Raw genomic sequence first — 114,038 nt, 5'->3', positions numbered from 1 at the left:
GATGCAAGAGACGGGAACGATTCCGGTCGTCAAACATTTTCCCGGTCACGGCAATACGAGTGTCGATTCCCATGTCGGTTTGCCGAGAGTGACAGCATTAAAGGAAGAACTGAAGCGAACGGAACTGTTACCGTTCCAAGAAGCGATTCAAGAGGGCGCCGAGATGGTGATGGTCGCCCATATTCTCTATCCCGCGTATGACGATCAAAATCCATCTTCGCTCTCGAAGCCGATCTTGACTGACCTTTTGCGTCAACAACTCGGATTCAAGGGTGTCATCATCACGGATGACCTTGTCATGGGAGCGATCACGAAACGATATGGTCTCGCGGAAGCGGCACGCCAGGCACTTGTCAATGGAGCTGATATGGCGATGTTTTCGGAAGCAGGTGCCTATCCGAAGGTCCACACCGAAGTGATGCAAGCCGTTAAAGAAAAAACGTTGTCGTCAGAGATGCTCGATGCTAAAGTGATGCGGATCTTAAAGCTGAAGCAGACCTATGCCGATAGCCAGAAGCAACAGCGACCGACGAAATCGGAGCTTGTTCAGCAAGTGGAAGCGCTCAACTAGGACTAGCGAAGCAAAGCGACTCATGCTAGACTAATGGGGCAAGCCAATTAAACACGAAAAGACACTAGGGGAGTCTCGCAGCAGACTGAGACGGAAGTATCCGGACCCTTTGAACCTGATCTAGTTCGTACTAGCGGAGGGAAGTGGCTCGAAACCTTAGATATCCTTAGCGCTTCAGCGCATTTTCGGACCACTCCCTTCAACATCGGGAGTGGTCCTTTTTCGTATGGAAAGGAAGAACATGATGCGTCTACATCTGATTTCGACGGGATCCATCAATCCACGCGATGGAGTGGAAACCTTTCAATCGCTTCAACCATATACGGACCAGCTTCATCTTCGAGAACCAAATTTGTCGGCAACAGAATTGTTAGATCTGATTGACGCGCTCCTTGCAAAAGGGTATTCGTCTGATCAATTAACCGTTCACGACCGGGTCGACGTCGCCCATGTCGCTGGCATCGGTGTGCAATTGACGCGACGTTCCTTACGTGTCTGCGATGTTCGGCGACACTTTCCGAATCTCATCATCGGGAAATCCGTCCACTCTCTGGCAGAAGCACTTGCAGCGGAAGCGGAAGGAGCCGACCGACTGCTGTACGGTCATATTTATCCGACAGCGTCGAAACCAAACGTGCCACCGCGAGGGATCGATGCCTTGAAGCAAGTTGTCACTTTCACGACGAAACCAGTCATCGCAATCGGCGGGATCACTCCTGATCACATTCCTGAGATCGCAGCGACCGGTGCAAGCGGAATCGCCGTCTTATCCGGTATTCTCGGTCAAGCGGACCCGCATGCTGCCATTCAGCGTTATCAGGGGGTACGGGTATGACGGATCACATCATCATCGGTGGTGGAGTCATCGGTTTGACGCTTGCTTACAGTCTCGCTTGTCAGAACGAATCCGTTCTTGTCCTTGATCGCGGAACATGCGGACAAGGGACGAGTCGGGCGGCTGCCGGGATGCTTGCGACGGACATCGAGCTGAGAGAAGAATTGCATACGCTTGCCGCGCGAAGTCGCCGTCTGTATCCGTTACTTGCGCGACGCCTCACGCGCGAGACCGGGATCGATTGTGGCTACCGGGAACAACCATTTTTATTGAAACAAAATGGGCAAGAATACTTATTTCCATCGGTCGGTCAAATCGATCCGCGACGACTAACGACTGCATTGATGCATGCTTTACGAAATCGTGGGGTACCAATCGAAGAACAGGTGGACGTCACGCGAATCGAGGAGAGTAATGATTTCATTAGGGTTGAGTCGAACACGGGAACGTGGACGGGACGAACGGTGACGATTGCTGCCGGACGCGGGTCCCAAGCCTTGCTCGATACAGCGGGTATTTCGATAGCGACGTATGGTGTCAAAGGGGAATGTCTCGCAGTCCGTCTCGCAGGTCAGCCATTACGCTCGATCCTGTTTGATGACGCCGTCTACCTCGTACCGAAAGCGGACGGACGGATATTGATCGGTGCGACCGAACTACCGCACGACGAGACGATCGGTGTTAGTGTCGCAGGAGTCACGTCACTGCTTCAAGCAGCAGAGCGTCTCTATCCACCGATCCGTGATGCTGTCATCGAAGAAGTCTGGTCAGGCGTACGACCACAAACAGAGTCCGGCTTGCCATATATCGGAGTCGCTGATTCGTCCCGGCGGATCTTTATAGGGACGGGGCATCATCGGCATGGCATATTACTCGCACCGGCGACAGCGGAAGTTTTGGCAAACACATTACGGTTGACCCTAAAGGAGGAAGTTCGATGAACATTACGATTAACGGCAACTACCACACCATTGAACAGATTGAGACGATTGAGGACATGCTCACGCAACTTGGCTTAGGGGAAAAACTTGTCATCGTCGAACAGAACCGACAGATCATCGACCGCGGAGCTTACAATCAAACGGTCGTTCGGAACAATGACACATTCGAAATCGTTCATTTCGTAGGAGGAGGATAAAGATGTTGAAAATTGGAGAAAAGACATTCGAATCACGGTTATTACTCGGAACGGGGAAATATACGGATGCTACGGTACAGCAGGAGGCCATCGATGCGTCCGCTTCACAAATCTTGACGTTCGCTGTCCGGCGGCTCGATCTCTTCGACAAACAACAATCGAATTTCTTGGAGTCGCTTGATTTAACGAAGTACGATTTACTACCGAACACGGCTGGTGCGAAGACAGCGGAAGAAGCGGTTCGGCTAGCAAAGCTTGCGCGGGCATCCGGTATGTGTGACATGGTCAAGGTTGAAGTGATTGGGTGCGATAAGACATTACTACCTGACCCAATCGAGACGTTACGGGCTTCTGAAGAGTTACTTAAAGAAGGATTCATCGTTTTACCGTATACATCGGACGACGTCGTCCTTGCACGACGACTCGAGAAACTCGGCTGTCATGCCATCATGCCGGCAGCGTCACCGATCGGGTCTGGGCAAGGCATCCTCAATCCGCTCCACCTAAAGTTCATCATCGAGCAGACGACGGTGCCTGTCATCGTCGACGCTGGAATCGGTTCTCCAACTGACGTCGCCTATGCAATGGAACTGGGAGCGGATGGTGTCTTATTGAACTCCGCTGTAGCCCATGCCCAGGATCCAGTCAAGATGGCGCACGCGATGCGACTAGCCGTCGAAGCAGGGCGCTTCGGCTACGAAGCGGGAAGAATCGAGAAGAAACAGTATGCAGTCGCGAGTAGTCCAACGAGTGGATTGATTCGATGACACGTTATTCACGTCAAACTCGATTTCAACCGATTGGAGAAGCAGGACAAGCACGCTTCGCAACAGCAAAGGTACTGATCATCGGGATGGGGGCACTCGGAACAGCATCGGCAGAACAACTCGTTCGCGCTGGTGTCGGCGTCGTCCGAATCGTCGACCGCGATTATGTCGAGTGGAGTAATCTACAACGGCAACAACTCTATACGGAGGATGATGCACGGCACAGCGTACCGAAGGCGATTGCTGCAAAAGCGCGACTTGAAGCGATTAATTCGACGGTGACGATCGAAGCACATGTATTAGATGTCGACCGGGCAGCGCTGACATGGCTTCTCGATGATATCGATCTCATCATCGATGCGACGGATCATTTCGATATTCGTTTACTGATGAACGATATGGCATTGTTGCGCTCGATTCCGTGGATTTACGGCGGCTGCATCGGCAGTTACGGGATTACTTTCACTGTTCGCCCGGGAGAAACGCCATGTCTGCATTGTCTGCTCGATCAATTACCATGTGATCAGGAGACGTGTGATACGGCGGGAATCATCGGTCCAGCTGTTCAGATGGTCGCCTCTCTACAAGTGACGGAAGCGTTGAAGTGGTTGAGCGGGAAGACGGACGCGTTGCGGACACGTCTGCTTGCCTTTGACGTGTGGTCGAATACATTCCAACAAATCAACGTCCAGTCACTGAAGCAAACAGAGTGCCCCTCGTGCGGCATCGAGCCGTCTTATCCTTATTTATCGAATCAAACGGTGCGTTTCACGGCACTGTGCGGTCGCGATGCCGTTCAAATCCGTGGAGACGGGCAGCGGGATCTCGAACAATTAAAACAACGCCTCCAGCCGGTTGCGTCGATTTCCGCCCATAATCCATACTTGCTGGCGTTTACGACGGATGAGCATCGAATGGTCGCCTTTCGAGATGGTCGTGTCTTGATTCATGGCGAGGCGGATCTCGTTAAAGCAAAACGACTGTATCACGCCTATTTCGGATAAACGTTCATAAAACAGTAAAACTAATTTTAAAAATATATGTTTTAAATGTTTAAAAAACAGGTAAATAAGACTTCAGACATAAATCGGTCTACAGGTTTTGAACGTGAAGAGGAGTGATTCAGATGAAACAAGAATTCGATCCGATGAAGGATCAAGCACAGACGGAAGAAACACAGGCGGTTGTCCAGCAAGCCAACTGGAATCCAGACCGGTACCGGACGAACTTGAACCCATTCTATCTGTCACCTTGTAGTGTCGAACGTAGAGAAGATTTGCATCAGGATGCATCGAAGATTCTCGAAGTCGAGACGTCGTCGCCCCTCCAACAACTTTTTGAACACAATCAAGCAACGCATACATCCGAACCAACGGGCAAAAAATTTAAGACAGGCATCGTCGTCGGTGTCGGTGCGATCATCGGCGGATCAGTTTCTGTGATTCGTTCCGTCCAACGTTTTAGAAAGCAACGGACGAAGTAATACGCTCGTTGTGAAAGCGCAAAAAGCAGGAGGCATTCGCCTCCTGCTTTTTTTTGCAACCTCTTCATTTCACAAAAAAAAGAAGGGATTTTCGTATGTATATTGTTTCTATTTTGATATTTCTAGATTTATCAGTTTGTTATGTTATCAAACGCGGTAGATTTACCGTTTACGTAAACATCGATGATTTCATGTTCAGGATCTAAAGTTAATTTATAGACATGCTGCTTTGTCTTCTTATGAGTTTTAGATTCATTCAATTTAATCTTCAGCGTATCTCCTTGTGCTTCAAGATCAGAAGCGACTGCTTTCTTTGTGCGATAGATAATATAGGCGATATCGTCTTTCGTGTTGATCATTTGCAAAGTAGTGGCAGGATTTATTTTCGATTGGAGAGCGTTAGGTACTATTTTTAGCTCACTAAAACTGAGTTTAGAATCGTTTGCGTTACAGGCTGATAAAGTAGTACATAATACAGTCAACATTAATAATTTCTTCATATTTTTGCTCCTTCGATTCGAGTGGAAATGTATACCTTATATCTTAGCAGTTTTTTGAAGTTCCAAGTCATCAAAAGGTATAAGGTCAACAGAAATTGACTTGATGTTAAAGATAAAGTAGTTTTTTGATCAAAAAAATTCTAATTTTTTTTGTTTAAATGTATGGTAGTGTCGCTGTGTGTTAGGATAACTCCTCCTTTTTGTGTTCCAAACAGATGTTCGTCGCAGAACGAACGCTCGCATGCTACACTTAAGCTACTATATTTAAAAAGTGAGTGTGATGAAGATGAAATGGATACATACTGCCGATTGGCATCTCGGTAAAATCGTTCATGGCGAGTCGATGCTCGGGAACCAACGGGCGGTCCTGAGCGAGTTTTTGACACTCGTCGATCGCGAACAACCGGATGCAATCGTCATTGCGGGTGACTTATACGACCGTGCCGTCCCGCCGACAGAAGCCGTTGAACTACTCGATGAGACGCTCGCTGCTCTGATTCTTGACCGGGACATACCGGTCATTGCGATCAGCGGAAATCATGATTCAGCCGAACGGTTAAGTTTCGGAACGACGTTACTTCAACGGGCGGGTCTACACCTTGTTGGAAAATTGACGCCGGTCATCAAGCCGGTCGCGATCAAGGGAGTATCATTTTACCCGGTGCCGTTCGCTGATCCTGCGACCGTCCGGTATGTGCACAATGATGAAACGATTAAGACGCATGATGACGCAATGCGGACGATCCTTGCCGGATGTGTCCCAGACGGACCGAGTGTTCTCGTCGGTCATGCCTTTGTCATCGGTGGACTCGAGACAGATTCGGAGCGGCAATTATCCGTCGGAACGGCAGGGCAAGTTAGTGCGAGCCAGTTTGCACCGTTTACCTATACAGCACTCGGTCATTTGCACAACCCGCTTGCAATTCAATCCGAGACGGTCCGATACAGCGGATCGCTCTTGAAATATTCGTTTTCAGAAGCACATCACGTCAAAGGCGTCGATGTGTTGACGTTGAACGATACTGGTACGTTCGATCGTCGATTCGAACCGCTTGCACCAAAACGTGATTTGCGAGAACTGACTGGTAGTCTCGATGAATTGACGGATCCTGCGTTCGTTGCGACGCAAGTCACGGATGATTATTTAAAAATCAACCTGACGGACGGCGAAGCCTTGATGGATCCGATGGGCAAGCTGAAAAAAATCTATCCGAACATCCTGCACCTCGAGCGAATCGGATTCGTCCGCGAGAGTACGCGGGCGGTCAAAGCATCGCGTGAGCAGGTCAAGGATGCTTCTGTTGCGGATCTGTTCAGTGAATTTTATGAAGCAGTTCGTGAGAAGAAGCCGACGGAAGAGATGCGAGCCGTCTTGAAGGAGGAAGCGACATGCGCCCAGAACGACTGACATTACGCGCCTTTGGTCCGTTTGCTGGTGAAGAGACGATTGATTTCACGGCACTTGCTGGACGGACGATGTTCGTCATTTCCGGGAATACAGGGGCTGGGAAAACGACGATTTTTGATGCATTGACGTTCGCCCTGTATGGTGAGACGTCCGGTGGTGAGCGGGAAATGAGTGAGTTGCGAAGTCATTTTGCCGTACCTGAACAAAAGACGGAAGTCGAACTGGAGTTTACGCTCAAAGGGGAACGGTATCGCATCATCCGGCAACCGAGTCAACCGCATCCGGTCAATAAAACCGGCTATTCGCATGAAGCAGAGTTCGCTCGGTTCGACAGCGTGGCGTGGAAACCACTTGCCATCAAGATTCCGGAAATCAAGCAGCGCGTTCAAGAATTGATCCAGCTCGACCATAAACAGTTTTCACAAATTCTCCTGTTGCCGCAAAATAAGTTCCGGGAACTGTTGATGGCAGAGTCAAAAGATAAATTGCAGATTCTCAAACAACTGTTCAAGACGGAACATTATGGTGAGTTCCAACAACGCTTGCACCGACAAGCGCTCGATCTTGCGGCACGCATCAAGGAAACGAAGACGAAACAATGGGCCAAGCTTGAGGAGTTACCCCTGCAAGCAAACTGGAGTGAATTAACGGAAGCGGACATCCGGTTACGAATGGAAGCGTTGACGACGGAACGGGATGAGTGGTTGACAGCGGCTCATGAAGCGGAGCAACAAACACGTACGATCGTCGAGAGCAAAACGACACGGTTGCAACAGGGCGAACAACTCGAAGCAGCTTTTCAAGAGCAAGAGCAACTTCAACGGACGGAGCAGTTGTTGCTTGAACGATCATCAGACATTAAGCGGATGCAAGAAGAAGCAACGGCTGCCGAACGTGCTCAAATCGTCGCACCATTTTTTGATCAATGGCAACAAGATCAAGAACAGCTAACACGACTTAAACGGCAACAGCAAGAAACCGAACAGCACGTCACGCGCTTGACAGAGCGGCAAGGCACCGTTCAAGACAAAGTAAATCGATTACTGGCGGAAGAACCGCAGATTGAACAACTGAGTCGTCGTCTTGAGAAAATTCAAGAAGAATGCGAACGGTTGGAAGCGGAGACCCTCTTACGGCAACAACAGCAACAACTGACAGAACGCTTAAAGCAACTTGATCCGGAACCGTTCAGGAAACAACTTGAACAAACGCGGACGGAGCGAAAGACCGTTCAGGAACAGCTACGACCATTGCAGAACGTCGGAGCAGAACGCTTACAGGCGCAAGAACGACGCTTCACCCTGCAACAGTTGGCGACGAAGTTCGCAGAGTATGACAAGTTGGAAGCAGAGCGACAACAGTTGATCGTCCGCGGTACAAGCGTCCGGAATCAAAAAGAGGCGGCAGCGCGTGCGTATGAAGTAGCTCGTAAAAGTGAACGGGAACAACTGGCTGCTGAACTTGCCAAGGGATTGACGGACGGGCTGGCTTGTCCTGTCTGTGGCAGTACGTCGCATCCGCAACATGCTGTCGCCGTCGCACAGGAACTATCGGTCGATGTAGCGCAACAGCGGTTCCTAGAAGCCCAACAAGCGCATCAAGAGTTACAAGCCTCGTACCGAACGGTTGCCGAACGTCTGCAACAACTGACGACCGAGATTCAAAAGACGAGTGAAAACAAGTCATCTCATGCGGATGTTTCAGCACAGCTTCGGGAAGTCGAACAGACGGAAGCCCGATTAGCGTCAGCACAGACGGAAAAAGCGCGTCTTGAGACTCGCCTGCAACAACTCGAGCAATCCATGGATCAGCTACAACTGAAAATCGATGCAATGATCAAAGACCGGACCGTCATCGAATCGGAAATGGCACACTTGTCTGGTCGCCTAAGTCAATCAGGAGAGTCCACGAAATCGCTACCAGCACTCCGTGAGGAACAACAACAGGCAGAAACACGTATCGAGCAGTTCAAGCAAGACAAACAGCAACAGCTACACGAGAAGGAACAGCTCGATCGTGACTTCGCGGAACACCAAGGTCGATTCCGTCAATTGACTGAGGCATCTGCTGAACAAAGCGACCGATTAACGAAACGCGAAAAGGAATTACACGCAGTCTTGGCAGAAGAAGCGTTTCCGACGATTGAAGCCTTCCGCGATGCGAGACGGTCTCGTGACGAACTCCGTCACCTCCAAGAATGTTTGGAACAAGATCGTCTAGCGCGGCAGGAATTGAAGCTGAAGCAGGAACAAGCCCGTTTGAAGACAGAAGGTCAAGTGCGTCCGGATCTCGAACAGTTGCGGATGGATGTGAAGACGGCGTCGCTCGAACTGACGGAGCGGACCGACCGACGTGTCGGGCTTGAGAAGGAACGCGCACACATCGATCAATTGATTGCGGCTTGGGAAAGCTTGCAACGCCAGATTGAGGACGAGGATGCGAGATACGGAGTCATCGGCGAACTCGCTCGCGTTGGTGTCGGGGAGAATGCGCAACGGATGACATTCGAGACGTACGTCCAGACGGCATACTTCGATGAGATCTTGTTCGCCGCAAACCGGCATCTGCACGAGATGACCTCTGGTCGTTTCCAGCTTGAACGGAAAACGGAGGCGGGAAAAGGACTCAAGAAATATGGGCTTGATTTAAATGTCTTTGACGCGTACACGTCGCAAACACGTCACGTCAAGACGCTATCTGGTGGAGAAAGCTTCAAAGCATCACTTGCGCTTGCGCTCGGATTGTCGGAAGTCGTTCAAGAAGCAAGTGGTGGCGTGTCACTTGAAACGATGTTTATCGATGAAGGATTTGGAACACTTGATCCGGAATCACTTGAACAAGCGATCGAGACGTTGCTCTCGATTCAAGCGAGCGGCCGTATGGTCGGAATCATCAGTCATGTGCAGGAGCTGAAGTCACGTGTTGATGCGAAAATCGAGGTCAAGCAAGGAAAAACGGGGTCGACGATAGCACTAGTCGTCGAGTAAGGAGATAAGATCGATGGAAACACGAAACATGGTCACGAAATCACAAATCAAAGAGGCGTTACGCGAATTAGGTGTGACGCCCGGTATGAAACTGTTCGTCCATACGTCACTTAAACAAATCGGCTGGATTCCCGGTGGCGTACAAGCGTTGATCGAAGCCTTGCAGGAGGTCGTCACGACGGAAGGGTTAATCATGATGCCGGCGCAAAGTACCGATAATTCGGATCCGAAGAACTGGAGCCAACCGGCTGTACCGGAAGAATGGTGGGAAACGATCCGCCGGGAGATGCCGGCATATGACCTGGCAAAAACGGTCACACGCGGCATCGGTCGCGTACCGGAGGTCTTTCGAACGTATCCCGGCGTCGTTCGAAGCGATCATCCGATGTGGTCCGTGACGGCTTGGGGGAAAGATGCGGCGACATTCGTTGCCGATCATACACTAGAAAATGGCTTCGGTCCGGGTTCACCGATTGAACGCTTCATCGAGGCCGACGGTCAAATCCTGCATATCGGTTCGCCTTGGGATACGACGACCGTCTGGCATTATGCCGAATACGGACTGAATCGCCCGGACGTCGAGGACGGTTGTAAAGTCAGAGAAGGAACGACGGAACGGTTCATCCATTACCGACACCGTCAAGTCGATAGTGATGCATTTGGTCCGATCGGGGAAGCGCTCGAAGGGTCGGACTTCGTGACGTCCGGTTTGATTGGGCAAGCGAAATCACACCGCATCGATGCCAAAGCCTCGATCCCAGTCGTCATGTTGCAATTAAAAGCACTCGATCAATGGTTATTTTGAAACTTTTTCGGGAAGCTTTCGTAATACAAAGCAGAATCATAAAAAGGAGTGAATGCAATGGCTTCACGTTTTAAAGTTAACCCGGCATTGCGTCGTGGCTTCGATACGGCACGTGTCGGAGAACGACCGATGACGAAAAGCGGGACGATGAGTAAGATTTTCTTACTGCTCGCTCTCGTCACGGCAGCAGCTGGAGGAAGTTGGTTCTTCCTCGCAGAAAACCAAGGATTGTTGTTCCCAGCCTTGATTGGTGGACTGGTCATCGGTCTAATTCTTGCCTTGGTCATCACATTCAAACCGGCGACGGCACCGGTTCTTTCACCGGTCTATGCGATCGTTGAAGGGGTGGCAGTCGGAGCGTTATCGCTCATGTTCGAAAGCATGTATCCAGGAATCGTCGGGAAGGCAGTCGTTGCGACATTCGTCGTTGCATTTGCGATGTGGTTCGTCTACTCGACAGGCATGATAAAAGTGACGCAACGTTTCCGTTCTGCGGTAACAGCAGCGATTCTCTCGATCTTCGTCTTGTATGCAGTCAACTTGATTCTCTCGTTATTTGGTGTCGACCTCCCATTCATGACAGGTAGCTCACCGCTTGCGATTGGTATTCAGTTCGTCATCGTCATCGTGGCATCCCTGTCACTCGTGATGGACTTCGATTTTATCTCGCAACAAGTTCGTGCGGGTGCTCCGAAATCGATGGAGTGGGTTGCAGCATTCGGATTGATCGTGACGATCATCTGGCTCTATATCGAATTACTCGATCTCTTATATCGCCTCGCGGCGCGGGATTAACAGCAACGGAGCTGACTCAAAAGTCAGTCTCTACAAAGATAAGGGTGGCAGAATGATGATCTGCCACCCCTATCTCGTAATAAAAAGAATGACTCGTCACACGCAACTCCTACAGGAAAAAGCGCATTTATGCGCTGTCAGAGACAATCAAGACCTGCTTTCCTGCTTGAATGAAGCAGGAAAACTGGCTTGTGTCTCGCCTGAGGAAAGGGCGTGAAAAGACGCGTCATTCTTTTTGTTGAGTCAGCCTCGTTTTTTGTCGCAAGCAGGGATGATTATGTGAAATGAGAAATAAAAGAGTGGTGAAACGACAAGGAGGATCCCATATGAAAGAACGTATCGTCATTGGAGCAGGACCGTACCACAACAATCCCGGTTGGTATCATACACAGGAAGATGAGCTGAATCTACTCAATCGGTCCGATTGGGAACGATTGTGTTCGAACGACACGTTGCAAGCGATTCTTGCGGAACATGTCTGGGAGCACTTGACGTTCGAAGAAGGAATTGACGCGGCACGTCATTGTTATACATACCTTGCACCAGGGGGATACGTCCGTTGTGCTGTGCCGGACGGTTATTTTCGGGATGACGCATACCAAGCAATCGTCCAAGTCGGTGGCCCGGGTCCCACTGACCATCCGGCAGCGAGTCACAAAATCGTTTATACGCACGAAACATTACGACAAGTATTTAAAGAGGCTGGATTTCAGGTGCGTCTTCTCGAATATTTCGATCAGGATGGAATCTTCCATCAAGCGGATTGGGACGGCGGTGACGGTGTCATTTTCCGTTCGAAACGATATGATCCCCGTAATGCAGAACAGATGAGATTTCCTTCGTTGATACTTGATGCAATCAAGTCGAATGACAAATAACGGTGAGCGCTCAAATAGGTGCTCACCGTTTTCTTATGAATGAAATCCTTCCTTGATCGTTCGCAGTAACACACGCGCACTGGGCGATAAAGTCGCCTCCTTTTTCCAAATCAAATGGACGTCCGAGACGACGGGAGGATCAAGGGGAAGAAAGATTAGATCGGAAGCGGTCGTATCGATGATGCCATCGATTGCTAGAGCGTGACCCACTCTTTGGCGTACGAGTAAAGACGCATTGAACAACAGATTATATGTTCCGATGATCTGACAATCCTCAAGCGTTAGACCACTCTGTTCACGGAAATACGTATCGAGTTGTGTCTGCTCGGATACGAGTAACGGGAGGGTGACAAGTTGTTCTCGTGAAATCGACTTAGACTGTGCGATCGAGGCATCACGACGTGTTAAGATTCCCCAACAGTCCTGACCGGGCAACCGTAAGGAATGAAACGCGGATAGATCGAACGGAGCAATGACCAATCCGAAATCGAGCAATCCCTTTTCGAGTCGGTCGAGTACATCATTTCCATTGCCGCTATACATACGAATCGTTACATCAGGATGAATGGAGTGTAAGTCTCTAAACGCTTGCAAGACTGTCGTCAGTTGTTGTGTTTCGCCACCACCGATATGGATTTCGCCCGTTAGTACTTCTTTTGTATTGAGGTCGACCAATACCTTATCTGCTAGTGTAACCATTTCGCGTGCGCGCTCTTCAAAGAATCGTCCCTTTTCAGTCAAACGCAACCCCTGTTTCGAGCGTTCGAACAATTCGACCCCAATCGTTTCTTCGAGTTGTTGCAGCTGACGCGATAATGCCGGTTGCGACAAACGAAGGATCCGTGCCGCTTTCGTAATGTTTTTTTCTTCAACTAATGCTAAAAAATAACGTAGTTGTTGTAATTCCATCATTTCACCTCTATCCATGCGAAAAACGTATGGTTTATTACTTAATATTAGCATTAGACATGAATGGTTGTCAGCCGTAAGATGAGACCAAGCGATCGAGAGAAAGGAGGATGTACGATGACTGAACTGCAAACCTATGTAAGAGAACGTACGATTCTTCCAGCGGATCCGGTCCTTGAGCGCATTCATGCCATTCAAGATGAAATCGAACCGGAATTGCAGCGATTGAATCAAGCGATCTCACAAGAAGAGCGAAGACAGGCGCTTGCCGTGATCACAGGGCAAGACATCGATTCGTCTGTTAGAGTCTTAACGCCTCTATTTACGGATTTCGGACGGCATCTATCCATCGGCAAGCACGTTTTCCTCAATCGAGGTGTCATGTTCACGGATCTTGGGTCGATTCGGTTAGACGATCATGTCTTGATTGGTCCATTCGCACGGTTGCTGACGGTCAACCATCCGGAAGCACCAACGAAAAGAGGTGGCGTTGAGACAGCACCGATTCATGTCGGGCGTAATGCTTGGATTGGCGCTGGGGCGACGATTTTGCCTGGCGTGACGATTGGTGAGGATGCGATCGTCGCAGCGAACGCCACGGTTACACGTGATGTTCCGCCCTGTACGATCGTCGCAGGTACTCCGGCGAGAATCATTCGAATGGTTGAGATGTCGGATGAGTAGATGGTACGGTTGTCTACTTGCATTTTTTCTATTGAGTGGATGCACCGACATGAAAGAATCGTCACGACCGAGTGAATTAGAACAAAAGGAGTTGAAAAGCGTCTTGCTCCAAATCGATGAAACAACCGTCCCGATTCGTTTTGCGGACAATGAGACAGCGATGGCATTGCAAAAAAGATTGCCGCTGACGATGCAGATGAAAGAGTTGAATGGGAATGAAAAGTATCATTACGTTCCATTCTCGTTACCGACGAATCCAAAGTATATCGGAACGGTGCAAGCGGGAGATCTCATGCTGTATGGATCAGATTGTCTCGTCCTATTTTACGAGTCGTTTCAAACAGATATTCAATACACGCGAATTGGTTGGGTCGAACCGAATCGATTATCTGAACTATTATCAGCTGATACAGTACGTGTTCAAATGAGCACTGAACAATAAGAAAACAAGAGAGGACGTCATCATCATGGCCATTCAAGGAAAAGTCATTATCATCACAGGAGCAAGTTCAGGTATTGGAGAAGCAACAGCACGCTTACTTGCAAGGCAGGGAGCAAAGCTAGTGTTAGGATCACGTCGCAATGATCGACTGGCGAAACTCGTCGATTCGATTCAAGCGGACGGTGGGAAAGCAATATACCAAGAGACAGACGTCGTGAAACTAGAGGATAATCAACGACTTATCGAAGCAGCATTGACGGCGTATGGTCGAATTGATGCGATTTTCCTTAACGCGGGGCTGATGCCGAGTTCTCCACTATCTGCTTTACAAGTAGACGAGTGGAATCAAATGATTGACGTCAATCTCAAAGGTGTCTTGAACGGGATTGCAGCTGTCATGCCGACATTCACTTCCCAACGTGCGGGGCATATTCTGACGACCTCATCCGTAGCAGGTCTTAAGGCGTATCCGGGTGGAGCCGTATATGGCGCAACGAAATGGGCAGTACGTAACTTAATGGAAGTCTTACGGATGGAGTCGGCGCAAGAAGGAACGAACATTCGAACGGCAACGATTTATCCGGCAGCGATTCATACCGAATTGCTCGAGACGATCTCACACGGGGAGTCGCTTGAAGGAATGACGGCACTATATGACCAATACGGTATCTCACCAGAGAGTATCGCGCGGATCGTCGCCTTTGCGATCGATCAACCAGAGGATACGAACGTGAGCGAATTTACGGTCGGTCCAACGACTCAACCGTGGTAAAAAGGAGGAGTATTAATGTTTCCACGAGGCGAAAAGAACGAAGCGTATCAAGAGGTATTCACAGGTATCAGTTATTTAGCACCACTTGTCGACGAATCGTTACCCGTTTCCGTATCACATGTGACGTTCGAGCCGGAGACGCGGAATCATTGGCACATCCATGATGGGGGATATCAAATTCTACTCGTCACGGAAGGGGAAGGCTGGTATCAAGAAGAAGGGAGACCCGCTCGACATTTGCAAGCAGGAGATGTCGTCGTCACGCATGATGGTGTGAAGCATTGGCACGGGGCAACACAGTCTTCCTGGTTTTCGCACATTGCGATCACTGCTGGGACACCACTCTGGCTCGAGGCAGTTTCGGACGAACAATATGAAGTAACGGAATGAATAGAAAGACCATCTGAACTTCGCTGTCAGATGGTCTTTTTGATCATATTCCGTGCTCGCTTTTTAGTTGATCGACGTATTGTTTTGCTTCGAGCAAAGACAATCCGAGCGTCTCTCGAACGCGTTTGACAGCTTCAACCGTCTTTCCTTCATGAAGCAACTGAACCAGTTCGACTTGTAACGCTGCTTCTTCTAGTGACACCTCATTCAGACCGAGGTGCTCTTCGATCCGTTGTAGCTTCTTCAGAATCGTTTGTTGGCGGCGTTTCGCTTCGTCTGCTTTTTGAGATAAGGACATCCAGATGAAGAATAAGACGATTAGTGGTGCGAACGTGACGACAGAATCCATGGAGAACACCTTCCTTTGTTTTACCGTACCATAGGATAGTCACCATAACAAATAGTGGAAAATGAGGTGGAAATTGATTATGCTGATATAGTGGAAAAGAAAGGGTTAATATGGAAAGGAGATAAATCTAGTGGACAATGTGTTAGTGACATTTTTGCCATTCTTGATTCAAGTTGGACTGCTCATGGTGCTGTTCTTCTTCGGAACGTTCGGTTTGTTCTTCTTCGTCAAACGAAGTTCATATCACAATAGCCGGTATTACCGACTGACACGCGAGCCGTTTTTACGGATTGTTCGTGATAAAGGAAAATGGGGCGAGTACTTGACGACACGTCAACTCGATCAAGTGTCCGGATACGGCACGTATGTCTTTAATACATACTTACCACGTGCGCGTGGAGAAGGAACGACGGAAATCGATGTGACGTTCATTCATGAAAGTGGCATCTATGTACTCGAATCGAAAAACTACAGCGGGTGGATTTTCGGACGCGAGCAGGACCGTCAGTGGACGCAGCAGTTCCAGAATCGCTTCAAACAACGGTTTTATAATCCGATCAAACAAAATGAAGGGCATCTCAAAAGCATGCAACGCTTCTTAGAAGGAACGGATCCTGCGCTCTTTCACTCCTTGATCGTTTTCAGCGAACGCTGTGAACTGAAAAAAATCACGGTCGATTCAGCGCATGTCCGTGTCTTGAAACGAAACGTCTTACGTAAGACGATCGAGCAACTCGCGACAGAAAAGCCGTTGACACCGAGTCAAGTCGATACGATTGCAGGAAAACTCGGTGTTCATTCACAAGTCGATCGTGCCACCCAACAAGCGCATATCGATGGGATTCGTCAACGACAGGCAAAATGAGACCGTTGACGAGCTCATTCTCCTTCAGGTATAGTGAATAAATAATAAGTAGTGCAACTATATGGAGATGATGGGATGAAAGAATCGGAATGGTCGCTTGGAATGCAATTATCCCGTAGTTATTATGCGTTCAAACGTGCTGCTGCTAAACGGATGGAAGCGTTCGGTCTGACACCAGAGCAGTTTTCTGTCCTGAGCGAACTCGCTAAACAAGATGGTGTTTCGCAAAAGCAGCTGGCACTCGTGACAGAACGTGATCAAACGACGATCGGTAAGATTCTCGATAAGCTCGGTAAAAAAGAACTAATCGTTCGGACGCCGGACCCCCGGGACCGACGAGCGGTTCTGCTCTTGATGACACGAGAAGGACGCGACATCGTCGATCGCCTCGGGCCAGAGCTCGATCAGCTACAACTCGAAGCGTTCCGTGGACTATCGCGAGAGCAAATCGAGCAATTAAAAGAAACACTTGAGACCATTCACCGGAATGTGACGTGAATGGTTTTCCTTCGGACATATAGTTGCACGTGATATTATAAGTAATGCATATAAAAAGGAGATAGAAACATGAAAGCATGGAAAGATGTCTGGTCAATGACACAAACGAAAGTCGGACTCGTCTTCGCGATCGTCGTACCGCTCTTGTTCCTCGTTGTCTGGATGACGGGTTACCAAGGAACGACAGAACGTCTTGATCAATTAAATGTTGGGGTCGTCGCAGAAGCGAATGATCCGTTCATCCAGTCGTTGCAACAAGCACCATTCACGGTTCAGACGGTTGCAACAGAAACAAAAGGGTTGCAAGCACTTGATGCGAATGAAGTCGATCTCGTCTTACAAAAAGATGATGCAACGCATCAACTAACGGCACACGTCAGTCAGACGAATGCGGAATTCGCAAATGCAATCCTCGAGAGAGCAACGGAAACGATCAGCAAACAGTTGAATGGTGAGCCGACGTTCACGACGTCAATCGTTACGGAACATGCCGTCTCGGATTTTGCTTTATCAATGCTTCCGCTCATTCTCGGTTTTGTCATTTACATCGCGATGATGACGATGGGGATACAATTTAATCTCGTCAGTACGATTTTAAAGAGTCGTCACACAAAATGGGATCTCTTTTGGAGTCGCCAACTCTTGCACGGCATCGTCTTACTCGTCGTACCGTTACTCCTCGTCTCGATGGCGCATCTATTGACAGATATCACGACACCGTTCGTGAAGTTATGGGCATTCGAGCTCCTCGTTGTTGCGACCTGTATCGCCGTCACGCAGATGAACTTTGCGATATTCGGACCGGTGGCGCCACTCATTAATGTAGCCTTGATTCCGTTCCAGTTGATGACTGCCGGAAATATTGTCCCGGCGAAGATGCTGGCACCGTTTTATCAATCGCTCGGAACGTTCTTACCTGTTCCGAATGCCGTCTCTGGATTTGGTCGATTATTATTCATGGATGGATCGGTTGAAACGCAAGCCCTGCATTTATCATTACTTTTTGTTGGTAGTTTCTTGGTGACATGTCTAATTACAGCATGGAAAAAAGAGGGCGTTAGGCAGCAAGCCATGGCTTGAGAAAAAGTATAGTTTCAAAAAAAGCTCACGTCTCAATTTCCGAGACGTGAGCTTTTGTATTAGAACAACTCGTTGATTGGTGTGTCACCTTCGAGTAGTGTGACGACTTGTTTCGATGCTTTATCATGACCGATCGCAGCTAAAATAACACGGGCGACATCCTCGCGTGGAATTTTTTTAGTCGCTTGCTCGGACGAATCCGTCGTGACGTTTCCTGTTCCCGCTTCATCCGACAGTCCACCCGGACGAAGAATCGTATAGTTGAGTGATGATTCCTTCAGGACACGATCCGCGTAGCGTTTCGCGATGTAATACGGCTTCATGCTGTCAGACCATGTTTCCGGCGAATCGGCGTTCAAGGCACTGACCATGATGAACTGTTTCGCCTTGATTGCTTCTGCTGCTTCAATCGATTTGACGGCACCATCGAAGTCGATCAGCATCGTCTTGTCGGCTCCCGTGTGACCACCTGATCCTGCGGTAAAGACGATAACATCTGATCCTTGTAATGCTTCCGTGATTGTCGCGACGTCGGCTTCAAGATCAAGATGGACCGGGGTATGACCGAGTTTCTCAAAATCACTGAACTGGTCCTTGGAACGTAATCCTACTTTGACATCATGCTCCGAATCCTGCAGTAAACGAGCAGCGTGACGACCTACTTTACCATTTGCACCAATGATAAAAATCTGACTCATGTTCCATTCCTCCATTTCACGATTTGATGATTCTGTTTCAGTATGGAAAAGACGAAGGGATTCTGTAAAGAGAGACGACTTATGGAACTGTAACCGTCATCAAAACATCTTTTTAACGCTTTTATGCATAAAATCGTCAAATTATCTTGAAATCACGTGTAAGTGTGGTAGGATAATGACTATTACCCACACCGAAAATCGTTTAGGTTAAATTGTGGAAATATTCGGTGAATGGGCAACGACGAAACAGAAAGGAGAGATACGGTGAGAAAGAAACCATGGCTATTAGCTGGACTTGTCCTGACAGGCGTTGCCGCTTGGATGATCTGGAATCAACAGACGAATGCCGAAGCACATGACATCTTTGAAGACCAAAAACTGGTTGTCGGAACGACGGGGGATTATAAACCCTTTACATACTGGAACGAGGAACGGAATCGTTATCAAGGCTTTGATATTGAAGTCATCCAAGCGTTTGCTAAAGCAGCGGATCTTGACGTGACGTTCGTAAAGACAACATGGCCGACGTTATCGGAAGATACGAAGTCAGGTAAGTTTGATATCGCTGTCGGCGGGATTACAAAGAAAGTCGAACGCGAGGTCGTCGGAGACTTTACGTCGTCGTATTTCTCCTTTCAAAAAGCACCGCTCGTAAAGAAGGAAGATGTCAAACGCTTGAATTCGCTTGATGCAATCAATGATCCATCCGTCAAAATCGGTGTCAATCCGGGTGGGACGAACGAGGCGTTCGTGAAGAAGCATTTTCCGAAAGCGAATGTGACCGTCTTTGAGAAGAATTTAGACATTCCAAAAGCCGTCCAAAGCGGTCAAGTCGACGTCATGGTAACAGACGACATCGAAGCGTTGCATTACGCAACAGAACTGAATCTTGCGGTTCCCAAACTCACTGAAGCATGGGAAGCAGCCGAGATGGCGTATTTGATGAAACCAGGACAAAAGCAGCTCGGAGACGTCTTCCGGGTCTGGATTGAAAGTGCGGAAGGACAAGAGCAGGTACAACAACTGAAGGAAAAATGGAACATCGTCTCGACGCGTGAGACGGTCGGAGCGAAAGGAGCGGGAGCACATGAGTAAATGGGGATGGATCGTCGTCGGAGGTGGCGTCTTGTTTGCCAGCTTACTAACACTTTGGCAAACGGAGCAACCACGACGTGTACAAGCAAAGAACGTCTTTGCGACGAAAAAAATCGTCGTCGGAACGACCGGCGATTATAAACCATTCACCTATTTAAACCGGAAGACGAACGAGTACGAAGGATTCGATATCGAAGTGATCCGTTCTTTCGCGAAGACGACCGGCATCGATGTGGAGTTCGTCCCGACGACATGGCCGACGCTGTCTGCTGATCTCGCTAGCGGGAAATTCGATATGGTCGTCGGGGGAGTGACGAAAAACATCGAGCGCGAGATCATTGGCGACTTCACGTCAAGTTACCTGTCATTCCAAAAGACACCGCTCGTCCGTAAAGAAGATGTCGGACGCCTCGCTTCGATTGAACAGATCAATCGACCGGACGTGACGATTGGTCTAAATCCAGGCGGAACGAATGAACAATTCGTCCGCAAGACGTTTACGAAGGCGAACATCGTCATGTATGAGCAAAACCTCGACATCCCGCATGCTGTTGCCTCAGGCGAAGTTGATGTCATGATCACTGATACGGTCGAGGCGATTCATTATGAAGCACTCGATCAACGACTCGCGGCACCAAGAATTCAAGAAAAGTGGATTCCGGCGGAGAAAAGCTACCTCGTCCGGGAGTCAGAAGGGGACGTCGTCGATGTCTTTAACCTCTGGATGCAGTCGTATGAAGGACAGGAAGAGATGGAGCAATTAAAAGAGAAATGGCAAGTGGCGTCATAAGTGGATCGTGTCTCCTGATAGCAGGAGGCATGATTTTTTAATGACAGGAATCTGATGGGAAAAGTCGAACAAGTATGTAGAAGCAAACCAGGAGGGAACCGATATGTTGAAAAAGAGAACATCGAAACAATGGCTCATCATGACCGCTCTTTTTGCCTGTGTCACTTACACATGGCTCGTCATCGGAGATGTTTGGATTAATCCTACGTTATTGTTCGCAGGAGAGCTTGTATTTACGAGTGGCGCGGTACTATCGTTTAGTCTCGCGTTAGCGCGAGCCGTTCGCTTAAAAGGAGTTGAGTTTAAGATGATGCTGGTGTCGGTAGTCGTAACGCTCGCCTTGTCTGCAGGTGCCGTATATGGTGTATACCAGATTGTAGAGTAATCGTTAGAGATTGAATCAAGGCACCGATTCAGGTGTCTTTTTTGATTTGCGAACAGAAAAAATAGGGAAATCTTGGACATGACTTTGAATTCATGGAAAGAAGGAATGAAGATGATTCATGTCGTGAACTTGACGAAGACGTACGATGGAAAGGATGTCGTCAAAGGGATTTCGTTTGACGTGCAAGCAGGGGAAATCTTCGCCTTTCTTGGACCGAACGGTGCCGGGAAATCGACGACTGTTCAGATGCTGACGACACTGATTAAACTGAGAATACCGATTAGGACGAGCAGGAAACGATTGAATCCGTTCATATTTCATCTCTCCTTTCTGTCGTTAAATTGTTTAGACGTTCGGGAAATCACGATTATCATGAATAATATGTGACTTCAAAATAAAAATACAGTGAATGAAAAAAACTCCTCTCATTGTGTCATGAGAGGAGTAGCAACCGTTTTATTTTTCGATTTTCGGTACTTTTACGATGTAGTAGATCGTACTTAAAATCAAAAAGGCGATTCCGATTAAGATTGAGACGCGTGTCTCGTCATTGAACAGCATGCCGACGAGTACTGTGATCAGCGCGACGATCGATAAATAGTTCGTCACCGGCGCACCTGGCATCTTGAACGGATGCGAGGCTGTCCGTTCACTTTCGAGTTTTCGGTAACGGATATGACTGATTAATATCGCGAACCACGGCACCATCCCTGGTAGTACCGAAGCGCTGTAGACATAAACGAAGATGTTCGTATCCTTTCCGAGAACGTGCGGGAGAATGATATCGAGAATGACACCAAAGAAAATCCCGATTGAAATGGCTAGAACTGTATAGAGTGGAATCCCACGTTTATTGACCTTTAAGAAGAAAGACGGCATTTGCCCTTTTTCCGCTAATGCATAGATCATCCGACTGGCGCTGAAGATTCCTGAGTTACAACCGGATAAAGCGGCCGTGATGACGACGAAGTTAATGATGCCGGCAGCAATCGTCACACCGACCTTGGCGAATGTCGCAACAAATGGACTTCCAAGATCGGATAATTCGTTCCACGGATACACCGTGACGATGATGAAAATCGCTCCAACGTAGAAAATCAAAATCCGCCAGACGACACCATTGATCGCCTTCGTGATGTTTTTCTCTGGATCTTTTGTTTCCCCAGCCGTGACTCCGATCAACTCGACACCGATGTAAGAGGCGAAGACGATCGAGAGGGCAAAGAAGAACCCGGTGAAACCGTTTGTGAAGAATCCACCGTTTGTCCAAAGATTCGAGAAACCGACTGGATTTCCTCCATTCCCTAGTCCAAAGAAAATAATGCCGAATCCAGCGACGATCATCAGAAGAATCGTCAGTATCTTGATCGAAGCGAACCAAAACTCGAGTTCACCGAACATCTTGACGGAAGCAAGGTTTGCGAGCGTCAAGAGAATGATGACGACGATCCCTGGAATCCATGTTGGTAGTTCAGGCCACCAGAAGCGTAAGTACGTTCCAACGGCGATGACTTCACTCATCCCGACGACGACCCAGTTGAAGATGTTGCTGCTTGCTGTTAAAAAACCAGCAGCTGGATGGATATAATCGTTTGCGAACTTTGCGTACGATCCACTGTGCGGATGGGTGTAGACCATCTCGCCGAGTGCCCGCATGATGAAAAAGATAAAAACTCCGGCTAGCATGTACGCAAGTAAGACTGATGGTCCTGTCCAAGCGATCGTACTTGATGCCCCGAGGAAGAGACCAACACCAATCGTTCCTCCGAGCGCAATCATTTGTACCTGTCGTGCTGTTAAATCTCGTTTCAAATTCGAACTCATCGTTTCCCCCAAAAAAATCTGTGACGTCATAATGTTCAGACAACTTGTCGTAAGAACTATAAAGCTGAGTATACTATCCTCGGATAGGGCTCGGCTAGTCTTTTTGAAAATTTGAAATAGAGTTTTCAATAATCAGATATTCATGAAACAAATATGTAACAGCTTTCATTCGCCCATTAGTAGAGTGTCAAGTTGTTGACCTAGTCTACCAAAATACAGATGCTCAGCAGTTGCTAAGACGATCAAATCATCACGCATTGTAAGGTCACCTGACAGAGAATTTCCTTGTTCGGTCATGAAACGAATCGAACGAATGCTCTTAAAACGTGTTCCATTTCGTTCAAGTAATTGTACGTCATCAGAGTATGCAGCAAGTAGATGGTCATTGTACCGAGCGAACTGAGAAAAGGCGATCGTAGGAGCCTCACAAACGAGATCGTCCTCTTGATTAATACGGACGAAACGATAATCGGAGTAGTAGAAGAACCAGACTTCTGTTGATGAACAGACATTCAGAGCATAACAATCATCAATCGGATATTGCCGATTCTTATACTGCACTTCACCTGTATCGTTAAAAGCGACCAGACCGAAAGCACCATTTGAACTCGTGACGGCATCGGCATAGACACCTTCATCAAAATAACTGACCCAAATCCAACCTTGTTCGTCGATTTGCATATTTTGAATCCCGTCGTCTAAACAAAAGCTATTCAGTAACTGACCTTGAGGATCGTAGATAAAGGCATTCGGCAACCATGTGCCGTCGATATCATCATCACAACGAGAAGCGACGAGTAACAGCCGTCCGTCTGGAAAACGATCAACGAGGGAAAAGTCGATGTCGTTTCTTTCGACGATCGTCGTCTTTCGCCAATCATCCTTCAGTTGATGAATGGAGAGGATCTGTGTTTCACGAGATTCATCAATCGATTCTTCAACGATTAAAATATGTCCGTCGACAGTGATGCCAGTCGCGACCGGGCTTCCAGAACGATAGGATGCGGTCAAACGACGTAGCGGGAAATGGGCGAGCGGGTATGTGAGCATGGCACGACCTCCTGTGTGTTGTAAAAAGCAGTCCGTCGACAGACAGACTGCTTAATGAGTTAAACCGACCGTTGACGGCGTTTATAGAAGAAATAGACGATAATTAAGGCGACGGCAGCAATCAAAACACCATTCGTATATGGTGCAGCGACTTCCTTGATCGAGCGCCAGTTCGTTCCGAGTGTTTCTCCAAGATAGAGGAACAAGATTGACCATGGAATGATGGCAAGAACCGTGTAGAGCGAAAACTTCGTTTGATCCATTTTCGCAAGACCAGCTGGAATCGAGATGGCATGGCGGACGACAGGAATGAAGCGAGCTCCGAAGATGACACCTTGACCGTACTTCAAGAACCAGCGTTCAGCTAAATCCAGATGATGTTCAGAGATCAGGACATACTTTCCGTACTTCAAGATCAATGGACGACCGCCATAGCGAGCAAACCAATATAAGAACAATTGCGACAACAATCCGCCAATGACGGCGGCGACGACAGCGAGCGGCCAGCTAATCGTTCCTTGAGAAATCATGAATCCGCCGTATGAGAGAACGATCTCGCTCGGTATGATTTCAATCATCAATCCGAGGGCGATACCGAAATATCCGAGATCGGCAAGTGAAAGCAAAATCTGGTTGACGATTTGAGATAACACGTAAGACAACTCCTTTGTAATCAGTACATTCCTTTATTTTAGAGAACCGAAGATCAAATGAAAAGGAAAAAAACGGAGACAATTAAAAAGACGGATCCACCATGATAGCGAATCCGTCTTGTTTTTATAATACGACCGCAGCAATCGTACCGAAGATGAGCAACGGAATATTGTAGTGCAAGAACGTCGGAATGACGGTTTCTCGCATGTGATCGTGCTGACCATCGGCATTCAAACCACTCGTAGGTCCAAGCGTCGAATCTGACGCGGGGCTACCAGCGTCACCAAGAGCACCAGCTGTCCCGATGATCGCAACCGTCGCTTCTAAGCTGAAGCCGTACTGGATACAAAGTGGAACGAAGATCGCAGCGATGATTGGAACAGTTGAGAAACTTGATCCAATGCCCATCGTGACGAGAAGACCGATCAAGAGCATGACAAACGCGGCAACAAGTTGGGAGTCGCCCATCAATGCTTTTGAGTTCTCAACGAGCGGTTCGATATCACCCGTCTTACGCAAGACGTTCGAGAATCCGTTCGCTGAGATCATGACAAAACCGATGAATGACATCATCCGCATACCACGCGTGATGACGTCATCCGCTTCACTGAATCGAACGAGACGAAGCAACAAGAAGAGGATGAGTCCCGTCGTTGCAGCAAGAATCATTGATTCCGTCTGCAGTTGAACGATCAATGTCGCAATGACGACGACACCACTTAAGATCAGTTTCGTTTTCGTGATGACCGGGATTTCATAGTCGTCCGGGGCGATATCACGAATTTCATACGTCCGCTCTTTCCGGTACGTATAAAGACCAATCAAGAGACCGACGACCATTCCGAGTGCTGGAATCGCCATCGCTTCGATGACAGAAACTCCCGTCGTATCAAGACCATTAGCTTTAAGGTTTTTCAGTAAAATCTGATTCAGATAGATGTCTCCGAATCCGATCGGTAAGAACATGTACGGTGTGACGAGACCGAATGTCATGATGATCGCAATTCGACGTCGGTCCATCTTCAACTGAGAAAAGAGACCAAGAAGCGGCGGAATGATGATCGGAATGAAGGCGATGTGAATCGGTAAAGCATTTTGTGAACTGATTGCGAGTAACAGAATCGCAAACAAGACGAATCCTTTTAATTTCTTGACCGATGCGGCACTTGCGTTACCACGTGAACGTGCAATCAATGCGTGAGCGAGAGCATCCGGTAAGCCCGTTTTCGAGAGGGCAACAGCAAACGCACCAAGCATCGCGTAGCTAAGAGCGATTTCTGCCCCATCGCCAAGACCACCAGCAAATGCTTCGGTTGTTTTCGTTAAATCGAGACCGCCGACGAGACCGCCGGCGAACGCACTGATGACCATCGCGAGCACGATGTGGACGCGGAAGATCGCTAAGATGAATAGTAAAAAGACGGCAAACAATACGGCGTTAATCATTCGGTAAAACCACACTTTCTTTTGTTATCACTGCACTATACTAAAGTATCTTACAGCCATGGTGGAACACTGTCAAGGATAAAAGTCTGACCTCGTATTAAAGGACTTCACGATAGGCTTTTTAGCTTTGCATAAAAAGTCACATTTTTTTATACCCGGAAGCATGAGATGAAAAGCGTTTTGATCACTAAAAATGGCTCACACAAAAAAACGTGCCATCCTTCTCTTTTAAAAGAAAATGGCACGTTATCTTTAATTTAAGATGGAGTAGAATATCCAAATCTCGTTGAGTTTCTTCTATAGAGAGCAATCAGCAATCGACGATGTCGAGTTTACCGGTTCCTGGATCGATGACGAGTCCGTGGACATTCGTACCAGGTGGCAGTAAAGGGTGGTTCTTCACGAGGCTGACAGAGTGGGCGACACTCTCCTGAACTGACGTAAAGCCACGCAACCATTGATTTAAATCAACACCTGATACTTCAAGCGTGTGAAGAATCTGTTGGTCGATACCCCGATCCTTCATTTCACTGATCATGTGTTTAGGATCAATCGTGCTCATGCCGCAGTCGTGGTGACCGATGACGACGACTTCTTCGGCACCCAGTGCATACAACGCGACGAGAATCGAACGCATGACGGAACCGAATGGGTGCGATAGGATAGCACCAGCATTTTTGATGATCTTCGCATCCCCGTTCTTAAGACCGAGTGCGTGTGGAAGAAGTTCCGTTAGGCGGGCATCCATACACGTCAGGATGACGACCTTTTTGTCCGGGAACTTATCCGAGACGAACTGCTCATACTGTTTTTCAGCGACGAATCGCTCGTTGAAAGCTAACATTTCCTGTACAACTGACATTCAAGTGTCCTCCTTTAGTGGTAGCTCTTAATATGTACCCCATAATCAGAATACAAGATGATGAAACGGCTATCAAGTCATGAAAATGCGGGTGTGATAAATCGCACACGTCTTCGTATATAGAGCAAAATGACGAAAAAGAAGAATTCACAATAGATGTAAACGTTACCAATGATGTGAGGGAATTCACAGGATGGTCATGCACAAAACAGGAAAAAGGAGTTATGATTGATTTGTGAAGGAAAGCACAAACTATTGAAAAACAGCTTGGCATTCCTGACATAATGGTTGGCAAATCAAACTCAGATTCGTTCCACGACAGGGAGGAAACCACTCATGGCTGTGAAAGAAAAAACAAAATCGACGGCAACGCCGGTCGAACAAGCAATTGGACAAATTGTTGAAAAAGGACAACGTGCATTACAGGAGTTATTGACATTCGATCAAGAAAAAATTGATACGATCGTCCGTGATATGGCACTTGCCGGACTTGAACGGCACGTCGAACTCGCTCGTCTCGCAACAGAAGAGACAGGGCGCGGTGTCTTTGAAGATAAGATGATTAAAAATATATTTGCGACAGAATACATCTACAACAGTCTACGTCATGAAAAAACGGTCGGGATTCTGGAAGAAGATGTCCAAAACGGCATCACCTATATCGCTGAACCGGTCGGTGTCGTCTGTGGTGTCACACCAGTCACCAACCCAACGTCAACGACGATGTTCAAAGCATTGATTGCGATCAAGACACGTAATCCGATCATCTTCGCGTTCCACCCGTCGGCACAACGGTGTTCCGTCGAAGCGGCGAAAACACTTCGCGATGCAGCCATCAAAGCTGGGGCGCCGAAAGACTGCATTCAATGGGTCGAAGAACCATCACTTGAAGCAACGAAAGTCTTGATGAACCATGAAAACATCGCCATGGTCCTTGCGACAGGTGGAGCAGGAATGGTCAAATCAGCATATTCAACAGGTAAACCGGCACTCGGTGTTGGACCAGGGAACGTTCCTTGCTACATTGAACAGTCAGCAAAAGTCAAACGGGCTGTCAGCGATCTCGTTCTCTCAAAAACGTTTGATAATGGGATGATTTGTGCATCTGAACAAGCCGTCATCGTTGACCAAGAAATATATGCAACGGTCCGTGCAGAAATGGAAGCACTCGGTTGTTACTTCTGTACATCGGAAGAAAAACAACGTCTCGAATCACTCGTCATTAAAACCGATACATGTGCCGTCAACGCGGACATCGTCGGGAAACCTGCGACATGGATTGCAGAAAAAGCTGGGATCGATGTTCCGGAAACGACGGTCATGCTCGTCGCGGAACTCGAGCACGTTGGAGCAGCAGAACCACTGTCTCATGAAAAACTCAGTCCCGTCCTCGGTGCGTACCGCGTTGCATCTACCGAAGAAGCGTTTACGATTGCTGAACAAATGCTTGAAATCGGGGGTCTCGGTCATACCGCCGTCATTCATACGACGAACGATGATTTGATGACAGCGTTCGGACTCCGCATGAAAGCCTGCCGGATTCTCGTCAACAGTCCATCTGCTCATGGCGGAATCGGTGATCTTTATAACGAGTTGACACCATCACTGACACTCGGTTGCGGATCATACGGGAAAAACTCTGTTTCTGAAAACGTGACAGCGAAACATTTACTCAACGTCAAGAAGGTGGCGAGACGACGCGTGAACATGCAATGGTTCAAGGTACCAGAAAAAATCTACTTCGAAAAGAACTCCGTTCAGTACTTGCGGTCGATGACAGACGTCTCACGCGTCATGATTGTCACCGATCCAACGATGGTACAGTTCGGTTATGCCGATAAAGTGATTCAAAACTTGCCACAGTCCGTCAGTTACCGAATCTTCGACCAAGTCGAACCAGATCCATCGGTGACGACTGTTCAGACAGGTGCCCAAGCCATGCGTGACTTCAAACCCGACTTGATCATCGCTCTTGGTGGTGGGTCAGCGATGGATGCTGCAAAAGGAATGTGGCTCTTCTATGAACAGCCAAACGAAACGTTTTCGAACTTACGTCAAAAATTTCTCGATATCCGCAAACGGGCGTATCAATTCCCAGCACTCGGTCGTCAAGCGAAGTTCGTCGCGATCCCGACGACATCGGGTACGGGTTCAGAAGTGACACCGTTCACCGTCATCACGGATAAAGAGAAAAACGTCAAATACCCGATTGCTGACTATGCCTTGACACCCGACGTCGCGATCGTTGATCCGGAATTCGTCATGACTGTACCGGCTTCGATTACTGCTGATACCGGAATGGACGTCTTGACTCATGCAACAGAAGCATACGTATCGGTTCTTGCGAACGACTACACGGATGGACTGGCACTCAAAGCAATCAAGATGATCTTTGACTACTTGCCACGAGCGTACGAGAACGGATCTGACGCAGAAGCACGCGAAAAAGTGCACAATGCGTCAACGATGGCAGGGATGGCTTTCGCGAACGCCTTCCTCGGAATCAACCACTCGATCGCGCACAAAATCGGTGGGGAATTCCACACACCACACGGACGGACGAACGCGATCCTGATGCCACACGTCATTCGCTATAATGCGTCACGCCCAACGAAACTGGCAGCATTCCCAAAATACGAATCATTCGTCGCCGATGAACGGTATGCCGACATCGCACGTTACCTCGGTCTTCCTGCAGCAACGACAGAACAAGGGGTCGAATCACTTATTCAAGCAGTTGCCGATCTTGGACAACGTCTCAACATCAAGATGTCATTCAAGGCGCAAGGTATTTCAAAAGCAGACTTTGAGGCAAAAATCGATAAGATGGCAGTCGATGCTTTCGAAGATCAATGTACGACAGCGAATCCAAAGATGCCGCTTGTCGCTGAATTACGGACGATCATGGAACAAGCATACGAAGGCATCTAATAGAGAAAAAAATACTATGGCAAAAGATCGTTCAACCGGCTTCTCACTCTGAGAAGTCGGTTTTTGTTTTGGAAATCGATGGAGACAGTCAGAGAAAAGGTGGGATATAATGGCTGTTGAATGAATTTGATGTTTTTGGTTTCGTTGTAGCAGGAATATTCAAACATCAGACATAAAAAGGAGGAAATGGGATGGAGTCAAGGCAAGAAAGGAAACAACGACGGTTTTCCGTCTGGGACGTCCTGTATGGCGTCCTCATCGGTCTCATCTTTTTCGGTGTCATCTACGGTGTGATGGCATTTTTGACTTCACAAATCACCTCATCCTCAGACTATCAGGATCTCGTGAAGCAGATGCAACAGGCGAATATCACATGGAAAGAAACAGACATCACTGTTTCGTTGATGCTTTTGTTCGTCGGTGGGCTGTCGATCACGATGCCGAGCGCAGTCCGAGAAGGGATCATCAATCAGGTGCTGGATGCAAGTTCTGCCGGCGACGTCTTATCGTTGTTTGGGATTGACTTAAAACAAGTCCTCGCGCCATTGACGTTCGATGTCTCTTACGGCACGTTGCTTTATTCTGTTTTTGGTATCGGATTGATCGTCCTGTTATTTTTAGTGTTACGGATTAAGGCAAGTCGTCTTGGGTGGACGATTCGATCGGTCAGTTTCTTTTTAACGGTCGGCATCATCTGGTTCGTCCTTGCCGGACGCGGAAACGATGTCCCGTTCCTTGCGTTACAAGACGGCTATGCGATGAGCGGGATCTTACCACTTCTCGTCGTCAGTCTGCTTGGTTGGATGGCGTTTTTCCCGCAAAAGTTATCCGGTCTGACAGCTGCCGGACGTGCCAGCTTGCTGATTTTGATGTTCGCGAGTACGCTTCAACTTGTCTTTACGGTGCAGGACGAAGCGGAGTATGACGGTGATTCCTCACTACGAACGGCATTGACCGTTGCGAGTCTGAACGCCGGAAGTGGAGGGATGTATGACTGGATTCATGGTGGACAAGTCGTGTATCAAGCAGACGTCCTTGGAGCGAATGCGGAAATCCCGGTCTCGATGCTAAACGGGGAGACTTCAACGGAACAGCTCAATGACTCGATTCAGAAAGTTGTCGATGGGATTGATACGAATCGGGTGACGGAACAATTGCTGACGTTAGTCGGTGGAGAACGTCCAGATTTATCAGCGACACAATTGAAGCTTGATCCTGTTGATTACGGTGTCGCACGACAGACGATCCAAGCAATTGATGCTGAATCGGCCGGAACGACGGCACCAAACATCTCAAGTGAGAGTGCGTATTGGGTGTTGTTACTCGTGACATTTGTGATTTACTTCGTCTGTAGTATCCGGAGTTTCAAGTCGATCATCGACCCATTCATTTTTGCGATCGCGATCGGTGTCATCAGCTTCATCGTCAGTCAAGCTTCATATGTTCAGTTCGCGATGAAGTGGCGGAGTGACGTCTTATTCGAGTTCGCTCAACAGACGGCAGGATGGACGGTGCTTTTCGCAACAGGACTTGCGTTACTTGGTGGAATTCTTGGTTATGTCGTCCGGCGGAAACCAGAGAAAACGGTGTAAGGGACGTGGAGTGGTGAAAATCTTATGCCATGAATCTGATCGAAGAACGTTTCTGTCATTTTCGTTTTCCACAGTCGGGTAAGCCGCGGTATCCTAAACTATGTTTCGTCTACCGGGTCTCACCTGACCTTGACGAAAGCGAAAAACGTGCTTTCTTTTCCTGTAGAAGTTGAGAATGAACAATTACGTTCTACATCAATTATAAACGATACGTTTTCAGGTTCATGTCCTGAAATGTATCGTTTTTTTTGTGGTGTATCTCCTTTTTTTACCATGTGAGCTCGATTTGTAAAGGTAAAATCAACAATGTTAAGCCAGTATTTGGAATTAGTTAAGTAGGTTAAATAAGACGGATGTCCGACCTATTTGAAAGGACTATTAGCTATAATCGAACCATGCTAAATTAATGAAGCAGTCAAAACTTCCTGGGGGGAAATCCAAATGAAAAAAGCAACGAAACTCGTCATCGCGTCGACATTGATCGCACCGATGCTCGTACCAGTCGTTCAAGTCAAGACACTTGCTGCCGACAACAGTGTCGTCAAGTTACGCTTCTTAGAAACAACGGATTTACATACGAACTCAATGAACTACGATTATTTCAAGGATGCGCAGGACGAAACGATTGGTCTCGTCAAAGCCGCTACAGTCATCAAACAGCAACAAGCTGAAGTGGGCGTTACGAATAGCTTCTTGTTCGATAACGGAGATACACTTCAAGGAACGCCATTCGGGGATTACGTGAAGAACCAGTACGACAAAGGAAACAAAGGCAAACATCCGATGTACGAATTGATGGAGTACCTTGGTTATGACGCGGTCACGCTCGGGAACCATGAATTCAACTTCGGACTCGATTTCTTGAAGTCAGCGATGAGCGCTTCGAGCGGTTCAATCAAGTTCGTCAACTCGAACGTATTGGATGCGGTCACGAAAAAGCCGATCGTCTCAGACTACAACAAAGATGGAAAAGACTATCAAATCATCGAACGTCAAGTCAAGGATCAGAACGGTGACATGAAAACAGTCAAGGTTGGTGTGTTCGGAGTCGTCACGCCACAAATCATGGCATGGGATGCGGGGAATCTGACGGGGAAAGTCACGGCTGAAGATATCGTCCCGACTGCGAAAGCAACAGCGAAGAAATTAAAAGACGCAGGAGCGGATGTCGTCGTTGCACTCGCACACACAGGTATCGGGGATACAGTGGATCAAAAAGATGGCGATGAGAATGTCGGCTACGCGTTAACGAAAGTCGCAGACATCGATGTCTTGATGACAGGTCATCAGCACGGAAAGTTCCCAGATGCGAAATCTGCATTTAACGGATTACCAAATGTTGATGCAACGAACGGTCTGATTAACGGTAAACCAGTCGTCATGGCAAACACACAAGGAAAAAATGTTGGTGTTATCGATCTTCAATTGAAGCAAGTCGACGGGAAATGGGTTGTGGATACGTCTGGCGCAAAACTAGCGGACGTGACGAAAGATACGACAGCAGATGCCGGCGCTGTCAAATTGATCGAAAAAGCACATGAAGGAACACTCGCTTACATCCGTCAAGAAGTCGGGACGATCAATGACGATATCCAGAGCTTCTTCGCTCTCGTGCAAGACGATGATTCAGTTCAGTTCGTGACGAACGCTCAAAAATGGTATGTCGAGAAACAACTGAAAGAAAATGCCGATCTTGCGAAGTATAAAGATCTCCCGTTGTTGTCAGCCGGTGCACCATTTAAGACAGGTGGTCGTAACCAGGTCAACGCGTCAGATTACACACTGATTAAAAAAGGACCGATCGCGCTCAAGAACGTCGCCGATCTCTATGTTTACCCGAATACACTTGAAGTCGTCAAAGTAACAGGGGCTGACGTCAAGGATTGGCTCGAGATGTCCGCAGGGCAATTCAATCAAGTCGACGGTGAGCAGACAGAGTTGTTGAATAAAGAATTCCGAAGCTACAACTTCGATATCCTCGACGGATTGACGTACGAAATCGACATCACGAAACCAGCGAAGTTTGATGCAGAGGGTGTATTAATCGATAAAAATAAAGATTTAGAGCACCGCGTCCAAAACATCAAGTATCAAGGCAAAGCGATCACAGACGACCAAGAATTCCTCGTCGCGACGAACAACTACCGCGCAGGCAGTGCGACGTTCCCGGGTCTTGGGAAAGGTCAAAATATCGTCTACAAATCGGCTTACGAAACACGTAACGTCATCTCGGACTATATCAAGGCGAAACAACCGGTTGATTACAAAGCGGACGACAACTGGTCACTCGTTGCAAGCAGACCGATGACGGTCAGCTTTGATTCAGCGGCTGCAGCTGCACCGTACGTTAAGCGGTACGAAGGCATCACGAATACAGGTGTAACACGTCCGGGCGAGACAGGTACGTTCCTTAAATTCAACATGAACGTGCCGATGAAAGACTTCACGGTCTCGGCAAAAGCAGTTAAACCAGGTGCGAAAGTCGTTACTGGTCAAGCCGTTCCGGGCGCAACAGTCACGGTCAAACTCGGTGATAAAGTCCTTGGTACAGCTACAGCAAACGAAGCGGGTCAATACGAAGTCGTGACACGTCCGCTCAAATTGCGTGATCAGTTGACGATTGTCTCTGAACTCAGCTTCATGAAGACAGAAACGAACGTCACAGTCGGCACAGGTGTCGTTGCGACACCAGCGATCGATAAAAAGTCAGCAGTCTACGGTTCAACGGTCCTCCGCGGTAAAGCAACGGAAGGTCTCGACGTGACGCTCTATAAAGGATCAACGAAAATTGCGAAAGCAAAAACGACGGCAAGTGGTTTCAAGATTGCGGTCAAGAACGGTCTAACGACTGGAACATATACGGTCAAGTCGACAGACATCTCGAACAAAATCACGAAAAAAGCGTCGTTCACGATTAAGAACACATACCCGGTCAAAAAATGGTCAGGTAAAAAGACGTTGACAGGTAAAGTCGAAAAACGTCAAATCGTCCGTCTCTACCAAAAAACAGAGTCTGGTTATCAATTGATTGCTCAAGACGTGGCGGATCAGCACGGGAACTATGTCTTGAAGATGCGTAAGGCATTGACGAACGGCTCGTACAAACTCAACATCTATACAGCTAAGGATCATCTCGATCAGTCACGCTACTTCATCACGAAGTAATATCTCACACGGATGTCTGCATATGCAGGCATCCGTTTTTATTTGGAAAGATAAGTGCGTCGTGAGAGCAGAAACCGTTTAATGCGTTCATAGATGATTGCTTGCTCGACCGTCAATTGATCCGTCGCGTGCGACATGTAGAGTTGTGACTTTACTGTAAATACATCGTCCGTAATGAAGGGAAGTCCCATCTCCCGACAAACGGAAACAGGAACGAAGCTGAAATACCGTTGCTGGCGTAAGGCGAGCTGAAGTGAGACATCATCGATGTAGTGCGTGGTATCGGCATAGATGTTCAGTTCCGCCATCTTCAATTGGATGAAGCGGTTGTAGTCCTTATTGTGGGAGGGAAACAAAAAGGCAGTCTCCGTTGCATCCGTATAGAGTGCTGTAATCGCTTCTTTCTCTGAATAGGAAGCAGGGTAGGTGATGACGATCTCCTCTTCCACGATTGGTTCACTCGTAATGAGCGGATGTTTGAGTTCCATGAAGCTGATTGAGAAATGGAATTCTTGATGAAGGAGACCGCTCAGGATTTCACGGTTCGAGAGGATGTCCGAGTTGAACAAGGGAGCAGTTTGTGGAAGAAGAAACTCCCGTAGAATCAATTGGATGAAGCGACCATGTGAACTGGCAAGACTGAGTGGTGTTTCCGTTGATGCATCGTTTCGTACCATTCGTTCCTGAACACGTGTCAACTCTTGTTCGATTTTTTCGACAGACTGAAGTAACAGTCGACCATTTTCAGTCAAACTGATCGTTCTGCCTTTTCGATGAAATAATGTCGTGTTCAATTCACGCTCCAGCTTTTTGATCGTCGCACTAAGGGCAGGTTGGCTGATGAATAATCGTTCGGCAGCACGCGTTACGTTCAATTCCTCTGCGACGTGTCGAAAATAATTTAAATGTAAGAGTTCCATGATCTCCTCCTGACATAACCTATAGGTTATCAAAATATATAATTATATATATTTTTGTTTATGATGAAACTAGTATACCGTATATACCAGAGGTGATAGAAATGAAAATCGGAATTTACGGAGCAGGATCCCTTGGAACCATCATGGGAGCTTATCTAAGTCAACAGTATGCGGGTGTCGATTTGATTGATACGAACCGTGCACATATTGAGGCACTGAACACAACAGGGGCACACGTCATTGGTCCGGATTTAACGCAAGCTGTTCATGCAATTCATCCGGATGACATCACAGAGACGTACGATATCATATTATTGCTGACGAAGCAGGTCTACAATGAACCGGTCCTCGCGAAAGTGCGGACGATCTTGAAGGAAGACGGCATTCTCGTCTCCTTGCAAAACGGTGTACCGGAAGAGTTCATTCAACAACAGATTCCAAGCGAACGTATCATTGCGGGATCCGTCGAGTTCGGAGCGACATACGTCGGACCTGGCGAGTCACGCCTGACATCAGATTACGAACATTTCAAGACGTATGCGATGCAAATCGGTGAACTGGACGGGAAGAAGACGGATCGGATCGTCCAACTGAAGGAAATCCTTGATCACATCGGTGGGACAGAAATCTCTGATAATCTACCGGGAACGAAATGGTCAAAACTCGTCATCAATAGTACGTTCAGCGGGTTATCCGCTGCGTGTAACGGTACGTACGGCGACGTTCTCGATCATCCTGTCTTGTTACGGGCAGCAATCCATACGATGCAGGAAGTCGTTGAGGTCGGTCACGCTCACGGCATCACATTCGCGCCGATGAGTACGTTTGAGCCGGCAGCTTACGCAACACTAGACGATATCGATGAAAAACTGATCACCGTACCACAATTGATGCACGGGTCGCGTGACTTAGAAGCAAGCATGTTGCAGGACTTACAAAAAGGTCAACCGACCGAAATTCGTTTCATCAATGGGATCGTCACGATGTACGGCAACACGTACGATATCAAAACGCCGTTCAACTCGCTCATTCAAGAAATCGTCGAAGAAGCGCAAGCAGCGAAGACAGTTCCTGATTTTGAAACAAGTGTCACACGCTTTGCCGCATTGTTAAACGCATAAAGGAGGGATTCAAATGAAACAGAGCGATGTAAAGAACGTCGTCGCGACGCCGATCAATGCGCCGGTTTTTCCGGCAGTCGATATCTTCTTTCGGAATCGGGAATACTTGAACATCATCTATGAGACGGACATCGAAGCGTTACAAGCAGTCGTTCCGGAACCGCTTGAGGTGCTGAGCAATCAGATCAAGTTCGAGATCATCAATATGCCGGATAGCACGGGTCTTGGGAGTTATCTCGAGTGCGGACAAGTCATTCCGGTTCGGTATCAAGGGGAGGTTGGTGAGTTTTACCTCTCAATGTATGTCAACAATCAGCCGGCAATCGCCTCTGGTCGTGAAGTGGCTGCTTTTCCGAAGAAGTATGGTTCACCCCGGCTTTATCTCGACAATGATGTACTCGTTGGAACGCTTGACTATCATTCGCTCCGCGTCGCACAAGCGACGATGGGATATAAATACGTTCCGATGGCAGTCGAAGAGGCACAGTCAATTGTCGGTGCGCCGCAGTTCATGCTCAAACAACATCGCGGCTATCAAGGCGAGTTGATCATCTCTGAACTGACACGCAGTCAAATCACGGATCTTGAGATTAAAGAAGCATACCGTGGACCGGCTCGGCTTCAATTGTTTGAACATGTCATGGCACCACTCGCTGACTTCCCTGTTCGAAAGATCGTCGATGCCCAGCATATCATCGCCGATCTCCGACTGGGTGGACCTGCGAAACTGTATGATTATCTAAAGGATTAACGAACATCGGACACCATGCGTAACGAAACGACCTCCAAAGCGGATGGTCGTTTTGTTTTACCCCAAAAACTGGCATACTGAATTTAGAGGGGGAAACGACCATGCGACAAGTCATTGTGTTACCGTATCAATCAGAATGGGCGAGTGCATATACACGAGAAGCGGACCGGTTACGAGAGGTGTTTGGAGCACGTCTTAAGCAGATTCATCATATGGGAAGTACATCAGTTCCTGGACTCGCAGCAAAACCGATCATCGATATACTGCCCGTCGTCGATGCGCTCGAGGGGATCGAGCAGTTCGACGCACGGATGGAAGCAATCGGCTACGAGGCGAAGGGTGAATTCGGGATGCCGGGACGTCGCTATTACCGAAAAGGTGGAGACGAACGGACGCATCATATTCATCTCTATGCGACGGGAAATCCAGAAATCAAGCGTCATCTCGTCTTCCGGGATTACTTACGCAAACATCCAGAAGAAGCCGCTGCTTACGGGGCATTAAAGGAACAGTTAGCGACAACATATCCGCTTGATATCGAAGCCTATATCGCCGGTAAGGATACGTTCGTCAAGGAACTCGAACTCCGCGCAATTGCTTGGGGGAACGCGCATGACTGACTGGGAACGTGCTCTCATTCGCCATGTCAGTGTTGGTGTAAAGACGTCGAAAGTCTTGTTTGAGAAGATCGAAGCAAAGGACTGGAACACGCAACCGATCCCTGGGAAGCGGACCGTCGGTGAAGTCGCCGTCCATCTCGCTGTATTACTTGAAGCCGATTTGATGCTCGCAGAAGGAGCGACGGCAGAAGCGATGCAGGCATTTTATGCGGAACCGGTCATGTGCAATCAGTTATCAGAGCGAATCGATCAAGCGTTTCGGGTCTATCAAGAAAAAGTCACGGCCGGATTTTCGACGCGTCCGACGTACTGGGGAGTTACCGATTCGATGCATGGTTGGGCGATTGAAGCAGTCGTGCATCTCTATCATCATCGATCCCAGTTATTTGATTACTTGAACATCCTTGGGTACGAATTAGAGATCTCGTTATTTGAATGAATGGAAGTAGGGATAGCGTATGGAATATATCGTCGAAACATCAGCCGGTCGATTTGATACCCGGTTGACGGGAAGCGGGGACGTCACATTCGTCCTCGATCACGGGATGATGTCGAATCGGCATCAGTGGGGTTGGCTCCGAACTGAATTATTGAAAAGGGGACGGGTCTTTGAATATTCGCGTCTCGGTTATGGGCGGTCGAGTCGTGGCAAAAACAAACGACTCTTTACACATCAAGCGGATGAGTTGGCAGATGTTTTACGGATGCTTCGAGTTGAAGGACCGTATGTCTTCATCGGTCACTCGCTCGGAGCCTATATTTCGCTCGCGAGTGGACGATTATTTGCAGACGAGACACGCGGCATCGTCTTGCTTGATCCGTCGCACCCAGATGTCGATGCGGCATTGCCGAACTGGTACGAACGAACACAAGAAGAGTGGAATCGATTCCTCTATTTCCTTAGTCACATTCGACCGATTGCTTGGATGATCCCTGACCGTTTGGGAAAAAAGATGTTCAGTGTCTTACCGGAGGCTGATCAATTGCCGATGTGGCAGCATTTTGCGGCACCTGGGCATTGGCGGGGAACGCTCGATGAATGGCAATCGGTAGAGGAGAACAATCAGATGATTCTTTCGTTGATCGAAGACGTGACGCAGCCGGTCCTCGTCCTGTCTGCTTCGAACTGGGCAGGCGGCATGCCGGAAAGTTGGTTGAATCCGGCATTGACCGAACAAATCAATGCGGCTCACGCTGAGTTCGCCGACAGTTTACCGAACGGGATGTATCATGTGATTGCAGATACGAATCATTACACGATTGCTGGTTTTTCGCATGAGGCAGCGGAGCGGATCACGGATTTGATCGGGACGACATGGGATTTACCGATTCAAAGTCAGTAGTAAGGTTACGTTTTTTCGTTTCGCTCGAATCGTTTTCCTGGGACAAGCATCGCGCCGCTTCACTTCGTTGCAGGGTCGCTCCTGCCTGTATTTCTCTAGGAAGCGATTACGAGCGAAAAAAGTTTCTTTTCTTGTGCTTCGGAATATCTGACGGAGCTGACTCTAAAGCCAGTATCTACAAAGAATGACGCGTCACACGCCACTCCTACAGGAAAAAGCGCATTATGCGCTGTCAGAGACAAACAAGACCCGCTTTCCTGCTTGAAGGAAGCAGGAAAACTGGCTTGTGTCTCGCCTGAGGAAAGGGCGTGAGAAGATGCGTCATTTTTTTTGGAGCCAGCCCCGTCTACTCCTTGAGTCGACACTTATCAGCTTTTTTTTGGAAACAAAATAAATCGAAATCATTACGATTGACGTCAGTTAAAAAGTCGGTTACTCTATAAAACGTAACAATTACGTTTTAGGAGATGAATGATGATGCAACCGATATCGATCACCGTTTTATCCGGTTATTTAGGATCCGGTAAAACGACACTATTGAACTATTTACTACATAATCGCAAAGGGCGCCGCCTCGCGATCATCGTCAACGACATGAGTGAGGTCAACATTGACGCGGCATTGATTGAGCAAGGCGGATTCTCGCGAACGGAAGAGTCGTTCGTCACGCTTTCGAACGGCTGCATTTGCTGCACATTGCGTGATGATCTGTTGCTTGAAGTCAAACGCCTCGTCGACCAAGGCAATATTGACGGGATCGTCATCGAATCGAGTGGTATCTCGGAACCGATTCCGGTCGCCCAGACCTTCACGTATGAAGATCCGGACAGCGCAATCGATTTATCACATGTCACGAAAATCAATGCGATGGTCACGGTCATCGATGGGTACCGTTTCCTGAAGGACTTCGAATCCGGTGAGTCGTTGATCGAGCGCAGACAGGCAGTCGATGAGACAGACGTGCGCGAAGTCGTCGATCTACTCGTCGACCAAGTCGAGTTTGCGGACATCATCGTCTTAAATAAAGTCGATCGCCTGACACCGGAAGAACGCCATACCGTCATCGGCTATCTGAAGGCATTGAATCCAGTTGCCCGCTTGATCGAGACGACATATGGTCAAGTCGATCCGGCAGACATCTTAGACGTTGATCTATTTGATTTTGAACAAGCGGCAGCGAGTGCTGGCTGGATCCGTGAGTTGAATGCGGAAGAACATATTCCGGAAACGGAAGAGTACGGGATCAGTTCATTCGTCTACAAGCGCAACGTGCCGTTCCACCCTGAGCGCTTGCTAGCCTTGATTGAAGACTGGCCGCAAGAAGTCGTCCGGGCGAAAGGATTCTTGTTCCTCGCGACACGTCCTGAGATGGCACTGTTGTTCCATCAGGCAGGATATGCGTCGAACATGGAATACGCCGGTCGCTTTGCATCAGACGAGGATCGACGGACGGAACTAGTCTTGATTGGGATCGGACTAGAACAAGAGAAGCTCGAAGCGTTGTTTGATGCGAGTCTCGTCCAGGAAGACGAAACAGACTGGGCATCTCTGAACGATCCGATACCCGGTCGTGAGATGTACGAAGAAAACTTTTTATAAAAGGTCAATCTTTAGAGAAACCGTATCTGCGGTTTCTCTTTTTTGTTATATTTTCATAGTGAATGGGGAAAGAATACTAGTGAAGGTATGTTAATTGAAGGAGGAAGGTCTGTGCGCAACCGGATTTTACAATTCGCGCTTGTATTTTTAGTCGCCGGCGGAATTATTTGGGGACTATATCAACTCGGCTATTTATTTTATGTCTTAACGATTTCAGCGACGGTTGTGCCGCTCGCCGTCATCATGATCATCTTCATCGAGAACCGGACAGCGGAATCAACGATTGCTTGGTTTCTCGTCCTGATTTTCTTACCGATTCTCGGTGTCATCATCTGGTTGATGTTCGGTCGGAATCCACGGCGTCGCCGCCGGAATCGTCGTTCGCATGACGAACGAAAATTGCTGAAACAAGCGATTCGTCCAGTCCGGTCGCTTGCCGTCAGTGAATTGCCACCGAATCACTTGAAGCTTGCGAACACGATTCGCAACTTCGGTGGTGGCGGGGTGGACGTTCATACAGCAAGTGAGATTCTGACGAACGGGGAAGAGACGTTCCCGGCGATTCTTGACGCAATTCGTCAAGCGAAACATCACGTCCACATCCAGTACTACATCTATCGAAACGATGAGACAGGCAAGGCAATCCGGGAAGCATTGATCGAGCGACTCGAAGCGGGAGTCGAAGTGCGGTTCATGTATGACGGACTTGGAAGCTATATGCTTGGTGAGAATTTCCTACGTCCGTTACGCGACGCTGGGGCACATATCGCAGCCTATGATCCAATCTCGAGTCCCTTATTCATCTTCACGGCGAACTTCCGCAATCACCGGAAAATCGTCGTCGTTGATGGGAAGGTTGGCTTCACCGGTGGACTGAACGTCGGTGATGAGTACGACAGCAAGAGTAAGAAGTTCGGGTTTTGGCGCGATACGCATTTACGGCTCGAAGGACGTGCCGTTAAGGAATTACAAGCGACGTTCCTCGACGACTGGATTTATGCCCAAATCGAATCGGACGACACATGGGAGACGTTTGCGGGGGAAGAGACAATCCACCAGTACTTCCCGAAACATGATGTGGCGTCCGACGGAGCGATTCAAATCGTCACGAGCGGACCGACCTCGAAGGATCCCGCGATTCGCAATGCCTTGATTGCGGCCATCATCTCGGCGCAACGCTCGATCTGGATTGCGACACCGTATTTGATTCCGGACAATGAGACGATGACGCTACTTCGACTTGCTGCACGTGCCGGGCTTGACGTCCGCATCCTGACACCGGGGAAAGGCGATAGTTTTACGTCTTACTACGGCACCCGTTCCTACTTTGGACCACTCCTGAAAGATGGGGTCAAGATTTACACGTACAACCGTCACTTCATCCATGCCAAACTGTTTCTCGTCGACGGCAAGATCGGTGCCGTCGGAACGGCAAACATGGACATTCGCAGTTTTGTCCTCAACTATGAACTAATGGCGTTCCTGTACGATACGGAAAGTGCCGAGCAGCTCGAGCGTGACTTCATTGCTGATTTCGACGTCTCGATTCAGTTATCATCGAATGATTACGTCAAACGCCCGCTCCGCTTCCGGATTTTCGAGTCACTTTCGCGCTTGATTTCACCCTTATTATGACGTAACGTCCCGCATCTATTTTCAGGTGCGGGACATTTTTAGGTTGATTCTTCCTTGAAGTGGGAACATGAACTCTTATACACTAGATGTGTAATCGGTTGCACACTACTTAGCCTGGAAGGAAGTGAAAGGGACGGAAGTCCCGAACCCGTATGCGAACAATTGATGAATCCCATTTCTACACGCGCGACATGAAACCACAAGCACGACCAGACGCTATCATCCAAGGAGATGTCTACCGTTTCACGGTCTTGACGAGTCGGATGATCCGACTCGAATACGCGGCGGATGGACAATTCGAGGATCGACCGACCCAAACGGTCTTCAATCGTGATTTCCCGGTACCTGCTTACCGCATCGTCGAAAACGAGGAAGAATTGCAAATCATCACCGAGCACGTCCATCTGCATTATACAAAGGGACCGTTCGCTGCGAACACACTTTATATCGATGTCTTAGGGAACTTCAGTACCTATTACAGCCGTTATACGTTCGGCGGACCGCTCCGGACGTTAAAAGGAACGGCACGGACGCTTGACCACGCGGACGGTGTCATTCCTCTCGAGGAAGGAATTGTCTCACGGCAAGGATACGCGGCGATCGACGATTCGAACGCCTTCGTACTGACGGAAGACCACTTCGTCGAACCGCGTCGCTCTGGTACGCATGACATCTATTATTTCGGATACGGTCACGACTACAAACAGGCACTGCGTGACTTCTACCACCTGACAGGACCGACACCGATGTTACCGCGTCAGGTACTTGGCAACTGGTGGAGTCGCTACTGGCGATATAGTGAGAAAGAATATAAGGACTTGATGACACGCTTCAAGACGGAAGATATTCCATTCTCGGTCAGCGTCATTGATATGGACTGGCACGTTACCGATATTCCGGAACGATACGGAAGCGGTTGGACGGGTTATACGTGGAACCGTGATTTGTTCCCGGATCCACGCGGATTCTTGCAATGGTTGAAGGACGACGATCGGATGGTCACGCTCAACTTGCATCCGGCGGACGGTGTGCGTGGGTTTGAGGAAGCATACGAGGCGATGGCGGTCGCGATGGGTGTTGATCCCGAATCGGATGTCCGGATTCCGTTTGATTTTTCGGACCGGACGTTTATCGAGAACTACTTCACGAAGTTGCATCATCCGCATGAGGCGGATGGCGTCGACTTCTGGTGGATCGACTGGCAACAGGGTGCGAACTCGAAGATGAAAGGGCTTGATCCGCTCTGGATGCTCAATCATTACCACGCACTCGATATCGCCCGCGATGGTAATCGACCGTTGATCTTCTCACGTTACGCGGGACCCGGAAGTCACCGTTATCCGGTCGGTTTCTCGGGTGATACGATCATCTCGTGGGCATCACTCCAATTCCAGCCGTATTTCACGGCGACGGCGTCGAACATCGGTTACGGATGGTGGAGTCATGATATCGGGGGTCACCAGCGCGGGGAAAAAGATGACGAGTTATCGACACGTTGGCTCCAGTACGGTGTCTTCAGTCCGATTATGCGTCTGCATAGTACGATGAGCATCTTCAATGGGAAGGAACCATGGCGCTATTCGACCGATGCGGCGAACGTCATGAAGAAATATTTACGACTTCGGCATCAGCTCGTGCCGTACATCTACACGATGAATGCCCGCAATCACTTTGACGGCTTGCCCCTCGTCTCACCAATGTATTATGAGCATCCAGAAGACGATCAAGCATACAATGTCCCGAATCAGTTCTACTTCGGAACGGAATTAATCGTCGCGCCGATGGTCACACCGATGCACCGGAAACTGCACATGACGGCTGCGACTGCATGGTTGCCAGAAGGAGAATGGTTCGATTTCTTCAATGGGCACCGTTATCGAGGTGGCAAACAGATCCGTCTGTTCCGCTATCTCGAAGACCAAGGCGTACTTGCGAAAGCCGGTGCGATCGTCCCACTCGGTCGTCATCTCGAACATTCGAATGCATTGCATAATCCGGACGATCTCGAAGTTGTCGTCTTCCCAGGAGCCTCGAACCGGTTTACGTTGTTTGAAGACGACAGCACAGGGATTGCACACCGCGATGGCGTCAATGTTGAGACGACATTCGCGCTCGACTGGGAAGCGCGTGAACTGACGATCGCTGCACCGACTGGACATCGTGACTTGCTACCGGAAAATCGGTCAATCACATTGATTTTACGCGGGGTCCGCGAAGGTTACGTCCAGCGCGACGGGGAAAGTGTCACCGGCGTCTATGATCATGCGACGCAGTCACTTCGTGTCGAACTCGGTGAAGTGACGGATACGATCACGTTGTCGCTCCAAGTCGAGATGTCGACGAACGAGAACAAGATGGACCGGTTGTATGCGTTCCTCGATCAAGCGGAAATCAGCTATGACCTGAAGGACCGTTTGTACCGTCTATTGTCACAAAAGCTCGATCCGGTCAACATGATGCACCAGTTGCAAGCACTTGAACTGGAGAAGGATCTTGTCGACTGCCTGCTTGAGTTGATGTTGTCTTAAAAGATTTTACATGCATGCAACAAGCCAGTATTCGTCATCCGTTTGGACGAGGAATACTGGCTTTATGGTTTAGGTCATAACTCTTCGTCTTTCTCTTCGTCCATCCAAGACAACAGATCCTCTGCATCGAGATCGTCACCTTTGCTGAGGATCAAGGCAGTGACGACATCTCGTTTCTGGTCTAATAAATCCGGGTTGTTCGTCAAGACTTCTATGAGGTAATACGCATAAGAGCCAAGGAAATCAGGCTGGTCGTTTCGTTCGATCAGTGTCATGAACGCTTCGATGAGTTCTTCTTGTTCTTCATCGAGAATCATCCAGTGGGAGTAGGCGAGGAGTTTTTCGTTTTCATCATCTCCACGGAGAATGTCCTTGATTTCAGGTAACGTCAGAAATACGACATCCGGCATGACGACTTCCGGAACATCGCTACTCAGCTTCGTTAACCACTCGTCGTAGGTTGACGCAACGAAATGGGTCGTCTCGTCCGAAATGTCGAGACACCAGACAGTCGGCTCAGTATCTTCCGTAAAGTGGAAGTACCAAAAATAGCTACCTTCTCCTTCAGCGAACATCATGACGTTCCCTTCGACGTCCCATTCCCGGAGGACCGACAATTCGTCCAGATACCGCTCGAATGTCAATGATGTCATCGAGCAGAGCGGAAGATGTAGACCCGTTTCTTCGTCCGACCATGTATTCTCGAACTCGACCATCACGACCTTCGCTTCTGGAACACCACCGTTTTGCTTTCGCATCTGTTTGAGGTAGCGAGCGGGGAGTCGACCGCTGACGGCTTGCTCGATTCGTGTGATGTCTGTTTCTTTGACTGAAATGATCGTTTCTTCTTGTAGATCTTCATCCCAAAATGGCATCATATGACCTTCCTTACTATGTAATGATTGAAGTAGACCTTGATTATACGAAATATGTTTGGAAAATGTTTCAAAAAAAGACCCTATCCATTAAGGAAGGGTCTATTGTGTCATTTACGACGCAATTTTTTCGCTTTTTGTTTCATGTCGTTATACGTGATCATTGGACTATCGTCCATCGTCAAGCGCAGATGGTTCGGTTCACCTTTGTTCGTGATGCCGGAGCAATAAAGGATGTCAGCATATTGATCAAACAGTTCCTCATATGCCGGCAAGTGGTGCATCAGACGACCAGGAGAACCCCAGCCACAGAGGACGACGCCATTTTTCGCTTTGACATCGGCAAGCGTCTTCGCTACGAACTCATAGTTCGTCTCATCGAAGCTTGCTTGAGCGAACGGTAGATCCTCGCTGACGAGAAGGTCCGGCATCAAACTGATGATGTCATATTGTTTGACGGGGTCATTGACATACTTCTTCATCAAATTGTACGCACGTTGTGTCGTCGTTCCAGAGAGAAAGGCATCCGTCGTCCGTGGTGTGTAAATTAAAGCGGCGACGTGCGTTCCTTCTGCGATGTCGTCAAAGATATAGCTGCGTAAATAGCGTTTCGTCTTGTCTCGATCAAACGTCGTCTGGACGCGGATCGACGATTCCTCAATCAAGAGTTCGGAAGAATCGGCTGGTGTCATGGGTGGTGCCTCCTTTTAATTGGTCAAACGTGAGCTGATGCGAAGGAAGAACGCGAGTGTCTTCTTCTTGAGGTCGAGGTCGTTCGCATCGATCGCCTCGACGTGTTGCTGGTAACGATCGTATTGGGCGAGCACGTCAGAGACATATTGTTCACTGCGATTGTATTCAAACAGTGCTGTCGCGAGCGTGTCTCGGTCGGATGTCTGTGTGACATCGTGTTGCTTCAGGTATTTCGCTGCCGTGTGGGCGCTATCGACGAGACTTGTCGGATCGGCTTTCCCGTCGCCGTCCGCGTCCACTCCGAGACCACCATATTTCTCGATGGCTTCCGGATCCGTGACGTCGATGCCGTCATGCTCGATGTCACCGAGCGACGTGCCACCTTTGTATCCCCAACCGACCCATGTTTTCGGCATGAATTGGAACGGGCCGATGGCGCCAACGGACGATTGCATCGCTGACGAGTTCGAGAAGATCGTCTCGACGCGATGAATGGAGGCGAGTAGCTTCCAGTCGATGCCGTAACGTGCCGCGGCTTGTTCGTAGATGTCGATGTTCTCGGCAGGTACGCCATGCTGTCCATAATACGTACGATACATTTCATTTTGAACACGTTCCCGATTTTGCCAGTAGATGAAGCTACTGACGATGAGGGCGAACAGTACGAACAAGATGCTGATTCGAAAAACTTTTCGCATATTGTTCTCTCCTCTGTTTAGGATTCCACTGAATGGTATCATATTTTAATAGGGTCTAATAGCACTTTCTGTGACGGGAGTGTGGAATCAAAAAAGGAGTCGAAGTCATGTATCTCTTCGTAAATGGGTTTTTACTCGGATTACTCGTCGTCCTTTCGATCATCGCAGCGGTCCGTCCGGTCGATTTGACGATCGTTCCTCGCAAGGAATTCTACCCCTCGATGGTCCAGTCAAGCGGGATCTTATGTTTGTTGCTCGTCGGTGGAACACTGATCAGCGGCACACAGTTGCCGGAAATCGGCGTGACGTTTGTTGTCCCAAGTGGTCCGGTCTGGTACGCGACAATCGGACTGATCGTCATTCTCTGTATCGTCTTGCTTTTGACAGCGACCGTTCCGGCGTTTCGCAAACGTTTGTTGCCGCTTTATCAAAGTGAGGCGGAGCGACTGATTCTGCCACGAACGAAAGAGGAACGGACCGGGTTTCAGATGGTCGCGCTGATGGCAGGAGTGACGGAAGAGTTGATTTATCGCGGATTTCTCTTTCATGCTCTCGGATTATTTTTACCGTTTTCTAACGTCAGTTTCGTCTGGATCGGGGCAATCTTGTTTGGTGTCGCGCATCGTTATCAAGGGTGGTTCGCAATCCTCGTGACAGGACTGATCGGGGCGGGATTCGGTTACTTGTATCTAGCACTTGAGACGCTCTGGCCGCTGATCATCATCCATGTCTTGATCGATCTCGTTGCTGTCTACATTTACAAGGACGATGTTAATTCCTGACATCGTCAAAAAGCGTTGAATTTGGTAGACTGAATGTCAAGCGAAGTCATCGTTTAAAATGGTCAAGTTGACGGTTGCAGAACAGGTCAAATGACAGGTAAAATGAGAAGGTAAACGCTTACACATCAAAAGGAGATGGATGAAACCATGCGAACGATCACTTCCACTGGCGAGCGAAAAAAGACGAGTTGGACATTGAATATCGGCAATCAGCCACATTTGATGATGGATGGTGTGACAGAACAAACGCTTGATGCCGAACAACGTGTCGTCTATAACGAATTTTTGATTCCGACGACGGACACTTTGATTCATCGGTTCAAAGCCCGCTTCCCGAACCATCTCTGCGAGAACGGGTATGATGTGTATGGCGCTGCCGCTTTTGACGAACAGGTCGTCGAACTGATCTCGAATTGGTTCATCGAGCTGGTCACCGTCTTAACAGCGATGCAGCGGACGAAAGGCATTCAGCATGTCCAGATTGAAGGCGGTGTCGCAAAACGGACCGACTTCTTACCGACCGTGCGTCGGACATGCCGGGCACTGGAGTCAACGATTGATATTTATTGAAGCACCAGTCACGTGTTCAGAGGGGGCGTCCGTTAGGATGTCCTCTCTTTTTTTAATCAACGAATCGAGAAAATTCGACGTCGTGAAAACAGCGTGCACTTTTTTGTTCATCTCGAATCGTTTTCCTGGGACAAGCATCGCGCCGCTTCACTTCGTTGCAGGGTCGCTCCTGCTTGTTTTTCCTTAGGAAGCGATTTCGAGTGAACCAAACGTCTCACGTCTCTCTTCTTTCATAAATTAAAAAGCAAAAACGAAGTCGAATACTCGCGGAGTCGGACAGGATTGTCCGGCTCTTTTTCATTTTCTGGATGATAGCAGGAAAAAAACAAGTTGACGCTAGACTGTATGGCATGTACCATACAGTTAACAGATGTACTATTGTCTTAATACAATGGTGATAATCAAGGAGGGTGAATCCGATGCTTGAGGTAAAAGGGTTACAGAAGCGATATGGACGAAAAAAACAGGTCTTACGTGACGTGACGTTCTCCGTCGGTCTAAACGAAGTGACATGTTTGATCGGCTTGAACGGGGAAGGGAAGTCGACGATCCTAAAAGCAATTCTCGGTCTGATTCCGGTGGATGCCGGTACGGTGACGGTCGACGGTAAAACATCGCGCGACAAAATTGCGTTCGTGCCTGATCTTCAGACGATGCCGAGCTACATGACGATCGGACAAGCGCTCGCATATATGGCAGATCATTATCCGGACTGGAATCAAGAGACAGCGGAACGGTTACTGCAGACGTTCCAGCTGTTTACGACGGATAAAATGGCGAACTTATCAAAAGGGAACAAAGCGAAGTTCAATCTCGTCTTAGGATTCGCCCTCGATCGTCCATACATATTACTCGACGAACCGCTCGCGGGAATCGATTTGTTCATGAAGGAACAGATTGCCTGGATTTTCTCAAGTGAGTTCATGGAAGGACGGAGTATCCTGATGACGACTCACGAAATCGCTGAAGTCGAGCAAGTGATCGACCGAGTGTTGTTCTTACGAGACGGTCAGATCGTCGAAGTCAAAGAGACGGATGAACTGCGAGGTCATCATCATCAATCGGTCCAAGACCGGATGCGGGAGGTATATCAAGGATGAAACGCTGGTTGTTATTAACGAATGAAGAACTGAAACGAAGTACGAAAGTATTGGTGTTGTTGATTTCAGGCTTGATCGTCGCGGAAATCGCGTCTCTGCTCTATCAAATTTACGATTATCAAAGCACGATCGAGAAAACGATGCGGATTGAACAGATATCAGAAATGGACGCAATTGCGCGAGCAGGTAGTGCGTTGACATTCGCACAGGCAACGGATTTTTACGATTCAATCATTGTATTAGCAATGGGGATGATCATCCTGTTTGCGTTCTGGATTTGGTACCGCGACTGGATAGGTGAGACGAAGTACATCTACAGATTGCTATTGTTACCGGGATCACGCCGGGCGATTTTTGGGTCGAAAATGACGGCACTCTTACTTGTCGTGACTAGTTTGATCGGAATTCAGTGGGGGCTGTTGTTGCTTAGTCGTAATCTCTACTTATGGTTGTTACCAGATGCTCAACAGGTCACAGCCAGCATCAATGAATACTCCTTCTACATGAAGTTGTTCTATACGATGTATCCGAGTGATATTTTATTCATCTTACTGATGACATTCATCGTCATCTCGTTCGTCTTCATGACAGTATTACTTGAACGATCGTTCCAAAAGGGAAAAGCGTTCTTGCTCGTCGGATTACATGGGATTGCGTTGATTGGCGGTTATATCATTTTAGGTGTAGCATTGTCAGCTATTTCGAACGATTTGAGTCAACTGCACATGCAATTTTATCTCGGGTACATCGTGCTCTTAACGTTATATGTGTCGTACAAAAATCTGCGGTTAGTCCAGACGCGTCTATCCGTCTAAAGGAGAAATCTCATGAAACGATATCGTCAACTTCTGATCTATGGAGTGATCATTCTCATAACAATCGGAAGCTACATCGGCTACACGCTGTCGATCAAAGGAGCAGACTTTTCGCTCGAGACCGTCAGTGGAAAACCTTCGCAAATCGAAAATTTTAATTTACGTCTTCAGACGAAAGGCATGCGTTCGACGATTTATGATGTCAACGCTAAGGGAGACATCGAAAAACAGTCAAATTCTTACGTCGGACAACTATTCCGTGAAGATAGCATGACGGATTTGCCAGATAAATATTACGAATTCACGACACATATGGAAACGAATGTAAGTGGAGATGGACAATCAGAGTATGCGATTCAGATCAAACACAATAAACTGCAATTTAAGATGTTTACGTTTAAGACGGAGGAGATGTTCGAGAAAACATTTCAGTATGATACAAAACTTGAGACGGGGATGGACATACAAGCCAGTGTCGTCGATAAACAGGCGATGAAGGTCTACATTCAACTCGATCGAGTCGATCAGCCAAGGGAAACGAAACTGCTTGTGCTCGATTTAACAAGCGACCGGGTTGAAGAGATCGTTCTTCAAAAGCCAGTAGCGCCTAAACACGCTCGTCAATTTTTAGCGATTCATCAAAATGAGGTCGTCTACACGGAACAACCGTCTGACAGCGATGAGGAGAACACTAAACTATCTTATTTCCTTGATGACGGGAAGAGCGTTCGTTCCATCAAGGAGTTGAATCAGCAGCAAATCGGTTATACGCCCTATGCGAACGGTCGTTATCTCATTGGCTTCCGCCTGCCGGAAGGGGAGACGAAACGAATCGAATGGTCGATGTTCGACTTGGAAACGAAACGATTATCCGAGCATAGCGTAAGCAGTCCGCTCGTTTTGAAAAAGATTGATTGGTTGGATTCGAAGGACGAGATGCAGCTTTATCTCTCTTCCGAGACAAACGATGGATTCCAAGTGTCCGTGATCGATCTGAAGAATGAGCAACTGATGTATCAAGGAGAAATCAAAGATGCGAATCGTAAAAAAGGAACGCGTATCTATGATTTTGCGGTTCAATGATCCACGAAAAAACGCTTCGTCCCGGAAAAACTTATCCGGGACGAAGCGTTTTTTTCGTTTTGACTAGGAATCGATACGTTCTAGGGCGAAAGCATCAAGACGTGAAGTTTTTCTCTGCTGCTTTACAGGCACGCAATAAGGCGTCCTTGAAGAAACGATCTTCCTGCGAAGCGAGTTGTTGTGTCGCTTCCTCGTCTCCGCGCAGTGAGCGGGCGAGCATCTGAATGACCTTGACCCAGCGCCGGACGTGATCAAGTTGCGGACGACCCATCGCGACGTACACTGTGAACCAATCATTCTGATCGCGACGGATCATCCGTTGGAACAGTGATTTCGCGAGCTCGACTTCTTCGGTCGTCGGGAGTTCGTTCGTCTCGAAATAACGACGTAACGCGGCAACGGCAGTTGCGTACGCTGCTTTGACATCGTCTGACGGCTGATGCTTACCGTAGTCGGATGTCGACAGATGAAGTAAGGCAGGTTTTTTCTCGACACCCGTGATCCAGGCAGAGATCGTCTTATTGCCTTTATAGGCTTGACGGTTCGCGACCGGGAGCTTCGCCGTGACGTTTCCGACTTTCCCGATCAAGGTCACTTTGTTGTTGCGATCCTGAATTTCGGTCACTTTCAACTCGACCGTATCACCCATTTCATGAGGAATGGCTTTCGGCTGGAGCTTTTCTCCTGCCGAGAGCGGCGAACGCTTGCGGATCATCCGCAATGCTTCTTGTTCAATCCGGTCGTCAAGCGACCACAGATGTTCCGGTGGGACGTTGCGGAACCGGCGACGTCGGACCTTGATGTACTGGTCAAGCGCGTCAGCAGCTTGCTCCCGCGTCGATTCACCACGTGCGACGGGGCCGATGATGTCTCGGAGCGTAATGGATTCGAGACGTTCCATGATGCCTTCGAACGGGATGAGTTCCATTACGTAGAGACTACAGACGACGAGTTCGCATTCGCGAGGAGTGAGTGGGCGTTTGGCCATAAATTGACTTCCTTTCAGCTGGTTGATGTTTCTAGTATACCAAAAAAAAGCCATCGTCACGTAATCCCGTGACGATGGACTGAAAAAGCTTACAACACGAATGGCGATTCCGAACTATTTTGCAATTCAGCGGACGCGAGACGTGTGACACCGTTCATGAACGGGTCATGGGCGACGAACAAGTCACCGATTGCTTTGATCTCAGCCACGGTCGCATTTTCCTTCGCACCAGCGATCCGCAAGCGATACGGTTTTTTTGTCACCGTATCAAATGTCAGGACGATCGTATGTTCCATCAATGGTCACTCCTTTCATGAAATGTAGGGACGAGTTATGTCTTGAGTAGAGCGTAGTCACGGCTGATTTCCGTCAGCGCGTAGCGTCCGTCGAGTAAGCTGCCGACCGCTTGACCGATCGAAGCGACGACGTCTGCTGGAAGATTCGAACGTAAGCCGTTATAGCGGCGCCGAGCAACGACGGCATCACCGTTTGCTGTCACCTTGTCCTTCCGCTCGAAGACAATGACGAGACTCGTCTTGATTTCTTCTGCTTGTGTCATGTGTATCACCTCCTTCGCCCTTATTGACAGGGGAAGAGACCGGATTGTTCGAAAGGAATGAAAAAAAGATGGTCTGGTTACGTTTTTTACGAAAAGTATCGTTTTTACGCATGCGGACGCTCGGATATGCGTCCTTGATCTTCGTCTTTGGTGTCGCGGGCATCATGTATGCTCTTGAGCCAGAAACGTTCGGATCCTACTTCCGGGCCGTCTACTGGACGATGACGACCGTCGTCACGGTCGGGTACGGCGACTTCTTCCCGAATTCTGATACCGGTCGGATTCTGACGATTTTCGTCTTCATCTTTGGAATCGGGATCGTCGGGGGACTAATCTCAAAACTGGTCGACGGTGTCCAGTTGATTCGCAATCAAAAGGAAAGAGGGTTATTACAAGTGAAAGAAACAGGGCATACCGTCGTTTTCGGTTACAGTCGGCGTTCGAAGCACGTCATCGATTCATTACTCGAACATACGGATGTCGTCCTCGTCGATGATTTAGAGCGCGAGCCATTCAGTCACCCACGATTTCATTACGTCTGTGGTGATCCGGCACTGACATCGACGCTCGAACGGGCACACATCGAAAAGGCAGTTCGCGCGATCGTCCTCGCCGATCATTCGATTCCACCGGTCCATGCTGACGGACGGACATTGTTGATTGCTTCAAGCATCGAACGGGCGAATCCGAACATTTATACAATCGTCGAAATGATGCTTGAAGAACACCTCGACAGCTTCGAACAGGTTAAGGTTGATGAGGTGTTACTTGGTGATGAGACGATTGCCCGGATGGCGATCCTCGCGTCCCATCATCCTGGTGTGACGAAGGTCGTGACGGATTTGTTGACGAAGGACGGTGAGGGCATGTTCTCGATTCCGAGTAGACCGGAGTGGGGGACGTACCGTGACGCCTATCATGCCTTGCTAGAAGAAGGCGTCACGATCTTATCTGATGGAAAACGACTCGATTTGAACCGTCGACTCGATGAAGCGATTCCGAAAAACGGGACGTTGATCGTCTTGTGTTCGGAGGAAACCGCCCAACGAATCGGAGCGATTTAGAGAAGAAAGGATTTAACCAATCTTTTTTCGGGTATAGTAAATAAATTTACTAGACGGAGGAAAAAGATTATGACACAACCACAACCAGAATGGATTCAAGAATTATTTGAGACGGTCGATCAAGGCGAAATTAAAAATGCACCAAAATTACTCTATATGGCACTGACGCTTGAACCAAATTATTTTACAAAAGCAGTTAGCCGATTCAATCAACGGTTAGAAGTCGAACCATTAACGGACGTTTCGGAATTGTTGACGGTCTATCGTCAATTTTTCCTTTCAGCTAATCCATCAGAGGAGTACTGGTCACTTGCCTGGAACGAACTCATCCAGACGCTACAACATATGATTGACCGGCCGGAAGCTCATCAATTACTTAAAGAGCATGTCGATTTACTCGACTGGTGGTCGAGCGAATCGTTGCTTTCACTCCCGAGCTGGTTGACGATTTTAGATGTCGCTGAACGAATCGACGCGCTTGATCAATTTAGCAGTTATCTTCCAGATATCTTCGAGAGTTACGCGCTTGAAACAGCGAAGGACGAACCGTTCGCCCGTCTTGCCTGGTATGCACTCGCAAGCAATCAACAAGAGTTGCTTGCCCCTTACAGAGACCGGATTGAAGCTGGTTCTTCAAAGGAAATTCAGTCTCTTCGTCAAGCGGATCTCATCGATCAAATTGAAACGACGCGGGTCGTTATGTTAAAGTCGAAAGATAACGAGCCGATTGAATTAACATTTGATCGAAAATGGACATTATAAATTATCGAAGAAAAAATGACACCTAGAAGCCGCACGAATTCAGTCCGAGGGGTGTAGGGATGATTCACGTCAATTTACCGAGTGGTGACTATGTCGTGTTAGTAGAAATAAATCGTGAAGTGCTGCTGTGTCATTCGATTGAAGAAGCGGAACAAGCACAACGCGACCGGTATGAACTGGTCGGACGGATGAGCGAACGCTTGCCGGCAGAAGTAATTGGACCCTCGATTGCGGATTTTGTCCGCTTTTCGACCGGGTTCATCGGCGAAGAAGTGACGTGGCACGAGGAGGAAGAAGCCTTCTTTTGCCAACAGTTCGAGACATTCGACGGTTCCCCGTTAGGTGAAGATCTGACGGGAATCGATGCAACGCGTTGGCGTGCGGTCCTTGCACGCTATTATGCTTACGTGACGATCGGAAAGATCATTCCCTTTGAAGTCAGCGAAGAACCGGACGGCACGGTTCCGCTTTAGTCCAGACGATTCTTCGGTCGGTGCGTAATCAGAGAAGGGCAGGGTTCCCATGAAAAAGCAACTTGCACTACTCACGCTAGCGACAATCGTCGCCATGCCAACGTCTGCTTTCGCGCAGTCTCAATACGTACAATATGATCCGACGTTTACAGAACAACAAAAACAAGAGTGGTTGGCGAATCAGGGGCTGACCGAGATTCGTGCCTTGAAACAAAAAGGATTCTCGCTCGTCGAGCCGCTTGCGCATCTCGAAGAAAAGGATATCGATGCCGATTTGATTCCAATCACGGACGTCAAGAGAGCAACGGATTCCGCTCAATTTCAACAAACGTATCTTGATCAGTCACGCATTCCGGCTTACTGGAAGTACAGCCGTGGAAAATCGGACATCCGAGTTGCAATCATCGATGATGCAATCGATACGAAACACCGCGAGTTCAAGGACGTCATCTATAAGACGACGACGATTTCTGGAATCCGGAAACCTGACGATCACGGGACACACGTCGCCGGCATCGTCGCGGCGCGTGAAGACGGTCAAGGAATCGTCGGTGTCGCTTCTGGTGTCAAACTGATCGGGGCCGATGTCTTCGATGGAGACTTTGCCGCATCGATCGACATCGGCGACGGTATTTTGTATGCAATCGAGCAGGGAGCAGATGTCATCAATCTCTCACTCGGACAATATGAGTTTGATCCGTACATGGAAGCAGCGGTCAAAAAGGCGGAAGCGAAGAACATACTCGTCGTCGGAGCAGCCGGAAACGACGGGCGCAATAAAGTACTCTTCCCAGGATCGATGAGTCAAGTCGTCGGTGTCGGGTCCGTCGGAACGCTGGGGCGTGCCTCGACGTTCTCGAACTACGGTAAAGGAGTCAACATCATGGCACCGGGGGAAGGGATCTACTCGACAATCGTCGGCAACAAGTACGGCTACTTGGACGGAACATCGATGGCGACACCGGTCGTCAGTGGTGTGTTGGCGCTCGCGAAATCGAAGAACCCATTCGTCTCGAACACGACGATGCGCAGTAAGTTATATGCTGCAGCGACGAAAAAATCAGGTGATACGAAGTTGCATTACGGAGCAGGTCGCTTGAATGCCGGAATCTTAGCGACACTGCCGGCACCGATCTCGAAGATCTCATTACCGGCAACGGTTAAGCCGAATCAGGCGTTTACATTCTATTTTGATGAGTATGCGAGTGCGAAGACGACGACACGTCTCTATAAGGACGGGAAGGTCGTTAAGACATTCACGCAATCGAACTTAACGAACGGTACGCATAAGTTTACGTATAAGTTGAAAGACAAGGGGTCATATAAGCTTGTCTTTACAACGACAGGTGGACGGCATACGCGGACCGTCGAACGCTTACTGACAGTCAAATAAAAAAGCGCCTCCCACTGAGTGGGAAGCGCCGTACGAGACCTGAAGGTTACTTCGGGTCTTTTCCTTTTTTATAGACGGGCGTCGGAGGCGTCAATGCCTCTCCAGTCCATGTGATCATCGCTTCCATCTTGTATCCTGTGTCATCCTCATGGACGAACGACAGGCGACTGGAATCGATCAATTGATATAAACCATAAGCGACCTGGTCGGCCCAAGAGCGTAACGTCATCGCTTCATCATACAACGGGATTTGCTCAGGGAACCGTTCGTTCATAAGCAAGATATCGTGTTGATCGAAATGATAGCTACGTTTTGAGAGTGCATCGGGCGCCTTGACGTTGAACGGCTCGAACGCGTGGATGAGCTCTCCTTGACGATAGAAGGCGAAGATGCCGTTTCGCAGATGAAGTGCCTTGATCTCGTCGATCTCGATCAGGAATGTCAACTTGCGAACCGTTCGCCGGTTCGTACCAGAGCGTCGTTTTTTCATGCTGCATGCCTCCTTCTGAACTCTTGTACTATACCGTGAAATGAGGCAGGGACGCAACTTTTTCGTTTGTAAAACGAGAATTACCTCTTGCAGGAAAGCGGCATCTACGCTACACTCATAAGCAGTGACTATGTTGGTTCGGACAATCGCGGGGCATTTCGATGCTTTGAGGAAAGTCCATGCTCGCACAGCCTGCGATGGCTGTAGTGATCGTGCTACACTAAAAGATAAGTGTAGGCAGCGTCAAGCTGACGGCAGAAGGAACGCCTAAGTCTTCGGATATGGCCGAAACTTCTTGAAGGTGCCACAGTGACGGAGCTTCATGGGAAACCATGAAGGTGGAACGAGGTAAACCCCACGAGCGAGAAACCCAAATTTGGTAGGGGAATTTCCGGAGCGGAATTGAACGCAATGGAGAGCGTATGCAAATACGGAGATAGATGATTGTCGCCTGCGTGTGAGGGTCAAACCGTTTGGAACACTAAGGAACAGAACATGGCTTACAGGACCACATAGGCTGTTATTTTTAAGTTGAACGAGAGTCCAGGTCCACCCTGGGCTCTTTTTTTATTGCAATGAAACGATCCAGTGGAAGAAACGATAAAGGAGTGAACGCGATATGGCAAAACGCTTAGTCATCGCGACAGCGGCGATGGGAATCGAAGCGCTCGTCGCAAAAGAAGTCCGTGCGTTAGGGTACGAATGTACGGTCGAGGACGGAAAGGTCTACATCGATTGTGAGATGGAGGACATTCCTCGTTTGAACATGTGGCTCCGGACAGCGGACCGGATCAAACTCGTCGTTGCCGAGTTCCGCGCGACGACATTCGAAAAATTGTTCGATCAAGTCAAGACACTGCCATGGCACGAATTGATGCCGTGGGATGCGAATTTCATCGTCAACGGTCGTTCGGTCAAATCGAAGCTGTTCTCGATCCGTGACTGTCAGAAGATCACCGAGAAAGCGATCGTCTCGCACATGCAAGAAGCGTACAACAAAGGAACGGAATGGTTGCCGAAGACAGGCGCAAGCTATCCGATCGAAGTCGCCTTGTTAAAGGATATCGCAACATTAACGATCGATACGTCAGGCGACGCATTACACAAACGTGGATACCGTGAGTTCCACTCAGCAGCTCCACTGAAAGAGACGATGGCAGCAGCGATGCTGATGCTGACGAACTGGAAGCCGGATATGCCGCTTTACGACGTTTTCACCGGTTCAGGCACCCTGGCAATCGAAGCAGCGATGATCGGGCGTAATATCGCACCAGGCATCAACCGTGAGTTCGTCTCACAAGAGTGGAAATGCATTCCGAAGAAAGCGTGGTTCGATGCGATCAACGAAGCGAACGAAAAAGCGGAGTGGGACAAACCACTGAAGATTTACGCAAGCGATGTCGATCCAGAGATGGTCAAGCTTGCGAAAACGAACGCAGAACTCGCAGACGTCCGCGATGCGATCAACGTCATGCAACGTGACGCGGCAGACTTCAAACCGAAGGAAGACTTCGGTGTCATCATCGGAAACCCACCGTACGGGGAGCGTCTCGAGGACGCACGTGAAGTCCATCAGTTGTACCGCAAGATTGGTACGGCGTATAAAGAATTCCCATACTACAGCGTCTATATGATCACGTCGTATGTTGAGTTCGAAAAAGCGTATGGTCGCCCAGCGACGAAACGCCGGAAACTGTATAACGGAAATATTGAAGTTCAGTTCTATCAATATTATGGTTTGCGTCGGAAAAGACCGCAACAGTAAGCCATTTCCGACTTCCACCAGACCGCCATTGCACATTCATTGCACAGTTGGTCTAAAAAATACGTTTTTTATTAGGAGCCGCTCGGTTGAGCGGTTCTTTTTCTTTCCAGTAAATGTTCGAACTGACTTGCCGTATCCGACTGCAAAGTGTGCAATACATGCGCATAGGTATCCATCGTCAAGGTGGCATCGGCATGACCGAGACGTTCCTGGATGACTTTCGCGTGGACGCCCATCTCCATCAACAAAGACGCATGGGTATGCCGCAGACCGTGTAATGTGATGTTCGGGAGAGCTGCCGCTTTGACGGTCTCGATATGACGTCGGCGAAGTCCGGAGTGCCAGAGGTAAGCGCCATTGACACCGAGACAGATCAAGTCCTCTTCGTTCCGCCATCCCATCCGCAAACTATTGTAGCGTTGCTCCGTCCGGATGCGGCGCAGCTCTTCCGCGACGTGCGGGGGATCGTGACGACACGTACTTTCTTTCCTTTCGTATTCGAGAAGGAGTGCCCACCCTTTGACCTCAATCGCTGTCCGTTTTACCATGATGACCATCCGTTCGAAATCGATATCCGACCATCGGAACGCTGTCGCTTCCCGAGTTCGAAGACCGGTGTAGCTGATCAACATCATGGTAGCGTAGTTCCCGGTCGTCATCACGTCACGAGCAGTCCGTAGATACGTGGCGAGTTGTTCAGCCGAATAGGTCTGCATCTCCTTCAATCCCTCGTTTCAGCTTCGAGACGGCAGAGAAGGGGTTCGATCCTTTGTAGTTTTTCATACGGATTGCTCAACTGAACATGACGATCAGAATGGCGGGACGAGAATTAATCGTCGAAGCCTTCAACGACGTCCGGCTCCAATCAGCAAGAAGGCGCTGGGCTTGAATCGCTTCGACGCGATCAACCTTCAACTTCGTGAACCATTCCGGAATCTGTTTGACGATCGATTGATACGAATGATACGTCGTCTTGGCTTTCGTCAGACGGGACATGGTCTTCAAGCCGTACCTTGAACAGTTGCGCCATCGTCCGTACCTGTATGACTTTCCCGATTGTCCCGTCTCGTCGAGCGGTCATTTTCTCCGTGATCCAGAACTCGACCTCTTGTTTTCGCTTGCTAGAAAAATAGGCTTGAATCCGTTTCCCATGTTCGTCCGTTTCGATTGAGGGACGAATCCACCAGAGTCCTGTCTTTTCATTTTTCTTGATTGTTGCCATGTTGTTTCCTCCTCTTACGTACATATGTTCTAATCATGTCTATAAGAAAAGGCACCTGAGTGCCTTCAATGTACTACGTTCATGATGCTTCTTCATCCGCATACTTCATTATAAATGTAGTGTAGGCGGAGATATCTGTTTGAGTGAGACGTTTCATTGCATTGAAATTCTGTTTGATCTCTCGCGAGAGTTGAGCAGCATCTAAATAATCTTGCTGGTCTATGCTTTGGAACTGGATCTGCAAGCGTTCATAGATTCGATTAATCTCATCTTGATTCGCAGCCAGTTGCTGTGTCGTAGCTGCCACGTCGCCAGGTGCGTTCGCATTCTGGAGCGTCGTGAGTTCTCCGTTGATCGGATCAATCATTTCTTTGAGCGAGAACAGTTGCGAAGAGATAGGGGCTGTCACCTTATCACCGCTTGTTCCGACCATTTTATTCAACTCATCAATCTTGAAAGCGAGTTGATCATACATTTGCGAAACGTTGTATATACTAGGTAAAATCGTATCTGTATCATAGACAACTTCTATCTGTGCGTCAGCATTTCCTTCTTCCGTCACGGGTTCCGCGATAATCGGTTCTTCCTCCTCTACGGATTCAGATTTCTTAACGACGTCATTCGTAGCGCCTGGGTGCATATCATATCGGGAATCGTCCATGTTTTTAAAGTTAATTGGTGAATTGATTTTGTCACTCAAGCTTTTTTTGAGACCTTGGAAAACGCCAAGGTGAATCCAATAACCATCCGCCTTCTGGAAGAAACGTTCGCGATCGACTAAAACCATGTCTGAAAAATTCTTAAGATTCATCTGATCAAGTGTTTGACGGGTATAATAGGATTTCAACACAGGTTCAAGTTTTTCGTTTCCATTATCATCTGTCATGACCGTAGACCGTTCGAAAGCAAACAAATCGAAGTTCTTATTTTTGTAAAGGTCTTCTAACAAGCGGGTTGAGTCGAGGGCATAACTTTCGATCATCGTGTTTTCGCTCCAAAATGCAGAGTCTTTATACTGGACGATCAACGTCTTTTCTTTCACTTTCGCACCAGTAATATCTTTACTATATTTTTTTAGTTCGCCACCAATCGTCTTCGGCGTGGCATATTTGAGGTCTATTGTGACTTCCGGTTTCTTCTTCTCTTTCTTATCTTCTGCTGACACTTCTTTATTACTCTTCGGATCTTCCACGGTCTGATTATCATCCATATTAAAAATGGCAATACCGAAGATAATGAAAACAACCGCGAGCAAAATACCGTTCATGCGTCGCTGATTCAACCGCGCGCGCTCTTTGCGTTTACGTTCTTGTCGTTCCTCGCGCGAATACTCTTCGTCCATAAAATATCCTCCTTTATTCATTTTTAAATTCCGATAAATTCCATAAATGTTATAAGTGCTAATAATTATTCTATACTAAAGTGGTTTCCGATATGACGCCATTTTATGGGATATAGTAAATATTATTCAACAAAGTCTGATCATTGGTTTCGAACGATATCTACCAAAGGTAAGAAGAAACGTAATAGTTTTATTGTGTTAATTCCATTTTATCAGTATTAATGTCTCCGTCGAAAGAAGACCGTAACAGTAAGTAATCCATTCTCGACATCTGACAAATTTCCATTACGCTTTCATTGCAAAATGGATTCGAAATATGATTAGTAGAAAAACCGCTTAATGAACGTTTTTTGATTACTAGTTTTACTGTGAATAAGGTATAAAGTTCCCGAAAAAACAATTTATATGACCTCCCTAATTAGTTCTTTAAAACTATTTCGATAAACAAATAGGGATATTAGACTAGTCTATCGAAAGTTATCTTTAGAAAAAATCTAATGAGATTTAATTCTTTAAAAAAGACTTTAAAGTGGAGGGAATATGTTGGATAATTTTTTAATGATATCGTCAACGATCTCAGCTCCAATCGAGACTGTATGGCGTTTGTGGACAGAACCTCAGCACATGATGCAATGGTATCGATCGTCGAATGGCTGGTACACGACACATGTCGAAAACGAATTAACGGAACAAGGACATTTTAAAAGCCGAATGCAACGCGAAGGAAGTCCGACATGTGTCGAATATTTGGGTACGTATCAGGAGGTCTCGCCCTTAGAGCATTTGCGCTATCAATTAGAAGATGGACGACTTGTCGAAGTCATGTTCATTCCGTTGCGCCATCGAACGAAAGTGATTGAAATTTTTGAAGACGATCAAGTGAATGATCCGGATGCACAACGTGCTTCATGGCAAAGTATTCTGGATCGTTTTACGACTTATGTCGAAGCAGGTAACTATACTCTTGTGGATCAGTTGAATCCATAACACTCTAAAAAAAGAGAAATATATCGTTTTGCATATCAAATCCCTTCTTACATGGACTTTAGTCTAAGAAGGGATTTTTTGTGAGTAAGGTATAGAGAGTAATGCTGTTTAGTTTGTAAAAAGATAAAAAATAAAAATATAAAATTTTTAATAATTGTTAAATGATGTTATTTAAAGTATAATATAAACATTTTATTTAGATAGAATGATATGATGGAAAAAAGGAGGTCAAATTATGCTTAGAAAAGTATTGCTCGTGTTTTTAACAATGTGCTCCGCAGTGGCATTATTATTCATCGCATCAAAAAATGCATTAGGAGATCACGTCATTTCGTTAGAGGAGCCGGTAGCCTTTAGTATTTCGGTAATCATGACCATAATATTGTTCTTACCACCGCTCATTTTATCGTTCTTTAACCGTCCACTAATCAATATCATCAATGTGATCTATCAATCCTTTATTGTTCTAACATTTATCGGATTGATGCCAATTGGCTTCATGATTCCAAATGGGATGACAACAACATTATTTTCGTTCATTGGAACGATTTTAAGTGTTTTCAGCATCTGGAGTATTTATAAATACCGCTCACCACGCACTTGAATACACGCGTCTTATTAAAGTAAATGAATGATATCAAAAATGTATGAGTGAAGTAGCATGAGGCATACATAATCTTGAAAAGCGTTTAAAACGAACGGTATTAGACAACGAGTTAAATGTGTAGATCTTTGGAAGAAATGAAAGATGTGGATCATTCTTGGATTAATGGCAATTGGATTTACTGCACTGAATATCATCTTTTATTTGATTGGTAAGGATTATCGTTTCCTGATGGTGCTTGGACTGAGTTTTACGGCACTGACGCTGTGCGCGGAATACCGACTCGTCGCGGAATTCGTGGCTCGAGAAGATTGGGCAGCGTTACAAGACGTCGTACCGGGCATGGAGCGGGCACTGTGGGTGTTGACGTTCATCTCAATCGGATTAAACGTATTGCCGCTACTGTTAGACTATCGAAAGAATCGATCGCGTTGACGAACCGAAGAGGAGCTGAATCTTGATGAGCTATACATTTTCACCGCTGACGCAACGACAGGCGGAACAGGTCGCATACGAGTGGCAATATGACGGGGCGTTTGCATTTTATGATATGCCGAACGACGAAGAAGATTTAGCAGAATTTCTCGATCCAGCAAAGCGGACGGAACATTATTTTGCTGTGTTGGATGGGGAAGAATTGATTGGTTATTATGTATTCGAACCGAACGCAGACGTCGTTGACGTCGGTCTTGGCATGCGACCAGATTTGATAGGACGAGGAAATGGAGTGGTATTTTTAGAGGCCGGTCTTGCGTTCATCATGGACCGGTTTGCACCTAAACAAATTGAATTAGCTGTCGCGACATTCAACGAACGGGCGATTCGCTTGTATACGAAAAGTGGCTTCCTTCCAGTTGAACGATTCCAACAGGCGACGAACGGTGGAAGCTATGAATTTTTGAAGATGCGTTTGCAACCCGTCCACTCGACGGAACCTTTTCCAAAATCTATAAGTAGATAAATGAAAAGGAGATGATGTCATGGCACGCTGTACGAATTGTCAGTATAAGTTCAACACAAAAGAACTACTCGCTGTCAGTGTTGCAATACATGGGAAAGGCAAGACGTGTCCGAACTGTGGCGTGAAACAATACATGTCTCGAAAGTCGCAATTTTATCTTTCACTCGGGAATATCAGTCTCTTGTTCGTCCTGTTCTTGCCGTTTCTGATTCGGTTGAGCGACCAGGAAGAATCGATGAGATAAGATGTCGGTTACCTTCAATTCCATGAAACTTTTCCCTGAATCCACCAGTAGATAAGGAAGAAGGAGATGATCAAATGGTACGTTGTACGAATTGCCAGTATAAGTTCAAAACGAAAGAAGTGCTTGCTGTCGGATTTGCGAAACACGGGAAAGCATGTCCGAACTGCGGCGTGAAGCAATACATTTCAAAAGACTCGCAACATTACTTATCGCTCGGATACGTCAGTCTCTTGTTCGTCTTGATCCTACCGTTCGTCATCAAACTGAGCGACAAAGAAGAGGCGATCTGGTAAAGCATTACGCGCATGCCTGAAAACGACAGGGTGTGTGTTTTGTCTTATACTCGGGGCAAAGGAGCTGGGAAACATGCAAACCGTATATGATGCAATCGTACAAAATGCAGCAGGAGAAACTGTTTCGCTAAGTGATTATGCTGGACGAGTCCTCGTGATCGTCAACACAGCAAGTAAGTGTGGGCTCGTCAAACAACTTGGCGAACTACAGGCGCTTTATGATAAATATGAGAAACAAGGAGTCACAGTGCTCGGATTTCCGTGTGATCAATTCAATCAGCAGGAGTTCGGGAGTCAGGAAGAGACGATGCAGTTCTGTCAGCTGAACTATGGCGTGACGTTTCCGATGTTTCAGAAGATCGACGTCAATGGACCGGACGAGCATCCGCTTTATACGTTCTTGAAGAAAGAACAGTCCGGCTTGCTGTCGTCGAAAATCAAATGGAACTACACGAAGTTCCTCGTCGACCGGAAGGGACAGGTCGTCAAGCGCTTCAGTCCAATCGACTCTGTCCAGTCGATTGAAAAGACGCTGCCTGTTTATGTATAATAAAGGGAACCGTTTAGCGCGAGTCGTTGCAGCGGGACGAAGAAATACCCTACCTTTGGCGAGGTAGGGCTTTTTTATGTCATTCAGCGTTGAACGAATCAAATGAATACGTGACAATTGCATCACTTCGTTTATGTCCGAGGTCCGTCAGAACTGGTGGACGGGGAGACAAGATATGAAAATCCTGTTCGAACGCACGGAGCCAGTAATGGACCCAGTCTTTCGCAGGATCGAGTCCCATCAGTTCACGCGCAAACGTCAGTAGTTTAGAGTCGGTCAGCGTCAGAAGTGGAATCGGATTGATTTCGACGTCTTCTTTTAATTCATAGAGGTCCGGTGAACGGAGCAGAATCGCATCCGCCTCGAAGGTCAATCGAAAGTAATTGCAACTGTAGTCACCAACGATGACCATTGTCTCCTCCGTATGCCCACGGAAATGAAATATCAATCTGTTACCATTTGTAACATCCATCAAGAACTGATCGAGTCCGATGTTGTAATCCTCGCGAAACTGCAGTTTTTCAAGCGTGATTTCTTGCATGCTTTAGCCTCCTGTCCGAGTTTGTCGTTCTTCTATCAAAACGGTTTGGCGCGTTGCTAGGCGAGACGAACTGATCAATAAGGCGATTCCGAGTAACAATAACGAGATTCCGAACCAAGCCGTACCACTTAATTCTTCACCGAGGACTAACACACCAAGCAAGGCGGCCGTCAATGGTTCACCGAGCGAGAGAGTGACGGCAGTCGACGACGGTACGTTCGATAGTCCTTTTGCGAATAACCAGTAAGCAAGCCCGGTCGCAACGACACCGAGATGGAGGCTGATTCCGGCACCACGTGACGTGAACAACCAGGAGAGATCGAATAAGAAGAGCAGAGGTGACAACAGTAAAGCGCTCGTCGTGAAAATGACGGCAACGACTGACAGCGGCGCGTGTGTCTTGACGAGGTTTCGACTGACGAACGTATACCCGGCAAAGGATAGTCCGGCACCGAGTGCAAGGACGATTCCGATTGGATCAATCGCGACCGTTCCTTGATTGTTCAATAGCAACAGACAGCCGGTGATCGATAGACCGGTCGATGCCCACCACAGCAGCGCTGGACGTTTCTTTAGGAACAGCCACTCGATACACCCGGAAAAGATTGGTGCGCTACCGATTGCGACGACGGTACCGACGGCGACACCGGTCATCAATACAGCGGAGAAGAACAGCGGTTGGTAAGCCGCCATGCTGACGGCAGCGAGTAAAATCGTCCGCACCGGCCAGTCGCGTAACGTCAGCGTTCCTTTGAAGAGAACGAGACAGAGTAAGAACAGTCCACCGACAGCCAGACGAACGGCACCAATTGCAATCGGGTGTGCATCTTCTGGCGCAAAGGCTTGTGAGGTTCCCGTCGTGCCCCAAAAGATCGCAGCGAGTAATATGAGCAACATCGATGATGATTTAGACATGGGTCACCTCTTCGAATGCAATTTTTTAAAATGATATTAGAACGAGAATACCACAGAACGCGTAGGATGGAATACACCAAATAATTGAAAAAATGGTATGGTGTATAGGGTGAAGTCGTATCATTCACGAATACGAAAATGAAAAGGATGGGACCCATGAAAGAAATGAACCAAATCGAAGCGGTACTTGACGTCTTATCACAAAAAATCAATCACGGGTCGACCTTCATTCAGCGACGATACGATACAGGAGTCGCTCAATTCAATTTGAATGATCCGGTGACGGAACAGGCGATTCAGTCATTTGAAAAACAGTTCAAACTAACGTTACCAAGTGAATATAAGACATTCCTTCGTTTACATGACGGAGCGGAGTTGTTCATGATCCAAGGTCTTGGTATCGAACTCTATCCACTTGAAAAAGTCATTGAAATGACGATCCAGGCTAAAGAGGACGACCTGATCCATGAAGACTACGATCATTTCTTGATGATTGGCGAAATGAACGAAGGATACGTCTTGATCCATACGGAAGATGCGAAGACGGAGGAGACGCCGTATATGCACTGGATGTTTCATGAGTTGTCGACAGAGGAGACTGACCCGATCGGACAGAACTTCGGCACATTCCTCGAATATGCGATCATTGCGCAAGGGGATATGTTCTGGGAGTTCAAGGAGTTCTCGATTGCGACGGATGATTATTATGTAGAGGACCATAATTCCGTAGAGGAAATGAGCAAACCACGACCGATTCGCTTCGTCGACTCGGTTCGCGTTGAAATCGAGTACCCGATTGCGAAGAAGAATGCTTATTTCTCGGTTAAGATTTTCGAAGGGAAACAAGATAAAGAAAGTCTCGGCGCTAGCTACGACTCGGATGCGCGCTTTGAAAAAGTGATGCAATCGGTTCGAGAATATTTAATGGCAGAGCGATTCCAGTATTCGTCGATCAAGGTCTTTCAAACGGAACACCGATTTTGGCAGAACGATGACGAGACGGGTGATCCTTTGATTCGTAACCACAATCCACAACGGCAAGGAATGCGCTTCGACGGGTACCGTACCTTCGTCGAGGAGCTACCACGCCCACTTCCAGGATGGGAGTAACTCAGCAATTTCTTTATACAGAATGGAGTTTTATAGATGAAAAAATGGTTGTTAATCCCTATGATTCTTTGTTTGACCGGTTGTATGATCCAACCGCAAAGTGGAAGTGAGACGAATGAGACGTCCTTTAAAGGGACTACGAAAGAGGGACTCGTCTTTGAATACAAATTGACGAACACTGGAGACCATGCATTTGATGTCGTTGCGCGTTCTGGACATTTGTTGAATGTCGTCGTTCGTGAGAGCAAGTCGAGGACTGTCGTTTTTGATTCAAGAAAACAGAAGAGTAAAACAAGCCAAAAAAAGAAACGTGTCAATGCATCAGAAACCGTCGTTCTTAAACAAACGGTACAAGGCGGTACGATCGAGCCGGGTACATATGATATCGAATATCTCGTTGAGGAGAAAGAAAAGAATAGCGACAGTTCTAGTTCAGTAGAGGATATGGAAGAGAAATTAAAATGATTTACGCTCTGGTGAACGACTTCTTTTAAAAATATCTTAGAGCCTCATACAGGTTCCGGTACGAATGATGCTACTAGTAACATGAGATGTAAAAAGTGGTTTCATGGGAAGCTGATTTTTGTCCTTTAGGCAACTAACGGGTGAAAATCAGCTTTTTGTTTATTAATGATACTATGCGACGCTGCTCTATCAACTGACGATTGATCAACCCTAGGTCCACGAATCCCATTGCTCCTTGAAACGATCGGTCGCGACCAAGTCTGTTCCTTACTCGATTTTTCAAAAGAGATGGTCAGCGAAGCCCGCAGGAAATCTGCTGATCCATCCTGAAAAAGAAGAAAAGAACTTTATTATTGTATATAGAAATTTAATTTCAAAATTAAATAAAAAATATTGAATTAAAATTTCTTAATTGTATAATAAAGGGAGGGATAACAGAAAGGGTGAAGCAGATGTTAGATCAGTTAGCAACGGAACGTCGAAATGAGCGCACGATGCATCTCGACGATATGTCGGTCGAAGATGTGTTGCGCGTGATGAATACCGAGGATCAGACGGTCGCAACGGTCATTCAAACGCAGATACCAGTCATTGCTGAAGTTGTCAAACACGTCATTACGTCATTTAATGCCGGAGGACGCTTGATTTACATCGGTGCTGGTACGAGCGGGCGGCTCGGGATTCTTGATGCAGCAGAATGTGTACCGACGTTCGGGGTCTCACCAGATATGGTCGTCGGTTTGATCGCTGGTGGCGAACGCGCGTTGATTAAAGCCGTTGAGGGAGCTGAGGATAGTCGGACGCTTGCCGTCGATGATTTGAAAGCGCTCCAGTTAGAAGCACGTGATACAGTCATCGGGATCGCAGCAAGCGGACGGACGCCGTATGTCATCGGTGGGCTTGATTACGCGAGGGAAGTCGGAGCGGTGACGGCAGCGATCTCTTGTAACACGAATGCGGTTATCAGTCGGCACGCGCGTTATGCGATCGAAGTCGAAACAGGTCCGGAAGTCTTGACGGGATCAACACGATTAAAGGCTGGAACGGCGCAAAAGCTCGTCTTGAACATGATTTCGACGGCGGCGATGATCGGTGTCGGCAAGGTCTATCAAAACCTGATGGTCGACGTCCAGTCAACGAACGAAAAACTCGAGATTCGGGCGAAACGGATGATCAGTGAGGCGACAGGAGTCGATGCCGTAACGGCGGAACGGATCTTCCATGAAGCGCACGGACACGTCAAGACGGCGATTGTCATGATTCTCGCAAACATACCGTACACGGAAGCCGTCGAACGATTACAACAAGCAAACGGATTCGTCCGAGACGCACTCTAAGGGGGAAACACGATGAAGAAGGAAGAAGTGCTGGCACAAGCTATCCTCGAGCACGTTGGTGGAAAAGACAATCTCCGGCAGCTTGCGCACTGCATGACGCGAGTTCGCTTATCGTTAAAGGACCCGACGCAAGCAAATATCGATGCTCTAAAACAGATTGATGGGGTCATGGGGGTCATCGATGACGAAACGTTACAAATCGTCGTCGGACCGGGAACGGTCAATCGGGTGGCAGATCACTTAAGTCGCGAGACGGGACTCGCGATTGGGGAAGAGTCCGTGGATCCGAATTTGACACCAGAAGAACGAGCAGCGGTCGAGCGGCAAAAAGTGAAAGCGAAACAACAGTCACCGTTCAAGCGCTTCTTACGCCGGATCGGGAATATCTTCATCCCGCTCATTCCGGGGCTTGTCGCTTCCGGTATCATCAACGGGGGAGCCAACTTCGCGAAGAACGCGGGTGTCGATGCAACACAGACCTGGATGCAAATATTATTATTGATCGGTGGGACGGTCTTTGCATATCTCGCCATCCTTGTCGGTTGGAATACGGCGAAGGAGTTCGGCGGAACACCGGTGCTCGGGGCGATTGCCGGTGGGATTCTATTCAATCCGGTACTTGCGGACATCACGATTTACGGGGAACCGCTTGTTCCGGGCAGGGGTGGCTTGTTTGGTGTCATCTTCGCCGCTTGGTTGATGACGTATCTTGAGAAACATATTCGTCGTTTCATGTTCGCATCGATCGACATCATCTTTACGCCACTATTGACAGTGTTGATCGTCGGATTCGCCTCGCTGTATGCGATCATGCCGGTGGCTGGACTGTTGTCAGACGGCATCATGAAAGCAATCAATGCCGTACTTGAGGTCGGTGGACCACTTGCTGGGGCAGTACTTGCCGGTTTCTTCCTACCACTCGTCATGGTCGGTCTCCATCACGGACTAACGCCGATCCACCTTGAATTCTTGAATACGATCGGCAACACGCCACTCTTACCGATTCTTGCGATGGCAGGAGCAGGTCAAGTCGGGGCAGCGATGGCAATCTTCGTCAAAACGCGTAACCCGCGTTTGCGTAACATCATCAAGGGTGCGATTCCAGTTGGTTTCCTTGGAATCGGTGAACCGTTATTATACGGGGTCACATTGCCACTTGGTCGACCGTTCGTAACGGCATGTCTCGGGGCAGCGGTCGGTGGTGCCTTCCAAGCGACGATGAAGACGACAGCACTTGGTGTCGGCGTATCCGGTTTATCGTTAACACCGTTGATCGATAACGGGATGTACTTGACGTATATCGGTGGTCTCGTCATCTCATACGTCGCAGGCTTCCTGTTCACGTACTGGTTCGGCTTCAAAGAAGAAATGGCAGACGGTATTTAAAGTATTGAAAAGCAGTTGAATCCTTCGAAAAAGAAGGAATCAGCTGCTTTTTCCCTAAGTAGAGAAGTGAAGGAGTGAGTAGATGAAAGGATTATCAATCTATTTAAGTGAACCGATCACAAACGAAACGAGCGAGTGGTTAAAGCGGATGCGCACCGTCGGCTTTACGTCGCTCTTTACATCGCTTCATATCCCTGAGGATGATTCCTCACTGTACGTCGAACGCTTGCAAGCGCTCGGTCGTGTAGCAAAGACACTCGGGTATGAGCTCGTAGCGGACATCGCACCGGCGTCACTTGCGACGCTCGGCAAGACGTGGGAGACGGCAGCGACGCTAACGGACTGGGGTGTCACCGGACTGCGGCTTGATTACGGAATCAGCCCGCAACAAATCGCGACATTATCGAACCAGATGATGGTCGCACTCAATGCCAGTACCTTAACGGCAGACGAATTAACTGAGATGAAGGCACATGGTCTGCAACTCGAACGTACGGAAGCGTGGCATAACTTTTATCCGCGACCGGAAACCGGACTCGACCGGACGTGGTTTGACGAAAAAAATGCCTGGTTGCAGGCGCAAGGATTACGCGTCCAAGCATTCATACCGGGCGACGGAACACTTCGCGGACCGTTATTCGAGACGTTACCGACACTTGAAGACCATCGGGGAGTGGCACCGTTCGCAAGTTATCTGGACTTAAAGCCGACCGTCGACCGAATTCTTGTCGGAGATCCACGATTGGCGGAAGCGACGATTCGGCAATTCGAAGCAGAGCAAGACGGAGTCATCGTACTTCGGGCATTCGCGAACGGACGACAAGAACAACGGGATACGGAAACGAATCGATTTGATCCGGCGCGGGATGTCATTCGATCCGTTGAATCGCGGATGAGTCCGTCATCGATTGATCTGACACCGCAAGAACCGTCTGCCCGCCCGCTTGGCACAATCACGATTGATAATGAACGCTACGGGCGATACGCCGGTGAGGTGCAAATCACGAAGTGCAATCTTTCGGCAGATGAACGGATTAATGTCCTTGGACGCGTGATTGCAGAAGATCGTCCTTTGATTGCGTTACTTGGTCCAGGAAGTAAATTCCGGATTGACTGGGTGGCGCCATGAGGCAGATCGTTGCCGAGCGCTTCGCCTATCTATACCGAGGGGAATTGTTCACGGTCATCACGATTTTACCACTCAGCTGGTTTGGTAATCGTGTCTTTCCGCAACTTCAATTATTTGAACTCAGTGCATTTTGGATGTCACTGTTTTTGTTCGAACTGTTGTTGATTCAGGGAGCTTGGTATTGGTATAGCAAGTTAAGACGTTTGAAGAAAGAAGGAACGTCGAATACCCCGAAACTGGTCGTCCGACGATTACGCCACTGTCGTGTCATCAATATTATTCTAATCGTTCTGACGACGTGCACGTTCGGAATCGACTGGATTCGTTTTCAATCTGAGCTTCCGGTGTATGGATTACGAATCACCTTGTTTTTATATATTTTTGCGATTCTTGAATATATCAATTATTTCCATATCCAACTGATGTACGATAACCGGTCAGATATGCAATACTTAATACGGAATCGACGTTTGAAACGATCAGCATTGAATAAGGATATGCAACGACTTCGTAAAGTAGTCTAAGGGTTCATAGAAAATAGGAGGGATTGTATGCTCGATATGCTCATTCGTGGCTATCGAAAGTTAAGGAAGTTAAGAGGGCGTTAAGAGGGAGGATACTATCGATGAAGTGGATCAATCGACCGACACGTATCGAACAGGAGACACCGTTACGCTTCATGACGGATCCGGATACGGATTTTTGGCGCAACACCCATTATCAGTTCAACCGTCTGACGGGGCATGCGTTGTTGCAGGATGCTCCAAATGGAGAATTCAAATGCCGGATTGAAGTGAAATTAAAACCGAATGCTACATATGATCAAGCGGGGATTTTGCTATATGTGAACGATGACCACTGGGTGAAAGTCTCGGCTGAGTTCATTCCGGATGGTCCATCTCATCTCGGTGCCGTCGTGACGAGCTTTGGGTACTCGGACTGGTCGTGTCGGGATGTCGACAATACACTATTTGATGCGCCGCTCGTCTTTGAACTTCATTATCTCAATCAAGACGTCACGATGTATCACGTGACGGGAGAGTACAAAGAGCAGCTCCGGATCGCACACTTACATGACGTGACCGATTTGAAGATCGGACCGTACGCCTGTAGCCCGGATGTAGAAGCGTCAGGATGTGAAGTAGAAGTATTGAATTTCACGTTAGAGAAAGTCGTTGAATAAAACATCAAAAAAGTGGGGCGATGCTATACATCGCTCCACTTTTTTTAAGAAATTGTTAAAAAGAAGGCGGATTAAAACTTAGCCGCTTTTTCTGGCATCGGACCCGTATACAACGATTGTGGTCTAAAGATTCGGTTGTCTCCTGCTTGTTCAAGGATGTGTGCCGTCCAACCGATGATGCGGCTAGATGTGAACGTCGGTGTGAACAGTTCTTTCGGAATATCGAGTCCTTTTAAGACGGCTGCCGCAAAGAACTCGACGTTCGTATAGAGTTTTCTGCCCGGTTTGTACTCTTCGAGTAAATCAATTGCTGTTTGCTCCATTTGTGTAATCAGATTGAACCAATCGCTTTCTTGCGCGAGATCTTTTGAGACGACTTTTAAGGCTTCTGAACGCGGATCACGTGTTTTATAGACGCGGTGACCAAAGCCCATCAGTTTTTCGCCTTTTTCTAATTTGTTCCGGATCCATGGTTCGATGTTGTCGATCGTTCCAATTTCATCAATCATCGCGATGACTTCTGAAGGGGCACCACCATGAAGTGGTCCTTTCATGGATCCGATCGCGGCACAGACGCCGGAAATCATTTCCGATTCCGTCGAGACGACGACACGAGAAGCGAACGTCGAAGCATTCATGCCGTGTTCGATTGTTAAGATCAGATACGCTGTCAGTGCTTTGATCTCGACGTCACTTGGTAAGTGTCCCTTGATCATATAGATGTAATTCGCGACGTGATCAAGTTCCGGATTCGGTTTAATGAAGTCAGCGCCTTGATTTTTTTGATACTTATAGGCGATGATCGTTGGTAGGAGTGCCGTTAAGTGCATCGCTTGATCGATTGTTGGTGGCCAAGCGAAAGCGGGTGTACCAAGCGCAGAGATTGCCGTGCGCATCGTGCTCATGACATCCATCTCGTTCGGCAATGTATCGAGAATCGTCTTTACGTAAGAAGGAAGTTCACGATAGCTTGTCATCTGTTCCTTGAATGTCAAAAGTTCCGATTCAGTCGGGAATGCACCGTTCCAGATGAAATACGCCACTTCTTCGAATGAATAGGATAATGCGAGTTCCTTTGCCCAGTGTCCACGATAGATAAGATGACCTAATGTTCCATCGACTAAACCGATTTGTGTTTCAGCGGCAATGACGCCTTCGAGTCCTTTTTTGTATTCCATCTTCAACACTCCTTTTCTAATACCTACTGTCAGTATGACTTACAACGACATCAAATCACCAGTTATTTGAATGCGTTTCCAAAATTATTCTTTGAAGCGCTATGATTAGAGTGCATTCTGTTTCATGAAACAAATCAAATAGATAGTAGCTATGAAGGAGTACATATGAATAAAGCCATGATTATTCGCTTATTAGGATTTTTCTTTGTATTGAATGTCTTTTTAATGATCGATTTGTTCTGATCGATGAGCCGAACGATTCTTGAGCCACTAGCATTAGTCGTTTCTTCATTGACCATGCTCATTCCTATAAAACGGCTTCAGCCTTTAGAGGACGAAACGTTGTCGGTTTTCAAATCGAGTATCGCTGTCATAGTAGGGATGCTCTTGATGAGCGGATTATTCTTACCCATTGTATTTATCTTCGGATAAGTGATCCTTTGTTCGTCATACAAAAAGAGACCGGGACAGTATGAATGTCCCGGTCTTCTTCATGCCAAAAACGTATCCAATTGGTCTTGGCGTTTATCAATCATAATCTGAGCCTTTGGAATGTTAGCACCTTGTAACACGTTAATCGTATCTCGGAGAAATTCATCACTACCAACGATGTAGAACAAACCTTCCTTGTCCGCTGTCATCGCTTTGATAGCATCGTAGTAGGCAGAGCGATTTTCGACATAAGCAGGGCTAAACTGCTCATGTGAAAGAAGCTGAGTCTTGAATAGTTCAGTTCGCGCAGAATCAACGTTCAACGAGTGCATGTGCGGAATGCCATTTTTGTCAGTCTGATATTGCAAGATGATCGGGCGAAACGTTGCCAAACCAACGCCTGCTGAGAGTAAGTACACTGTACGACCTTCCCGACGCAGTGGAACATTCGAATGCGTCTTAAACAAAGCAATCTTCTCACCCATTTTTAGTTGCTGAAGTGTCTGCTTAAAGACGGAACATTCCGGTTTGATCCGTGTCGTGATCCCGATCGTTCCTTCACGAGGGAGCGTCGAGATCGACATATGCCGGATCAGACTGCGGTTCGGCTTTTCGCCTGCATTAAACCCTTCTAGTGCCATATGCGTGTGTGCGCCTTCCTCCCAAACGAAATCATCCGGGCGTTTCAAATGAAACGTGTAGGTGTGTTCGCCTTCTTGCGTTACTTGTTCTAGTGGTAGCCAATCGATCTGCATCGTTCATTCCTCTCTTCTATATAAAGTATCAATACACAGCAATTGGACCATACGGACCTTCGATGATCTCAAGTCGTGTCTCGAAAATCTCGGATAATAGCGCTTCATCCATGACTTCGGCGACCGTTCCGAAGGCAGCAATTTGTCCGTCCTTCATCGCACAGATGTGATCAGCGTATTTCGCAGCAAAATTGATATCGTGCAAGACGGTGATGATCGTCCGTCCAAACGTATCGGCGACGTGTCGCAGGTACCCCATCATCTGGACCGAACGGGCGATATCGAGATTATTGAGGGGTTCGTCGAGTAGAATGTATTCCGTTTCCTGGCAGAGTACCATCGCGACATAAGCTCGTTGTCGCTGTCCGCCCGATAATTCGTCGAGGTAGCGGTTCTCAAGCGACGTCAGCTCGAGAAAATCGATGTATTTCGAGATGATCGTTTCGTCGTCCGCTGTCAGGCGACCTTGTGAGTAGGGAAAACGTCCGAAGCCGACGAGCTGCCGGACCGTCAGCCGGGTCACGAAATGATTTTCCTGCCGCAGGATGGTGATGATCTTTGCTAAGTCTTTCGATTTGCTACTTGTCACGTCCATCCCGGCGACTTCGATCTGTCCGGCATCGAGATCAAGCAAACGGCCGATCATCATCAACGTTGTCGACTTGCCAGCGCCGTTTGGACCAATCAAAGCCGTGAAACCGCCTTTTGGAATCGTTAAGTCGATTGGACCGATTCTGACATCGTCTGTATACGATTTTTTAACTTGTTCGAGTGATATCATAGGGACCTCTTTCTAAGCAACACGATAAGGAAAATCAGCCCGCCGAACAGTTCGATGATGACGGAGACGACGCTTGGCGTGTTGAAAATGTGATACATGAAGAAATAGGCAGTCGTTAAAACGAAGAAGCCGATTGCGAATGCCATCGGGAAAACATATTTATGATCGTATGTCGCAGCAACTTGATAACTGAGCGTCGCCACTAAGAAACCAAAGAACGTCAATGGTCCGATCAGAGCCGTCGACATCGACATCAGGAGTGAAATCAAAATCAAGAAGTAGATGACACTGCCGCGATGATTGACACCGAACGATGTCGCGACCTCTTTTCCGAGTGCGACGACGTTGAGTCGTCCGGACGAAAAGTAGAGCAACAGACCAACGACGAGGACGACCGGAATGACGATCGGGAAGTAAGCTGCGTCGGCATTCGTGACCGAACCGAACAGGCGCGCTTGTAAGATATCGAACTCGGACGGCGCGAGCATCTTTCGCATGAATGACGACAGCGAGTTGAGACCAGTACCGAGAATGATTCCGACGAGTAACATCAATTGCAAGTTCGCGTACTTACCAGACAATAACCATCCGTATAACAAGAGGCTCATCGCGAGCATGATCGCGACCTGTGTCAAAAAGGCGCTCGTGCCGGTAAAGCCAACGAGTGCTCCCGCACCGAAGAAAAAGATCATCGATGTCTGGATCGTTGAGTAAAGGGCATCAAAACCAAGCAGGGACGGTGTGATGATCCGGTTGCTCGTGATCGAATGAAAGGCGACGGTCGCGAGACTTTGGCAAATTGCTGCAATCGCCATCGTAATGACTGCCGTGATCCGGCGTTCGACGACCGGCCAAAAGGACGGAGAATCAACCGGAACCGGATTATTGTAGAGCAAGAGACCAATCGTACTGAACACTCCGCCGCTAAGGAACAGGATGAGGAGAATCCAGTAGCGGCGCTCGAGTCGTTTCGACTGAAAGGCAGACGCCCGGCGATTGGTTTCACGTGTAACGCTCGGTTGATTTCTTGTATGTTCTTGTTGTCTAATCGCGGTACTCATCTGACACCTCCAGTCTTCCGCCGACGTAACAGAATGATGATGAAGACTGCTGCTCCGACCGTTCCGAGAATCAAGGAGACCGGCAGTTCAAACGGGCGGATGATCGTGCGTGAAATCAGATCACTAATTAGAATCGTTGCCATGCCAATCAGACAGACCCATGGCAAATTACTACGAAGATCGTCACCGCGAAACATCGAGACGATGTTCGGAACGATCAAGCCGAGGAAGGGCAAATTGCCAATGACAGTCGCGACGACACCGACGGATAGGGCAATTAGTCCGGTCGCAATCAGCATCAGCCGGTTGTAGTTGACACCGAGACTCGTCGCGATGTCTTCGCCAAGCCCAACGAGCGTCAAGCGACTCGCAAGGAAGAAGATACAGACCGTGACTCCGATGATGATCCAGAGATACTCGTAGCGACCGATCTGAACGGACGCGAACGAACCGACGAACCAGCCTTCGATTGCCTGACTGGCACGGAAGAACAAGCCGAGGAACGTCGAAATCGCAGAGATGACGGCTCCGAGCATCAGACCAATGATTGGGACGATTAATGATGACCGCAGTCGGACCGAACGGAGAAACCAGAAGAAGACCATCGTCCCGATGAATGCAAAAAGAATAGCACCGGTCATCCGCATCATTAGCGACGGTGCCGGAATGAGTAAGTAGACGGCTAACAGTCCGAGTCCTGCCCATTCGATCGTTCCTGTCGTCGTTGGTTCAACGAGCCGGTTTTGCGTGATCAGTTGCATGACAAGTCCTGCCATCGCCATCGCAGCACCGGTCAGCATCAAGGCGAGCGTCCGCGGAACGCGCGTGATCCAGAACATATCGAAATCGTTCGCGGCACTCCGTAGTTCGTAGACGCCCGTGAAGAGGGACGCCGTAGCGAGCGCTAAGACGAGACATAAGGTCAAGACGAACGGCTTCGTCCAAACGACAGAAAAGGAAGGTCGAGCGGGTGGCTCAACTCTTCCATTCATTTGTTGCTGTGCATGTGCCATTACTTCTTGAGCGCTTTCGCGATGTCAGTGAAGAATTCCGAGTACGTCTGGATCGATTCATTTAAGTACGTATCTTTTGGTGCATAGACGATGTTGTCGTCTTTGATTGCTTTCGTTTTTTGCAGAGCAGGCGCACGGTCGATGACATCTTGCGCCGGTACGGCACCTTCTGCGTTTCCGAGTGGCGCGTCACGGTCAAGGACGAGTAGCCAGTCCGGGTTACTTTGAGCGATCGCTTCGACCGAGACTTCATCACCTTGATCGTTCCCTGATTTTTGTTTAACTTCGAGCGCTGGTTTCCAGTCGAACAAATCATACATCGGTCCGAAGACGCGTCCACTCATCGGCGCTGAGAATCCAATATCGCCACCCGAGACGATGACCGACATGACGCTGTCCTGTCCGTTATACGATTTTTTGACGTCTTTGATCGATTGCTCGAGCGTCGTCACGAGCTGATCCGCTTCTTGTTTTTTATCGAAGATCTGTCCGAGTGTCTCAGTCGTATCTTCAAGTCCTTTGACGAGTAACTCACCTGGCGTACCAGAGTTTTCCGGTAATGCGATGTCAAGATCGATGACAGCGGCGTTTGGAACGAGTTTTTTGATGTCTTCATAATGATCAGCGAAACGCTGCCCGACGATGACGACGTCCGGATTGACACCAGCGATCGCTTCGAGGTTCGGTTCGAAGTGCATGCCGACATCGACGATATCCTTATCTTTTGCATAAGGTGACTCAGCCGGGAGCAGTCCGACTGGTGCTGCAACAAGTTCGACGTCCCATGCGGCAAGCGTCTCAAATGTCCGGTTATCGAGTGCGACGACTTTCTTCGGATCAACCGGAACGTTGACCGTTCCATGTGCGTCTTTGATTTTGATCGTCTTTGGTGCCTCGGCGTCCTTCTTCGTGTCTGCTTCTCCTGCGTTCCCGCATGCTGCGAGTAAAACAGCAAGCGAACTCACGACGAGTGGTGTTTTCCATTTCCCCATGATGACTCAGCTCCTCATATTTGATTTGATAACACATAAATCACGGATTGAGCAGCAGATGGATTATGTATGTCTACGTGATTAATCTGTTCTCAATAAGTGATAATGATTATCATTGTCATGTTCACTGAGAATCATAGCAAACGAATTCGGAAGACGCAACGCCATTTTCCAAGGAATTACCTGGAATGGTTTTTTACTTCTATAAACTATACAAAAATAAAAAAATGATAATCCTTCTCATTTGGATATAGAAATAGGACCATCGGACGCTTTTGAGCAACAGAGGTTTAGACGACTTCAAAAAGAGAAAGTGGTAATATATGTATCAAATTTTCAAATCAGAGACACCGCAGAAGACGACTTTGGAATGAGGTGCTGTATGAATCAACCATTTGAAGAATTGAAGATGTATCAAAATTTTGATGAGCTCGCAGACGATGTACTCGATTTCGCAAAAGAAATTTTACCGGATCAGATGTTGTACTTATCAGCAATCGAAGCAGGACAACAACGGATGTTAAAGATTGCAAACGATAAAGCAGATATTCCGATGGTAGAAGGCATGCAGATTGAATTGAACCAATCATTATGTAAACTGGTTGATTTCGAGACGAAACAGCCGGTCGTCCTCGAAGATATTCCGAACGCGGAACAACTCGGCGACTGGCGAAAAGGCTTGGAGGAGGCTCACGTCCGGTCCTACTTAGGGATTCCGATCGTCTTGACGAGCGGAGAGACGTTCGGCACATTGTGTGCGATCAATAATCGGGTCAGCTTGTATGAACAGAAGAATGTTCAGCTATTGCAACGGATCGTCCGACTCTTCTTGTACTATCTGGAGCTTGAGCGTCATGCTTGGAAGGATGCGTTGACAGGACTGTATAATCGGCGCTACTTAACGAAGCAGTTCGAGGATTATCCCGGACAGACAGGAGCGGTGTTCTTCCTTGATCTCGATGGCTTTAAGCAAGTCAACGACGTCTTTGGACACGAGACGGGGGACATTGTTTTGCAAGAGGTCGCGCAACGTCTGCGACAGTTCGTGCGCGAACAAGACGATGCGATGGCCGTGCGCCTAGGAGGCGATGAGTTCATCCTCCATTTCGGTCATGCTGATTCAAGGGAAGGGTGGGAGCGACTCGCGAAGCGGATCGTCACTTCGTTAAGTGAGTGGGAAACAGACTACCGAGTGTCAACAAGTATCGGGATTGTGATATATGACACCGAATTTCGTCCAGAGTTAAAAGTCTTGCTACAGCAGGCAGATGTCGCGCTATATGCCGCTAAGTCGTCAGGAAAGAATACGTATCAGTTTTATGAGATGGCGAAGAAATGACGAAATATTAAAAGACCTGACGCTTCTGAGTCTTCACAGAAACGATCAGGTCTTTTTAATTGCTATGTAGGCGATGGACGATCCGAATGATGTCTTTTTTCGGACGGTCAGGAAACCTGAGACACAACGTCTCGACACACTTCACAGCATCCTCATTCTCTAACAAGCGGAGGGCTTCCTTTACGACTGGATCATGTGATTCGGTGACTTCGGAAGATTTAACAGTCAAATCTCCTGATTGATGAATCAGGTAAAACAATACCGTATGTACGGACACAAGTACGATTTTCGTCGCGAGAGAAATCGTGATGAACTCAATGTAGAGATCCATCCAAAGCAAGACACTTAAACTTACCCAAAAATTCACTACGGCAAAGAGTACGTTCGAGATAGGGCGTTTAAAAAGTCCACCGAACGCACGCATCGTTCCGTCGAAGATGACGCTAACAAGTAGACTCGCGAGATAGAAACATAAGAGAAACACAAGGCAACCAACGAACGAGTCATAGGAAACATCTCCGACGGATAAAATCAGCCCATCGATCATTAGCAAAGGAAGAACTAAGAGGAGAGCGAGAAACACAAGCGAGACGGAGGAAACCAGTCGTGACATAACATCATCCTTTCAATACGAATCGTCTTGTTGCACAAGAGACATATCCTACAGATTAGGATACCGTTTAACGTATTTGATTACAATTATTTACAAAAAAGAGACGTGCTCAGAACGTGGCTCAGTTAAGTGTGGTAATCCTGTCAAAAAGCGCCTCAAAGTCCAGTCAACATCTTGATTATCCATTGACAATCCTTATCTTTCCCTCTTACAATTGAAAATGATTATCAATACAAGTTGGGGGATCTGCTTACCATGAACGTTAACCGTAAAAAATTACTGATTTCTACCGTCTCGATCCTGTCTTTGACATCATTATTGATCGGCTGCTCGAACCCGGGCGAGTCGACAGGAGAGCGAAAAGATAAAGATACATTGACGCTCGCGTGGCCACGCGACGTTGGAACGATGAACCCACACGTCTATAACCCATCACAACTGTTTGCACAGTCGATGATCTATGAGCCACTCGTCCACTACGGCGAAGGTGGAAAGCTTGAGCCATACTTAGCCTCATCTTGGAAGATTTCTGAAGACGGAAAAACGTATACGTTCACGCTCCGTGACGGCGTCAAGTTCTCAGACGGTTCGACGTTCGACGCAGCCATCGTCAAAAAGAATTTTGATGCGATCCTTAAACAAAAAGCCTTACATAGCTGGCTTGGGTTCATCACGAAAATCGAGAAGACGGAAGCGGTTGATGCGAAGACATTCCGTCTGACATTATCCGAAGCCTATTACCCGACGATTCAGGAACTCGCGGTCGTCCGTCCGGTACGTTTCCTCGGAGAGGCTGGATTCCCGGAGAACGGCGATACATCGAAAGGTGTCAAAAAGGAAGTCGGGACAGGTCCATGGATGCTCGACGAGTACAAACCGGATCAGTACGCGACGTTTAAGGTCAACAAGAACTACTGGGGACCGAAGCCGAACGTCGATCACATCAAGGTCGACATCATCCCGGATGCGGAGACACGTGTCTTAGCACTCGAAAAAGGACAGGTTGATCTGATTTACGGGGAAGGGGCGATCAGCATCGATGCCTTCAACCAGTTGAAGACGGATAAGTCGTACAAAACGCAGATGTCTGAACCAGTCGCGACGCGTCTCCTCGTCTTGAACACGAAAAATAAACGTCTGTCTGACGAACGCGTCCGCCAGGCGTTACAGCACGGGTTCGATAAAGCCGCCCTCGTTGAAGGGATCACGTCGGGATTAGAAGCACCGGCTGATTACCTTTTGCCACCGAACATGCCGTACACATCGAACTTGAAAGTGAAGCAACGGGATTATGACGTCAAGGAAGCGAATCGTCTTCTTGACGAAGCAGGTTGGAAACTTCCGAAAGGTGAGAAGGTTCGCGTCAAAGACGGTCAACCATTGCAAATCGGGATGATGTATGACGCAGCAGAACAGGTCCAAAAGGCGATGGCCGAGACACTTCAGTCGGAATGGTCAAAAATCGGTGTCGAGCTGAAGACAGAAGCTGTCGAACTACCGGATCAAGTCCAGCGCTTCAAGGATAACCGGTTTGATATCAACTTCTACAGTAACTTCGGTGCACCGTATGATCCGCATACGTTCGTGAACCTGATTGATACGGATGGCTTCGGCTTCAAGGAAGCGATTTCAGCTTATCCGAATAAAGAACAACTGTTGCAAGAAATCAAAGATGTCTTGAAGACGACGGACGAGACGAAACGTCAGAAGATGTACGCCGACATTCTGCCATCACTCCAAGATCAAGGGGCATTGATTCCGATTTCGTACTTGAAGAAGATGGCGATCTATCAGTCGGACGTGACGAACTTCCAGTTCCCGGCGAACCGGGATGAGAGTCCATTTGCCCGGATCGGCATTAAGTAAAGGAGGGATGACATGGGGGTCTTCCTCGTCAAACGTATATTATCCGTCATCCCGATCTTGTTACTTGCTGTCTTGATTCTGACCGGGTTGATTCATTTATCGCCAGTTGATCCGGCACAGGCCTATCTATCTGCTGCCCATATCCAACCGACGGATGAACTGCTCGCGGCAAAACGAGCAGAATTTGGGCTCGATCAACCGTTCTACAAACAATATATCGATGCCGTCATCCGCTTGGCGCAGCTTGATTTCGGAACATCGTATCTATCGGGTAAACCGGTCCTTGAAGATGTCTTGCTCCGTTTACCACCGACAGTCGAACTGGCTTTGACGAGTCTGTTGCTGGCGCTTGTCATCAGTATTCCACTCGGGTTCCTTGCCGGCATTAAGAAAAATGGCTTCTTTGACCATCTGAGTCGGGGAATCGCCTTCATCGGGGCTTCGATTCCGTCGTTTTGGCTCGGGTATCTGTTCATCTTCTTCTTTGCCGTAAAGCTTGATTGGTTTCCAGTCGGCGGGACAGGAAGTGTGATGCACTTGATTTTACCGGCATTGACACTCGCCTTTCCGTTGATTGCCCTTTATACACGATTGCTGCGCGGAAGTGTGATTGAAGCATTGAATGAACCATATGTCTTGTTTGCCCGGACACGTGGATTAAAGGAAGGACGGATTCTTGGCAAACACGTCCTTCGGATGGCGATTCCGCCGATGATCACCGGTCTTGGGATGAACCTCGGGAAGTTGCTGACGGGAACGATCATCGTCGAGACCGTTTTCTCGTGGCCCGGCTTCGGTCGCTACTTCATCGAAGCGATCTTTGATCGAGACATGCCGGTCATCCAAGGCTACGTCTTTCTCGCGGCACTCGTCTTCATCGGCAGCAGTTTGCTCGTCGATATCATTCAAGCCGTACTCGATCCACGACTAGCGAAAAAAGGAGGAGCAGTATGAATACTCCACTTCCAGCAACGATGATCCGGTCGCGGTATACGCCGCTACTTTATCTTTGTGCCCTCGTCTTGATTGGCATGGCAGGCGTTGCGTTGTTTGCACCGTGGATTGCGCCACATGATCCGAATCTCGTCGACTTGACGCAAAAGCTTCATGGACCTTCGTCAGCCTATCCACTCGGAACCGACCAGCTCGGACGCTGTCTCTTATCGCGCTTGATCTATGGTGCGCGGATTTCACTCGGCTGTGCCGTGTTGATTTTCGTCGCCTCACTTGCGATCGGACTGTTCGTCGGAACACTTGCCGGCTATCGTGGCGGTTGGGTCGATCAACTCTTAATGCGTCTGTGCGACGGCGTAATGGCGTTTCCGAGTCTGATACTCGTCCTCGGTCTCGTCGGTATCTTTGGTCCGGGTCTCAAGCAGGTCATCATCGCCTTGATGCTCGTCCAGTGGGTTTATTACGCGCGGATGTTCCGCGGAATGGTCATGACGTTGAAGACGGAAGCGTTCATCGCGGCTGCTCGCGTCAACGGTTCATCTTCATGGAAGATCATCCGGACGCACATCCTGCCGAACATCTTACCGCCGCTACTCGTCATCGGGACGCTTGAGATGGGCTGGGCGATCATGGATATCTCGGCGATGTCGTTCCTTGGGCTTGGTGTCCAGTCACCGACAGCCGAGTGGGGCGCGATGATTCATGAAGGAAAATCATACATCCGGACGAATCCGGAGTTGATGATTTATCCAGGACTCGCGATCATGTTCGTCATCATTAGCTTTAATCTAGTAGGAGAACAGTTAGCAGAACGATTCGGTGTTTCGAAAACGATGAAATGAGAGGAGGTGCCCGTATCGAACCGATCTTAGCTGTCGACGGTCTGACCGTCCGTACGAAACAACAGATGACATTGATTGAAAAAGTAACGTTCTCGATTCAACCAGGCCAAATCCTCGGTCTCGTCGGAGAAAGTGGTTGCGGGAAGACAGTGACGAGTCTTGCGTTGATGCGTCTGCTTAATCCGCAAACAACAGACGTGACCGGTGATATCCGACTGAACGGAAAATCAATCTTTTCCTTATCGGAACGCGCTGTTCGGTCGATTCGGGGTGGTGAGATTGCGTTCATCATGCAAAATCCGATGAGTGCCTTCACACCGGTCTACTCGATCGGGCACCAGATGATCGAGACCATTCAGACCCATTCACGTTGTTCAAAGCGTGAAGCGAAACAGCAAGCGATGACGGCACTTGAAGAAGTTAATCTAACAGATGCCGCCCGGTTGCTCAAAGCTTATCCGTTCGAGCTGAGTGGCGGGATGTTGCAACGGATCATGATCGCTTTAGCCGTCGCCCTTCGCCCGAGCGTCCTGATTGCCGACGAACCAACGACCGCGCTCGACGTCTTCAATCAAAAGACGGTTCTTGGGTTACTTGAACGGATGCGGGCGACCTACGGAACGGCGATGTTACTCATCTCGCACGATCTCGGTGTGATCGCTGAACTTGCAGACGAAGTCCTCGTCATGCAACAAGGACGGATCGTCGAACAGGCGGATGTCTTTGAATTGTTTGATCGACCGCAGCATCCGTATACGCAGTCACTTCTCGCACAGCATATCGGAAGGGAGGCGTTCGGATGAGTCTACTGCAAATTGATCAAGTCTCGCATGTCTACAAGCGCCGGTTTCAACCAGCACAGATTGTCTTACACGAAGTCTCATTGACGCTTGAAGCCGGACGCTGTCTTGGGTTGCTCGGATCGAGCGGTGCCGGGAAAAGTACGCTCGGACGACTATTGCTCGGACTCGAACGTCCCTCGAGCGGAACGATCTGGTTTAACGGTGTCGATCGCCACGCGACAAAACGTCCGTTTCAAGGTGACGTCCAAGTCGTCTTTCAGGACTCGTTTGCTGCCGTCAATCCGAAACTGACAGCGGCTGATATCATTGCGGAACCGCTTGATAACTTCATTCGTTTAAAGGGAGATGCGCGGCAACAACGTCTCGTCACGCTTATTGAACAAGTCGGACTCAAGGCAACGGATTTGACGAAATATCCGGCGCAGTTCAGTGGCGGGCAACTGCAGCGGATCGCGATTGCGCGAGCGATTGCTGCTGAACCACGTCTGATCGTGTTAGACGAAGCAGTCAGTAGCCTCGACATGGTCAACAAACGATTGATTCTTGCATTGTTAGCTGACTTGAAGCGGCTACACGGTCTAACATATGTCTTCATCACCCATGACATTAAAGCTGCCGAGCAACTCTGTGACAGCTTTGCAATTTTGGAGCAGGGACGCCTTGTCGGTCATTACCCGAGTCTAGCGGCGTTCGATGCTGCGACGGATCCTGCCGTTGAACGGATGCGTCAAGCGAAGCTTGCCATGCACCCAAGACAACGAACGATTCGAAAGACACAACCAAACAAAGGATAACGGACTGCTGAACGCCTCCGTTATCCTTTTTTGTTGTAGAGTCGGATCAGTAAGCCGTTTTTCGGAACCGAAGTGTCGACCAGCCGAGTGTGAGGACAATCCAAACGAGACAAGAAATGACACCGAACAGATGGGACGAAGAAAAAAACGATGTGTTCGATGGAACTGACAGAAGCGCACCAGGCATGAAAAATAGAACGTCTGGCTTTAGAGAAGGAAGTACAACAAGAAGCAAGGAGACGACGAGCGATAGGATGCCAATTGGTACAGCGCGTTGCAAGAAGGTGCTGATCAGTAATGTCAGACTAACGACGAACAACGTCCAAAGACTAAAATCGAGGGTGATGCGTAGCGCAAGCATCGGCGAAAGGAATCCGAACCAATAGACGGTCAGACAATAGGACGTGAGTGCTCCGATTAGAATTCCGAATAAACTGATCATACCGTGACTGAACCATTTCGATAGCAGATAGACATTCCGAGAAACGGGACGCGTTAAAATGAAATCCTGCATGCCGGTTTGGCGATCTGACGCTAACAGTCCCATGAAGCTCATGATCAGAACGATCAAGCCAAGCTGATTGAACTGTCCATGAATCGTTGCGCTGAAGACGTCAAGTGATTGCGGAGCAGGACGATTTGGGTCAACAATGATGCCATCCGCGTTTCCGACGTGTGCGAGTAAGACATCCATATACATCAACAGCAATGGTTGCGTCACGCCGAGAGCAATGAAGAACAGCGGTAACCAGACGATTTTCCATTCTTTCCACGCTTCCAACCACTCGGTCAGCGTCAGTGTATAAAACGTTCTCATACGTCCGCCACCATATCGAGGAACCGTTCCTCAAGTCTAATCGGTTGATAGGCAATCGAAGCAATCGACCATCCTAGTTGAATCAAGGTGGTCGCTAACTCTGAAAGGTCAAGTGGCTGCTGTGCGGAGAACTGATAGCAGCATGGGTTGATTCGATTAATCTCGACTCGTGGAAATAGCGTCGCAGAAAACGGTAGGACAGGTGTAAGCGTTTCGACTTGAATCCGGTATTGATCCACGTTGCGTTGATTGTCGAGCGGACCAAGCAATTTTCCATGTTTGATGACGAGGAAGCGGTCGCAACATGTTTTCGCATCTTCTAAGAGGTGTGTCGAGACGATGATCGTCATCCGTTTCTTTAAACGGAGGATCAACTGATTGATATCATGCCGACCACTTGGATCAAGGGCGGAAGCTGGTTCATCGAGAATCAGAAATGTCGGTTCATGTAAGATCGCTTGGGCGATCCCGAGACGTTGGCGCATCCCGCCGGACAAGCATTCGATGACTTCTGCTTGTTGAGCGTAGAGTCCAACTTCATGTAGAACGTCCGGAATCCGCTTATTTAACGTTGCGCGATCAAGCCCCGACAAGCGACCGAAGAAACGCAGGGACTGTTCGCACGTCATCCAAGGTTTAAAGTCGGTTTGTTGTGATAAATAGCCGATTGTTTGTTGCTGTTGCCGGATGGGGCGGGAAGACATCGTGATGGAACCACGATCACTCTCGATCATACCGCTTAGACATTTCAGGAGTGTCGTCTTTCCGGCACCATTTGGACCAATCAGTCCGAGACATTCATGTTCGTGAATCGTAAAGGAAATATCGTCTAGAATGAGACGTCGTTGAAGTGAAAGCTGGAGATTGGAAATCTGAATCATGCCGTCGTCCTCCTTCCGATGACGAAGTAGAGAATCGAGCCAATCGGCTGGACGAGGAGAATGACCATTAACCATACCGCCGGTGTCGCGATTCGGTCCTTGCGTCTAAACCAATCGATACAGGCGCAGCTGAGTAGAATCAGGTTGATGGAGATGTAAATCAATAATAGGGGCAAAAAGCGTTCCCAGTCGATTTGTGATAAGGCAGAGAAATCTGTATTCATGAAACACCCTCCTTTTCTATTTCCATTATCAATAATGAAAATAGAAAAGTCAATGACCGATGCGAATTACCGTTTGTTTTCAATCCATTACAGCTATGATAAACTTCTCTTATCAAAATTTTCCAAATGACACATAGATTGATTAGTTTGAATGAAAGACGAATTATAATTTATAGGAGGTCATATGCAGATTTATCAATTCAAAAAAGAAGTTGGTAAAAAAAATTCGAAATTCGATTCGAATTTTGTGATGTCACGGATCATGCAGACGGAAAAAGTGACGCACATCGGATGTATTCATTTAGAAAAGGATGGCGTAGTCGGTTATCACCAGGCTGTCGTACCGCAACTTCTATTAATTGTAGAGGGTGAAGGTTGGGTAAGAGGGGAAACGGATGACTACATAAACGTTCAGAGTGGGGAAGCCGTGTTTTGGAGTCAAGGAGAATGGCACGAAACGAAGACAGATACGGGTTTAACGGCGATTGTAATCGAAAGTGAAGAACTCGATACATCATCTCTCGTTTCCGTTTAACAAAACCTAGCATGATACATAAAGAGGCTGACTCAAAAAAAAGAATGATTCGCTTTCTCACGCCCTTTCCTCAGGCGAGACACAAGCCAGTTTTCCTGCTTCATCCAAGCAGGAAAGCGGGTCTTGTTTGTCTCTGACAGCGCAATAATGCGCTTTTCCTGTAGGAGTTGCGTGTAAAGCATCATTCTTTTTATCTTTGTAGAGACTACAGTTTGAGTCAGCATCTACTCTTATTACGTACACCATTTTTCTAATTCTTCGAGGCATAGATGCAAGCGAGCAGTTATCATTTCCCGATTCCCCATCTGTTGCGTTGTTTTATGATTGAGGTGAGGTTGCTGTAAGGTTTCATAGTGCTCATACGCTTCTTGCAATATCCATAATGTATATTCATCCAGTAATCGTCGAATTTGAGTGGTGCGTTCGTCTCCAACCACGTTAAAGAAGTATCCACTTATAAATCCATCAGCGATTTCTTTTAACACATTACTTTTTTCTTGATACGCTTGATTTATGTATCTTGGAGCATTCGAAAAGGCTGGTAACAGAAATTTGTAACAAAAAACAAAGTAAGCCGTATATTTCAAATCAAAATCCAATCTTGGAAACGGATCAATGATTGCGATCTGCTCATTGTTTAAGATTAAATTTTCTGGGGTTACATCTTGATTCACGAGAGAGATATTTTGAATTTGAGTTCGTCTATTTTTAATTAAAGCATGAATATGTTTATCGACTTTTTCTTTATCAAAGCGAAGGCTAGAATGAATGAGTGTACTTAAAGCGGTTAAGACATGGTTATTTTCTTCCTGCCATAATGTATCACTGTTTCTTAAATCGCTACCTTGTAAAGTTTCTGCCTGCCAGCGCAGTTCTCCGAAACCTTTAATGGATATTTTATGGTTATGTATATTGTGATAAATTTGTCCTAATTTCGTACCGTAAGAATGGGCTTTATTCTGATTGAGTAACAATAAGTCTGTTCCACGACCCATGAAAGTTTCTACTGTGAATACTGTGTCATCTTCAATAAAATATTCATAAAAGTCAGGACAGACATGTTGGTCACTTGTATTGGCGTGTAAATAGTAAGCTTTCGTTGACTCATACTCTGTAGTCAACTCTTGTTCATCAATCTGTTGTAATTCGCCATAAGCATCATTTTTTTTCATTCGAATTACAAGGTCTTGATCATCTACTCTCTTTAATTGATACACAGTGTGCCAAGCTCCTTCACCAATCTTAAGAATCTGCTCTGCTTTTATGTTCAACGTGTCCATTACAATTGCATCAAGATCTTCTTTGATGTGTTTCATAGGGTCCATGTTCTCTCCCTCGCAATATGATCTCGTTTCATTTTGATAAAAACAGCCTCCTTAAACAGAGAATAGTTACGGTAAGATGACGAGTGAGACAGTCCGTTCTCTTGCCCGGTCTTCCGTCTCCAGATGATGATATTTTTCGAGCAATGTCCGCATGTCCTGTTGGAAATCATTGAAGGTTTCATCCGTCAGCTGCAGTTTAGCAATTGAGAACGTCGAGTGGTCCTGACCTTCCGTTTGAACGGTCTGTTCGAAGTATGTTTGGTACTGCTGTAAGACATACATGAAGTAGAACGAGACGAAATTCACTTTTTCGTCGTACGTCGCACTGTTCCAGTCTGCTTCGCTAATTTGATAACCGCTTGTGTTCAAGGCATAAATTTTCTCCTCGACTTTTCCGACACGATGGACGGCGACGACTTTCAACAACTGATCGTCCATCATCGCATTAACTTGCCGGTATAAGGTCGACTGCGGTACATCCGTTAAGCGTTGATTCAGTTGCATGATTGATAAACCATCTTCGAGATCAATCAATTCGAGCGCAATCTTAAAACGGACATGGTTTTTGAAGAGATTAAAGTTCACGTAGTGTTCCCCTCCTTCATTTAATCGTTTCCTAAAACTATCTTAGCATGTTTTTGGAAACATTCTTAAAAATGATAATGAAAAAAGAGGAAATGTGATGCCTCTCTTGAATGATTTATACTAGAATATTGTAAAGAAAGGAGTCATCATATGAAAAATATAAGTTATCGCTATGGTACATATGCACTCGTTACTAGTTTTTTCTTATTCTTTATCGTTCAATTATTCCAAGCGTATATTGAATTATCACCCGAATTTCTAGGAGAAAACCTTGGAGAATACAATTTATCGTTTTTCCCGATAAGTGCATTGCTCGTTGGACTCGTATTATTTATCCACGGCTGGTGGAGTGAAGATGAAAAAAAGCAGCATGAAAAACTAGCTGCAAAAAATCAGCAAGAATCGAAGGAATCGGTGTGAAATCATACCGTTGAAAGAGAAGACCGACAACGAATTTTCGTTGCCGGTCTTTGTCATTTCATATGCCTTGTTTCGCAAATCGTTCAATGGCGAACGGTGCGATCGGTTCATTCGTCGATCGTTCCATGATCAATTCACTGAGTACTTTTCCGACCAAGCTGCTGAACTTGAATCCGTGACCGGAAAAGCCGGCGGCGATCGCGATGTGCGGATAGTCCGGGTGCAGATCGATGATGAAGTCCTCATCTGGTGTCATCGTATAAAGACATGCTTTACCATGAGATAAGGTATCGATCGAGGGTATGAATGTGTTCGTGAACTGTCGTAAATCTGCCAGATCACCGGCTTCTTGACCAAATGGACGGCGTGGATGATTCGGATCAACCGAGATGCCACCATCGTGCCGTCCGATTTTCAGACCGGCTTGAGCGATGCTTGGAAAACCGTAATAATAACCGGCGGGTGTATCAAAGGCAAAAGCAGGGAACGCCGCATCGTTAAATACTTCTTCCGCTGCTTCAAACCAGGCAAACGTCTTTCGGACCGGGCGAAGCGGTAAGGAGAGGCCGGTCTGTTCGAGCAACGGACCAGACCAAGCCCCGGCTGCGACGATCAACGCGTCAGCTGAATAGATGTCTGATCCAACCGTCACGTCAACACCAGTGGCATGAGCAGTAAGCGTCGTCACTGTTGCATTCGTCCGGATGTCGACACCGTTCGCGACAGCAAGGTCACGGTATGCTTCAATACAATCCTCGCATTTCAATACACCGGACGTCGGTTCAAAACAACCGATATAATCGTCGGGCATCGTTAAGCCGGACCAGCGGATTCTAACTTCCTCAGCCGTCAGGACCTCGAGCGGTAAATCGTATTGCGCTGCACTCTTGATGATCGTCTGCATCGAACGGGACGAGCGTTGACCGGCATTCAAGACTCCGGTGTTCAGGAACAAGCTCCGACCACTGACCTGTTCTAACTCGTACCATAAGCGTTGCGCAGTTAACGCGAGCGGTACGTAAGCTTCCCCTTCACCATAGGCATGGCGGATGATCCGTGTCTCCCCGTGATGACTTGCTTGATCATGCGGCGGATTGTGGGCGTCTAGTAGTAAGATTTTTTGATTGGTTCGTGAAAGATAGTAACTGGCAGCCATTCCCATGGATCCGGCACCGACGATGATGACATCATATTGGGACATGTGGTTCGACTCCTTCATATGTATATTCATACCAGTATAAAGTGAGAACCAAAACATGACAAATGTGATATCAGATCTCGAAGCGACGGGCTTCTTGTTCTAAGTGTTCCGTTCGTGCGTTTAAATCACCTACGAGCGTATGCAACGTCGTGATCGTCGCAATCATCTGTTCAGACGCAGCGGCGACTTCCTCGTTACTTGCCGTATGCTCTTCCGAGACAGCTGCAATTTCCGTCAAGGCATTGCGAATGAATCGTTCTGCCTGCAAGACGTCTTCCATCTGTTGCGTCATCTGCTGTGTTGCTGACGAGACGTGCGTGACTTGATCCGTCAACCGTTCGAACGTTGTATCCGTATCAAGGACGATCTGCTTACCGGCTGCTGTTGCTTCAACCGTCGTCTTGAAACTGTGTTGCATCTGTTGCGCACTGTCTTCAATCGAGGTGACGATTGTTGCGATTTCACTGACACTACTTGCGACGTGACTTGAGAGATTCTTGACCTCGGTCGCAACGACGGCGAAGCCTTTGCCTTGTTCGCCAGCCCGTGCTGCTTCGATCGCGGCATTGAGGGCAAGTAGATTCGTCTGCTCGGAAATACCGCGGATAATGCCGACGAGCGTTTGGATATCCGATGATTGCTGTTTCAGTAGATCAATCTGTTCAGCAGACTGGGTGACATGTTGATGAATGTGGCGCATCTGTTCGACAGAAGCAGACATTTGATCCCGTCCGACTCGTGTCAGTATTGCCATCTGATCCGTCGTTCCTTGAATTTCGACACCAGACTGATTCGTCGTCTCGATTAATGCTGCGAACTGATTCATCTCGTCATTCAATGAAAGCGTGACTTGCGTCTGACTTTCAGTTCCCGTTGCGATTTCCGACATCGTATGAGCGATTTGCTCAGATCCGTCGAGTACTTCTGATGTACTTTGATCAATCGATTGACTCGTCGTCGAGACGAGAGTGGCTGTCTGTTTGATATCAACGATCATCGTCCGCAGCATCTCATTCATATCACGAATCGAGGTCGCAAGCGCATAGATTTCGTCCTTTGAAGCGATTGTCAAATCGCTCAACGTCTGTTTCGCCTGATTCAGTCGTCCGTCGGCAATCAAGGCGGCGACTTTCTGTAACGTCTCGAGCGGACGTAATTTTCGACCGAGCACGATGTAGAGCAAGACGAGGGTGATCGTTAACAGCAGGAGCATTAACCCGATGAAAATCGGAGCGTTTTGTTGTAATAGATCCGTCGTAAGCGCATTGACTTCCTTCGCAGCGATGTCGGTTCCAAGAATACCGATGACTTGACCGGACGCATCTTTTAACGGAACGTAGATGCTCATATACTGTCCATTCACAGGATCATTAATGATGTCCGTCGCATGTGTGTCGCCTTTTAAAACATCTTGCATATCCGCGACTTTTGCACCGCTTGCTGGCGCATCAATTTTAGCCGCATCTTTCTTTGGGAGACCGTCAATCAGCAAACGGACCTTATTTTGGTCGATGCGTACTGTGTATGCATACAGGAGTCCGTTTTGCTTACGTAATGTATCGAGTTCGTTTCGTAACGTTTCATATTGCTCAGACGCGATAGGCGATTGTAGAAATTCGCTGTAAGCCGCCGTGTCGAATGTCTTGCTGATGCGAAGCGCGTCCTTTTCGGCGGTCGCTTTAAGCGTTGAAACCGCAGTTTGCTTCGTATTGAAGTATAAGGCCAGACTACTAAAAACAAAAAAGGCAATCAAAATTAAACTAATCATTACTAAAAGGCGTGTTCGGATGGAATGGTTCTTGGTTGTGTTCTTCACGTGTAACTAGTCCTCTCAACTCATATTTTCTATCTATAATTCATTTATCGGTCGGTAAAATACATATTAAACAGGACCTTTTAACGATTTTTTTTATGCCACCGCTGGAAGACAAACTATTTCTTCTAAAAAAAGGATTTATCAAGAATGATTCAGGGCACATATTAAATAGAAAAAAATACAAATTGAGGGAAGAGGGATCGAGATGGAAAGTGAAGTCGATCATCGAATCAAAGCAAGACATGTATATGAAAATGAATTACGAAGACATGCGGTCAGCACAAAAAAGGCAACCTTTCGATTAATGACGTGTTTACATTGTCAATCGAAAATCCTGTTGAAACAGGGACATCAGGACACACATCAATGTGATAGGGCGTAAATTACTTGACGGACTGCAGGTTTCGTAATAGAAGTTGTTGTATGCAAGCAAGTAAGGAACCAACTGTCAAAGGGATAAGGATTAAACTAATACCAACGAGGATCAAGCCAGGTGCATCATCGATTTGACCGATGTAAAAAAAGACAGGGAAGACGCATAAGGTCATTACTGAAATCACGTAACAATTCAGCTTCAATGATTGGATGGAAGATGTGATTAAAGGCAATGGAAGCGGGTCCGTCACAAAGTATTGCAATAGCCGCAACATTTGAATCAAAATGAACAGGACTGGAATCAACACGATATAGGCCATGATCAATACGAAGTAGCCAGGGCGTTCGAAGAGCAATTGTTCTGAAAGTCCATGCCATACAAGAGGAATTCCAATACCAGCTATGCATAACAAACCGATCAGGATACAAATCATAATGAATTTTAAATAACGAACATGCCAAATGAGCCGGTTCATGATTCACGCTTCCTTTCAAGTCGGACACTTTCTTTTAGTATACTTCATAAAATAAAATGTTATTAAAATTTTAAAGGTAGAGGACATGTGGATCTCAAGCAAGTATTTAGAGATGAAACATACCGCAGAAAGGAGCTATACTATGCGACGAAATCAACATGTCTCCCCGCATCCCAAAGGCGGTTATCAAGTGAAAGCAGCCGGAGCGACCCGAGCAACAAAACGATTCGAGACACAGAAAGAAGCTATCGCAGAAGGGCGACGGATTGCGAAAAAACAAAAAACAGAATTATTGATTCACAATAAAGAAGGACAAGTTCGTGAAAAGGATTCGTATGGGCATGATCCTTTCCCGCCAAAAGGATAAAAAGCACTTCCTGAATGTATAGGAAGTGCTTTTTTTTACTCTACTAAAAATCGGTTTGAATTATGTGTGGCAGGGAAAAATAATTTAAACAAGTATAAAGGAGATATGTTTTATGGCTGAGGCGAACTTTTCGATTGAACATACGAGACAACTGGATCACGGAGAACAATCCTATAAAGGAAACAATAAATTACTCAACAAAAAAATCTTAATTACAGGCGGAGATTCAGGTATCGGTCGAGCCGTTGCCATTGCTTATGCGCGGGAAGGGGCAGACCTGGTCCTTTCATACTTACCTGAAGAGCAAGCAGATGCCGAAGAAGTAAAAGCACTGGTAGAACAAGCAGGGCGTACAGCGTATTTAATTCCAGGTGACCTATCCGATGAAGCGTACTGCGTTCAACTCGTCCAAGAAGCACATCAATGCCTAGGCGGATTAGATTCGCTGACATTAATTGCAGGGACACAGAACCCTGTAGAGCATATTTCAAATCTTGAGACAAAACAACTTAAAAGAACATTCGAAGTCAATGTATTCTCTGCATTTTGGATGGTGAAGGCAGCAGTTCCATTTTTGAAGCCTGGATCGACAATCATAACGACTACATCGGTTCAAGCTTATCATCCAAGTGAAATATTGCTAGACTACGCATCGACAAAATTTGCTTTAAATGGCTTTACGCGAGGTCTTGCGAAACAATTAGCACCGAGCGGCATACGTGTCAATGGTATTGCACCTGGTCCCATTTGGACGCCACTTCAGTTCACAGGAGGATTACTGCCGGATCAGATGCAGGATTTCGGAAAAGACACGCCACTCGGGCGTTGTGGTCAGCCTGCTGAACTCGCAAGTACTTATGTGCTACTTGCCTCAGACGAAGCAAGTTACATCACAGCACAAATTTATGGAGTCACTGGTGGGATTGAATTAGCTTGATGGAGTGAGGAGGAAGTGGCATGGATCAGTTTGGTGTTCTGACACATTATAAATGCACAGAAAATGATCAGGAAGCTTTATTTCAAGTATTGAATGAGCTACAACAACTTGTCTTGGAACAATCCGAATGTATTTTATATACGATTAATGTGTCAGATAAACAATCGGAGACGATTCTCACATACGAGATTTGGAGTTCCGCAGCTGCGTATCAAGACTCGCTCTCGCATGAGCTACAAAAATTCGTTCCGCTTGCTCCTAGTCTACCGGTAGTCGTAGTAGAAGAAACAAATACTTTTCGAGTTCATATGTAAGAACATTTTAGTTACTCTCCATGTCAGACGATCAATCCTGAACGATAAAAAGAAATTTCAAGCTACTTGAGATAAAGATCAAAGCACTTTCTGATGAACAGAAAGTGCTTTTTCATATTAAATTTGAATCTGAAATGTCAATAGTTTTTGACATAATGATGGAAGTTCATTACAGTGGAGATGTAAAAAGAATTTGACACGTCGTGGAGGAATGAACGTGAGAAACCACATCAAGGAGCGACGTCTAGCAGCAAAATTATCGCAACAAGAACTGGCTGACCGCTGTCAGGTCAGTCGCCAGACGATCAATGCGATTGAAAACAACAAGTATGATCCGACTTTACAATTAGCATTTAATATCGCCAAAGTCTTACGAACACAAGTCGATCATCTGTTCATTTCAGAACAGGAGGAATGAGATGTCTAAGAAAAAAACAGTTCTATTTTTAGTATCACTCGTGACGATAGCGAGCCTTACCGTCATCAGTATGATCTTTGAAAACAATGTCACATTCTTCTCGATCGTTCAATTGGCAATTCTGTTGATCATGTTCTTCTCGTATTTTACGTGGGCACGGTCAGGAGAGGACGAGCGTCCGGTACCTGATGATGAGCTCGGCAAAAAGATTACGGCGGAGAGTGGACTTATTAGCTATAAAATCCTGATTGTCCTGATTTTTGGATGTATCTGTCTCGATTACTTTTTACATAAATCAGCGAATCTGTTATTGATCGTCTTATTCGCGATTGCTTTAGTTATCTTACCGATCATTGAGTTCATGAAAGCACGATCTTATCGATGAAAAGGAATGATAGTTGAGCATCTGTAGGAGAAATATTGTAATACATTATAAAAAGACACATTCTAAGTATTAAGAACATGTCTTTGTTAGTGGAAAATGTTGATGAACAATAGCGGATTTTCAATCGAGGAGGACAACCGACGTGGAAGAGTTAGAGTACCGGTTGCGAAAATATATTGCTGTGATGGACTTTGAGAAAGCAGCGAAACTATTTTTGGAGTTAACGGAAAAAAAGCGATTCGACATGATCCTTAGTGTAGGGTTTGAGACGTTTAATCTCACTATATATGCTTTTATGAATTATTTACTACAACACCATGAATCAAGTGAGATACATGATCTGACATCTTCATTGATGCTACATCCACTTTGTCATCTCGAGGGAGCTTGCGTAATCGCTTTATTCCATGCCAAAAAAGCAGCCGAACTAGATCCTGATAACATCGATTTGTATATCAGTTTGTTGATGTTTGAAAAGCATCCCGATATCTGGTTTGCACAATCAGAAGTAGAAGAAGTCTACCGACGGATAAAAGACTTAGAGTCCAGAAATCTAATGTGAGACCTTAGACAGACCAATCACTCTGCAATAACGAGTACATATACAAATCATCAAATTGACCGCGTGTTTTTTCATATTGACGAAGCAACCCTTCACGCTGAAAACCAAGTCGTTCAAGCAATCGTTGCGATGTGGCATTATCGGGTAAAACGAGTGCTTCGATTCGGTTGAGCGAAAGTTCTGTAAAGCCATATTCGATGACCGCAAGCGATGCTTCCTTCGCGATGCCTTGTCCCTGATAGGCAGGGCTCAACTCAAACCCAAGTTCTGCCCGCTGATGGCGTTCCGCTTGATTCAAGAAACCGCAACTACCGATGATGACATCGTCTCCTGATAACGCAATCCCAAAACGGATACCCGTACCCTCACGACGAATTGAGGCATACCAGTCAATCTCTTCAAGCGCGTCTGCTTCTGATTGAAAGGCGGCGAGTCCCATCTGTTTGACGACGTGTTCGTCTGATAAATAGGCTAGGACACTCGTAGCATCTTCGGGTAACACTTCGCGTAAGACGAGACGATCCGTTTTAAGCGTTGGGAAAGTATGTAACATTCAAAAAACTCCTTTGCAAGAAAATGTAAAAAGTTATTGTGCAGTGTTTAAGGCATATGGTAAGATTCTCCACAACAAGAGCATATCATTTCGTTGACGAGAAAGAGTAATGATTGTCCCTCTGCCTTACAGAAAACCGGGATTGCTGAGAACCGGTAGCCAGATCAATCATGAAGATCCTCTCTGAGAAGTCACGCTGAACCATTCAGTAAGCGTGACCGGGTGTCCACCGTTACATGGAATGCACATGATAGTGTGCAACTAAGTGCTGTCGAGAACGAGTATTCTCGACGGAATATGGGTGGTATCGCGGTGAAGTCCGTCCCTGTCAAAGGGGGCGGACTTTTTTGTATTCTCTTAGTTACTGACAAAGGAGCGAACAAGAGATGACGTCACAAAACCAAGCAGAAACCGTACAACAACGCGAGGCGCGTGTCCGAAACAGATGGAAACAAGACCAGGTCTTCGCACGATCGATTGAGCAACGCACGGAAGCGGAATTCGTATTCTACGAAGGACCTCCGACTGCGAACGGATTACCCCACGTCGGTCATGCGCTCGGACGAACCGTCAAGGATACCGTCGCCCGCTATAAGACGATGAAAGGGTTTCGGGTCGAGCGAAAAGCCGGCTGGGATACGCATGGACTACCGGTCGAACTCGGTGTCGAGAAACAACTCGGGATCTCTGGCAAACAAGCAATCGAAGACTACGGTGTTGAAGCATTCATCGCACGCTGTAAGGAAAGTGTCTTCTCCTACGAGGCACAGTGGCGTTCCTTCACGGAAAAACTCGGCTACTGGGTCGACATGGATGACCCTTACGTGACGATGGAGGACGATTATATCGAAAGCGTCTGGCATATCCTCGGGACGATCCATGACAAAGGCTGGTTGACGAAGGGACATCGTGTATCACCGTATTGTCCGAGCTGTCAGACGTCACTCAGTTCCCATGAAGTCGCGCAAGGCTATCAGGACGTGACGGACTTATCGGCGACGGTTAAACTCCCAATAGTCGGCATGGAGCAGACGTTTCTACTTGCGTGGACGACGACACCATGGACGTTACCGGCAAACGTCGCGGTGGCGGTTCATCCGGAATTGACGTACGTCACAGTATCGTTTGAAGGAGAGCTATTCATTGTCGCAAAAGCGTTAGTCGCTGAACTGTTCTCGGAATCCGTCGAGGTCGTATCCGAACAGCTTGGTGCGGAACTCGTCGGCTTGCGTTATGCACCACCGTTTGATTTCGTGACGCCGGAGAACGGTCACACGGTCGTCGGGGCTTTCTTTGTCCAAGCGACGAGTGGAACCGGACTTGTCCATCTTGCCCCAGCGTATGGGGAAGAGGATTACCGGGTCGTAAGGGAAAACGGACTGTCATTCGTTAACGTCGTCGATGCTGCTGGGTGTTACACGGATGCCGTTCCACCACTCGTTGGACGATTCGTCAAAGAGTCAGACGTCGCGATCATCCAGTTGCTCGCAGAACGGGGACGCTTGTTTTCGAAAAAACGCTACACGCACAGCTATCCACATTGTTGGCGATGTGACGCGCCACTGCTCTATTACGCACAAGATAACTGGTTCATCGAGACGACGGCCGTCAAGGAACAACTCCTTGCGAACAATGCGTCTGTGACGTGGTATCCCGATCACGTCAAGGAAGGGCGGTTCGGGAAGTTCCTCGAGCAACTCGTCGACTGGAACATCAGTCGTAATCGCTACTGGGGCACACCACTGAACGTCTGGGAGTGTGAAGCGTGTGATACGACGTTTGTTCCGAAAAACAAGGCTGACTTGTTGCACCGGACGACAACACCAACGGAATCCGTCGAACTGCACAAACCGTACGTCGATGCGTTATCGGTTTCGTGTCCGACGTGTCAAGGAGTGATGCACCGAACACCAGAAGTGATTGATGTCTGGTTTGATAGCGGAGCGATGCCGTTCGCGCAACAGCATTATCCATCACGGACGCAGACGCTTAACCGGTATCCAGCCGATGTCGTCATCGAAGGCATCGATCAGACGCGGGGCTGGTTCTACAGTTTGCAAGCGATCTCGACACTCTTCACAGGACAGCCTGCCTATAAGCGCGTCCTCGCACTCGGTCACGTCCTCGATGAGAACGGACAGAAGATGTCGAAGAGTCGTGGGAATGCCCTCGATCCAGTGGCATTGATCGAAGCATATGGTGCTGATAGCCTGCGCTGGGCGCTACTCGTCGATAGCAGTCCGTGGAGTGCGAAACGGTTTGCCGAGCGGATTGTCCAAGAAGCAAAATCAAAACTAGTCGATACGCTGGATCATGCTGTCCAGTTCTATCTGACGTATGCAGAATTGGACGGATTTGATGGCTCACGTCCGCAAAAACGGACGCGTCTCGACGAATGGTTGCTCTCGCGTGTCCATCAAACGACGCAAGATGTGACGGATGCGATGGACGATTATCAATTGACTCAAGCAGCACGGAGTCTCGCGCAACTCGTCGATGAGATCAGTAACTGGTACATCCGCCGTTCTCGGGAACGTTTCTGGCAAGCTGACTGGTCGGAAGAGAAACAAGCCGCGTACACGACGCTCCACTTCGCACTTTCGACGACGGCACGACTACTCGCTCCGTTCACGCCGTACCTTGCTGATGATGTCTATCAGCGATTAACAGGAATGAGCGTGCATGTAGCGGATTATCCGGTTGTCGATCCAAAGATGCTCCGACCTGATCTGGAATATGAGATGATGCAAGTCATGTCTGTCGTCGAGTTAGGACGACAAGTTCGTAATACGCATGCCTTAAAAGTCAAACAACCGCTTGCTAGCCTAAGCGTCCAATCGAGCGAAACCTTTTCGTGGGCGGACTATACGGCAATCATCCAAGAGGAACTGAATGTAAAAGACGTCCAAATCGTCCCGACGACGCAAGCGACGACACGATTTCGTCTAAGACTGAACTTCCGCGCAACCGGAGCAAAATTCGCACAGCAAGCGAATGCGATCCATCAATGGCTACAACAACTGACTGCACAGGAGACTTCAGACTTGCTCGAGACAGGAAGATTGATCTACCAGACCGTATCAGGCGATGAAGTCGAAGTGCGTCAAGCAGACGTCATCGTCGAACCGATCGTCAAGACGGGTTTTGCTGCTGCGACAAGTGGTGGACTCACCGTGACGCTCGATACGCGGATCACGGAAGCACTGGAGCAGGAACGCTGGATGCGGGAGCTCGTCCGTTATATCCAGTCGGAACGAAAGGCACGAGCGTTATCGCGGGACGCCCGAATCGATCTCGTCTTGTCGGTCGATGCGACGTTCCAACCGATCGTCGAGACGTTTGAGCCTTTGTTATTCAAACACCTTGCCTTATCCTCCGTGCGAACTGAACCGCTACAAGGAGCAGGGGATGTTCAACTAGGTGGACACGATGTCGGTGTCTCGTTCACACCAACGAAAGAATATTGTTAAGGAGAAGAGCATGATTGCATTAGAAGCAATAAAAGGTCGACTCGTCGACGGTTTGTTAGAGGTCCAAAAAGAAGAAGGGGAAGTAGCCCGAGAACGTTTCATCTTTAGCCGAGGAGCGACGGACGAACAGCTCGCGCTGTTACCTGCGTGGACGGCAGACGACTATCAGACGTTCTTACAGAATGTACGAGCGAGAAAGCCCACTCTTTTAGGGGTGGGATGATAGCGAGTTCGGGGACGGGTGTCTTCAGACACCGCATGTCCCTGACTGTTCTTCCTGATGAAATGCATTTATAGTAATTCTATAATGGAGTTGATTATTATGATGAAGGAGGTGTCAAAGATGAGTCAAGTCGTCACGGTAGAAGTTCGAATCTATGCCACGCATCGTCAGGATGCCATCCTAAAAAGGATGGGCAAGACCTATATCCAGACCGCCAACCGAGTCGTGGCGAACATGGTCGCCTCCGAGGACGGGAAGAGGTGGTCGAGCAAGGACATCGACACCCCCCTTCCGAGCGCCGTGAAGAACCAACTCGCAGGAGATGCCGTCGGCATCTACAAGAAGGCGAGGAAAGAGGATTTCAAACGCATCCCTGTCCTCAAAAAGCCGGTCTGCGTCTGGAACAATCAGAACTATTTCTTCGACTTCGAGAGCATCTCCTTCCCCATTTGGATGGACGGGAAGTCCGTGAAGATGCGATTCCGTGCTGCCATGGTTGACAAGGACAATCGGAATACCCGACTCCTTGCCAACAAACTCGGGACGCTCAGGGTCACGAAGAAGGGAAGGAAGTGGATCGCTCAGATTTCCGTCCATGTCCCGACCGTCCCTCGGACGGGGGTACGGGTGATGGGGGTTGACCTCGGACTGAAAGTGCCGGCGGTCGCCGTCACCGATGACGACACGACCCGTTTCTTCGGGAACGGTCGTAAGAACAAGTATATGAAACGCAAGTTCCGTGCGGAACGGAAGGCACTCGGCAAAAAGAAGAAGTCGAAGGCTATCAAACGACGCAATCAGAAGGAACAGCGGTGGATGCGGGACAAGGACCACAAGGTCAGCCGAGCCATCGTCGATTTTGCAAGACAGAAGAAAATCTCTGTCATTCGCCTCGAACTCTTGGCGAACATCCGACAGACGGCAAGAACAAGCCGTAAAAACAACCAGAACCTCCACTCATGGTCGTTCTATCGTCTCGCGTCCTTCATCGAATACAAAGCCGCCTTGTCGGGCATCAAGGTTGAGTATGTGAACCCCGCCTACACGAGTCAGACCTGCCCATCCTGTTCCGTCAGGAACAAGGTGAGGGATAGGGTCTACACGTGTGCCTGTGGGTTTAAAGGACATCGAGACGCCGTCGGTGCGATGAACATTCGATACGCACCTGTGATGGATGGTAACAGTCCATCAGCCTGAGAACCTATACGGTCTGTCTCAGGAGGGGTGATGGCACACCCCTACCTCAAGGCTCGGACGAAGCAGAAATGGATTGAGTCCGCCAAGCACTTGAGAATCCCACCCTCACCAACGGTGTGGGCTTGCGGCTTTAGCCGTGGGAGTGTCAAGTCAACATAACGGGGCGAAGCTGTTTCAACACGAAACGTTATCCTACAACGATGGGTTCGAACTCTTTTCAATCGAGGATTGCCTGACGTATAGCGAGATGTGGGAATGTCCCGAAAACTTCTTGGCGATCGGCGCAGGACCAGACGGGGAGTGGATCGTCTACGAGATGAATCGTCCGGCAGGAAATCGGATTTGGAGTGGGGAATTTCTTAATTTCGAGGAATGGGAGGAAGACGCGATGCCGTTCGGCTTCGAGCGATGTCTCGACTACTTGATCGTCGCGCAAGGCACGCCATTTTGGGAGTGGTTCCGTTAAGAAAGGAAGAGGTTCAGTGGACATTCAATTACAGACAGCGTCTCTTGCAGACGCTGCGAAGCTTCATACGCTTCAAATCGAGGCGTTTTCAGAGACGCTCGAGCGGTATCAAGATTTTGCAACGAATCCGGCGAACGAATCGATCGATCGTGTTATTCACCGGATTACGCATCCGAGCAGTACGTTTCATCAAATCATCGTCGACGATGTCGTCGTCGGCGGGATTTGTGTCGTTGCGAAAGCGCCAAGTCGCTACGCGATCAGTCCGATGTTCTTGGTTCCGGTCCGTCAAGGTGAAGGGATTGCACAACGCGCAATACAACTCGTCGAAGCAGCGTATCCGACTGCTGCGACATGGGAACTGCGAACGATTCGCGAAGAGACGCGCAATTGTTATTTCTATGAGAAGATGGGTTACCGATTGACCGGTGTCAGTCAACCGCTCAATGAACGAGCGACACTCGTTTCGTATCAAAAATCCGTGTCTCAGTGAGCTTGTTTTGTCGGAAGGAAGAACCACCACAAATTCGTCACCAAAGCAGAGAGAACGGCAAAATTAAAGAGATAAAGGCAAAAGAAGAAGACGAACTCGCCGATGTCTTCTAAGCTAGCTAACGGATTATCGATCAAGTACGATTCGTGACTGACGCCGAAGATGAATAAAGGAAAGAAGACATAAAAATATCGTTTCCAAAAGAACGAAGCACAACCTGTTTGGAACATATGAGCACCTCCTGAAGGGATGGCACGCTTCTTCTGACCAGAAGAAGCGTGTGTTCGTTTACGATAAAGACGGTGTACCGACAATCTCGACGTGCCGCGTGACCGTATCAAACAAGCGTGTCCGCGTATCGTTATGAGACAACAGTAATGGCTCACCGGTCTCATCATAGACGAAGGCAATCGGAATCGAAAAACCACAGTTACGGTACGAACCATCGGCATGACTCGTCCCGATCATGAGCGCTTGTTGCGCCTGACTGATGATACGCGCTTCACCGGACCATTCGACGTACTGTTCTTCACTAAACATGCCGACACCGATTGGATTGAAGATGAGATCAAGTCCGGATTCCTCGCTTAGTCCGTCTTTTCCTAAAAAGATTTCGCGGCAAAGGACGTACCCGTAACGTAACGCACCATCGTTTGCTGTTGAAGGCGTATAAAGCGGTCCAGCTTCTGGTGTTTTTGCGCGATCAAGAAGAATCTTCCCGCTCGCATCGATGATGACAGCGCGATCGAGATTCGCTTCATCCTTGTAACCCGTGACGACGGCTGTCTCGAACTGCTTGGCAAGATGTTGCACGCGTTCGAGTTCCGTGACCGTACAATAGCCTTCCGGATAGACGATCAGATCGACTTCAGGATAAGCGGCAATCTCGTGCTCGAATTGTGCGAGCCCAGTCTCGCGTTTCGGTTGAGCAATTAATAGTTTCATCAAAACATCCTCTCAGGCATAAATATATCTGAAAAATCAGACTTCCTTCCGTCATGATTTTACCATTAGTGGTAAAATAAAGCATATCGCTTTTTGATAAATTTTTCTGTAAGTGAAGGAAGGTCAACAGCATGAACATTTCGAAAACCATTCTTGTGACACGCAACCTACAGGCAATGAAAGATTTTTACATAAACCAGATCGGTTTCCCGCTCGTCTCGGAAACGAACGAGTCGTTTACGATGCAAATCGGTACGGATCAGTTGACATATCGACAGACTAACGATGTTGATACGCAATACCATATGGCGTTCAACATTCCGGAAAACGTCTTCGAAGAAGGGAAAGCGTGGCTTGTAGAACGGACACCACTTTTGATCGAAGACGGACAGGACGAGATTTATTTTGATTTCACGGATTCGCATTCCTGCTATTTTTATGATTCAGATGAAAATGTCTTGGAATTGATCGCGCGGCATCAAATCAATCCATCTAAAGCGGAACTGACGTTTGATGTATCCGATATCCTCGGAATCGGTGAGATGAGTCTGACGGTGAAAGATGTGCTTGAAGTGGGTGAACAGCTAGCGGAGATTGGTGTTCTCGAGCGACGGGAACGTCCACTAAACGTTGCGTCACTCAACTTCCTCGGACCGGTCGCGGATGGAACGCATATCTTGCTCGTCCCAGAAGGTCGGACATGGTTGTTCTCACCGAAGACGGCGAAGGTCAGTCCGATCGAGATGGAACTCGACGGCAGACATCGGGTCCGGCTTGACGCAGCAGGTGTATGGCATCAAAGTACTGTTTCTTCATAATTCATTATTCTAAAAAGTGAGGGAAGTAAGATGAACAAAGCGGTGAATGCGAGTATCGCGTTCGGATTATTATTGTTCGTGTGTGGTTTCTTTTTTCTATTTGGCTATTTGACCCGGTCAATGCCGATTCAGCAAGGTGGTGACCCGGTCATCTTACCAATCGCAGCACTTCTCGTTCTCCTACCGTTCGTCATCCGTGAAGGCATGCGCGTCTTGACGCATGTCGCGTTGACACGTCGACAGGTCGGAGTACTCATCTTACTTGCAATCAATGGAATCATACTTAGTAGTTGGATTGAGGTGCAACAGAATGTTGCCGTAATCGATTTCCGTTCCCTCTTTACGATTCATACGTATGTTCTCTTTGTTTCGGGCATCATCTTGTTGTGTCTCCTATTGACGGGGCTCAAACGGATGCGCGTCCGAACGAGAGTGATTTAAATGGAAAAGGACTGAATGACATGGGATACATCACAGAATTACGTAAATTCGTCGGCACACGACCGCTCGTCATGGCAGGAGCGTGTGTCATCGTCGTCAACGATAAACAAGAAGTCTTGTTACAACTTCGGCAAGATAACGGTTGCTGGGGACTCGCTGGTGGAGCGCTTGAGATCGGTGAGACGCTTGTAGAGACAGCAAAACGAGAACTAAGAGAAGAGACCGGTCTTGAAGCGGAGCATCTCGAATTATTGAACGTCTATTCGGGCGATGCGTTTTACTATAAGTATCCGCATGGGGATGAGGTCTACAATGTCATCTCGGCATTTTTGTGTACGGTCTATACGGGAGAAATCGTTCGGGATCCGTCAGAAGTCGTGGAATTACGCTTCTTCGCCATGGATCAGCTACCAGAAAACCTCAATCCACCGGAACAACCGATCTTGATGGAGTGTGTTCAAAAACAACGGACAGCGCATCACGTCTCCATTTGAAGCAAAGGGTAAAACAAAAATCTTGAATGAACTTTTCATTCAAGATTTTTTGTTGCACTGGACGCGTTTCAGCCTGAAGCATCAAGAAGACGATAGAAGATGGAAAAGTGATGCGTTTATTAGAAGGATTGGCTGGATGATTTGAGAAACGATATAACGAAATAAGTGATAGGAGAAATATGGCGATGACTAACGTAAATAAAGGTTCTACCGCAACCGTGATGACAATCTCTGACGAACGAGTACGCAAATACTTCCACGAATCGATTGAAACACAGCGAATCGTACAGGAATTTCGTATGCTTGAAGAACTTGAGCGGACGACTATCCCGACGCCAAACGTATATGCCGTTGAATTAGAAGATTCGCCGTGCATTGAGATGCAACGGATTGACGGTAACGAATTGTTAGACCTGTTTGAACCGGAGCGAATAACCGTGCTCCTCGCATCCTTCGCAATGTTACATCAAAAAATCCATCAGCATCAATTGCTTGTAGCACCTAGGTGGCACGATGTCGCCAATCAAAAAATACGTCATCTATCACCCCAGTTACGCTTGAAGGCGGAACGATTGTTAGAGACGCTTCACCTTCCACAACAGCAAGGATTGCTCCACGGGGACTTTCATTTTCAGAACATCCTCGTGACAGCGGATGAAAGGTTCGTCGTCATTGATTGGCATGATGCGACGACAGGTCCACCAATCGCGGATGTCGCACGGACATTGCTCTTACTTCGAATAGCAGGTGGAACAGCGGTGCCGGACGAGGTGCGACGATACGTCTGTCGCGAATACCTTGACCGCTATCAAGCTGTTTCGTCAATTCAGCTATCGAACCTTGCAGACTGGTTACGACTCATGGCCATTCTTAGGACGCTTGAGCAAATCCCGGGTGCAGAACAAAGTCAGTTAACGGAATTGATCAGTCACCCAGACCTCAGCTCTTATTTTTTTAATACTTAAAGCATATGCAGGCAGGAGGAACGCCATTAATGAGAACCATTATCTCGATTCAAGGCGGCATGGCTTCCGGGAAGACGACGCTTGCGCGAGCGCTCGAAGACGCTTACCCGGAGTTGCATGTCTATTATGAAAATCCATATCCGATCGTTCAAAAAAGAAAAGAGCTCGGATTAGACATCCGTACCGAAGACGGATTCGTTGAGAATCAGCGCTTGTTCATTCAAGCGGAAATCGAACGATTTCGCCATTTTCCCGATGGACACATCATATTAGATCGTGGTCCGGAGGATCTTGAATTCTATACGCTTCATTATCCACAGATACATGGGCAAGACTGGGATATGGAATCTCGTTTAAAGACGGAACTTGAGGCATTAAGAAGGTATCGGTCCGACCTGATTATTTATTTACATGCACCAGACCATCTCTTACGAGAGCGGCGCGACGCTGATCATACAAGAACTCGTCAATCTTTTGAACAACATCAACCGCTTTGGGCACTCGAAGAGAAATGGTATAAACAGTTTCCAGTCTATCCGATTGATACGACAGCGAAAACGCCGGAGCAAGTCCGACAAGCAGCAGTTCATCAGCTGTCTTCCATCGGATTCTTAAGAAGGGAGAACGAGATATGAAATGGAAAGGGAAGATCTATTCCCTCATCGAGGGACAAGACGAAAAAAAGGTCTACTGGATAGAACAAGGAAAATCGGTTCAGATCGGACAGACCTACGAAACGATTCGGTTAGAAAAGACATCACATCAATCTATTTTGGTACGGGAGCAAGAATTGGTGTCAGAAAAAATCGGCAATCGAACGATCCACCTGACGATTGATGCAGAAGACTATACGCCACTCGAATTCGTCGAGTACCAAGATGGCGTCCAAACCGTGCATGCGTTGTATCGAGCGGATGCAGTCGTAATTACGCGAGGCAATGAGCAGTCTGTCCTACCGATTCATACCGAAAGTGTTGATCTGTTTTCAATCGAATTGTTGTTGCGAGAATTACCATTAACCGTAGATTCGACGCTCTCGTTTAGCGGCTTTAATGCCGTTTCCGGACGTGAGGTGCCAGTTCAGGTACATCCTTTGCGGTACGATCGATTGACGACCGAATCAGGCGAACACGTAGAGACACTTTGCGTCCACGTTGCGTTTGGTGAGCGGGTTCAGTATTACTGGATTGATCCAGTCAAGCGGGAGTTGTTAAAACAGTCCTCACAGATTGCGGACGGGATCTCATTGGAATTTCGTCGATGAAAAAGGAGCAACGAAACGGTAGACCGTCTCATTGCTCCTTGTCTGTTATAGATGAAAATGATGTTGCATCGCTTCAAAAATCCGCTTACTCGCCTTTGTATCATCAAAAGCATAGATGTGACTGAGATTGCGCTTAAAGCGTTTCGGCATCTTCAATTCGCGTAACGACTCCATCAAGGCTTCTCTGGATTCGATGACGTCTCCTGGTAATAAGTCTGTCGATTCACCAGCGTTATCTTCACCGATCAAGACAGGTGGGCGATAGTAGAGTACCTTTTTGTGCATCAAGGAGAAATCGAGACCAACACTCGAATAATCCGTAATCAACACATGATGATTCTCGAGTAGCTCCTTGACTGTGAACACATCCTGACCGACGACATCGAAGAAATCCGAATGGAACAAGTGGCTGAATTTTTGGAAATTACGATGGAGGTAGAACGAGACTTCATACTTGTTGTCCATCACTAAGTTTTTCAACCGTTCGTCCGTGATTAACGCTTGAAACTCCTGATAATAGTCACTTTCCATGAACTGCTCGTCCGGATATGTATCAAGTTTCGGTCGCCATGTCGGCATGATTAAAATCTTCTTCCGATTCTTATACCGCTTGAGCCAACGTGACCGTTCGGTGATCAATTGATCAAATCGGGCCATCCCTGTTACGACGATTTCATCCGCATCAAATCCGTAGTCGCGTTCAATCAGGTTTTTTTCTCTTTCCGAAGACACAACGAATAAGTTCGTAAAGGGATGGGGTAATTTTTTACCATAAATACTACTCACATCTTTCGAACCTGTCACACCGTGTTGCAGGAAGATTTTGTGTTTTTCCTGAATGAACTGTTCTGTCCGATACGTCGAGAAGGGAAGGGCATAACTCGATGAATGCGTATGACATAAAACGTCCGCAGCCTGAACGACCTCGATATTCTCCGGAGATTTATAGAACACGATATGGTTCTCATATCCGGCAAGATTTTTGAGGTCCGGACTCGACCGACTGATGATGTAGTAGATGTTGAAATGTTTCTGGTGCTGGTCAACAAGGTACTTGAAGAAAATCATCCCATTATCTTGTGCTTTATCCGGATATTCATAACAGACGATCGTCTTCTTAGTGGGATCCAGTCCAAGTAACGGTCGGGGATCTGCGTAATATTTGACAGTCTCGACTGGCACCGGGATTAGACGCATTGCAAGGCGTTCCGACACGGTCGAATAGGGACGAACCAACACATCGTATTGCTCATTTAACGGCAACCAGTGCTCGTCATTCAAGAGTTCTGGATGATTTTTAAAGTGACGAATCCGAGGTGTGAATCCAGATATCGGCATCTCACGAATCGAAAAGCCAAATAAAAGATCATAGATGTTCGCGTTAAAGGCATCGTATGTATACCGGTCACCGAGCAACTGCTCAACGAGTTCTTTATCGATCACGGCTTCGACTTCGGTTCTGAAGCGACAGGCGTCGACTGGTGTGACGGTGAAGCGTTCGATCGGGAGAGCGATTTTTTGTTCCTGATGTCTGAATTTAACGAAACAACTCGGTTGCGCGACTGCGACATACTTCGAGTGAAACGAAAACTTCAACAGAAGCACGTCGTCTTGACGCGTCATGCCCTCAAACTGGACATCTCGGTCGTAAAAATTCATGATGGACGGTTTTTTGTTGTAGATCAGACTGAGCTCATCGTCTTGATCGATGAAAATGAAATAGGAATGTTTCCCTTGTTTGATGTAACTGTTCGGTGCGATGTCAAGGGGTTCGGAAAGATGTTTGAATGAGACTGGTGTTCCAAGTTCATCGACGAATTTAATAGGATGATTCTTTTTTCGGAAGATACTGAGTAACGCATCGACCGATAGCGAAAAACCTGTTTCTGTTTGTTGTACAGGTATATGTTGTTCGTTAATAGCTAAATATAGGGTTTGTTGCGGGAGATTCTCAATCAAAAACGTATGGTCACGACAGGTGATTTTCATTGATGCATGGCTTCCTTTCTTACTCTGGATCATATGGTCTCTCTATTACATTCTTCACCATACAATATCTTCCGATTTCTGCAAAGATGTAGTTTGAATGGAAATCAGTGAAGTGGCGTTTATCTACTTAAACTTGTTGGGTAGAATCGACCGATCGTTCAGCTTTGCGAACTACTAGTTGCAGAACCATGACAATGATTGGATATTATGCAAAAATAATTGACTTTGTTCGTAAAAAAGGGGATAAATAGAAATTATATTGGTTTTAACTGTCTGAACAAGACACGTTTAGAAAATAGCAGATTCGGTAACATATATAGGTTGACCTCACACAAAAAAAGAGAGATCGATCTTAAAGGGTAGAGGAGAGTAATTACAAATGCTGTATACTGTTACATCGACATTACCACCGAAACATGGTGGTAGAACGAAATCGTTGTTGAGTCGGATCGCGCTTATGGAAAAAGAACTCGGTGCTGGATCGACGATCGTTACGACGAACTACAATGCAAACTATATGGAAGTCTACGAGCTGTTCCGATCGGAAGAAAAGGTTGGTCCGATGGTCCAGTTCGAAAATATTTACGATTGGCTGTCTGATTACAAACTGTTAAGTATTCCGACGACTCGTTTTCGAAATAAGCCGATCATCAAAGAAACGGCGCGTGAAATCGAAGGGTTGAAGAGCGTCGAGAAAAAAGGTAGTGACGCTGTCCGCTATTATGATGATGAGGATGAGTATGTCCTGTATCGCCGATTTTATCCAGGAACGCAAGTCGTCGAGTTCGAAGACTTCATGACGAATGCTTCTCCTAAAAAAGTCGAGCGCTGGGAATACAACGTCTACGGCCAATTGCACCGGAAAACGATCTACTCTCCTGTCCATCACGGAAAAATGATGGAAGAACTGTACGATTCGGAAGGCAATGTCTATTGTAAGAAGTTCTACAATGAAATGGCTCGTCCGAAGCTCGTCTTGATTCAATTATACCGAAACGGCAGAATGTACAAAGCATTCAAAAAAGAGAAGGATTTGTTTGAATACTACTTCAACCGTTTATTTAAAGATGGCGATGTCTTATTCGTCGATGCTCGTTTACTCGATCGTTCGATTCTCAATATCAAAGCAGCCGTCAAACGTGTCATGGTCATTCATAACTCGCACTTAGATGGATCGACCGTCAAAGGATCATATACGACGATGTTCTCGGAGTCCGAGAAGGTGACCCGTTTCATCAGTCTGACGAATCATCAAAAAGAAGATATCTTGGATCGGTACAATATCCCGGAAGAGAAAATCTCAATCATTCCGCACTTCATCGTGCCAGAACAAGTACAGCGACGGGAACAAGTCAAAGATCAATTCTGCTTCATCGGTCGATTCGGTCTGCAAAAACAGATGGATCATTTGATCAAGAGTTATGCGATCTTCAAACAATCCGGTCACGCGACGAAGCTCGTCCTCTACGGAATGGACGAACAAGGACAACTGGCGATGATGGAGAGCTTGATTGAAGAGCTCGGCTTGCAAGACGATATCGAAATCCATGGATTCACGTCGAATCCGGCAGAAGTCTTCCGTGAATCAAAGGCATCGTTGTTAACGAGTGAATTTGAAGGATTCGGACTGACCGTCATGGAAAGTATCAATGTCGGCTGCCCAGTCATCTCTTATGACGTCAAATATGGACCACGCGAAATCATCGATCATGGGGAGAACGGATATCTCGTTCCGGCTAACGATATGGAAGCCTTCGCACAAGCGATGGTACAACTCGTCGAACAATCACTCGAGCGGGTCGAGACGAAACCATCCCTGTATCTTGAGACGGCTGTAAAAAATTATGGACGATTACTAGAAGAGTTGAACAACTAAATCTACTACTTGAACGATGAAGAGGATGAACGATATGAAAAAGATCACAAAAGCCATTATTCCAGCAGCAGGACTTGGAACGCGTTTCTTACCTGCGACAAAAGCCATGCCAAAAGAGATGTTACCGATACTTGATAAACCAACGATTCAGTATATCGTCGAAGAAGCCGCAAAAGCCGGCATCGAAGATATCATCATCGTCACGGGTAAACATAAACGAGCCATCGAAGATCATTTCG

At 47.6% G+C, this 114,038-nt stretch carries 127 protein-coding genes, 1 other RNA gene, 1 riboswitch and 1 other annotated feature (2 of these 130 running past the window's edge); of the genes, 86 read left to right on the top strand and 42 right to left on the bottom strand.

Going from position 1 to position 114,038, the window contains the following annotated elements; genetic code table 11:
* The 7 genes from nagZ to B2U10_RS10670 form a co-directional block, all read left to right on the top strand.
* A protein-coding gene (nagZ, locus tag B2U10_RS10700) for a beta-N-acetylhexosaminidase (RefSeq protein WP_290787560.1) crosses the window boundary here: on the top strand, nt 1-571 show its final stretch. The gene continues 650 nt to the left of window position 1, outside the view; 571 of the gene's 1,221 nt are visible here — the last part of the coding sequence; its start codon lies beyond the left edge, outside the window; it ends in the stop codon at nt 569-571.
* A gap of 56 nt (nt 572-627) precedes the next feature.
* Nucleotides 628-730, top strand: a riboswitch (TPP riboswitch).
* 82 nt (nt 731-812) lie between these two features.
* Nucleotides 813-1,406, top strand: coding sequence for a thiamine phosphate synthase (locus tag B2U10_RS10695; RefSeq protein WP_290787557.1), 594 nt, complete (start codon nt 813-815; stop codon nt 1,404-1,406).
* Nucleotides 1,403-2,347, top strand: a complete 945-nt coding sequence (locus tag B2U10_RS10690) for an FAD-dependent oxidoreductase (protein ID WP_290787554.1) — start codon at nt 1,403-1,405, stop codon at nt 2,345-2,347. Before B2U10_RS10695 ends, B2U10_RS10690 begins: the two co-directional genes overlap by 4 nt.
* Nucleotides 2,344-2,544 (top strand): sulfur carrier protein ThiS, encoded by a 201-nt coding sequence (gene thiS, locus B2U10_RS10685; protein WP_290787551.1) that lies wholly within the window; start codon nt 2,344-2,346, stop codon nt 2,542-2,544. Before B2U10_RS10690 ends, thiS begins: the two co-directional genes overlap by 4 nt.
* Nucleotides 2,545-2,546: 2 nt before the next feature.
* Nucleotides 2,547-3,311 carry a thiazole synthase gene (locus B2U10_RS10680; protein WP_290787548.1) on the top strand — a complete coding sequence of 255 codons (765 nt, stop codon included), beginning with the start codon at nt 2,547-2,549 and terminating at the stop codon, nt 3,309-3,311.
* Nucleotides 3,308-4,315, top strand: a complete 1,008-nt coding sequence (locus B2U10_RS10675) for a ThiF family adenylyltransferase (protein ID WP_290787545.1) — start codon at nt 3,308-3,310, stop codon at nt 4,313-4,315. Before B2U10_RS10680 ends, B2U10_RS10675 begins: the two co-directional genes overlap by 4 nt.
* Nucleotides 4,316-4,437: 122 nt before the next feature.
* Nucleotides 4,438-4,794, top strand: coding sequence for a hypothetical protein (locus tag B2U10_RS10670; protein WP_290749475.1), 357 nt, complete (start codon nt 4,438-4,440; stop codon nt 4,792-4,794).
* A gap of 131 nt (nt 4,795-4,925) precedes the next feature.
* Here B2U10_RS10670 and B2U10_RS10665 read toward each other — a convergent pair whose 3' ends face one another.
* Nucleotides 4,926-5,294: a hypothetical protein gene (locus B2U10_RS10665; protein ID WP_056060683.1), complete on the bottom strand. Its 369-nt coding sequence runs from the start codon at nt 5,292-5,294 to the stop codon at nt 4,926-4,928.
* A 286-nt stretch (nt 5,295-5,580) separates the two neighbouring features.
* Between B2U10_RS10665 and B2U10_RS10660 the strand changes: the two genes are divergently transcribed.
* The 5 genes from B2U10_RS10660 to B2U10_RS10640 all read left to right on the top strand — a co-directional run bounded on the left by B2U10_RS10660 (nt 5,581) and on the right by B2U10_RS10640 (nt 12,167).
* The gene (locus B2U10_RS10660) at nt 5,581-6,702 is read left to right on the top strand and encodes an exonuclease SbcCD subunit D (RefSeq protein WP_290787542.1); all 1,122 of its coding nucleotides are present in this window, start codon (nt 5,581-5,583) and stop codon (nt 6,700-6,702) included.
* Nucleotides 6,684-9,689 (top strand): AAA family ATPase, encoded by a 3,006-nt coding sequence (locus B2U10_RS10655; RefSeq protein ID WP_290787539.1) that lies wholly within the window; start codon nt 6,684-6,686, stop codon nt 9,687-9,689. The genes B2U10_RS10660 and B2U10_RS10655 overlap by 19 nt, the downstream gene beginning before the upstream one ends.
* A gap of 13 nt (nt 9,690-9,702) precedes the next feature.
* Entirely contained in the window at nt 9,703-10,494 is a 792-nt protein-coding gene (locus B2U10_RS10650) for an aminoglycoside N(3)-acetyltransferase (RefSeq protein ID WP_290787536.1), read from the top strand.
* A 57-nt stretch (nt 10,495-10,551) separates the two neighbouring features.
* The gene (locus tag B2U10_RS10645) at nt 10,552-11,289 is read left to right on the top strand and encodes a Bax inhibitor-1/YccA family protein (protein WP_290755621.1); all 738 of its coding nucleotides are present in this window, start codon (nt 10,552-10,554) and stop codon (nt 11,287-11,289) included.
* Nucleotides 11,290-11,615: 326 nt separating this feature from the next.
* The gene (locus B2U10_RS10640; RefSeq protein WP_290787532.1) at nt 11,616-12,167 is read left to right on the top strand and encodes a class I SAM-dependent methyltransferase; all 552 of its coding nucleotides are present in this window, start codon (nt 11,616-11,618) and stop codon (nt 12,165-12,167) included.
* Nucleotides 12,168-12,200: 33 nt separating this feature from the next.
* Here the strand turns inward: B2U10_RS10640 and B2U10_RS10635 are convergent, their stop codons facing one another.
* Complete coding sequence (locus B2U10_RS10635) at nt 12,201-13,076, bottom strand: LysR family transcriptional regulator (protein WP_290787529.1); 876 nt, start codon at nt 13,074-13,076, stop codon at nt 12,201-12,203.
* A 117-nt stretch (nt 13,077-13,193) separates the two neighbouring features.
* On the opposite strand from B2U10_RS10635, the gene B2U10_RS10630 reads away from it, so the two are divergent.
* From B2U10_RS10630 to B2U10_RS10615, 4 genes are read left to right on the top strand one after another with little or no spacing between them, the layout of a single operon-like run.
* Nucleotides 13,194-13,760 carry a DapH/DapD/GlmU-related protein gene (locus tag B2U10_RS10630; protein WP_290787526.1) on the top strand — a complete coding sequence of 189 codons (567 nt, stop codon included), beginning with the start codon at nt 13,194-13,196 and terminating at the stop codon, nt 13,758-13,760.
* Between the two features lie 49 nt (nt 13,761-13,809).
* Nucleotides 13,810-14,202, top strand: a complete 393-nt coding sequence (locus B2U10_RS10625) for a cyclophilin-like fold protein (protein WP_290787523.1) — start codon at nt 13,810-13,812, stop codon at nt 14,200-14,202.
* A 25-nt stretch (nt 14,203-14,227) separates the two neighbouring features.
* Nucleotides 14,228-14,974: an SDR family oxidoreductase gene (locus B2U10_RS10620; RefSeq protein WP_290787520.1), complete on the top strand. Its 747-nt coding sequence runs from the start codon at nt 14,228-14,230 to the stop codon at nt 14,972-14,974.
* 15 nt (nt 14,975-14,989) lie between these two features.
* Entirely contained in the window at nt 14,990-15,364 is a 375-nt protein-coding gene (locus B2U10_RS10615; RefSeq protein ID WP_290787517.1) for a cupin domain-containing protein, read from the top strand.
* A 43-nt stretch (nt 15,365-15,407) separates the two neighbouring features.
* Here B2U10_RS10615 and B2U10_RS10610 read toward each other — a convergent pair whose 3' ends face one another.
* Nucleotides 15,408-15,713 (bottom strand): hypothetical protein, encoded by a 306-nt coding sequence (locus tag B2U10_RS10610; protein WP_290753304.1) that lies wholly within the window; start codon nt 15,711-15,713, stop codon nt 15,408-15,410.
* A gap of 130 nt (nt 15,714-15,843) precedes the next feature.
* On the opposite strand from B2U10_RS10610, the gene B2U10_RS10605 reads away from it, so the two are divergent.
* From B2U10_RS10605 to B2U10_RS10595, 3 genes are all read left to right on the top strand, one after another.
* The gene (locus B2U10_RS10605; protein ID WP_290776163.1) at nt 15,844-16,578 is read left to right on the top strand and encodes a nuclease-related domain-containing protein; all 735 of its coding nucleotides are present in this window, start codon (nt 15,844-15,846) and stop codon (nt 16,576-16,578) included.
* A 75-nt stretch (nt 16,579-16,653) separates the two neighbouring features.
* Nucleotides 16,654-17,076: a MarR family winged helix-turn-helix transcriptional regulator gene (locus tag B2U10_RS10600; protein WP_023467873.1), complete on the top strand. Its 423-nt coding sequence runs from the start codon at nt 16,654-16,656 to the stop codon at nt 17,074-17,076.
* Nucleotides 17,077-17,145: 69 nt separating this feature from the next.
* On the top strand, nt 17,146-18,156 hold the full coding sequence (locus tag B2U10_RS10595; RefSeq protein WP_290787513.1) for an ABC transporter permease: 1,011 nt from the start codon (nt 17,146-17,148) through the stop codon (nt 18,154-18,156).
* Nucleotides 18,157-18,215: 59 nt separating this feature from the next.
* Here B2U10_RS10595 and B2U10_RS10590 read toward each other — a convergent pair whose 3' ends face one another.
* Entirely contained in the window at nt 18,216-18,854 is a 639-nt protein-coding gene (locus B2U10_RS10590; protein ID WP_290787510.1) for an SDR family oxidoreductase, read from the bottom strand.
* Nucleotides 18,855-19,118: 264 nt separating this feature from the next.
* On the opposite strand from B2U10_RS10590, the gene B2U10_RS10585 reads away from it, so the two are divergent.
* The 4 genes from B2U10_RS10585 to B2U10_RS15580 all read left to right on the top strand — a co-directional run bounded on the left by B2U10_RS10585 (nt 19,119) and on the right by B2U10_RS15580 (nt 21,511).
* Nucleotides 19,119-19,949: a transporter substrate-binding domain-containing protein gene (locus B2U10_RS10585; protein ID WP_290787507.1), complete on the top strand. Its 831-nt coding sequence runs from the start codon at nt 19,119-19,121 to the stop codon at nt 19,947-19,949.
* Nucleotides 19,942-20,739, top strand: a complete 798-nt coding sequence (locus B2U10_RS10580; protein WP_290749525.1) for a transporter substrate-binding domain-containing protein — start codon at nt 19,942-19,944, stop codon at nt 20,737-20,739. Before B2U10_RS10585 ends, B2U10_RS10580 begins: the two co-directional genes overlap by 8 nt.
* A gap of 103 nt (nt 20,740-20,842) precedes the next feature.
* Nucleotides 20,843-21,124, top strand: coding sequence for a hypothetical protein (locus B2U10_RS10575; RefSeq protein ID WP_290749528.1), 282 nt, complete (start codon nt 20,843-20,845; stop codon nt 21,122-21,124).
* A 111-nt stretch (nt 21,125-21,235) separates the two neighbouring features.
* Entirely contained in the window at nt 21,236-21,511 is a 276-nt protein-coding gene (locus tag B2U10_RS15580; protein WP_290749531.1) for an ATP-binding cassette domain-containing protein, read from the top strand.
* A 69-nt stretch (nt 21,512-21,580) separates the two neighbouring features.
* Here B2U10_RS15580 and B2U10_RS10565 read toward each other — a convergent pair whose 3' ends face one another.
* From B2U10_RS10565 to B2U10_RS10545, 5 genes are all read right to left on the bottom strand, one after another.
* Nucleotides 21,581-22,948 carry an amino acid permease gene (locus B2U10_RS10565; protein ID WP_290787504.1) on the bottom strand — a complete coding sequence of 456 codons (1,368 nt, stop codon included), beginning with the start codon at nt 22,946-22,948 and terminating at the stop codon, nt 21,581-21,583.
* Between the two features lie 165 nt (nt 22,949-23,113).
* Nucleotides 23,114-23,998, bottom strand: a complete 885-nt coding sequence (locus B2U10_RS10560) for a hypothetical protein (RefSeq protein ID WP_290787501.1) — start codon at nt 23,996-23,998, stop codon at nt 23,114-23,116.
* A 59-nt stretch (nt 23,999-24,057) separates the two neighbouring features.
* A complete protein-coding gene (locus tag B2U10_RS10555; RefSeq protein ID WP_035408496.1) occupies nt 24,058-24,651 on the bottom strand; it encodes a DedA family protein in 594 nt (197 codons plus the stop codon).
* A 124-nt stretch (nt 24,652-24,775) separates the two neighbouring features.
* The gene (locus tag B2U10_RS10550; protein ID WP_035409669.1) at nt 24,776-26,095 is read right to left on the bottom strand and encodes a Na+/H+ antiporter family protein; all 1,320 of its coding nucleotides are present in this window, start codon (nt 26,093-26,095) and stop codon (nt 24,776-24,778) included.
* 313 nt (nt 26,096-26,408) lie between these two features.
* Nucleotides 26,409-26,960 carry a beta-class carbonic anhydrase gene (locus B2U10_RS10545; protein ID WP_290787498.1) on the bottom strand — a complete coding sequence of 184 codons (552 nt, stop codon included), beginning with the start codon at nt 26,958-26,960 and terminating at the stop codon, nt 26,409-26,411.
* A gap of 336 nt (nt 26,961-27,296) precedes the next feature.
* Between B2U10_RS10545 and adhE the strand changes: the two genes are divergently transcribed.
* From adhE to B2U10_RS10530, 3 genes are all read left to right on the top strand, one after another.
* A complete protein-coding gene (adhE, locus tag B2U10_RS10540) occupies nt 27,297-29,891 on the top strand; it encodes a bifunctional acetaldehyde-CoA/alcohol dehydrogenase (RefSeq protein WP_290787493.1) in 2,595 nt (864 codons plus the stop codon).
* A gap of 191 nt (nt 29,892-30,082) precedes the next feature.
* Entirely contained in the window at nt 30,083-31,483 is a 1,401-nt protein-coding gene (locus B2U10_RS10535; protein ID WP_290787490.1) for a hypothetical protein, read from the top strand.
* A 441-nt stretch (nt 31,484-31,924) separates the two neighbouring features.
* The gene (locus B2U10_RS10530) at nt 31,925-34,648 is read left to right on the top strand and encodes a bifunctional 2',3'-cyclic-nucleotide 2'-phosphodiesterase/3'-nucleotidase (RefSeq protein WP_290787488.1); all 2,724 of its coding nucleotides are present in this window, start codon (nt 31,925-31,927) and stop codon (nt 34,646-34,648) included.
* A gap of 38 nt (nt 34,649-34,686) precedes the next feature.
* Here B2U10_RS10530 and B2U10_RS10525 read toward each other — a convergent pair whose 3' ends face one another.
* A complete protein-coding gene (locus B2U10_RS10525) occupies nt 34,687-35,568 on the bottom strand; it encodes a LysR family transcriptional regulator (RefSeq protein ID WP_290787485.1) in 882 nt (293 codons plus the stop codon).
* A gap of 101 nt (nt 35,569-35,669) precedes the next feature.
* Between B2U10_RS10525 and B2U10_RS10520 the strand changes: the two genes are divergently transcribed.
* From B2U10_RS10520 to B2U10_RS10485, 8 genes are all read left to right on the top strand, one after another.
* On the top strand, nt 35,670-36,689 hold the full coding sequence (locus B2U10_RS10520; RefSeq protein WP_290787482.1) for a ketopantoate reductase family protein: 1,020 nt from the start codon (nt 35,670-35,672) through the stop codon (nt 36,687-36,689).
* Between the two features lie 13 nt (nt 36,690-36,702).
* A complete protein-coding gene (locus tag B2U10_RS10515) occupies nt 36,703-37,440 on the top strand; it encodes an acetoacetate decarboxylase (RefSeq protein WP_214857299.1) in 738 nt (245 codons plus the stop codon).
* A 101-nt stretch (nt 37,441-37,541) separates the two neighbouring features.
* The gene (locus B2U10_RS10510; RefSeq protein ID WP_290787475.1) at nt 37,542-38,060 is read left to right on the top strand and encodes a GrpB family protein; all 519 of its coding nucleotides are present in this window, start codon (nt 37,542-37,544) and stop codon (nt 38,058-38,060) included.
* Nucleotides 38,053-38,499, top strand: coding sequence for a DinB family protein (locus B2U10_RS10505; protein ID WP_290749562.1), 447 nt, complete (start codon nt 38,053-38,055; stop codon nt 38,497-38,499). Before B2U10_RS10510 ends, B2U10_RS10505 begins: the two co-directional genes overlap by 8 nt.
* Before the next feature lie 19 nt (nt 38,500-38,518).
* On the top strand, nt 38,519-39,403 hold the full coding sequence (locus tag B2U10_RS10500) for an alpha/beta fold hydrolase (RefSeq protein WP_290787472.1): 885 nt from the start codon (nt 38,519-38,521) through the stop codon (nt 39,401-39,403).
* A gap of 477 nt (nt 39,404-39,880) precedes the next feature.
* On the top strand, nt 39,881-41,002 hold the full coding sequence (locus tag B2U10_RS10495) for a GTP-binding protein (RefSeq protein WP_290787704.1): 1,122 nt from the start codon (nt 39,881-39,883) through the stop codon (nt 41,000-41,002).
* A 111-nt stretch (nt 41,003-41,113) separates the two neighbouring features.
* On the top strand, nt 41,114-42,637 hold the full coding sequence (locus B2U10_RS10490; protein WP_035408477.1) for a cardiolipin synthase: 1,524 nt from the start codon (nt 41,114-41,116) through the stop codon (nt 42,635-42,637).
* A 152-nt stretch (nt 42,638-42,789) separates the two neighbouring features.
* Nucleotides 42,790-45,165, top strand: a complete 2,376-nt coding sequence (locus tag B2U10_RS10485) for a glycoside hydrolase family 31 protein (RefSeq protein WP_290774947.1) — start codon at nt 42,790-42,792, stop codon at nt 45,163-45,165.
* Nucleotides 45,166-45,239: 74 nt separating this feature from the next.
* Here the strand turns inward: B2U10_RS10485 and B2U10_RS10480 are convergent, their stop codons facing one another.
* The 3 genes from B2U10_RS10480 to B2U10_RS10470 form a co-directional block, all read right to left on the bottom strand.
* The gene (locus tag B2U10_RS10480) at nt 45,240-46,040 is read right to left on the bottom strand and encodes an SMI1/KNR4 family protein (RefSeq protein ID WP_290749578.1); all 801 of its coding nucleotides are present in this window, start codon (nt 46,038-46,040) and stop codon (nt 45,240-45,242) included.
* Between the two features lie 110 nt (nt 46,041-46,150).
* Entirely contained in the window at nt 46,151-46,732 is a 582-nt protein-coding gene (locus B2U10_RS10475) for a DUF1643 domain-containing protein (RefSeq protein WP_035408471.1), read from the bottom strand.
* A gap of 15 nt (nt 46,733-46,747) precedes the next feature.
* On the bottom strand, nt 46,748-47,431 hold the full coding sequence (locus B2U10_RS10470; RefSeq protein WP_056060751.1) for a lytic transglycosylase domain-containing protein: 684 nt from the start codon (nt 47,429-47,431) through the stop codon (nt 46,748-46,750).
* 107 nt (nt 47,432-47,538) lie between these two features.
* Between B2U10_RS10470 and B2U10_RS10465 the strand changes: the two genes are divergently transcribed.
* The 5 genes from B2U10_RS10465 to B2U10_RS10445 all read left to right on the top strand — a co-directional run bounded on the left by B2U10_RS10465 (nt 47,539) and on the right by B2U10_RS10445 (nt 51,781).
* Nucleotides 47,539-48,213 (top strand): CPBP family intramembrane glutamic endopeptidase, encoded by a 675-nt coding sequence (locus tag B2U10_RS10465; RefSeq protein ID WP_290749585.1) that lies wholly within the window; start codon nt 47,539-47,541, stop codon nt 48,211-48,213.
* A 147-nt stretch (nt 48,214-48,360) separates the two neighbouring features.
* Nucleotides 48,361-48,783, top strand: coding sequence for a hypothetical protein (locus B2U10_RS10460; protein WP_035408466.1), 423 nt, complete (start codon nt 48,361-48,363; stop codon nt 48,781-48,783).
* A gap of 419 nt (nt 48,784-49,202) precedes the next feature.
* Nucleotides 49,203-49,883, top strand: coding sequence for an ABC transporter ATP-binding protein (locus B2U10_RS10455; protein WP_056060756.1), 681 nt, complete (start codon nt 49,203-49,205; stop codon nt 49,881-49,883).
* Complete coding sequence (locus B2U10_RS10450) at nt 49,880-50,698, top strand: hypothetical protein (protein ID WP_290787468.1); 819 nt, start codon at nt 49,880-49,882, stop codon at nt 50,696-50,698. Before B2U10_RS10455 ends, B2U10_RS10450 begins: the two co-directional genes overlap by 4 nt.
* Before the next feature lie 12 nt (nt 50,699-50,710).
* The gene (locus tag B2U10_RS10445; protein WP_214855590.1) at nt 50,711-51,781 is read left to right on the top strand and encodes a hypothetical protein; all 1,071 of its coding nucleotides are present in this window, start codon (nt 50,711-50,713) and stop codon (nt 51,779-51,781) included.
* Nucleotides 51,782-51,875: 94 nt separating this feature from the next.
* Here B2U10_RS10445 and B2U10_RS10440 read toward each other — a convergent pair whose 3' ends face one another.
* The 3 genes from B2U10_RS10440 to B2U10_RS10430 form a co-directional block, all read right to left on the bottom strand.
* Entirely contained in the window at nt 51,876-52,769 is an 894-nt protein-coding gene (locus B2U10_RS10440; protein WP_290787464.1) for a hypothetical protein, read from the bottom strand.
* Between the two features lie 89 nt (nt 52,770-52,858).
* The gene (locus tag B2U10_RS10435) at nt 52,859-53,065 is read right to left on the bottom strand and encodes a DUF2922 family protein (protein WP_035408457.1); all 207 of its coding nucleotides are present in this window, start codon (nt 53,063-53,065) and stop codon (nt 52,859-52,861) included.
* A gap of 35 nt (nt 53,066-53,100) precedes the next feature.
* On the bottom strand, nt 53,101-53,328 hold the full coding sequence (locus B2U10_RS10430; RefSeq protein WP_290787461.1) for a DUF1659 domain-containing protein: 228 nt from the start codon (nt 53,326-53,328) through the stop codon (nt 53,101-53,103).
* Between the two features lie 68 nt (nt 53,329-53,396).
* Here B2U10_RS10430 and B2U10_RS10425 point away from each other — a divergent pair, with 68 nt between their 5' ends.
* From B2U10_RS10425 to B2U10_RS10410, 4 genes are all read left to right on the top strand, one after another.
* Nucleotides 53,397-54,392 (top strand): potassium channel family protein, encoded by a 996-nt coding sequence (locus tag B2U10_RS10425; protein ID WP_231496867.1) that lies wholly within the window; start codon nt 53,397-53,399, stop codon nt 54,390-54,392.
* A 69-nt stretch (nt 54,393-54,461) separates the two neighbouring features.
* The gene (locus B2U10_RS10420) at nt 54,462-55,154 is read left to right on the top strand and encodes a hypothetical protein (RefSeq protein ID WP_290787458.1); all 693 of its coding nucleotides are present in this window, start codon (nt 54,462-54,464) and stop codon (nt 55,152-55,154) included.
* Nucleotides 55,155-55,213: 59 nt separating this feature from the next.
* Nucleotides 55,214-55,627: a hypothetical protein gene (locus B2U10_RS10415; protein WP_023467922.1), complete on the top strand. Its 414-nt coding sequence runs from the start codon at nt 55,214-55,216 to the stop codon at nt 55,625-55,627.
* Nucleotides 55,628-55,676: 49 nt separating this feature from the next.
* Entirely contained in the window at nt 55,677-57,020 is a 1,344-nt protein-coding gene (locus tag B2U10_RS10410; RefSeq protein WP_290749603.1) for a S8 family peptidase, read from the top strand.
* Nucleotides 57,021-57,066: 46 nt separating this feature from the next.
* Here B2U10_RS10410 and B2U10_RS10405 read toward each other — a convergent pair whose 3' ends face one another.
* Nucleotides 57,067-57,510: a hypothetical protein gene (locus tag B2U10_RS10405; RefSeq protein WP_029341396.1), complete on the bottom strand. Its 444-nt coding sequence runs from the start codon at nt 57,508-57,510 to the stop codon at nt 57,067-57,069.
* 134 nt (nt 57,511-57,644) lie between these two features.
* Here B2U10_RS10405 and rnpB point away from each other — a divergent pair.
* Nucleotides 57,645-58,018, top strand: an RNA gene (rnpB, locus tag B2U10_RS10400) — RNase P RNA component class B.
* Nucleotides 58,019-58,129: 111 nt separating this feature from the next.
* Entirely contained in the window at nt 58,130-59,275 is a 1,146-nt protein-coding gene (locus B2U10_RS10395) for a THUMP domain-containing class I SAM-dependent RNA methyltransferase (protein ID WP_290787455.1), read from the top strand.
* Nucleotides 59,276-59,346: 71 nt separating this feature from the next.
* Here B2U10_RS10395 and B2U10_RS10390 read toward each other — a convergent pair whose 3' ends face one another.
* From B2U10_RS10390 to B2U10_RS10375, 4 genes are all read right to left on the bottom strand, one after another.
* Complete coding sequence (locus B2U10_RS10390) at nt 59,347-59,991, bottom strand: site-specific integrase (RefSeq protein WP_290787452.1); 645 nt, start codon at nt 59,989-59,991, stop codon at nt 59,347-59,349.
* A 76-nt stretch (nt 59,992-60,067) separates the two neighbouring features.
* The gene (locus tag B2U10_RS10385; RefSeq protein ID WP_290787449.1) at nt 60,068-60,190 is read right to left on the bottom strand and encodes a hypothetical protein; all 123 of its coding nucleotides are present in this window, start codon (nt 60,188-60,190) and stop codon (nt 60,068-60,070) included.
* Nucleotides 60,180-60,497, bottom strand: coding sequence for a hypothetical protein (locus B2U10_RS10380; RefSeq protein ID WP_290787446.1), 318 nt, complete (start codon nt 60,495-60,497; stop codon nt 60,180-60,182). The genes B2U10_RS10385 and B2U10_RS10380 overlap by 11 nt, the downstream gene beginning before the upstream one ends.
* Before the next feature lie 79 nt (nt 60,498-60,576).
* The gene (locus tag B2U10_RS10375) at nt 60,577-61,839 is read right to left on the bottom strand and encodes a hypothetical protein (RefSeq protein WP_290787443.1); all 1,263 of its coding nucleotides are present in this window, start codon (nt 61,837-61,839) and stop codon (nt 60,577-60,579) included.
* A 540-nt stretch (nt 61,840-62,379) separates the two neighbouring features.
* Between B2U10_RS10375 and B2U10_RS10370 the strand changes: the two genes are divergently transcribed.
* The 7 genes from B2U10_RS10370 (at nt 62,380) to B2U10_RS10340 (ending at nt 65,478) form a co-directional block, all read left to right on the top strand.
* Nucleotides 62,380-62,826, top strand: a complete 447-nt coding sequence (locus B2U10_RS10370; RefSeq protein WP_349680032.1) for an SRPBCC domain-containing protein — start codon at nt 62,380-62,382, stop codon at nt 62,824-62,826.
* A 235-nt stretch (nt 62,827-63,061) separates the two neighbouring features.
* Nucleotides 63,062-63,430, top strand: coding sequence for a hypothetical protein (locus B2U10_RS10365; RefSeq protein ID WP_290787440.1), 369 nt, complete (start codon nt 63,062-63,064; stop codon nt 63,428-63,430).
* 144 nt (nt 63,431-63,574) lie between these two features.
* Entirely contained in the window at nt 63,575-63,865 is a 291-nt protein-coding gene (locus B2U10_RS10360; RefSeq protein WP_058705325.1) for a hypothetical protein, read from the top strand.
* Nucleotides 63,866-63,890: 25 nt separating this feature from the next.
* Nucleotides 63,891-64,391 carry a GNAT family N-acetyltransferase gene (locus B2U10_RS10355; protein WP_290787436.1) on the top strand — a complete coding sequence of 167 codons (501 nt, stop codon included), beginning with the start codon at nt 63,891-63,893 and terminating at the stop codon, nt 64,389-64,391.
* 19 nt (nt 64,392-64,410) lie between these two features.
* Nucleotides 64,411-64,635: a hypothetical protein gene (locus B2U10_RS10350; RefSeq protein WP_290787433.1), complete on the top strand. Its 225-nt coding sequence runs from the start codon at nt 64,411-64,413 to the stop codon at nt 64,633-64,635.
* 74 nt (nt 64,636-64,709) lie between these two features.
* Entirely contained in the window at nt 64,710-64,928 is a 219-nt protein-coding gene (locus tag B2U10_RS10345; RefSeq protein WP_290787430.1) for a hypothetical protein, read from the top strand.
* 73 nt (nt 64,929-65,001) lie between these two features.
* Nucleotides 65,002-65,478 (top strand): glutathione peroxidase, encoded by a 477-nt coding sequence (locus tag B2U10_RS10340; protein ID WP_035408435.1) that lies wholly within the window; start codon nt 65,002-65,004, stop codon nt 65,476-65,478.
* A gap of 79 nt (nt 65,479-65,557) precedes the next feature.
* Here the strand turns inward: B2U10_RS10340 and B2U10_RS10335 are convergent, their stop codons facing one another.
* On the bottom strand, nt 65,558-66,019 hold the full coding sequence (locus B2U10_RS10335) for a hypothetical protein (protein WP_290787427.1): 462 nt from the start codon (nt 66,017-66,019) through the stop codon (nt 65,558-65,560).
* 3 nt (nt 66,020-66,022) lie between these two features.
* Complete coding sequence (locus tag B2U10_RS10330; RefSeq protein WP_290787424.1) at nt 66,023-66,934, bottom strand: EamA family transporter; 912 nt, start codon at nt 66,932-66,934, stop codon at nt 66,023-66,025.
* Nucleotides 66,935-67,090: 156 nt separating this feature from the next.
* On the opposite strand from B2U10_RS10330, the gene B2U10_RS10325 reads away from it, so the two are divergent.
* The 7 genes from B2U10_RS10325 (at nt 67,091) to B2U10_RS10295 (ending at nt 73,544) form a co-directional block, all read left to right on the top strand.
* Nucleotides 67,091-68,044 (top strand): SMI1/KNR4 family protein, encoded by a 954-nt coding sequence (locus tag B2U10_RS10325; protein ID WP_290787421.1) that lies wholly within the window; start codon nt 67,091-67,093, stop codon nt 68,042-68,044.
* A 36-nt stretch (nt 68,045-68,080) separates the two neighbouring features.
* A complete protein-coding gene (locus tag B2U10_RS10320; RefSeq protein ID WP_290787418.1) occupies nt 68,081-68,509 on the top strand; it encodes a BsuPI-related putative proteinase inhibitor in 429 nt (142 codons plus the stop codon).
* A gap of 443 nt (nt 68,510-68,952) precedes the next feature.
* Nucleotides 68,953-69,846 (top strand): N-acetylmuramic acid 6-phosphate etherase, encoded by an 894-nt coding sequence (gene murQ, locus B2U10_RS10315; protein ID WP_290787415.1) that lies wholly within the window; start codon nt 68,953-68,955, stop codon nt 69,844-69,846.
* Nucleotides 69,847-69,858: 12 nt separating this feature from the next.
* Nucleotides 69,859-71,232: a PTS transporter subunit EIIC gene (locus tag B2U10_RS10310; RefSeq protein WP_290787412.1), complete on the top strand. Its 1,374-nt coding sequence runs from the start codon at nt 69,859-69,861 to the stop codon at nt 71,230-71,232.
* An 82-nt stretch (nt 71,233-71,314) separates the two neighbouring features.
* A complete protein-coding gene (locus tag B2U10_RS10305; protein ID WP_290787409.1) occupies nt 71,315-72,361 on the top strand; it encodes a DUF871 domain-containing protein in 1,047 nt (348 codons plus the stop codon).
* Complete coding sequence (locus tag B2U10_RS10300) at nt 72,358-72,885, top strand: general stress protein (RefSeq protein ID WP_290787405.1); 528 nt, start codon at nt 72,358-72,360, stop codon at nt 72,883-72,885. Before B2U10_RS10305 ends, B2U10_RS10300 begins: the two co-directional genes overlap by 4 nt.
* A gap of 101 nt (nt 72,886-72,986) precedes the next feature.
* The gene (locus B2U10_RS10295) at nt 72,987-73,544 is read left to right on the top strand and encodes a DUF1349 domain-containing protein (protein ID WP_290787402.1); all 558 of its coding nucleotides are present in this window, start codon (nt 72,987-72,989) and stop codon (nt 73,542-73,544) included.
* A 71-nt stretch (nt 73,545-73,615) separates the two neighbouring features.
* Here B2U10_RS10295 and B2U10_RS10290 read toward each other — a convergent pair whose 3' ends face one another.
* The 6 genes from B2U10_RS10290 to B2U10_RS10265 form a co-directional block, all read right to left on the bottom strand.
* Entirely contained in the window at nt 73,616-74,722 is a 1,107-nt protein-coding gene (locus tag B2U10_RS10290; protein ID WP_290787399.1) for a citrate synthase/methylcitrate synthase, read from the bottom strand.
* A gap of 491 nt (nt 74,723-75,213) precedes the next feature.
* Nucleotides 75,214-75,909 (bottom strand): dihydropteridine reductase, encoded by a 696-nt coding sequence (locus B2U10_RS10285; protein WP_290787396.1) that lies wholly within the window; start codon nt 75,907-75,909, stop codon nt 75,214-75,216.
* A 28-nt stretch (nt 75,910-75,937) separates the two neighbouring features.
* Nucleotides 75,938-76,690, bottom strand: coding sequence for an ABC transporter ATP-binding protein (locus B2U10_RS10280; protein ID WP_056060813.1), 753 nt, complete (start codon nt 76,688-76,690; stop codon nt 75,938-75,940).
* Nucleotides 76,687-77,751, bottom strand: coding sequence for an iron chelate uptake ABC transporter family permease subunit (locus tag B2U10_RS10275; RefSeq protein WP_035408411.1), 1,065 nt, complete (start codon nt 77,749-77,751; stop codon nt 76,687-76,689). The genes B2U10_RS10280 and B2U10_RS10275 overlap by 4 nt, the downstream gene beginning before the upstream one ends.
* On the bottom strand, nt 77,748-78,743 hold the full coding sequence (locus B2U10_RS10270; RefSeq protein WP_035409660.1) for an ABC transporter permease: 996 nt from the start codon (nt 78,741-78,743) through the stop codon (nt 77,748-77,750). Before B2U10_RS10270 ends, B2U10_RS10275 begins: the two co-directional genes overlap by 4 nt.
* Nucleotides 78,744-78,763: 20 nt before the next feature.
* Nucleotides 78,764-79,756 (bottom strand): siderophore ABC transporter substrate-binding protein, encoded by a 993-nt coding sequence (locus tag B2U10_RS10265; RefSeq protein ID WP_290775135.1) that lies wholly within the window; start codon nt 79,754-79,756, stop codon nt 78,764-78,766.
* 382 nt (nt 79,757-80,138) lie between these two features.
* Here B2U10_RS10265 and B2U10_RS10260 point away from each other — a divergent pair, with 382 nt between their 5' ends.
* Complete coding sequence (locus tag B2U10_RS10260; protein WP_035408408.1) at nt 80,139-81,095, top strand: sensor domain-containing diguanylate cyclase; 957 nt, start codon at nt 80,139-80,141, stop codon at nt 81,093-81,095.
* 55 nt (nt 81,096-81,150) lie between these two features.
* Here the strand turns inward: B2U10_RS10260 and B2U10_RS10255 are convergent, their stop codons facing one another.
* Entirely contained in the window at nt 81,151-81,708 is a 558-nt protein-coding gene (locus B2U10_RS10255; RefSeq protein ID WP_290787391.1) for a hypothetical protein, read from the bottom strand.
* Between the two features lie 255 nt (nt 81,709-81,963).
* Here B2U10_RS10255 and nikA point away from each other — a divergent pair, with 255 nt between their 5' ends.
* The 5 genes from nikA to B2U10_RS10230 are packed head-to-tail and all read left to right on the top strand — an operon-like array spanning nt 81,964 to nt 86,967.
* Nucleotides 81,964-83,574: a nickel ABC transporter substrate-binding protein gene (nikA, locus tag B2U10_RS10250; protein WP_290787387.1), complete on the top strand. Its 1,611-nt coding sequence runs from the start codon at nt 81,964-81,966 to the stop codon at nt 83,572-83,574.
* A 12-nt stretch (nt 83,575-83,586) separates the two neighbouring features.
* Complete coding sequence (gene nikB, locus B2U10_RS10245) at nt 83,587-84,528, top strand: nickel ABC transporter permease (RefSeq protein WP_290757121.1); 942 nt, start codon at nt 83,587-83,589, stop codon at nt 84,526-84,528.
* Nucleotides 84,525-85,370, top strand: a complete 846-nt coding sequence (gene nikC, locus B2U10_RS10240) for a nickel ABC transporter permease subunit NikC (RefSeq protein ID WP_414655321.1) — start codon at nt 84,525-84,527, stop codon at nt 85,368-85,370. Before nikB ends, nikC begins: the two co-directional genes overlap by 4 nt.
* Nucleotides 85,367-86,173, top strand: coding sequence for an ABC transporter ATP-binding protein (locus tag B2U10_RS10235; RefSeq protein ID WP_414655320.1), 807 nt, complete (start codon nt 85,367-85,369; stop codon nt 86,171-86,173). Before nikC ends, B2U10_RS10235 begins: the two co-directional genes overlap by 4 nt.
* The gene (locus B2U10_RS10230) at nt 86,170-86,967 is read left to right on the top strand and encodes an ATP-binding cassette domain-containing protein (protein WP_290787383.1); all 798 of its coding nucleotides are present in this window, start codon (nt 86,170-86,172) and stop codon (nt 86,965-86,967) included. The genes B2U10_RS10235 and B2U10_RS10230 overlap by 4 nt, the downstream gene beginning before the upstream one ends.
* 46 nt (nt 86,968-87,013) lie before the next feature.
* On the opposite strand, the gene B2U10_RS10225 is transcribed toward B2U10_RS10230, so the two are convergent.
* From B2U10_RS10225 to B2U10_RS10215, 3 genes are read right to left on the bottom strand one after another with little or no spacing between them, the layout of a single operon-like run.
* Nucleotides 87,014-87,784 (bottom strand): ABC transporter permease, encoded by a 771-nt coding sequence (locus tag B2U10_RS10225; RefSeq protein WP_290787380.1) that lies wholly within the window; start codon nt 87,782-87,784, stop codon nt 87,014-87,016.
* A complete protein-coding gene (locus B2U10_RS10220) occupies nt 87,781-88,665 on the bottom strand; it encodes an ABC transporter ATP-binding protein (RefSeq protein WP_290787378.1) in 885 nt (294 codons plus the stop codon). The genes B2U10_RS10225 and B2U10_RS10220 overlap by 4 nt, the downstream gene beginning before the upstream one ends.
* The gene (locus tag B2U10_RS10215) at nt 88,662-88,889 is read right to left on the bottom strand and encodes a PLD nuclease N-terminal domain-containing protein (RefSeq protein ID WP_290787375.1); all 228 of its coding nucleotides are present in this window, start codon (nt 88,887-88,889) and stop codon (nt 88,662-88,664) included. Before B2U10_RS10215 ends, B2U10_RS10220 begins: the two co-directional genes overlap by 4 nt.
* Nucleotides 88,890-89,073: 184 nt before the next feature.
* On the opposite strand from B2U10_RS10215, the gene B2U10_RS10210 reads away from it, so the two are divergent.
* Nucleotides 89,074-89,424 carry a cupin gene (locus B2U10_RS10210; RefSeq protein ID WP_290787372.1) on the top strand — a complete coding sequence of 117 codons (351 nt, stop codon included), beginning with the start codon at nt 89,074-89,076 and terminating at the stop codon, nt 89,422-89,424.
* Nucleotides 89,425-89,657: 233 nt separating this feature from the next.
* Here B2U10_RS10210 and B2U10_RS10205 read toward each other — a convergent pair whose 3' ends face one another.
* Together B2U10_RS10205 and B2U10_RS10200 are read right to left on the bottom strand one after the other, a co-directional pair.
* Nucleotides 89,658-90,740, bottom strand: a complete 1,083-nt coding sequence (locus tag B2U10_RS10205; protein WP_290787369.1) for a hypothetical protein — start codon at nt 90,738-90,740, stop codon at nt 89,658-89,660.
* A 75-nt stretch (nt 90,741-90,815) separates the two neighbouring features.
* Nucleotides 90,816-91,334, bottom strand: a complete 519-nt coding sequence (locus B2U10_RS10200) for a transcriptional regulator (protein WP_290787366.1) — start codon at nt 91,332-91,334, stop codon at nt 90,816-90,818.
* 150 nt (nt 91,335-91,484) lie between these two features.
* Between B2U10_RS10200 and B2U10_RS10195 the strand changes: the two genes are divergently transcribed.
* On the top strand, nt 91,485-91,754 hold the full coding sequence (locus B2U10_RS10195) for a hypothetical protein (protein WP_290787364.1): 270 nt from the start codon (nt 91,485-91,487) through the stop codon (nt 91,752-91,754).
* Between the two features lie 58 nt (nt 91,755-91,812).
* Here B2U10_RS10195 and solA read toward each other — a convergent pair whose 3' ends face one another.
* From solA to B2U10_RS10180, 3 genes are all read right to left on the bottom strand, one after another.
* Nucleotides 91,813-92,955, bottom strand: coding sequence for an N-methyl-L-tryptophan oxidase (gene solA, locus B2U10_RS10190; RefSeq protein ID WP_290787361.1), 1,143 nt, complete (start codon nt 92,953-92,955; stop codon nt 91,813-91,815).
* A 70-nt stretch (nt 92,956-93,025) separates the two neighbouring features.
* The gene (locus B2U10_RS10185; protein ID WP_290787358.1) at nt 93,026-94,771 is read right to left on the bottom strand and encodes a methyl-accepting chemotaxis protein; all 1,746 of its coding nucleotides are present in this window, start codon (nt 94,769-94,771) and stop codon (nt 93,026-93,028) included.
* Between the two features lie 383 nt (nt 94,772-95,154).
* Nucleotides 95,155-95,622 carry a DUF2975 domain-containing protein gene (locus tag B2U10_RS10180; RefSeq protein WP_290787355.1) on the bottom strand — a complete coding sequence of 156 codons (468 nt, stop codon included), beginning with the start codon at nt 95,620-95,622 and terminating at the stop codon, nt 95,155-95,157.
* 142 nt (nt 95,623-95,764) lie between these two features.
* On the opposite strand from B2U10_RS10180, the gene B2U10_RS10175 reads away from it, so the two are divergent.
* The 6 genes from B2U10_RS10175 to B2U10_RS10150 all read left to right on the top strand — a co-directional run bounded on the left by B2U10_RS10175 (nt 95,765) and on the right by B2U10_RS10150 (nt 98,605).
* Nucleotides 95,765-95,989: a DUF2188 domain-containing protein gene (locus B2U10_RS10175; protein WP_075642185.1), complete on the top strand. Its 225-nt coding sequence runs from the start codon at nt 95,765-95,767 to the stop codon at nt 95,987-95,989.
* Between the two features lie 112 nt (nt 95,990-96,101).
* Nucleotides 96,102-96,926: an SDR family oxidoreductase gene (locus tag B2U10_RS10170; protein WP_290787348.1), complete on the top strand. Its 825-nt coding sequence runs from the start codon at nt 96,102-96,104 to the stop codon at nt 96,924-96,926.
* A 20-nt stretch (nt 96,927-96,946) separates the two neighbouring features.
* Complete coding sequence (locus B2U10_RS10165) at nt 96,947-97,240, top strand: putative quinol monooxygenase (protein ID WP_290787345.1); 294 nt, start codon at nt 96,947-96,949, stop codon at nt 97,238-97,240.
* 211 nt (nt 97,241-97,451) lie between these two features.
* Nucleotides 97,452-97,658, top strand: coding sequence for a helix-turn-helix transcriptional regulator (locus B2U10_RS10160; RefSeq protein ID WP_375091586.1), 207 nt, complete (start codon nt 97,452-97,454; stop codon nt 97,656-97,658).
* 1 nt (nt 97,659) lies between these two features.
* Complete coding sequence (locus B2U10_RS10155; protein ID WP_290787338.1) at nt 97,660-98,043, top strand: hypothetical protein; 384 nt, start codon at nt 97,660-97,662, stop codon at nt 98,041-98,043.
* A 142-nt stretch (nt 98,044-98,185) separates the two neighbouring features.
* Nucleotides 98,186-98,605 carry a hypothetical protein gene (locus B2U10_RS10150; RefSeq protein ID WP_290787335.1) on the top strand — a complete coding sequence of 140 codons (420 nt, stop codon included), beginning with the start codon at nt 98,186-98,188 and terminating at the stop codon, nt 98,603-98,605.
* Nucleotides 98,606-98,609: 4 nt separating this feature from the next.
* Here the strand turns inward: B2U10_RS10150 and B2U10_RS10145 are convergent, their stop codons facing one another.
* Entirely contained in the window at nt 98,610-99,158 is a 549-nt protein-coding gene (locus B2U10_RS10145; RefSeq protein ID WP_290787332.1) for a GNAT family N-acetyltransferase, read from the bottom strand.
* Between the two features lie 84 nt (nt 99,159-99,242).
* Nucleotides 99,243-99,488 (top strand) — a binding site (T-box leader).
* A 56-nt stretch (nt 99,489-99,544) separates the two neighbouring features.
* Between B2U10_RS10145 and ileS the strand changes: the two genes are divergently transcribed.
* The 5 genes from ileS to B2U10_RS10120 all read left to right on the top strand — a co-directional run bounded on the left by ileS (nt 99,545) and on the right by B2U10_RS10120 (nt 105,007).
* Entirely contained in the window at nt 99,545-102,628 is a 3,084-nt protein-coding gene (gene ileS, locus B2U10_RS10140; RefSeq protein WP_290787329.1) for an isoleucine--tRNA ligase, read from the top strand.
* A gap of 10 nt (nt 102,629-102,638) precedes the next feature.
* Entirely contained in the window at nt 102,639-102,851 is a 213-nt protein-coding gene (locus tag B2U10_RS10135) for a hypothetical protein (protein ID WP_290787326.1), read from the top strand.
* A 120-nt stretch (nt 102,852-102,971) separates the two neighbouring features.
* Nucleotides 102,972-104,048, top strand: coding sequence for an RNA-guided endonuclease InsQ/TnpB family protein (locus tag B2U10_RS10130; RefSeq protein WP_290787323.1), 1,077 nt, complete (start codon nt 102,972-102,974; stop codon nt 104,046-104,048).
* A 136-nt stretch (nt 104,049-104,184) separates the two neighbouring features.
* Nucleotides 104,185-104,514: a hypothetical protein gene (locus B2U10_RS10125; protein WP_290787320.1), complete on the top strand. Its 330-nt coding sequence runs from the start codon at nt 104,185-104,187 to the stop codon at nt 104,512-104,514.
* A 16-nt stretch (nt 104,515-104,530) separates the two neighbouring features.
* The gene (locus B2U10_RS10120) at nt 104,531-105,007 is read left to right on the top strand and encodes a GNAT family N-acetyltransferase (RefSeq protein WP_290787317.1); all 477 of its coding nucleotides are present in this window, start codon (nt 104,531-104,533) and stop codon (nt 105,005-105,007) included.
* On the opposite strand, the gene B2U10_RS10115 is transcribed toward B2U10_RS10120, so the two are convergent.
* Both B2U10_RS10115 and B2U10_RS10110 read right to left on the bottom strand, forming a co-directional pair.
* Entirely contained in the window at nt 105,001-105,237 is a 237-nt protein-coding gene (locus B2U10_RS10115) for a hypothetical protein (protein WP_290787314.1), read from the bottom strand. The two genes, B2U10_RS10120 and B2U10_RS10115, sit on opposite strands and share 7 nt — an antisense overlap.
* 58 nt (nt 105,238-105,295) lie before the next feature.
* Nucleotides 105,296-105,952, bottom strand: a complete 657-nt coding sequence (locus tag B2U10_RS10110; protein WP_290787311.1) for a hypothetical protein — start codon at nt 105,950-105,952, stop codon at nt 105,296-105,298.
* Nucleotides 105,953-106,083: 131 nt separating this feature from the next.
* Between B2U10_RS10110 and B2U10_RS10105 the strand changes: the two genes are divergently transcribed.
* The 6 genes from B2U10_RS10105 to B2U10_RS10080 all read left to right on the top strand — a co-directional run bounded on the left by B2U10_RS10105 (nt 106,084) and on the right by B2U10_RS10080 (nt 109,934).
* Nucleotides 106,084-106,770: a glyoxalase gene (locus B2U10_RS10105; RefSeq protein ID WP_290787308.1), complete on the top strand. Its 687-nt coding sequence runs from the start codon at nt 106,084-106,086 to the stop codon at nt 106,768-106,770.
* Between the two features lie 30 nt (nt 106,771-106,800).
* Nucleotides 106,801-107,211 (top strand): hypothetical protein, encoded by a 411-nt coding sequence (locus B2U10_RS10100; protein ID WP_290787305.1) that lies wholly within the window; start codon nt 106,801-106,803, stop codon nt 107,209-107,211.
* 20 nt (nt 107,212-107,231) lie between these two features.
* Nucleotides 107,232-107,705 (top strand): NUDIX hydrolase, encoded by a 474-nt coding sequence (locus B2U10_RS10095; protein WP_290787302.1) that lies wholly within the window; start codon nt 107,232-107,234, stop codon nt 107,703-107,705.
* A gap of 185 nt (nt 107,706-107,890) precedes the next feature.
* Nucleotides 107,891-108,670 carry an aminoglycoside phosphotransferase family protein gene (locus tag B2U10_RS10090; RefSeq protein ID WP_290787299.1) on the top strand — a complete coding sequence of 260 codons (780 nt, stop codon included), beginning with the start codon at nt 107,891-107,893 and terminating at the stop codon, nt 108,668-108,670.
* 29 nt (nt 108,671-108,699) lie between these two features.
* Nucleotides 108,700-109,305, top strand: a complete 606-nt coding sequence (locus tag B2U10_RS10085) for an AAA family ATPase (protein ID WP_290787296.1) — start codon at nt 108,700-108,702, stop codon at nt 109,303-109,305.
* Nucleotides 109,302-109,934: a hypothetical protein gene (locus B2U10_RS10080; protein WP_290787291.1), complete on the top strand. Its 633-nt coding sequence runs from the start codon at nt 109,302-109,304 to the stop codon at nt 109,932-109,934. Before B2U10_RS10085 ends, B2U10_RS10080 begins: the two co-directional genes overlap by 4 nt.
* A 45-nt stretch (nt 109,935-109,979) precedes the next feature.
* Here the strand turns inward: B2U10_RS10080 and B2U10_RS10075 are convergent, their stop codons facing one another.
* Nucleotides 109,980-111,923, bottom strand: a complete 1,944-nt coding sequence (locus B2U10_RS10075) for a CDP-glycerol glycerophosphotransferase family protein (protein WP_290787288.1) — start codon at nt 111,921-111,923, stop codon at nt 109,980-109,982.
* A gap of 379 nt (nt 111,924-112,302) precedes the next feature.
* Between B2U10_RS10075 and B2U10_RS10070 the strand changes: the two genes are divergently transcribed.
* A complete protein-coding gene (locus B2U10_RS10070) occupies nt 112,303-113,799 on the top strand; it encodes a glycosyltransferase (RefSeq protein WP_290787285.1) in 1,497 nt (498 codons plus the stop codon).
* Nucleotides 113,800-113,833: 34 nt separating this feature from the next.
* On the top strand, nt 113,834-114,038 hold the 5' portion of the coding sequence (galU, locus tag B2U10_RS10065; protein ID WP_035408354.1) for a UTP--glucose-1-phosphate uridylyltransferase GalU. 662 nt of this gene lie beyond the right edge of the window; the window shows 205 of its 867 coding nt (coding positions 1-205); its start codon is at nt 113,834-113,836; its stop codon lies beyond the right edge, outside the window.

The sequence above is a fragment of the Exiguobacterium sp. UBA7533 genome (assembly GCF_002479335.1).
Lineage (GTDB): Bacteria > Bacillota > Bacilli > Exiguobacteriales > Exiguobacteriaceae > Exiguobacterium_A.
Note: the sequence above shows the minus strand (reverse complement) of the source record. Positions and strands in the feature narration are given on the sequence as shown.

Coding starts and splice junctions, on each gene's coding strand:
- B2U10_RS10650 (WP_290787536.1), top strand. CDS start 9,703: ATGGAAACACGAAACATGGTCACGAAATCACAAATCAAAGAGGCGTTA.
- B2U10_RS10310 (WP_290787412.1), top strand. CDS start 69,859: ATGAAGAAGGAAGAAGTGCTGGCACAAGCTATCCTCGAGCACGTTGGT.
- B2U10_RS10465 (WP_290749585.1), top strand. CDS start 47,539: ATGTATCTCTTCGTAAATGGGTTTTTACTCGGATTACTCGTCGTCCTT.
- B2U10_RS10350 (WP_290787433.1), top strand. CDS start 64,411: ATGGCACGCTGTACGAATTGTCAGTATAAGTTCAACACAAAAGAACTA.
- B2U10_RS10230 (WP_290787383.1), top strand. CDS start 86,170: ATGAGTCTACTGCAAATTGATCAAGTCTCGCATGTCTACAAGCGCCGG.
- B2U10_RS10130 (WP_290787323.1), top strand. CDS start 102,972: ATGAGTCAAGTCGTCACGGTAGAAGTTCGAATCTATGCCACGCATCGT.
- B2U10_RS10560 (WP_290787501.1), bottom strand. CDS start 23,998: ATGCTCACATACCCGCTCGCCCATTTCCCGCTACGTCGTTTGACCGCA.
- B2U10_RS10085 (WP_290787296.1), top strand. CDS start 108,700: ATGAGAACCATTATCTCGATTCAAGGCGGCATGGCTTCCGGGAAGACG.
- B2U10_RS10175 (WP_075642185.1), top strand. CDS start 95,765: ATGCGACGAAATCAACATGTCTCCCCGCATCCCAAAGGCGGTTATCAA.
- B2U10_RS10415 (WP_023467922.1), top strand. CDS start 55,214: ATGATTCACGTCAATTTACCGAGTGGTGACTATGTCGTGTTAGTAGAA.
- B2U10_RS10070 (WP_290787285.1), top strand. CDS start 112,303: ATGCTGTATACTGTTACATCGACATTACCACCGAAACATGGTGGTAGA.
- B2U10_RS10425 (WP_231496867.1), top strand. CDS start 53,397: ATGGTCTGGTTACGTTTTTTACGAAAAGTATCGTTTTTACGCATGCGG.
- B2U10_RS10115 (WP_290787314.1), bottom strand. CDS start 105,237: ATGTTCCAAACAGGTTGTGCTTCGTTCTTTTGGAAACGATATTTTTAT.
- B2U10_RS10255 (WP_290787391.1), bottom strand. CDS start 81,708: ATGTCACGACTGGTTTCCTCCGTCTCGCTTGTGTTTCTCGCTCTCCTC.
- B2U10_RS10510 (WP_290787475.1), top strand. CDS start 37,542: ATGCGACAAGTCATTGTGTTACCGTATCAATCAGAATGGGCGAGTGCA.
- B2U10_RS10505 (WP_290749562.1), top strand. CDS start 38,053: ATGACTGACTGGGAACGTGCTCTCATTCGCCATGTCAGTGTTGGTGTA.
- solA (WP_290787361.1), bottom strand. CDS start 92,955: ATGTCCCAATATGATGTCATCATCGTCGGTGCCGGATCCATGGGAATG.
- B2U10_RS10690 (WP_290787554.1), top strand. CDS start 1,403: ATGACGGATCACATCATCATCGGTGGTGGAGTCATCGGTTTGACGCTT.
- thiS (WP_290787551.1), top strand. CDS start 2,344: ATGAACATTACGATTAACGGCAACTACCACACCATTGAACAGATTGAG.
- B2U10_RS10405 (WP_029341396.1), bottom strand. CDS start 57,510: ATGAAAAAACGACGCTCTGGTACGAACCGGCGAACGGTTCGCAAGTTG.
- B2U10_RS10095 (WP_290787302.1), top strand. CDS start 107,232: ATGGGATACATCACAGAATTACGTAAATTCGTCGGCACACGACCGCTC.
- B2U10_RS10655 (WP_290787539.1), top strand. CDS start 6,684: ATGCGCCCAGAACGACTGACATTACGCGCCTTTGGTCCGTTTGCTGGT.
- B2U10_RS10100 (WP_290787305.1), top strand. CDS start 106,801: ATGAACAAAGCGGTGAATGCGAGTATCGCGTTCGGATTATTATTGTTC.
- B2U10_RS10340 (WP_035408435.1), top strand. CDS start 65,002: ATGCAAACCGTATATGATGCAATCGTACAAAATGCAGCAGGAGAAACT.
- B2U10_RS10155 (WP_290787338.1), top strand. CDS start 97,660: ATGTCTAAGAAAAAAACAGTTCTATTTTTAGTATCACTCGTGACGATA.
- B2U10_RS10370 (WP_349680032.1), top strand. CDS start 62,380: ATGTTGGATAATTTTTTAATGATATCGTCAACGATCTCAGCTCCAATC.
- B2U10_RS10235 (WP_414655320.1), top strand. CDS start 85,367: ATGAGAGGAGGTGCCCGTATCGAACCGATCTTAGCTGTCGACGGTCTG.
- B2U10_RS10265 (WP_290775135.1), bottom strand. CDS start 79,756: ATGGGGAAATGGAAAACACCACTCGTCGTGAGTTCGCTTGCTGTTTTA.
- B2U10_RS10670 (WP_290749475.1), top strand. CDS start 4,438: ATGAAACAAGAATTCGATCCGATGAAGGATCAAGCACAGACGGAAGAA.
- B2U10_RS10640 (WP_290787532.1), top strand. CDS start 11,616: ATGAAAGAACGTATCGTCATTGGAGCAGGACCGTACCACAACAATCCC.
- B2U10_RS10660 (WP_290787542.1), top strand. CDS start 5,581: ATGAAATGGATACATACTGCCGATTGGCATCTCGGTAAAATCGTTCAT.
- B2U10_RS10295 (WP_290787402.1), top strand. CDS start 72,987: ATGAAGTGGATCAATCGACCGACACGTATCGAACAGGAGACACCGTTA.
- B2U10_RS10520 (WP_290787482.1), top strand. CDS start 35,670: ATGAAAATCGGAATTTACGGAGCAGGATCCCTTGGAACCATCATGGGA.
- B2U10_RS10615 (WP_290787517.1), top strand. CDS start 14,990: ATGTTTCCACGAGGCGAAAAGAACGAAGCGTATCAAGAGGTATTCACA.
- B2U10_RS10580 (WP_290749525.1), top strand. CDS start 19,942: ATGAGTAAATGGGGATGGATCGTCGTCGGAGGTGGCGTCTTGTTTGCC.
- B2U10_RS10090 (WP_290787299.1), top strand. CDS start 107,891: ATGACTAACGTAAATAAAGGTTCTACCGCAACCGTGATGACAATCTCT.
- ileS (WP_290787329.1), top strand. CDS start 99,545: ATGACGTCACAAAACCAAGCAGAAACCGTACAACAACGCGAGGCGCGT.
- B2U10_RS10495 (WP_290787704.1), top strand. CDS start 39,881: ATGCAACCGATATCGATCACCGTTTTATCCGGTTATTTAGGATCCGGT.
- B2U10_RS15580 (WP_290749531.1), top strand. CDS start 21,236: ATGATTCATGTCGTGAACTTGACGAAGACGTACGATGGAAAGGATGTC.
- B2U10_RS10305 (WP_290787409.1), top strand. CDS start 71,315: ATGAAAGGATTATCAATCTATTTAAGTGAACCGATCACAAACGAAACG.
- B2U10_RS10220 (WP_290787378.1), bottom strand. CDS start 88,665: ATGATTCAGATTTCCAATCTCCAGCTTTCACTTCAACGACGTCTCATT.
- B2U10_RS10280 (WP_056060813.1), bottom strand. CDS start 76,690: ATGATATCACTCGAACAAGTTAAAAAATCGTATACAGACGATGTCAGA.
- B2U10_RS10290 (WP_290787399.1), bottom strand. CDS start 74,722: ATGGAATACAAAAAAGGACTCGAAGGCGTCATTGCCGCTGAAACACAA.
- B2U10_RS10210 (WP_290787372.1), top strand. CDS start 89,074: ATGCAGATTTATCAATTCAAAAAAGAAGTTGGTAAAAAAAATTCGAAA.
- B2U10_RS10575 (WP_290749528.1), top strand. CDS start 20,843: ATGTTGAAAAAGAGAACATCGAAACAATGGCTCATCATGACCGCTCTT.
- B2U10_RS10105 (WP_290787308.1), top strand. CDS start 106,084: ATGAACATTTCGAAAACCATTCTTGTGACACGCAACCTACAGGCAATG.
- B2U10_RS10440 (WP_290787464.1), bottom strand. CDS start 52,769: ATGGCCAAACGCCCACTCACTCCTCGCGAATGCGAACTCGTCGTCTGT.
- B2U10_RS10215 (WP_290787375.1), bottom strand. CDS start 88,889: ATGAATACAGATTTCTCTGCCTTATCACAAATCGACTGGGAACGCTTT.
- B2U10_RS10470 (WP_056060751.1), bottom strand. CDS start 47,431: ATGCGAAAAGTTTTTCGAATCAGCATCTTGTTCGTACTGTTCGCCCTC.
- nikB (WP_290757121.1), top strand. CDS start 83,587: ATGGGGGTCTTCCTCGTCAAACGTATATTATCCGTCATCCCGATCTTG.
- B2U10_RS10610 (WP_290753304.1), bottom strand. CDS start 15,713: ATGGATTCTGTCGTCACGTTCGCACCACTAATCGTCTTATTCTTCATC.
- B2U10_RS10110 (WP_290787311.1), bottom strand. CDS start 105,952: ATGAAACTATTAATTGCTCAACCGAAACGCGAGACTGGGCTCGCACAA.
- B2U10_RS10445 (WP_214855590.1), top strand. CDS start 50,711: ATGAAACGATATCGTCAACTTCTGATCTATGGAGTGATCATTCTCATA.
- B2U10_RS10565 (WP_290787504.1), bottom strand. CDS start 22,948: ATGAGTTCGAATTTGAAACGAGATTTAACAGCACGACAGGTACAAATG.
- B2U10_RS10165 (WP_290787345.1), top strand. CDS start 96,947: ATGGATCAGTTTGGTGTTCTGACACATTATAAATGCACAGAAAATGAT.
- adhE (WP_290787493.1), top strand. CDS start 27,297: ATGGCTGTGAAAGAAAAAACAAAATCGACGGCAACGCCGGTCGAACAA.
- B2U10_RS10475 (WP_035408471.1), bottom strand. CDS start 46,732: ATGACACCAGCCGATTCTTCCGAACTCTTGATTGAGGAATCGTCGATC.
- B2U10_RS10595 (WP_290787513.1), top strand. CDS start 17,146: ATGAAAGCATGGAAAGATGTCTGGTCAATGACACAAACGAAAGTCGGA.
- B2U10_RS10450 (WP_290787468.1), top strand. CDS start 49,880: ATGAAACGCTGGTTGTTATTAACGAATGAAGAACTGAAACGAAGTACG.
- B2U10_RS10355 (WP_290787436.1), top strand. CDS start 63,891: ATGAGCTATACATTTTCACCGCTGACGCAACGACAGGCGGAACAGGTC.
- B2U10_RS10430 (WP_290787461.1), bottom strand. CDS start 53,328: ATGACACAAGCAGAAGAAATCAAGACGAGTCTCGTCATTGTCTTCGAG.
- B2U10_RS10180 (WP_290787355.1), bottom strand. CDS start 95,622: ATGAACCGGCTCATTTGGCATGTTCGTTATTTAAAATTCATTATGATT.
- B2U10_RS10600 (WP_023467873.1), top strand. CDS start 16,654: ATGAAAGAATCGGAATGGTCGCTTGGAATGCAATTATCCCGTAGTTAT.
- B2U10_RS10620 (WP_290787520.1), top strand. CDS start 14,228: ATGGCCATTCAAGGAAAAGTCATTATCATCACAGGAGCAAGTTCAGGT.
- B2U10_RS10345 (WP_290787430.1), top strand. CDS start 64,710: ATGGTACGTTGTACGAATTGCCAGTATAAGTTCAAAACGAAAGAAGTG.
- B2U10_RS10410 (WP_290749603.1), top strand. CDS start 55,677: ATGAAAAAGCAACTTGCACTACTCACGCTAGCGACAATCGTCGCCATG.
- B2U10_RS10285 (WP_290787396.1), bottom strand. CDS start 75,909: ATGCAGATCGATTGGCTACCACTAGAACAAGTAACGCAAGAAGGCGAA.
- B2U10_RS10435 (WP_035408457.1), bottom strand. CDS start 53,065: ATGGAACATACGATCGTCCTGACATTTGATACGGTGACAAAAAAACCG.
- B2U10_RS10395 (WP_290787455.1), top strand. CDS start 58,130: ATGGCAAAACGCTTAGTCATCGCGACAGCGGCGATGGGAATCGAAGCG.
- B2U10_RS10390 (WP_290787452.1), bottom strand. CDS start 59,991: ATGCAGACCTATTCGGCTGAACAACTCGCCACGTATCTACGGACTGCT.
- B2U10_RS10625 (WP_290787523.1), top strand. CDS start 13,810: ATGAAAGAATCGTCACGACCGAGTGAATTAGAACAAAAGGAGTTGAAA.
- B2U10_RS10330 (WP_290787424.1), bottom strand. CDS start 66,934: ATGTCTAAATCATCATCGATGTTGCTCATATTACTCGCTGCGATCTTT.
- B2U10_RS10320 (WP_290787418.1), top strand. CDS start 68,081: ATGAAAAAATGGTTGTTAATCCCTATGATTCTTTGTTTGACCGGTTGT.
- B2U10_RS10645 (WP_290755621.1), top strand. CDS start 10,552: ATGGCTTCACGTTTTAAAGTTAACCCGGCATTGCGTCGTGGCTTCGAT.
- B2U10_RS10675 (WP_290787545.1), top strand. CDS start 3,308: ATGACACGTTATTCACGTCAAACTCGATTTCAACCGATTGGAGAAGCA.
- B2U10_RS10590 (WP_290787510.1), bottom strand. CDS start 18,854: ATGAGTCAGATTTTTATCATTGGTGCAAATGGTAAAGTAGGTCGTCAC.
- B2U10_RS10300 (WP_290787405.1), top strand. CDS start 72,358: ATGAGGCAGATCGTTGCCGAGCGCTTCGCCTATCTATACCGAGGGGAA.
- B2U10_RS10225 (WP_290787380.1), bottom strand. CDS start 87,784: ATGAGAACGTTTTATACACTGACGCTGACCGAGTGGTTGGAAGCGTGG.
- B2U10_RS10365 (WP_290787440.1), top strand. CDS start 63,062: ATGCTTAGAAAAGTATTGCTCGTGTTTTTAACAATGTGCTCCGCAGTG.
- B2U10_RS10535 (WP_290787490.1), top strand. CDS start 30,083: ATGGAGTCAAGGCAAGAAAGGAAACAACGACGGTTTTCCGTCTGGGAC.
- B2U10_RS10480 (WP_290749578.1), bottom strand. CDS start 46,040: ATGCCATTTTGGGATGAAGATCTACAAGAAGAAACGATCATTTCAGTC.
- B2U10_RS10075 (WP_290787288.1), bottom strand. CDS start 111,923: ATGAAAATCACCTGTCGTGACCATACGTTTTTGATTGAGAATCTCCCG.
- B2U10_RS10170 (WP_290787348.1), top strand. CDS start 96,102: ATGGCTGAGGCGAACTTTTCGATTGAACATACGAGACAACTGGATCAC.
- nikA (WP_290787387.1), top strand. CDS start 81,964: ATGAACGTTAACCGTAAAAAATTACTGATTTCTACCGTCTCGATCCTG.
- B2U10_RS10680 (WP_290787548.1), top strand. CDS start 2,547: ATGTTGAAAATTGGAGAAAAGACATTCGAATCACGGTTATTACTCGGA.
- B2U10_RS10525 (WP_290787485.1), bottom strand. CDS start 35,568: ATGGAACTCTTACATTTAAATTATTTTCGACACGTCGCAGAGGAATTG.
- B2U10_RS10500 (WP_290787472.1), top strand. CDS start 38,519: ATGGAATATATCGTCGAAACATCAGCCGGTCGATTTGATACCCGGTTG.
- B2U10_RS10260 (WP_035408408.1), top strand. CDS start 80,139: ATGAATCAACCATTTGAAGAATTGAAGATGTATCAAAATTTTGATGAG.
- B2U10_RS10145 (WP_290787332.1), bottom strand. CDS start 99,158: ATGTTACATACTTTCCCAACGCTTAAAACGGATCGTCTCGTCTTACGC.
- B2U10_RS10335 (WP_290787427.1), bottom strand. CDS start 66,019: ATGCAAGAAATCACGCTTGAAAAACTGCAGTTTCGCGAGGATTACAAC.
- B2U10_RS10485 (WP_290774947.1), top strand. CDS start 42,790: ATGCGAACAATTGATGAATCCCATTTCTACACGCGCGACATGAAACCA.
- B2U10_RS10665 (WP_056060683.1), bottom strand. CDS start 5,294: ATGAAGAAATTATTAATGTTGACTGTATTATGTACTACTTTATCAGCC.
- B2U10_RS10080 (WP_290787291.1), top strand. CDS start 109,302: ATGAAATGGAAAGGGAAGATCTATTCCCTCATCGAGGGACAAGACGAA.
- B2U10_RS10515 (WP_214857299.1), top strand. CDS start 36,703: ATGAAACAGAGCGATGTAAAGAACGTCGTCGCGACGCCGATCAATGCG.
- B2U10_RS10635 (WP_290787529.1), bottom strand. CDS start 13,076: ATGGAATTACAACAACTACGTTATTTTTTAGCATTAGTTGAAGAAAAA.
- B2U10_RS10205 (WP_290787369.1), bottom strand. CDS start 90,740: ATGAAACACATCAAAGAAGATCTTGATGCAATTGTAATGGACACGTTG.
- nikC (WP_414655321.1), top strand. CDS start 84,525: ATGAATACTCCACTTCCAGCAACGATGATCCGGTCGCGGTATACGCCG.
- B2U10_RS10460 (WP_035408466.1), top strand. CDS start 48,361: ATGCGAACGATCACTTCCACTGGCGAGCGAAAAAAGACGAGTTGGACA.
- B2U10_RS10380 (WP_290787446.1), bottom strand. CDS start 60,497: ATGGCAACAATCAAGAAAAATGAAAAGACAGGACTCTGGTGGATTCGT.
- B2U10_RS10275 (WP_035408411.1), bottom strand. CDS start 77,751: ATGAGTACCGCGATTAGACAACAAGAACATACAAGAAATCAACCGAGC.
- B2U10_RS10420 (WP_290787458.1), top strand. CDS start 54,462: ATGACACAACCACAACCAGAATGGATTCAAGAATTATTTGAGACGGTC.
- B2U10_RS10630 (WP_290787526.1), top strand. CDS start 13,194: ATGACTGAACTGCAAACCTATGTAAGAGAACGTACGATTCTTCCAGCG.
- B2U10_RS10530 (WP_290787488.1), top strand. CDS start 31,925: ATGAAAAAAGCAACGAAACTCGTCATCGCGTCGACATTGATCGCACCG.
- B2U10_RS10195 (WP_290787364.1), top strand. CDS start 91,485: ATGAAAAATATAAGTTATCGCTATGGTACATATGCACTCGTTACTAGT.
- B2U10_RS10360 (WP_058705325.1), top strand. CDS start 63,575: ATGTGGATCATTCTTGGATTAATGGCAATTGGATTTACTGCACTGAAT.
- B2U10_RS10135 (WP_290787326.1), top strand. CDS start 102,639: ATGATTGCATTAGAAGCAATAAAAGGTCGACTCGTCGACGGTTTGTTA.
- B2U10_RS10160 (WP_375091586.1), top strand. CDS start 97,452: ATGAACGTGAGAAACCACATCAAGGAGCGACGTCTAGCAGCAAAATTA.
- B2U10_RS10545 (WP_290787498.1), bottom strand. CDS start 26,960: ATGTCAGTTGTACAGGAAATGTTAGCTTTCAACGAGCGATTCGTCGCT.
- B2U10_RS10455 (WP_056060756.1), top strand. CDS start 49,203: ATGCTTGAGGTAAAAGGGTTACAGAAGCGATATGGACGAAAAAAACAG.
- B2U10_RS10375 (WP_290787443.1), bottom strand. CDS start 61,839: ATGGACGAAGAGTATTCGCGCGAGGAACGACAAGAACGTAAACGCAAA.
- B2U10_RS10270 (WP_035409660.1), bottom strand. CDS start 78,743: ATGAATGGAAGAGTTGAGCCACCCGCTCGACCTTCCTTTTCTGTCGTT.
- B2U10_RS10325 (WP_290787421.1), top strand. CDS start 67,091: ATGAAAGAAATGAACCAAATCGAAGCGGTACTTGACGTCTTATCACAA.
- B2U10_RS10695 (WP_290787557.1), top strand. CDS start 813: ATGATGCGTCTACATCTGATTTCGACGGGATCCATCAATCCACGCGAT.